The sequence below is a fragment of the Janthinobacterium sp. GW822-FHT07H10 genome (assembly GCF_058798675.1).
In genome coordinates this window covers 1-90,368 of record NZ_JBXAKS010000017.1, presented here as the reverse complement: position 1 = coordinate 90,368, position 90,368 = coordinate 1, and the positions used below count along the sequence as shown (strand labels likewise).

General features: G+C 64.0%; 77 protein-coding genes and 2 tRNA genes. 54 read left to right on the top strand and 25 right to left on the bottom strand.

Annotated features, from left to right (window positions below; genetic code table 11):
- From AC1RDJ_RS25990 to AC1RDJ_RS25940, 11 genes are all read left to right on the top strand, one after another.
- Positions 1-294: thiamine pyrophosphate-dependent enzyme (locus tag AC1RDJ_RS25990; RefSeq protein ID WP_493029163.1), on the top strand; the 294-nt coding region annotated here is incomplete at its 5' end.
- Between the two features lie 286 nt (positions 295-580).
- Complete coding sequence (locus AC1RDJ_RS25985) at positions 581-997, top strand: nuclear transport factor 2 family protein (RefSeq protein ID WP_232250933.1); 417 nt, start codon at positions 581-583, stop codon at positions 995-997.
- Between the two features lie 25 nt (positions 998-1,022).
- Positions 1,023-2,462, top strand: coding sequence for an NAD(P)/FAD-dependent oxidoreductase (locus tag AC1RDJ_RS25980; RefSeq protein ID WP_071324511.1), 1,440 nt, complete (start codon positions 1,023-1,025; stop codon positions 2,460-2,462).
- A 115-nt stretch (positions 2,463-2,577) separates the two neighbouring features.
- On the top strand, positions 2,578-3,627 hold the full coding sequence (gene tauA, locus AC1RDJ_RS25975) for a taurine ABC transporter substrate-binding protein (RefSeq protein ID WP_493029162.1): 1,050 nt from the start codon (positions 2,578-2,580) through the stop codon (positions 3,625-3,627).
- Between the two features lie 83 nt (positions 3,628-3,710).
- On the top strand, positions 3,711-4,526 hold the full coding sequence (locus AC1RDJ_RS25970; RefSeq protein ID WP_071324509.1) for a taurine ABC transporter ATP-binding protein: 816 nt from the start codon (positions 3,711-3,713) through the stop codon (positions 4,524-4,526).
- 79 nt (positions 4,527-4,605) lie between these two features.
- Positions 4,606-5,400: an ABC transporter permease subunit gene (locus tag AC1RDJ_RS25965; RefSeq protein ID WP_051959683.1), complete on the top strand. Its 795-nt coding sequence runs from the start codon at positions 4,606-4,608 to the stop codon at positions 5,398-5,400.
- 324 nt (positions 5,401-5,724) lie between these two features.
- Positions 5,725-7,158, top strand: coding sequence for an amino acid permease (locus tag AC1RDJ_RS25960; protein WP_289889144.1), 1,434 nt, complete (start codon positions 5,725-5,727; stop codon positions 7,156-7,158).
- Positions 7,151-8,371: a SorA family sulfite dehydrogenase catalytic subunit gene (gene sorA / locus AC1RDJ_RS25955; protein ID WP_493029160.1), complete on the top strand. Its 1,221-nt coding sequence runs from the start codon at positions 7,151-7,153 to the stop codon at positions 8,369-8,371. The genes AC1RDJ_RS25960 and sorA overlap by 8 nt, the downstream gene beginning before the upstream one ends.
- A 10-nt stretch (positions 8,372-8,381) precedes the next feature.
- Positions 8,382-9,005, top strand: a complete 624-nt coding sequence (gene sorB, locus AC1RDJ_RS25950; protein ID WP_493029159.1) for a SorB family sulfite dehydrogenase c-type cytochrome subunit — start codon at positions 8,382-8,384, stop codon at positions 9,003-9,005.
- A gap of 346 nt (positions 9,006-9,351) precedes the next feature.
- Entirely contained in the window at positions 9,352-10,815 is a 1,464-nt protein-coding gene (locus tag AC1RDJ_RS25945; RefSeq protein WP_493029157.1) for a glycoside hydrolase family 19 protein, read from the top strand.
- 103 nt (positions 10,816-10,918) lie between these two features.
- Positions 10,919-13,315: a chitinase C-terminal domain-containing protein gene (locus AC1RDJ_RS25940; protein ID WP_493029155.1), complete on the top strand. Its 2,397-nt coding sequence runs from the start codon at positions 10,919-10,921 to the stop codon at positions 13,313-13,315.
- 80 nt (positions 13,316-13,395) lie between these two features.
- Here AC1RDJ_RS25940 and AC1RDJ_RS25935 read toward each other — a convergent pair whose 3' ends face one another.
- Complete coding sequence (locus tag AC1RDJ_RS25935; protein ID WP_071324503.1) at positions 13,396-14,676, bottom strand: maltoporin; 1,281 nt, start codon at positions 14,674-14,676, stop codon at positions 13,396-13,398.
- 308 nt (positions 14,677-14,984) lie between these two features.
- On the opposite strand from AC1RDJ_RS25935, the gene AC1RDJ_RS25930 reads away from it, so the two are divergent.
- The 8 genes from AC1RDJ_RS25930 to AC1RDJ_RS25895 all read left to right on the top strand — a co-directional run bounded on the left by AC1RDJ_RS25930 (position 14,985) and on the right by AC1RDJ_RS25895 (position 24,814).
- Positions 14,985-16,295 carry an ABC transporter substrate-binding protein gene (locus tag AC1RDJ_RS25930; protein WP_289889129.1) on the top strand — a complete coding sequence of 437 codons (1,311 nt, stop codon included), beginning with the start codon at positions 14,985-14,987 and terminating at the stop codon, positions 16,293-16,295.
- A 115-nt stretch (positions 16,296-16,410) separates the two neighbouring features.
- Positions 16,411-17,271, top strand: coding sequence for a carbohydrate ABC transporter permease (locus AC1RDJ_RS25925; RefSeq protein WP_071324501.1), 861 nt, complete (start codon positions 16,411-16,413; stop codon positions 17,269-17,271).
- 10 nt (positions 17,272-17,281) lie between these two features.
- Positions 17,282-18,100, top strand: coding sequence for a carbohydrate ABC transporter permease (locus AC1RDJ_RS25920; RefSeq protein ID WP_071324500.1), 819 nt, complete (start codon positions 17,282-17,284; stop codon positions 18,098-18,100).
- 148 nt (positions 18,101-18,248) lie between these two features.
- Positions 18,249-19,298: an ABC transporter ATP-binding protein gene (locus AC1RDJ_RS25915; RefSeq protein ID WP_493029153.1), complete on the top strand. Its 1,050-nt coding sequence runs from the start codon at positions 18,249-18,251 to the stop codon at positions 19,296-19,298.
- Positions 19,298-20,773 carry a mannitol dehydrogenase family protein gene (locus AC1RDJ_RS25910; RefSeq protein WP_493029152.1) on the top strand — a complete coding sequence of 492 codons (1,476 nt, stop codon included), beginning with the start codon at positions 19,298-19,300 and terminating at the stop codon, positions 20,771-20,773. Before AC1RDJ_RS25915 ends, AC1RDJ_RS25910 begins: the two co-directional genes overlap by 1 nt.
- 14 nt (positions 20,774-20,787) lie before the next feature.
- The gene (locus tag AC1RDJ_RS25905; protein ID WP_289889124.1) at positions 20,788-21,705 is read left to right on the top strand and encodes a helix-turn-helix domain-containing protein; all 918 of its coding nucleotides are present in this window, start codon (positions 20,788-20,790) and stop codon (positions 21,703-21,705) included.
- Between the two features lie 55 nt (positions 21,706-21,760).
- Positions 21,761-22,690: a helix-turn-helix domain-containing protein gene (locus AC1RDJ_RS25900; RefSeq protein WP_493029150.1), complete on the top strand. Its 930-nt coding sequence runs from the start codon at positions 21,761-21,763 to the stop codon at positions 22,688-22,690.
- Positions 22,691-22,762: 72 nt separating this feature from the next.
- Positions 22,763-24,814, top strand: coding sequence for an esterase-like activity of phytase family protein (locus AC1RDJ_RS25895; RefSeq protein ID WP_493029149.1), 2,052 nt, complete (start codon positions 22,763-22,765; stop codon positions 24,812-24,814).
- A 174-nt stretch (positions 24,815-24,988) separates the two neighbouring features.
- Here the strand turns inward: AC1RDJ_RS25895 and AC1RDJ_RS25890 are convergent, their stop codons facing one another.
- Complete coding sequence (locus tag AC1RDJ_RS25890) at positions 24,989-27,079, bottom strand: S9 family peptidase (RefSeq protein WP_493029148.1); 2,091 nt, start codon at positions 27,077-27,079, stop codon at positions 24,989-24,991.
- 119 nt (positions 27,080-27,198) lie between these two features.
- The gene (locus AC1RDJ_RS25885) at positions 27,199-27,906 is read right to left on the bottom strand and encodes a glutathione S-transferase family protein (RefSeq protein WP_493029147.1); all 708 of its coding nucleotides are present in this window, start codon (positions 27,904-27,906) and stop codon (positions 27,199-27,201) included.
- Positions 27,907-28,018: 112 nt separating this feature from the next.
- On the opposite strand from AC1RDJ_RS25885, the gene AC1RDJ_RS25880 reads away from it, so the two are divergent.
- The 3 genes from AC1RDJ_RS25880 (at position 28,019) to AC1RDJ_RS25870 (ending at position 30,947) form a co-directional block, all read left to right on the top strand.
- Entirely contained in the window at positions 28,019-28,375 is a 357-nt protein-coding gene (locus AC1RDJ_RS25880) for a winged helix-turn-helix transcriptional regulator (protein WP_493029145.1), read from the top strand.
- A 74-nt stretch (positions 28,376-28,449) separates the two neighbouring features.
- Positions 28,450-29,046: a hypothetical protein gene (locus AC1RDJ_RS25875; RefSeq protein ID WP_493029144.1), complete on the top strand. Its 597-nt coding sequence runs from the start codon at positions 28,450-28,452 to the stop codon at positions 29,044-29,046.
- 248 nt (positions 29,047-29,294) lie between these two features.
- On the top strand, positions 29,295-30,947 hold the full coding sequence (locus tag AC1RDJ_RS25870; protein ID WP_493029143.1) for a methyl-accepting chemotaxis protein: 1,653 nt from the start codon (positions 29,295-29,297) through the stop codon (positions 30,945-30,947).
- Here the strand turns inward: AC1RDJ_RS25870 and AC1RDJ_RS25865 are convergent.
- The 3 genes from AC1RDJ_RS25865 to AC1RDJ_RS25855 all read right to left on the bottom strand — a co-directional run bounded on the left by AC1RDJ_RS25865 (position 30,919) and on the right by AC1RDJ_RS25855 (position 33,885).
- A complete protein-coding gene (locus AC1RDJ_RS25865; protein ID WP_493029142.1) occupies positions 30,919-31,767 on the bottom strand; it encodes a DUF2071 domain-containing protein in 849 nt (282 codons plus the stop codon). The genes AC1RDJ_RS25870 and AC1RDJ_RS25865 overlap by 29 nt on opposite strands.
- Positions 31,768-31,939: 172 nt before the next feature.
- Entirely contained in the window at positions 31,940-32,722 is a 783-nt protein-coding gene (locus AC1RDJ_RS25860; RefSeq protein WP_071324488.1) for a 3-hydroxybutyrate dehydrogenase, read from the bottom strand.
- Between the two features lie 92 nt (positions 32,723-32,814).
- On the bottom strand, positions 32,815-33,885 hold the full coding sequence (locus AC1RDJ_RS25855) for an AraC family transcriptional regulator (protein ID WP_493029140.1): 1,071 nt from the start codon (positions 33,883-33,885) through the stop codon (positions 32,815-32,817).
- 126 nt (positions 33,886-34,011) lie between these two features.
- On the opposite strand from AC1RDJ_RS25855, the gene AC1RDJ_RS25850 reads away from it, so the two are divergent.
- From AC1RDJ_RS25850 to AC1RDJ_RS25830, 5 genes are all read left to right on the top strand, one after another.
- Positions 34,012-35,622: an FAD-binding oxidoreductase gene (locus AC1RDJ_RS25850; RefSeq protein ID WP_493029139.1), complete on the top strand. Its 1,611-nt coding sequence runs from the start codon at positions 34,012-34,014 to the stop codon at positions 35,620-35,622.
- Positions 35,619-37,199 carry a glycerol-3-phosphate dehydrogenase/oxidase gene (locus AC1RDJ_RS25845; RefSeq protein WP_493029138.1) on the top strand — a complete coding sequence of 527 codons (1,581 nt, stop codon included), beginning with the start codon at positions 35,619-35,621 and terminating at the stop codon, positions 37,197-37,199. Before AC1RDJ_RS25850 ends, AC1RDJ_RS25845 begins: the two co-directional genes overlap by 4 nt.
- A complete protein-coding gene (locus tag AC1RDJ_RS25840; RefSeq protein ID WP_493029137.1) occupies positions 37,196-37,594 on the top strand; it encodes a hypothetical protein in 399 nt (132 codons plus the stop codon). The genes AC1RDJ_RS25845 and AC1RDJ_RS25840 overlap by 4 nt, the downstream gene beginning before the upstream one ends.
- A 3-nt stretch (positions 37,595-37,597) precedes the next feature.
- The gene (locus AC1RDJ_RS25835; RefSeq protein WP_493029135.1) at positions 37,598-39,175 is read left to right on the top strand and encodes an FGGY-family carbohydrate kinase; all 1,578 of its coding nucleotides are present in this window, start codon (positions 37,598-37,600) and stop codon (positions 39,173-39,175) included.
- A gap of 242 nt (positions 39,176-39,417) precedes the next feature.
- Positions 39,418-41,721, top strand: a complete 2,304-nt coding sequence (locus tag AC1RDJ_RS25830) for a TonB-dependent hemoglobin/transferrin/lactoferrin family receptor (RefSeq protein WP_493029134.1) — start codon at positions 39,418-39,420, stop codon at positions 41,719-41,721.
- On the opposite strand, the gene AC1RDJ_RS25825 is transcribed toward AC1RDJ_RS25830, so the two are convergent.
- From AC1RDJ_RS25825 to AC1RDJ_RS25815, 3 genes are all read right to left on the bottom strand, one after another.
- A complete protein-coding gene (locus AC1RDJ_RS25825) occupies positions 41,718-43,076 on the bottom strand; it encodes a diguanylate cyclase (RefSeq protein WP_071324483.1) in 1,359 nt (452 codons plus the stop codon). The genes AC1RDJ_RS25830 and AC1RDJ_RS25825 overlap by 4 nt on opposite strands.
- Positions 43,077-43,481: 405 nt before the next feature.
- Positions 43,482-44,675: an aminotransferase-like domain-containing protein gene (locus AC1RDJ_RS25820; protein WP_071324482.1), complete on the bottom strand. Its 1,194-nt coding sequence runs from the start codon at positions 44,673-44,675 to the stop codon at positions 43,482-43,484.
- Positions 44,676-44,904: 229 nt separating this feature from the next.
- Positions 44,905-45,816, bottom strand: a complete 912-nt coding sequence (locus tag AC1RDJ_RS25815; RefSeq protein WP_071324481.1) for a DMT family transporter — start codon at positions 45,814-45,816, stop codon at positions 44,905-44,907.
- A gap of 126 nt (positions 45,817-45,942) precedes the next feature.
- On the opposite strand from AC1RDJ_RS25815, the gene AC1RDJ_RS25810 reads away from it, so the two are divergent.
- From AC1RDJ_RS25810 to AC1RDJ_RS25800, 3 genes are all read left to right on the top strand, one after another.
- Complete coding sequence (locus AC1RDJ_RS25810; RefSeq protein ID WP_071324480.1) at positions 45,943-47,385, top strand: aminotransferase-like domain-containing protein; 1,443 nt, start codon at positions 45,943-45,945, stop codon at positions 47,383-47,385.
- A gap of 98 nt (positions 47,386-47,483) precedes the next feature.
- Positions 47,484-49,403 (top strand): molecular chaperone HtpG, encoded by a 1,920-nt coding sequence (gene htpG, locus AC1RDJ_RS25805; protein ID WP_493029132.1) that lies wholly within the window; start codon positions 47,484-47,486, stop codon positions 49,401-49,403.
- Positions 49,404-49,471: 68 nt separating this feature from the next.
- A complete protein-coding gene (locus tag AC1RDJ_RS25800; RefSeq protein ID WP_493029131.1) occupies positions 49,472-49,837 on the top strand; it encodes a hypothetical protein in 366 nt (121 codons plus the stop codon).
- On the opposite strand, the gene AC1RDJ_RS25795 is transcribed toward AC1RDJ_RS25800, so the two are convergent.
- Positions 49,814-50,545, bottom strand: coding sequence for an alpha/beta fold hydrolase (locus AC1RDJ_RS25795; RefSeq protein WP_493029129.1), 732 nt, complete (start codon positions 50,543-50,545; stop codon positions 49,814-49,816). The genes AC1RDJ_RS25800 and AC1RDJ_RS25795 overlap by 24 nt on opposite strands.
- Positions 50,546-50,679: 134 nt before the next feature.
- Here AC1RDJ_RS25795 and AC1RDJ_RS25790 point away from each other — a divergent pair, with 134 nt between their 5' ends.
- Positions 50,680-51,717: a hypothetical protein gene (locus AC1RDJ_RS25790; protein WP_493029128.1), complete on the top strand. Its 1,038-nt coding sequence runs from the start codon at positions 50,680-50,682 to the stop codon at positions 51,715-51,717.
- 28 nt (positions 51,718-51,745) lie between these two features.
- Here AC1RDJ_RS25790 and AC1RDJ_RS25785 read toward each other — a convergent pair whose 3' ends face one another.
- The 6 genes from AC1RDJ_RS25785 to kynU form a co-directional block, all read right to left on the bottom strand.
- The gene (locus AC1RDJ_RS25785) at positions 51,746-52,771 is read right to left on the bottom strand and encodes a hypothetical protein (protein ID WP_493029127.1); all 1,026 of its coding nucleotides are present in this window, start codon (positions 52,769-52,771) and stop codon (positions 51,746-51,748) included.
- A gap of 31 nt (positions 52,772-52,802) precedes the next feature.
- A complete protein-coding gene (locus tag AC1RDJ_RS25780; protein ID WP_493029126.1) occupies positions 52,803-53,822 on the bottom strand; it encodes a leucine-rich repeat domain-containing protein in 1,020 nt (339 codons plus the stop codon).
- 2 nt (positions 53,823-53,824) lie between these two features.
- On the bottom strand, positions 53,825-55,879 hold the full coding sequence (locus AC1RDJ_RS25775; protein WP_493029125.1) for a hypothetical protein: 2,055 nt from the start codon (positions 55,877-55,879) through the stop codon (positions 53,825-53,827).
- A gap of 107 nt (positions 55,880-55,986) precedes the next feature.
- Positions 55,987-56,532: an RBBP9/YdeN family alpha/beta hydrolase gene (locus AC1RDJ_RS25770; protein WP_071326584.1), complete on the bottom strand. Its 546-nt coding sequence runs from the start codon at positions 56,530-56,532 to the stop codon at positions 55,987-55,989.
- A 136-nt stretch (positions 56,533-56,668) separates the two neighbouring features.
- Positions 56,669-57,556: a tryptophan 2,3-dioxygenase gene (gene kynA, locus AC1RDJ_RS25765; protein WP_071324474.1), complete on the bottom strand. Its 888-nt coding sequence runs from the start codon at positions 57,554-57,556 to the stop codon at positions 56,669-56,671.
- A gap of 8 nt (positions 57,557-57,564) precedes the next feature.
- On the bottom strand, positions 57,565-58,815 hold the full coding sequence (gene kynU, locus AC1RDJ_RS25760; protein WP_493029124.1) for a kynureninase: 1,251 nt from the start codon (positions 58,813-58,815) through the stop codon (positions 57,565-57,567).
- 606 nt (positions 58,816-59,421) lie between these two features.
- Here kynU and flhD point away from each other — a divergent pair.
- From flhD to cheY, 14 genes are all read left to right on the top strand, one after another.
- Positions 59,422-59,739, top strand: a complete 318-nt coding sequence (gene flhD, locus AC1RDJ_RS25755) for a flagellar transcriptional regulator FlhD (RefSeq protein WP_034758381.1) — start codon at positions 59,422-59,424, stop codon at positions 59,737-59,739.
- Between the two features lie 135 nt (positions 59,740-59,874).
- Entirely contained in the window at positions 59,875-60,438 is a 564-nt protein-coding gene (gene flhC, locus AC1RDJ_RS25750) for a flagellar transcriptional regulator FlhC (protein ID WP_071324473.1), read from the top strand.
- Positions 60,439-60,554: 116 nt separating this feature from the next.
- Positions 60,555-61,316, top strand: coding sequence for a class I SAM-dependent methyltransferase (locus AC1RDJ_RS25745; RefSeq protein WP_493029122.1), 762 nt, complete (start codon positions 60,555-60,557; stop codon positions 61,314-61,316).
- A gap of 220 nt (positions 61,317-61,536) precedes the next feature.
- Positions 61,537-62,397, top strand: a complete 861-nt coding sequence (motA, locus tag AC1RDJ_RS25740) for a flagellar motor stator protein MotA (RefSeq protein WP_071324472.1) — start codon at positions 61,537-61,539, stop codon at positions 62,395-62,397.
- Positions 62,398-62,455: 58 nt separating this feature from the next.
- Positions 62,456-63,433, top strand: coding sequence for a flagellar motor protein MotB (gene motB, locus AC1RDJ_RS25735; protein WP_071324471.1), 978 nt, complete (start codon positions 62,456-62,458; stop codon positions 63,431-63,433).
- A 46-nt stretch (positions 63,434-63,479) separates the two neighbouring features.
- Complete coding sequence (locus tag AC1RDJ_RS25730) at positions 63,480-64,028, top strand: chemotaxis protein (RefSeq protein ID WP_071324470.1); 549 nt, start codon at positions 63,480-63,482, stop codon at positions 64,026-64,028.
- An 83-nt stretch (positions 64,029-64,111) separates the two neighbouring features.
- Positions 64,112-64,477, top strand: a complete 366-nt coding sequence (locus AC1RDJ_RS25725; RefSeq protein ID WP_034758362.1) for a response regulator — start codon at positions 64,112-64,114, stop codon at positions 64,475-64,477.
- 43 nt (positions 64,478-64,520) lie between these two features.
- Positions 64,521-66,731 carry a chemotaxis protein CheA gene (cheA, locus tag AC1RDJ_RS25720; RefSeq protein ID WP_071324469.1) on the top strand — a complete coding sequence of 737 codons (2,211 nt, stop codon included), beginning with the start codon at positions 64,521-64,523 and terminating at the stop codon, positions 66,729-66,731.
- A gap of 29 nt (positions 66,732-66,760) precedes the next feature.
- Entirely contained in the window at positions 66,761-67,267 is a 507-nt protein-coding gene (locus tag AC1RDJ_RS25715; protein ID WP_071324468.1) for a chemotaxis protein CheW, read from the top strand.
- 343 nt (positions 67,268-67,610) lie between these two features.
- On the top strand, positions 67,611-69,338 hold the full coding sequence (locus AC1RDJ_RS25710) for a methyl-accepting chemotaxis protein (protein WP_493029120.1): 1,728 nt from the start codon (positions 67,611-67,613) through the stop codon (positions 69,336-69,338).
- 70 nt (positions 69,339-69,408) lie between these two features.
- Positions 69,409-70,281 (top strand): CheR family methyltransferase, encoded by an 873-nt coding sequence (locus AC1RDJ_RS25705; protein WP_071324466.1) that lies wholly within the window; start codon positions 69,409-69,411, stop codon positions 70,279-70,281.
- A gap of 9 nt (positions 70,282-70,290) precedes the next feature.
- Positions 70,291-70,899: a chemoreceptor glutamine deamidase CheD gene (cheD, locus tag AC1RDJ_RS25700; protein WP_071324465.1), complete on the top strand. Its 609-nt coding sequence runs from the start codon at positions 70,291-70,293 to the stop codon at positions 70,897-70,899.
- Between the two features lie 163 nt (positions 70,900-71,062).
- Positions 71,063-72,133, top strand: a complete 1,071-nt coding sequence (locus AC1RDJ_RS25695; RefSeq protein ID WP_071324464.1) for a protein-glutamate methylesterase/protein-glutamine glutaminase — start codon at positions 71,063-71,065, stop codon at positions 72,131-72,133.
- Between the two features lie 147 nt (positions 72,134-72,280).
- Entirely contained in the window at positions 72,281-72,679 is a 399-nt protein-coding gene (gene cheY / locus AC1RDJ_RS25690) for a chemotaxis response regulator CheY (protein ID WP_010396677.1), read from the top strand.
- A gap of 111 nt (positions 72,680-72,790) precedes the next feature.
- On the opposite strand, the gene AC1RDJ_RS25685 is transcribed toward cheY, so the two are convergent.
- Both AC1RDJ_RS25685 and AC1RDJ_RS25680 read right to left on the bottom strand, forming a co-directional pair.
- Positions 72,791-73,681: an SDR family NAD(P)-dependent oxidoreductase gene (locus AC1RDJ_RS25685; protein WP_493029119.1), complete on the bottom strand. Its 891-nt coding sequence runs from the start codon at positions 73,679-73,681 to the stop codon at positions 72,791-72,793.
- A 165-nt stretch (positions 73,682-73,846) separates the two neighbouring features.
- Positions 73,847-74,599, bottom strand: coding sequence for an SDR family oxidoreductase (locus AC1RDJ_RS25680; RefSeq protein ID WP_493029118.1), 753 nt, complete (start codon positions 74,597-74,599; stop codon positions 73,847-73,849).
- 217 nt (positions 74,600-74,816) lie between these two features.
- Here AC1RDJ_RS25680 and AC1RDJ_RS25675 point away from each other — a divergent pair, with 217 nt between their 5' ends.
- Both AC1RDJ_RS25675 and AC1RDJ_RS25670 read left to right on the top strand, forming a co-directional pair.
- Positions 74,817-75,356, top strand: a complete 540-nt coding sequence (locus AC1RDJ_RS25675) for a hypothetical protein (RefSeq protein WP_493029117.1) — start codon at positions 74,817-74,819, stop codon at positions 75,354-75,356.
- Positions 75,357-75,480: 124 nt separating this feature from the next.
- Entirely contained in the window at positions 75,481-75,951 is a 471-nt protein-coding gene (locus tag AC1RDJ_RS25670; protein WP_493029115.1) for a hypothetical protein, read from the top strand.
- Positions 75,952-76,013: 62 nt separating this feature from the next.
- On the opposite strand, the gene panC is transcribed toward AC1RDJ_RS25670, so the two are convergent.
- From panC to metG, 5 genes are all read right to left on the bottom strand, one after another.
- Complete coding sequence (gene panC / locus AC1RDJ_RS25665) at positions 76,014-76,853, bottom strand: pantoate--beta-alanine ligase (RefSeq protein WP_071324461.1); 840 nt, start codon at positions 76,851-76,853, stop codon at positions 76,014-76,016.
- A gap of 56 nt (positions 76,854-76,909) precedes the next feature.
- Positions 76,910-77,836, bottom strand: coding sequence for a segregation and condensation protein A (locus tag AC1RDJ_RS25660; RefSeq protein ID WP_071324460.1), 927 nt, complete (start codon positions 77,834-77,836; stop codon positions 76,910-76,912).
- A 17-nt stretch (positions 77,837-77,853) separates the two neighbouring features.
- Positions 77,854-78,063 carry a DUF3460 family protein gene (locus AC1RDJ_RS25655; RefSeq protein WP_071324459.1) on the bottom strand — a complete coding sequence of 70 codons (210 nt, stop codon included), beginning with the start codon at positions 78,061-78,063 and terminating at the stop codon, positions 77,854-77,856.
- A gap of 106 nt (positions 78,064-78,169) precedes the next feature.
- Complete coding sequence (locus AC1RDJ_RS25650) at positions 78,170-78,649, bottom strand: GNAT family N-acetyltransferase (RefSeq protein WP_071324458.1); 480 nt, start codon at positions 78,647-78,649, stop codon at positions 78,170-78,172.
- Between the two features lie 16 nt (positions 78,650-78,665).
- Entirely contained in the window at positions 78,666-80,819 is a 2,154-nt protein-coding gene (gene metG / locus AC1RDJ_RS25645; protein WP_493029114.1) for a methionine--tRNA ligase, read from the bottom strand.
- 147 nt (positions 80,820-80,966) lie between these two features.
- Between metG and apbC the strand changes: the two genes are divergently transcribed.
- The 3 genes from apbC (at position 80,967) to AC1RDJ_RS25630 (ending at position 84,532) form a co-directional block, all read left to right on the top strand.
- Positions 80,967-82,055, top strand: coding sequence for an iron-sulfur cluster carrier protein ApbC (gene apbC / locus AC1RDJ_RS25640; protein WP_493029113.1), 1,089 nt, complete (start codon positions 80,967-80,969; stop codon positions 82,053-82,055).
- Positions 82,056-82,274: 219 nt separating this feature from the next.
- The gene (locus AC1RDJ_RS25635) at positions 82,275-82,682 is read left to right on the top strand and encodes a DUF4399 domain-containing protein (protein ID WP_071324455.1); all 408 of its coding nucleotides are present in this window, start codon (positions 82,275-82,277) and stop codon (positions 82,680-82,682) included.
- Between the two features lie 164 nt (positions 82,683-82,846).
- Positions 82,847-84,532, top strand: coding sequence for an alkaline phosphatase family protein (locus tag AC1RDJ_RS25630; protein ID WP_289889081.1), 1,686 nt, complete (start codon positions 82,847-82,849; stop codon positions 84,530-84,532).
- 129 nt (positions 84,533-84,661) lie between these two features.
- Here AC1RDJ_RS25630 and AC1RDJ_RS25625 read toward each other — a convergent pair whose 3' ends face one another.
- On the bottom strand, positions 84,662-86,227 hold the full coding sequence (locus AC1RDJ_RS25625) for a phospholipase D family protein (RefSeq protein WP_493029112.1): 1,566 nt from the start codon (positions 86,225-86,227) through the stop codon (positions 84,662-84,664).
- A 62-nt stretch (positions 86,228-86,289) separates the two neighbouring features.
- A complete protein-coding gene (gene lysA, locus AC1RDJ_RS25620; protein ID WP_493029111.1) occupies positions 86,290-87,534 on the bottom strand; it encodes a diaminopimelate decarboxylase in 1,245 nt (414 codons plus the stop codon).
- A gap of 102 nt (positions 87,535-87,636) precedes the next feature.
- On the opposite strand from lysA, the gene AC1RDJ_RS25615 reads away from it, so the two are divergent.
- From AC1RDJ_RS25615 to AC1RDJ_RS25600, 4 genes are all read left to right on the top strand, one after another.
- Positions 87,637-88,548, top strand: a complete 912-nt coding sequence (locus AC1RDJ_RS25615; RefSeq protein WP_493029110.1) for a LysR family transcriptional regulator — start codon at positions 87,637-87,639, stop codon at positions 88,546-88,548.
- Between the two features lie 70 nt (positions 88,549-88,618).
- On the top strand, positions 88,619-90,025 hold the full coding sequence (gltX, locus tag AC1RDJ_RS25610; RefSeq protein WP_493029109.1) for a glutamate--tRNA ligase: 1,407 nt from the start codon (positions 88,619-88,621) through the stop codon (positions 90,023-90,025).
- A gap of 124 nt (positions 90,026-90,149) precedes the next feature.
- Positions 90,150-90,225: transfer RNA gene (locus tag AC1RDJ_RS25605), tRNA-Ala, on the top strand.
- Positions 90,226-90,292: 67 nt separating this feature from the next.
- A tRNA-Glu gene (locus AC1RDJ_RS25600) sits at positions 90,293-90,368 on the top strand.

Below are 90,368 nucleotides of genomic sequence, written 5' to 3'. Positions count from 1 at the left end.
TGGGGCGCGGAAAAGAAAAACCAGGTGGATTTCTACAACCGCCGCTTCGTCGCCGGCGAGCTCGACAACCAGAGCTTCGCGGAAATCGCGCGCGCCATGGGCGCCGAAGGCATCACGGTCGACAAGCTGGAAGACGTGGGTCCGGCGCTGAAGAAGGCGATCGACATGCAGATGAATGAAGGCAAGACGACCATCATCGAAATCATGTGCACGCGCGAGCTGGGCGACCCGTTCCGCCGCGATGCGCTGAGCAAGCCTATCCGTCACCTGGACAAGTACAAAGATTACGTCTGATGCGCCCGGGTTGTCGGATGACGCCCTCTGGGCTGATCCGACCTGCGTATCCGCGTATGGCGCGGGCGTAGGTCGGAGTAGCCGGGCGTATGCCCGGCGTAATCCGACGCAGCGTTGTGACGAAATTCTCACACATTGTCACTTCAGCATCGTAATTTCAATAAAGAATACAAAGCGTCCCGGTATTTGGATTATTTGATTTGACAAGCACTCGCATTCAGCTTAAATTCAATAAAATACTAAAAAACGGAACGAAAAGTACCAAATTCGACTCACGGAGACAAAAATGAACACACGCGTAATGACCGATGCCGTCACCACCGACTTCCTGCAAGCGTTCGGCGATGCCTGGAACCGCCACGATATCGAGGCCCTGATGGCCGCCATGGCCGACGACTGCGAATTCCACGCCGTGGCCGGTCCCGACTTGCTGGGCAAGAGCTTCATCGGCCGCGATGCCGTGCGCGCCGGCTTCGAACTGGCCTGGCAAACCTTCCCCGACGCGGCCTGGCTCAATCCCGTGCATTTCGTCAGCGGCGAGCGCGGCGTGACGGAATCGACCTTTGCCGGCACCAAGGCCGACGGCACGCGCATCGAGGCGCGCATGGTCGATATCTTCACTTTCCGCGATGGCAAGATCGCCGTGAAGAACGCTTTCCGCAAGGACCGTCCACCGGTCGTCAGCGCCACCACCCAAGCCTGAGCCAGCACGTTCACCAGGAATGACCATGAACAAACCTGTCGATACTCCACCTGGCGTACTGGGTAGCAGCACCGCGGCCCGCACGCCTTACGATCCAGGCTACGATCCGCTGGTGGCGCAGCGCCCCGGCCACGGCAATGCCTACGCGCCCACCTACTGGATCGGCACGGCGGGCGAGCCGCCGGCCGACGATGGCCCCATCACGCATGACATCGATGTCGACGTGGCCATCATCGGTTCCGGTTTCACGGGCCTGACCTGCGCCATCTTCCTGGCCCAGGAACACGGCATCAAGGCCACCGTGCTGGAAGCGAACCGCGTCAGCTGGGGCTGCAGCACGCGCAACGGCGGCCAGGCGCAATGCACGACGGGCCGCCTGAAGCGCTCGCAGTGGATAGACCGCTACGGCATGGACACGGCCCTGAAATTGCACACGGAAGTGTGCGACGCGATGGCAACGTTCAAGAAGATCACGGCCGACATCGATTGCGACCCGCAGCCGGGCGGCCACCTGTACATCGCCCACAAGGCGAAGGCCATGCCGGCGCTGGAAAAAGAAGCCAAGGTGATGCGCGAGATCTTCAAGTACGACGCGCGCATCCTCGACGCCGACACCGTCAAGCGCGAGTACGTGGATGACAAGGAAGCGGCCGGCGCGCTGCACGAGCCGGAAGGCATCGGCATCCACGCCGGCAAGCTGGCCTTCGGCTACCTGCGCAAGGCGCGCGCGCTGGGCGCCAAGGTGCACCCGGCGAGTCCCGTGATGGGCTGGGAAACGCGCAACGGCGTGCATTACCTGCAAACGCCGGGCGGCGTGGTGCGCGCCCGCGCCGTGGCCGTGGCCACGGGCGGCTACACCTCGCCCCATCTGCATCCGCAAGTGAAGAACCGCTTGCTGCCTATCCTGTCGAATTCCATCGTCACGCGGCCGTTGACCAATTCGGAAATCGAGGCGTGCAACTTCCGTACCCATCAGGTGATCACGGATACGCGCATCCTGCGTCATTACTACCGTTTGATGCCGGACAACCGCGTGCAGATCGGCAGCCGCAGCGCCATCACGGGCGCCGATGCACCGGACGGCAAGTACGAGCAGTTCCTGGTCAACGATCTGCACCGCAAGTTCCCCGCGCTGGCCGGCATCGGCATCGACTATTCATGGTGGGGCTGGGTCGACGTCAGCCACGACATGATGCCGCGCATCGTGCAGCCCGATCCGAAGCAGTCGATCTTTTACTCGCTCGGCTACGGCGGCAACGGCGTCATGTATTCGGCGCAGGCAGGGCGGCGCATGGCCGAGCGCATCGCCGGCAAGGCCAGCGACACAGGCTTGCCCATCTTCAACTCGAAATTGCCGTATCCCAACATGATGGAACTGGTCGAGTCGCAGGCATTCGCCCCGTTCCGCCGCCTGGGCCAGCGCTTCCTGTACCGCTGGTATCACTTGAAGGATGAAGTTTTCTAACAGCAGCACTGTAGTTCAAGCCGCCGCATGCGTTGACAAAGATCAGCCAGCGGCGCCTCCCGCAAGGGATGAGATTGCCCGCAGCGTTCACATAACAATAAACTTGGAGTGAGACATGAACACGAATACGAGCAAAACAGGTTTTTCATCGATGCGCCGCGCCGTCCTCGGCACCGTGGTGCTGGGCGTGGCGCTCGCGTCCAGCGGCGCTGTCTTCGCGCAAGGCAAGGAAGTGACGATTGCCTACCAGGAAATCAACGGTCCCTTCCTGGTGGCGATTGCCAGCGGCGAAGTGGAAAAAACCACGGGCTATAAAATCAACTGGCGCAAGTTCGATTCCGGCGCCAAGGTGGCGACCGGCATGGCGTCGGGCGACGTGCAGATCGGCGTCATCGGGTCGAGCCCCCTGACGGCCGCCGTCAGCCGCGGCGTCGACTTGCAGCTGTTCTGGATCATCGACGACATCAATGAAGCCGAAGCGATGGTGGCCCGCAACGGCGCCGGCATCACCAAGCCCGCCGACTTGCGCGGCAAGAAGATCGCCGTGCCGTTCGTGTCCACCACGCACTTCCACACCATGTTCGCGCTGGAAACGTGGGGCATCAAGCCGACGGAAGTGAAACTGCTGAACATGCAGCCGAACCAGATCGCCGCCGCCTGGGAACGGGGCGACATCGACGCCGCCTTCGTGTGGGACCCGGCCTTGAGCAAACTCAAGCAAAACGGCAAGGTGCTGGTGACCTCCGGCGAACTGAGCAAGAAGGGCAAGGCCACGTTTGACGGCATGGCCGTCGAACGCGCCTGGGGCGAGGCGAATGCCGACTTCATGGCCAAGTTCGTCAAGGTGATGGCGGCCGCCGACGCCGACTACCGCGCCAATCCGAAAGCCTGGACCGTCGATTCGCCGCAGGTGAAGGCCAACGTCAAGCACTCGGGCGCGGCCGCCAAGGACGTGGCCGCTTCCGTGGCCCTGTACGCCTACCCATCGCTGCAGGAACAGGCGTCGCCCGCCTGGCTCGGTGGCGGCGCGAAGGGCGGCGTGGCGCAAGCCTTGCTGGCCACGGCGCAATTCCTGAAGGGCGAAGGCAAGATCGACACCCTGGCTCCTGACTACGCCAAATATGTGACACCCAGGTATGCACAGGCCGCTGGCCTGCTGAAGTAAACGTTGTGCGATGGCGCGCCTGCGGGCGCGCTGACTGAACAGAATGCGTTGAACTGAAGTGACTACACCTATGCGGGGACACGATGGAAAATCTGTACGTCAAGGATGTCAGCGTGATTTATCCGGGCAAGACGGCCGGTGAACGCGTGCATGCCTTAAATAATATCAACCTGACCATCAATAGCGGCGACTTCGTCGTCGCCCTGGGCGCATCGGGCTGCGGCAAGACCACCTTGCTGAGCCTGATGGCGGGCTTTATCGCCCCGTCCAAGGGTGAAATCATGTTGGGTAGCAACAAGGTGGAAGGGCCGGGCGCCGACCGTGGCGTCGTGTTCCAGAAACATGCCTTGCTGCCGTGGCTGAACGTGATGGAAAACGTGGAATTCGGCTTGAAACTGCAAGGCGTGCCGAAAGCCGTGCGGCGCGAACAGGCGGCCAAGAACCTGGCGCTGGTGGGCTTGAAGGACTTTCACGACAATATGATCTATCAGTTGTCGGGCGGCATGCAGCAAAGGGTCGGCATTGCCCGCGCCCTGACCAGCAATCCGGCCATGCTGCTGATGGATGAACCGATGGCGGCGCTCGACGCGCTGACGCGCGAAACCATCCAGGAATTGCTGCTCGATATCTGGGCCAAGTCCAGCACCATGTTCTTCTTCATTACCCACAGCGTCGACGAGGCGCTGTTCCTGGCGAACCGCCTGATCGTCATGTCGCCCCGTCCGGGCCGCATCACGCATACGTATGAACTCGATTTCAACAAGCGCTTCCTTGAATGCCGCGATGCGCGCGCCGTGAAATCGAGCCCGGACTTCATCAAGATGCGCGAAACGGTGCTCAACATCATTTATGGCGACGAGCGCGCCGTCAATAAAGAGCTGGAGGTGTCCCATGCATAGCCCATCCGTCGTGGGATTTCCTCCCACCACCGCCAAGCGCGCCGGCTTTTTCTCGCGCCTGTTCGCTCCCCGCTGCGCCATGCCCGGCGAAGCGTTCGGCGCGCCGGGGCAGGGCAATTCCAGCCGCATCGCCACCGTCACCGTCATCGCCGTGCTGCTGCTGTGGTTTGGCGTGACGGCCAGCGGCATGGTCAAACCGCTGTTCCTGCCGTCGCCGCAAGCCGTGTACGAGAAATTCATCATGGCGGCCACCACGGGCTTCGGCGGCGCCACCCTGTGGGAACACACGGTGGCCAGCCTGGTGCGCGTGTTTGGCGCATTCGGCCTCGCGTGCCTGTTCGCCATTCCCATCGGCGTGATGATGGGCGTCAATCGCGTGGCGCGCGGCATCTTCGATCCCTTGATCGAGTTCTACCGTCCGCTGCCGCCGCTCGCATACTTGCCACTGGTCATCATCTGGTTCGGCATCGGTGAGTTTTCGAAGGTCTACCTGATCTTCCTGGCCATCTTTGCGCCGATGGCGATCGCGGCCCGCGCCGGCGTCAGCTCCGTGTCGCTGGAGCAAATTCACGCGGCCTACTCGATGGGCGCCACGCGCTTCCAGGTGATCGTGCACGTGATCCTGCGCGCCGCGATACCGGAAATCCTTACCGGCATGCGCATCGGCATCGGTGTGGGCTGGACCACCCTGGTGGCTGGCGAGATGGTGGCGGCCACGCGCGGCCTCGGCTACATGGTGCTCAGCGCGTCCGAGTTCCTGGCCAGCGATGTGGTGATCATGGGCATCATCGTGATCGGCTTCTTCGCTTTCCTGTTTGATTTGATGATGCGTTACCTCGAACGTACCCTCGTGCCATGGAAGGGCAAGGTGTAAGACGTTCACGGGGAGTGGCGCGCACGCCACAAGTGTTGCGCGCCGCTCCCTATCTTTTTAACCTTTGCCGTGCCGATGTCGAGGCCGGCTCAACGTAACGCCCGGCAACGCCCCTTACTTTTCTCCCAACGTGTTTCGCCCTCAGGCGACCGCGCCGGGCCGCTGCATTTCCAGATTGACTTATGGCATGCAGCCAACCAGACTGATTTGATGATGTATCGATGCTGCTTGACAGTGTTGCCCATAAAAAATAAAGCCGCGCGGCAGGAATCGGCCGCAGCAGGCGAGGGCGCACTGAGCTTCAGATATTACTAGGAGACACACATGATTAGCGACAACCATAACAACACGGGCTTGCAGCACTCGCTGAAGCAACGCCACATGAGCATGATCGCCATTGGCGGCGTGATCGGCGCCGGCCTCTTTGTCGGCAGCGGCGTCATCGCCAAGGCCGCCGGCCCGGCCGCCATCCTTTCCTTCTTGCTCACGGGCGGCCTGGTCGTCCTGATCATGCGCATGCTGGGCGAGCTGGCCTCGTCCCTGCCCGTGGTCGGCTCCTTTTACGAATATGCGCGCCTAGCCTTCGACGACAAGCCGAAAGTGTCGAAATTCCTCGGTTTCATGAGCGGCTGGATGTACTGGTACTTCTGGGTCGTTGTCGTGGCGCTGGAAGCCATCGCCGGCGCCAAGCTCGTCAACTTCTGGCTGCCCGACGTGCCCTCGTGGTCGATCAGCCTGGTGCTGCTCGTTTCCATGACCGTGCTCAATCTGTTCTCGGTGAAAGCGTTCGGCGAATTCGAGTTCTGGTTCGCCTCGATCAAGGTGGTCGCCATCATCGTCTTCCTGTTTGTCGGCGCCCTGTTCATCACGGGCAGCTTGCCCAACAGTATCCCGACCCTGGGTTTCTTGACCAGCAACGGCGGCTTCATGCCGCACGGCTGGGGCCCGGTCCTGAGCGGGGCCGTCGCCGCCACGGCCTTCTATTCGGGCGCCGAGATCGTCACCATCGCCGCCGCCGAGACGTCGGACCCGGCCAAGGCCATCGCCCGCGCCACCAATTCCGTCATCACGCGCGTGCTGATGTTCTATGTCGGTTCCATGTTCGTCGTCGTCTGCATCGTGCCCTGGGATTCGCCAGCCATCGCCACGCCCTTCGTCAGCGCCTTGAAGGTGATGAACATTCCGTACGCGGCCCACATCATGAACGCCATCATCCTGACGGCCGTCTTGTCGGCCCTCAATTCCAGCCTGTACGCGTCGTCGCGCATGATCTTCGCGCTGACCCGCCGCGGCGATGCGCCGACGGGCCTGGTGAAACTGAGCAAGAACGGCGTGCCCATTCGCGCCATCCTGTTCAGCACCTTGTTTGCCTACTTCGCCATTGCCGTCTCGTATGTGTCGGCCGACCTCGTGTTCCCGTTCATCGTCAATTCCTACGGCATTCTGATCCTGTTCGTCTACCTGCTGATTGCGATATCTCAATTGCGCCTGCGCCGCCGCCTCGAACGCGAATGCCCGGAACGCATCAAGGTGCGCATGTGGCTGTTCCCCTACCTGACGTATTTCACCATCATCGCCATGCTGGTGATCCTCGGCGCCATGAGCGTGTCGTCCGATACGGAGCAGCGCGTGTCGTTCTGGTTCGGCCTGTTGAGCGTGGTCATCATGAGCGTCATGTACTACATCAAGAAACTCGTCAACGACGACCGCGCGGGCGGCGATGCCGCCGATGCCAAAGTGGAGCTCAAACATGTCTGACGCCACCTTGCTGCCCGCTGGCCGGCGCCGCTTCCTGCGCACCACGGCCGCCCTGGGCGCGGCCGCCGTGGCGGGGCCGGCCCTGGCCGCTTCCGTCACCCTGCCGTTTGAAAACGGCGAGCGCGAACTCGTGGCCTTCCCACAAAAGCGCCCGCTGATCCTGCTGACCAGCCGCCCGCCGCAGCTGGAAACGCCGTTCAGCGTCTTCAATGAAGGGGCGATCACGCCCAACGACGCGTTCTTCGTGCGCTACCACTGGAGCGGCTTGCCCAGCAGCATAGATGGCGGCAGCTACCGGCTGCGCATAGGCGGCCTGGTGACGACGCCCCTGGAATTGTCGCTGGCGGACCTGAAGCAGCTGGCCGAACCCGTCGACGTGGTGGCCGTGACCCAATGTTCGGGCAATAGCCGCGGCTTCTTCGCCCCGCGCGCGAATGGCGGGCAGCTGGGCAATGGCGCCATGGGCAATGCCCGCTGGACAGGCATCCCCCTCAAAACCGTGCTGGAAAAGGCGGGCATCGCGGCCAGTGCCGTGCAGGTGGCCTTCAACGGCCTGGAAACGCCGCCCGTGGGCGACGGCCCCGACTTTCAAAAGGCGCTGTCCGTCGAGCACATCATGGCTGGCGACGTCATGCTGGCCTGGGCCATGAATGGCGAGGACATCCCCTTCCTCAACGGCTATCCGCTGCGCCTGATCGTGCCAGGGTTCTACGGCACCTACTGGGTCAAGCACCTGAGCGACATCACCGTGCTCGACAAGCCGTTCGACGGCTTCTGGATGAGCACCGGCTACCGCATTCCCGACAATGGATCCGGCTTCATCGAGCCGGGCGCGCCCGTGGGCAAGACGACGCCGATCAGCCGCCTCAACGTGCGCTCCTTCATCACCAGCGTGCAGGACGGCGCGCAAGTGAAAGCGGGGCGCGACCTGGCCTTGCGCGGCATCGCCTTCGACAGCGGCCACGGCATCAGCGAGGTGACCGTGTCGTCCGACGGCGGCCAGACCTGGCAGGAAGCGAAGCTGGGCAAGGACCTGGGGCGCTTCTCGTTTCGCGAGTGGACGATGCTCGTGAAGGCGCCGCGCAAGGGCAGGCACGTGCTGATGGTGCGCGCCGTCAACCGCATCGGCCAGAGCCAGCCGATGAAAGCCCTGTGGAATCCCATGGGTTATATGCGCAACGTGGTGGAAACCACGCGCATCCAGGCAGTCTGAGGAGATTCACATGCGAATGAACATATTGATTGCCGCGCTGGCACTGGCGGCGGCGGGCAGCGCGTGCGCGCTGGACATCCAGCTGCCGCCGGAAACGGCCACGTATAAACCCAGCGAATTGCCCGGCTACCAGCTGGTGCAGCGCAACTGCATGACCTGCCACGCGGCCCAGTATGCGTCGAGCCAGCCGCCCGCCTCGCCGCGCGCCTACTGGGAAGCGACCGTCAAGAAGATGAAAAAGCCGTTCGGCGCGCAGTTTGCCGACGCGGACGTGCCGGCCATGGTCGATTACCTGGTGAAAACCTATGGCGCGGAGCGGGGCGCCGCCGCCACGGTCGCGGCTGCGGTCAAGCCTGCCGCCGCCGTCGCCGCGCCGTCCACGGGCGGCAAGGATGCGAAGACCTTGCTGGCGGAGAATGGCTGCATGGCTTGCCACGCCCTTGCCCAGCGTGTGATCGGTCCCGGTTTTGCCGAGGTGGCGGCCAGGTACAAGGGCAAGGATGGCAGCGCTGCCGTGGCGGCGCATATCCGCCAGGGCGGTTCCGGCAAATGGGGCGCCGTGCCCATGCCGCCGTTCAGCCAGCTCAGCGAAGCGGACGCGGCCGTGCTGGCCAAATACGTGCTGTCCAGGTAAGTCCAGCCGAGGCCAGGCGGCGCTCGTCGGCCAGGCTTGCCGCGCCAACCCTGGCCGTTGGCGCGGCAAGCCCGTAATACCACTTGCGCCGGCGCTGCCTGGCGGTATTGCTTTCCATCACCTTGCGCAAGCCTCTTTTTCACATCTTCCATTCGCCGCCGCAGCGCGCACCGGCGCCGTGCTCAATACCACTGGTATTGTAAAAAACACCGTTGTACAAAACCACTTGACTACCAATTTCGGGCGTCGCATTCTCTGTGCAGAAAGCCGACGCTTCGCTGTGCTTTCTTTACGTACAACATAAAAAGCTACTTCGATAGTTTTCGTATAACGTTCAGGAGACATTGTGAAGACACGGCAAATAAGCCGGCTGGCCTCGCCTTTGATGGCTGGCCTGCTGGGCAGCGCGCTGCTCGCATGCGGCGGCAATTCCACCACCGAACCCCCATCGACCCTGCTGGCCGCCACGGCCGCCAGCGATAATTGCACGGCCTGGAGCGCCGCTGCCGTCTACACGGCGGGCCAGTGCGCCGTCTACGACGGCAAGGTCTACCGCGCCAAGTGGTGGGTGCAGGGCACGGCGCCGAATAACGACCAGTGGGGACCATGGAGCCTCGACACCGCCACGCCAACCCCGACACCGACACCGACACCGACGCCCACGCCCACGCCAACGCCAACGCCAACGCCAACGCCAACCCCGACGCCCACGCCCGGCATCCCCACCAAGGCCCAGGCCGAGGCCAACGAGGCGGCGCTGACGAACAACGATTTCTTCCGCAAGGTCAAGGCGTCGATCCGCACCCTGGGCAATACGGCCGTCGAAGCCGTGCAGCCCGGCCTGGCCAGCAATCCGCTCAACGTCAAGCGCGTCGAACGCCTGCTGCCGGCAGCGAAGTGGGATTACTATTTTGCCGCGCGCGACGTCAGCTACACCTACCAGCGTTTCCTGCAAGCCGTGGCCAAGTTCCCCGCCGTGTGCGATGACTACAGCGACGGGCGCAATGCGGATGCCATCTGCCGTCACAGCCTGGCCACCATGTTCGCGCATTTCGTGCAGGAAACAGGCGACCATAACGCCAGCAGTCCGCTGCCGCAATGGCGCCAGGGCTTGAAGTATTTGCGCGAACTGGGCTGCGACGAGACGGGCGCCGGCTGCGGCTACAACGTCGAGTGCGCCGACCCCGTCTTCAACAAGGTCTGGACATGCGGCAAGAATGCCGACGGCAGCTTCAAGAAGTATTTCGGCCGCGGCGCCAAGCAGCTGTCGTACAACTACAACTATGGGCCGTTTTCGCAAGCGATGCATGACGGCGATCAATCCGTCCTGCTGAAAAACCCGGATCTCGTCGCCTCGACCTGGCTGAACCTGGCGTCGGCCACGTTCTTCTTTGTCTATCCGCAACCGCCGAAACCGTCGATGCTGCATGTGCTCGACGGCACGTGGGTGCCGAACGCGGCCGATACGACGGCCGGCGCGGGCAACAATTTTGCCACTACCATCATGATCATCAACGCCGAATGCGGGCAGGGCACGGAAAAGCAGGCCGCGCAAAACCGCATCGATTACTACAAGCAGTTTGCCGCCGACATGGGTTGGGATTATTCCGGCGAGCAGCTGTCGTGCGCCAACATGCAACGCTTCACTCCGGCCAGTTCCGCTTCCTACAACATCTATTGGGAAAAGAACTGGAGCGCCGGTGGCGACAACCAATGCCAGCTGGTCAGCTATCAAACCCCGTACAGCGCCTTGCTGGCCGGGAACTACGTGAAATGCGTGGAAGCCAACTGGAATGTGAAGTTGCAGTAACAGCAAGTGCAGCACAAGCCGGCCAGGGATAACAGTTGACAAGAGCCCCTCAAGGGGCCTGCAACAGCTCTCGATGTACAACCATAACGGAGACCGATACCACATGAAATCGAATGCATTATTGATGGCCTTGCTCAGCGGCGTGCTCGTCGCTTGCGGCGGCGGCCAGGAAGGCACGACTGCCACGCCGAACACCCTGCTGGCCGCCGTCGAGGCGTGCGCCGTCTGGGATGCCGCCACCGTCTACACGGGCGGCCAGTGCGTGGTGTACCAGGGTGTCAACTACAAGGCCAAGTGGTGGACGCAGGGTAATGTCCCCAGCGCCGCCGACCAGTGGGGCCCGTGGGCAGTGATCGATACGCCAACGCCGACACCAACCCCGACGCCGACGCCAACGCCGACCCCGACCCCGACCCCGACACCAACGCCGACACCGACACCGACACCGACACCGACACCGACACCGACACCAACACCGACACCAACGCCAACGCCAACGCCAACGCCAACGCCAACGCCAACCCCCACGGCTTGCCGTCCGGACGGCCTGATCTCGCCCGTGCCGAATGTGCCGTATTGCAAGGTGTACGACGCGAATGGCCGCGAAGTACTGAGCAATGGCTTGAACCGGCGCATCGTCGGCTATTTCGCCAGCTGGCGCACGGGCGTCGATGGCAGCCCCACGTACCTGGTGAATAACCTGCCGTGGGACAAGATCACCCACTTGAACTATGCGTTTGCCACCGTCGATCCGGCCACGTCGAAGATCGCCATCGGCAGCGGCGCGGCCAACCCGGATACGGGCCTGTCCTGGCCGAACGTGCCGGCGGCGGCCATGGACCCCTCGCTGCCGTACAAGGGCCACTTCAACTTGCTGTCGCAATACAAGAAGAAGTATCCGGGCGTGAAATTGATGATTTCCGTGGGCGGCTGGGCCGGCAGCGGCGGCTTCTACACGGCGACGACGAATGCGGACGGCAGCGTGAACACGGCCGGCATCAACACCCTGGCCGATTCCATGGTGGCGTTCGTGCGCCAGTACAACTTCTTCGATGGCGTCGATGTCGATTACGAACATCCGACTACCAACAATGAAGCGGGCAATCCGAACGACTTTGCCGTCTCGAAGCCGCGCCTGGCCGGCCTGATGACGAGCTACAACGTGCTGTTGAAAGTGCTGCGCCAGAAGCTCGATGAAGCGGCCGTGCAGGACAACAAGTATTACCTGCTCACCATCGCCGGTTCCGCCTCGGGCTGGGTCTTGCGCGGCGAGGAAAACATGTCGGGGTTGAAATACCTTGATTACGCGAGCCTGATGTCGTATGACTTGCACGGCGCGTGGAACCAGTACGTGGGGCCGAACGCGGCGCTGTTTGACGACGGCAACGATGGCGAATTGCGTGCCGGTAACGCCTACCAGTTCCAGAACATCGGCTACCTGAACACGGACTGGGCCTACCGCTACTACCGGGGCGCCATGCAGGCAGGACGCATCAATATCGGCGTGCCGTTCTACACGCGGGGCTGGAAGGATGTCACGGGCGGCACCAACGGCCTGTGGGGCACGACGCCGCTGATCAGTTCCACCGTCACCTGCGCCGGCACCAAGACGTGCGGCACGGGCGCCACCGGCATCGACAACGTCTGGTTCGACCTCGACTCGCAGGGCAAGCCAACGCCCGGCGGCGGCAACCCCATCTGGCACGCGCTGAACTTGCAGAACGGCATAGTCCCGAGCTACCTCGATGCCTATAAGGTCACCGACAAGGCACTGGTGGGCAGCTATGTGCCGTACTACAGCAGCACCATGGTGGCGCCGTGGCTGTGGAATGCGACCAAGAAAGTGTTCATTTCCACGGAAACCACGCAGTCGATCGCGGCCAAGGCCCAGTACATCGTCAACAACAATATCGGCGGCGTGATGATCTGGGAAATGGCGGGCGACTATGCCTGGGATGCCACGCGCAACGGCGGCAAGGGCGAGTACTTCATGGGCACCACCCTGACGGACGTGCTGTACCAGGCCTTCCGCACGGCTGGCGTGTATGGCAACAAGCGCGCCGAGATCGCCATGCCGGGCACGGCCGCCAACGTCAGCATCACCCTGGGCAGCTGGAAGCTGGGCGACAGCAACTTCCCCATCAATCCGGTAATGACGGTGAAGAACAATACGGCCACGACCCTGCCGGGCGGCACCGTGGTGGAGTTCGACTATCCCGTGTCGGCGCCGTCGGACATGAGCGACCAGTCCGGCTTCGGCTTGACGGTGATCAATGCCGGCTACACGGGGCCGAACAATATCGGCGGCTTCACGAAGAACTACAACCGGGCCCGCTTCGCGATTCCCGCCTGGCAATCGCTGGCGCCGGGCGGCTCCGTGGCGCTGACCCTGAACTACCGGTTGCCGATCTCGGGACCGGCCAATTACACGGTCACCGTGGGCGGCACCAAGTATGCGCTGACGCAGGAGTATCCGGAACTGCCGGTGGCGCTGCCGTAAGGGGCGATACGGTAGTGTAAACAGACAAGGGCGGAACCGCGGTTCCGCCCTTTTTAGTTTCTGGCGTTAGCTAAGCTGGCTTAAAACCACGTCTCGACCTGGAAGCCGTACGAGGTGCCGCTGGTATTGTTGTTGTAGATCGGGCCGCCGTTGTTCGACGCGTTGACCGAAGCGGTGGCCGCATCGTTCCATTTGCCGTAGGTCACGAAGGCGCGCAGCTCGGGACGCGACCACAGGCCAGGGCCGGCCGAGATCGTCGGCGCGATGGTCAGCTTGGTCAGGCGCTTGGCCGGCAGGCCGCCCGCTTGCGTCACGCGGTCCGTGCCCAGTTCCGTCACCAGCTTGAAGTTGTTGGTGAAGGCGTACACGGGGCGCACGCCGATCGAGGTCCAGGTCGAGGAACCGGTGACGTTCGACTCGTCTTTTTGCCACAGGGCGACGAATTCCATGCCGAAGTTTTCCATCGGCTGGATCGCCATGTCATTGAAGATGCGCGTGCGCTTGCGGTCCGAACCGTAGGAAGTGCTGCCCGAGGCGCCCATCTGGCCGTTGCCGTCGCCGCCGATGCCGGGGCCGACGCCATATTGCACGCCGAAGGTGTTGCCGCCGCCGAAGACTTTGCCTTGACGGTGGAATGCCGACAGTTGCCAGCCGTTATGTTTCGGGCCGTAGATGTCGTTGTCCTTGCCTTCGGCCGTGATGATGGTGGCCGCCAGGTCCAGCGTGCCGTTGACGTTGACGGGAATGTCGCCGTAGATGAAGTTCTGGCGCACGGCCGAACGGGTGCCGAGGATGGCGCCCGTGTTCTTGTCGCGGGCGTTGACGTCGTTGTCCTTGAAGAAGGCGTACGAGAATTTGCCGGGACCCACTGGAATGCGGTCGAGGCCGGCGCCCGTGCCGTTCATATTGATGTACTGCAAGTCCAGCATGTGGATGTCAGGACGGTAGTAGAAACGCTTGCCGACCCAGGCCGTGCCGCCGTTGAGGAAGTCGAGTCCCTGCGCTTCCACGTAGGCCTTGACGATGCCCAGCTTGTTGTCGCCGAAGTCCGAGTTCGGCGCATACGCGTTGACCCAGATGGTGGCCAGGTAGTTCACGCCGCCGGACTTGGCGACGGACTTGGTGTAGCCGAATTCCGTGTAGGCGTCGCACTCATTGCCCAGACGATATTTCATGGTATTGCCGCCCAGGCCGAAGCAACCTTGCGAACCGCCGTCGCCGGAGGTATTGCTGCCGGCGCCGGCGCGCAGGTAGCCGTGGAAGCCTTCGGCGTCGGATGGGTACATGGGGTCGGCCATGGCGGCGGCGCCGGCGAGGGCCAGGAGCAGGGCGGGCAGGGTTTTCAATGCGGTGCGGTTCATGCGGTCTCCAGAAAGATGTAGGTGGTAGCGGTGCGCCTGAAAAGGCGGCCACCGCGCACGGTCTAATGCCGAAAACCAAGTCTAGCAGCGCATTTTTAACCACCCTGATACAAAACGAACAAGTCGCGATACTTTCTTTCAAAGTGTTGTTTTTACTCAATGTCGATACTCTCGCGCATAGCGGCGCTGCAAAAGAGTATTGAATTGCGGTTTTGGAGTATCAGAAAGTATCAAGTTCCGGTGCTACATTGTGGTCGTGGTGCTAAGTATTCACGCATTGCCAACGACAAAAACACTGGAGACACACAATGAAACGTACCGCCATTGCCGCGCTGTGCGCCGGCGCCTTTTGCCTCAGCGCATCCGCTCTTGCCGCAACCGACCTCGTCATCGCCACCGTCAACAACGGCCACATGATCGAGATGCAAAAGCTCAGCAAGTTCTTCGAGCAAGCCAATCCCGACATCAAGCTCAAGTGGGTGACCCTGGAAGAAGGCGTCTTGCGCCAGCGCATGACCACCGACATCGCCACCAAGGGCGGCCAGTTCGACGTGATGACCATCGGCCTGTATGAAACCCCCATCTGGGGCAAGAAAAACTGGCTGATCCCCATCAAGCCGGATGCCAAGTACGATATCGACGACTTGCTGCCCGCCATCCGCGAGGGACTCTCCGGCGACGGCAAGCTGTACGCGTCGCCGTTCTATGGCGAAAGCTCGATGATCATGTACCGCAGCGACCTGGTCAAAAAGGCGGGCGTGACCATCGAGGACCGCCCGACGTGGAACCAGTTGCGCGACGTGGCGGCCAAGCTGCACGATCCGGCCAACGGCGTGTACGGCATCTGCCTGCGCGGCAAGCCGGGCTGGGGCGACAACATGGCCCTGATCACCACCATGGCCAATTCCTACGGCGGCCAGCTGTTCGACATGCAGTGGAAACCGCAATTCACCAGCAAGCCGTGGAAGGACGCGGTCAACATGTACGTCGACCTGATGAAGAAGTACGGTCCGCCGGGCGCGGCCGCCAACAGCTTCAATGAAAACCTCGCGCTGTTCAACCAGGGCAAGTGCGGCATCTGGATCGACGCGACGATTGCCGCTTCCTTCATCACGGATCCGAAGCAAAGCAAGGTGGCCGACAAGGTCGCGTTTGCCCAGTCGCCCGTGGGCGTGACGGAGCGGGGCGCCAACTGGCTGTGGATCTGGTCGCTGGCCATTCCGTCGAGCTCGAAGCACCCGAATGAAGCGCAGCGCTTCATCAACTGGGCCACGTCGCCCGATTACGTGAAACTGGTTGCCAAGGAAACCAGCTGGGCCAACGTGCCGACGGGCACGCGCAAGTCCACCTACGCCAGCCCCGAGTTCCAGAAGGTGGCGAAATTCGCGGCCGCCGAAGGCAAGGCCCTGGCCACCACGCGCGCCGTGCAAAGCACCTTGCCGCCGTCGCCATACGTGGGCGTGCAATTCGCATCGATCCCCGAATTCCAGGTGATCGGCGTGGCGGCCGGCCAGCAGATGGCGGCCGCACTGCTGGGCAAGATCAGCGTCGAGAAGGCGCTGGAACTGTCGCAGCAGACGGCCGAGCGAGAGATGCGCAAGGGTGGGTACTACAAGTAAGCCTGCTGCATAGTTTGCGTACCCCAACGGCATAAATCTGGGATCGGACCCTGAGGGTCCGACCCCGGTACTTTAGCTTTGCGGGTGATCGGTTCACCTGTCCCAAGAGAACATTATGAAACGCATTATCCCCCGGACTTTGCTGACGCCGGCCGTGGCCGCCGTCTCCGTCATTTCCGTGATCCCGCTGCTGATCACGCTGTATTACGCGTTCGTGCGCTATTCCATGCTCGATCCGAGCGGCCATCCCTTCCATGGCCTGGCCAACTTCCATTTTTTCTTTACCGATGCCTCTTTCCTGCCGGCGTTGCAGAATACTTTCACCCTGCTGTTTTCCGTCATGCTGATCACGGTGGTGCTCGGTGCCGCGCTGGGTTTGCTGATCAACGAAGCGTTTCCCGGGCGCGCCATCGTGCGCGTGCTCTTGATTTCTCCCTTCCTCGTCATGCCGGCCGTGAATGCCCTGATGTGGAAGAACATGCTGCTCAACCCGATTTACGGCCTGTTCGCGCAGATCAGCATCTTTTTTGGCCTGACGCCCGTCGACTGGCTGTCGTCCCACCCCTTGTTCTCGATCATCATGATGGTCTCGTGGCAATGGCTGCCGTTTGCCTGCCTGATCTTCATGACGGCCCTGCAGTCGATGGACCGCGAACAGCTGGAAGCGGCGCGCATGGATGGCGCCACCTATCTGCAGCAGTTGCGCTACCTCTATATTCCCCACCTGGGCCGCGCCGTCTCGGTGGTGCTGATGATCGAGATGATTTTCCTGCTGTCGATCTTTGCGGAAATCTTTACCACCACGGGCGGCGGTCCCGGCTTCGACACGACCACCATCACCTTCATGATTTACCAGCAGGCACTGCTGTCCTATGACGTCGGAGCGGCTTCGGCCGGTGCGCTGTTCGCCGTGCTCATCGCCAACATCGCCGCCTTCTTCCTGATGCGCGTCATCGGCAAGAACCTGTCGAAATAAGGAGACCTTGATGCATAGCAAACTCAATCTGTATGGCCGCACGGCCGCCGCCTGGCTGTTCGCGCTGCTGCTGTTCTTCCCCATCTTCTGGCTGGGCCTGATGGCCTTCAAGACGGAAGGGCAGGCCATTTCCACGCCGCCGCTGCTGTTCTTCACGCCCACGCTCGACAGCTTCCGCGAAGTGCTGGCGCGCGACAATTACTTCGGCTACGCATGGAACTCGCTGTTTACCAGCGTGGTGTCGACGGCCATCGGCTTGCTGATCGCCATTCCGGCCGCGTATTCGATGGCCTTCTTCCCCACGGGCGGCACCATCGGCTTGCTGAAATTCATGCTCAGCTCGCGCTACATGCCCGGCGTGGGCGCCCTGATGCCCATCTATATCTGCTACCAGTACTTCGGCCTGCTCGACACGCGCATCGGCCTGACCATCATGTTCATGCTGATGAACCTGCCCATCATGATCTGGCTGCTGTACACGAGCATGAAGGAGCTGCCGCGCGAAATTCTGGAGGCGTCGCGCATGGATGGCGCCACCGTCTGGGACGAATTCCGCCACGTCGTGCTGCCCCTGTCCGTGGGCGGCATCGCCTCCACGGCCCTCGTCTGCATGGTGTGGTCGTGGAATGAATCGTTCTGGTCGCTGAACCTGGGCGCTTCCAACGCGGGCACGCTGGCCTGGCTCATCGCTTCCTACTCCAGTCCGGAAGGCTTGTTCTGGGCCAAATTGTCGGCCGCCTCGCTGATGGCCATCGCCCCGATCATGGCGCTGGGCTGGTTTTGCCAGAAACAACTGGTGCAGGGGATGACCTTCGGCGCCGTCAAATAAATGATGCCTCCATAAACCTGCTGCGCGGCCCGAGTTCGGCTCTCCGTTGCTCACTGTGCATCCGCACGGCTCGGCGACTCACACCGAACGTGAACCGCTCGCCACGGTTTCTGAAAGCATCGAAAACAAATCAGAATTGAGACAAATCATGGCTTACCTTCAACTGAGCAATATCGAAAAATTCTTTGGCGAACACCGCGCCATCAAGGGCATCGACCTGGAAATCCAGCAGGGCGAGTTCGTCGTCTTCGTGGGACCGTCCGGTTGCGGAAAATCAACATTGCTGCGCCTGATCGCGGGCCTGGAACCGATCGACGGCGGCAAGCTGGCGCTCGACGGGCGCGACATCACGGCCCTGCCGTCGTCCAAGCGCGACCTGGCGATGGTGTTCCAGTCGTATGCGCTGTACCCGCACATGACGGTGTTCCAGAACATGTCGTTCGCCTTGAAGCTGGCCGGCGTCGATGCGGCCATCATCCGCGAGAAAGTCGACAAGGCGGCCGCCATCCTCGACCTGGGGCGCTACCTGGAGCGCACGCCGAAGGAGCTGTCGGGCGGCCAGCGCCAGAGGGTGGCCATCGGCCGCGCCATCGTGCGTGACCCGAAAGTGTTCCTGTTCGACGAGCCGCTGTCGAACCTGGACGCTGCCCTGCGCGTGCAGACGCGCATCGAGATCGCCAAGCTGCACCGCGAACTGGGCGCCACCACCATCTACGTCACGCACGACCAGGTCGAGGCCATGACCCTGGCCGACAGGGTGGTGGTGCTGCGCGACGGCCAGATCGAGCAGCATGGCTCGCCGCTGGAACTGTACGACCGTCCCGCCAACCGCTTCGTCGCGCAATTCATCGGCACGCCCAGCATGAACGTGGTGCCGGCCGACGCCGCGCCGCAGCTGCTGGCGCAGGCGGGCAGCGCGGCGCAGGCCGACGGCTTTGTCGGCATCCGCCCCGAGCACGTGCACCTGGGCGCGGCGCAGCCGGGCAGCGTGCCCGTCATCGTCGACCTGGTCGAATCGCTGGGCGTGGAAACGCTGACCTATGTGCGCCTGCCGAACAATGTGCAGCTGGTGTCGCGCGGCGCCGAGCGCAGCAGCCTGCAGCCGGGCCAGCAGACGCACCTGACGTTCGAGCCGGGCTACGTCCATTATTTCGACCGCGCCGGCAAGACCTATGCGGCGGCGAAAGGAGCGCTGTAATGGCTGCCATCGCATTGAAACAGGCGCACCTGGCGCGGCTGCCGGCCGGCGTCGCCGTGCCCGCGTATGCGCGCGAGACGCTCGTGCCCAGCATCGTGCATATCGGCGTGGGCGGCTTTTACCGCGCCCACCAGGCCGTCTACCTCGATGACTTGCTGGCCTTGCCGGGCCAGGCGCAGTGGGGCTATTGCGGTGTGGGCCTGCTGGCGGGCGATGCGGCCATGCGCGATGCCATGCAGTCGCAGGACGGCTTGTATACAGTGGTCGAGCGCAGCGCGGCCGGCGATACGGCGCGGGTCATCGGCTGCGTGGGCGAGTACCTGTATGCGCCGGACGACCCGCAGGCCGTGCTGGAAAAGCTGGCCGATGCGGGCACGCGCATCGTCTCGCTGACCATCACTGAAGGCGGCTACTACGTCAACCAGGGCACGGGCGAGTTTGACGCGGCGCATGCCGACATCGTCTACGAGCTGGCGCACCCGCAGGCGCCGCGCTGCTCGTTCGGCTACCTGGCCGCCGCCCTGGCCCTGCGCCATGCGCGCGGCTTGCCGCCGTTTACCATCATGTCCTGCGATAACCTGCAAAACAATGGCGACGTGACGCGCAAGATGCTGCTGGCCTTTGTCGCCCTGCGCGACCTGGAGCTGGCGCGCTGGCTGGCCACGCATTGCAGCTTCCCCAACAGCATGGTCGACCGCATCACGCCGGCCACCACGGATGAACACCGGGCGCTCGTGCGCGACACGTTTGGCATCGTCGATGCCTGGCCCGTCGTGTGCGAGCCGTTCCGCCAGTGGGTCATCGAGGATGACTTCCCGCACGGCCGTCCGGCCTGGGAACGGGTGGGCGCGCAGATGACGCACGATGTGCTGCCGTATGAAAAGATGAAGCTGCGCCTGCTCAATGCCAGCCACCAGGCCCTGTGCTACATTGGTATGCAGCTGGGCCACACGTATGCGCATGAAGCGATGGCCGACCCTGGCATCCGCGCGCTCGTGCGGCGCATGATGGACGAGGAAGTCACGCCCCTGCTCGACGCGGTGGAGGGCGTCGACCTGGCGCAGTACAAAAATACGCTGGTCGAGCGCTTCTCGAATCCGGCCGTGCGCGACCAGCTGGCGCGCATCGGCACGGAAGGCTCGGCGCGCATCCCGAAATTCGTGCTGCCCTCCGTGCGCGAGGCGCTGGCCAAGGGCGGCGCCATCAAGCTGCTGGCCTTCACGGTGGCATGCTGGTTCCGCTACCTGGAAGGCCACGACGAGCAGGGGCGCGACATGCCCCTGAACGATCCGTATGCGGCGCGCCTGCGCGCGCTGGCGCTGCAGGGCGGGGCGGATGCCGCAGCGCTGCTGTCGCTGCGCGAGCTGTTCGGCGACTTGAGCGACACGCCCGCGTTCACGCAGGCGGTGGGGCAGTCGCTGGCCAGCCTGTACGGGCTGGGCGCGCGCGCCGCGCTGGAACAGGCCGTCAACTGAGGGGAGGGCGCGCCATGGCACGCAAGGCCGAGTATCCGCAGCCGCAGATGGAGCTGGAACAGCAGCGCGACGCCACGCCCGGCTTCGAGCCGAAAGGCAGTTTCGGCTTCATCCGCTACCTCGAGCACGGCTTTCCGAATTCGCTGGTGCGCTGGCATTACCATGACGAGTACGAGCTGCATCTGATCGTCGAATCGAGCGGCAAGGTCTTCGTCGGCGACTACATCGGCCAGTTCACGCCCGGCCACCTGGTGCTGACGGGGCCGCGCGTGCCGCACAACTGGGTCTCGCTCGACACGCCGCCCGAGGGCGTGGCCCTGCGCGACATGGTGATCCAGTTCGGCCATCCGCCGCTGGCCTCGATGGCGGCCGCCATCCCCGAACTGAAGGGTATCTTTCCGCTGCTGCAGCGCGCCCTGCACGGCGTGGAGTTCTTCGGCGCCAGCGAGCAGTCGCTGCGGCGCTTCCAGCGCATCCGCGACACGAGCGGCCTGCCGCGCTTCATCGAATTCCTGACCCTGCTGGGCGAGCTGGCGCAGACCAGCGACTACCAGCTGCTGTCGACGGTGCCGATGCAGTCGAGCGACGACGACGTGGCCCTGGCGCGCATCAGTTCCGCCATCAACTACATCGTGCACAATTACAGCAGCCAGTTCTCGCTGAAACAGCTGGCCGAGCAGGTGGACATGCCCGAGCGGACGTTTTCGCGCTTCTTTCGCAGCGCCACCGGTAACAGCTTCACGGACTTCGTCAACCGCCTGCGCATCAACAAGGCGTGCCAGCTGCTGATGGAGACGGAGCGCTACGTCAGCAACATCTGCTACGAGGCGGGCTTCAACAATGTGGCCAACTTCAACCGGCGCTTCCTGGAGTTGAAGGGCATGACGCCGAAGGAATTCCGCCAGCAGGCGCTGGGCCGTTTTGGCGAGTGAGGCTTTTTGAGGTACATTGGATGGCACGGGCGGGGACAGCCCGAGAGAGACGAGCATGGAACACCAATGGCAGAAGGACGGCGAGCGCAAGGCGCCCGAGCTGGAGCGCGAAAGCTACGACGGCATCATCAACTACCTGGAACACGGCTATCCCAGTTCGCGCGTGCGCTGGCACTGCCACGAGGAGTACGAGCTGCACCTGATCGTCGCCACCAGCGGACGCCTGTTCGTGGGCGACTATATCGGCGAATTCTCGCCCGGCCACCTGGTGCTGACGGGCCCCCGCTTGCCGCATAACTGGATCTCGAACGTCGTGCCGGAAGGCGGCGTGGCCCTGCGCGACATGATCGTGCAGTTCGCCCACGCGCCGCTGGCCGGCGCCGCGCGCGTCATCCCCGAACTGCGCGAGCTGCTGCCGCTGCTCGAGCGTTCCAGCTATGGCGTGGAGTTTTTCGGCATGGGCCAGGAGGCGCAGCGCCATCTGGCGCGCATCCGCGCCACGCACGGCGCCGAGCGCTTCGCGGAATTCGTGCAATTGATGAGCACACTGGCGCGCACGGCCAACTACCGGCTGCTGTCGAGCGCTTCCCTGCGCTCGTACGATGACGACGCCACCCTGGCCAAGGTCAATTCGGTGCTCAACTACATCACGGACAACTACCGCGAACCGATTTCGGCGGAAATGCTCGCCGAGCAGGTGGGCATGTCGCTGAGTAAATTCTCGCGCTTCTTCCGCAAGGCGACGGGCAACAGCTTCACGGATTTCGTCAGCCGTTTGCGCATCAACAAGGCGTGCCAGCTGCTGATGGATACCGACCAGTACGTGTCGAACGTCTGCTACGACGTGGGCTTCCAGAACGTGGCCAATTTCAACCGCCGCTTCCTGCAGGTGAAGGGCGTCACGCCCAAGCAATTCCGGCGCCAGGCCGATGGCCGCTTCGGCGGCATCGGCGGACCCGTGGCGGATGCGCCACAGACCTCCTGAAGGCTGTCATCGGCTTGTCATTTTGCCCAGTTACTCTCCACGGCTTGAATCCCCACCCTAGCCGAGGAATGCATGAACACTGCTGTAACGTCGACCCCGAAACTGACCCTGCTGGCCTTGGCCGCCAGCCTGACCCTGGCCGCCTGCGGCGGCAGCGACAGCCACAATGAACCGGCCAAGCCGGTGGCGCAGACGGGCGTGTTCCTCGACGGCGCGGTGGAAGGCCTCGATTACGTGGCGGGCAGCGCGGCCAAGGCCAGCACCAACGCCAAGGGCGAATTCACCTGCAATCCTGGCGACACGGTGGCGTTCAGCGTGGGCGGCCTGGCCCTCGGCTCGGCGCCGTGCGGCGCCGTCGTCACGCCGCTGGCGCTGGCCGCCAGCACGAATGTGGCGGACGACAAGGTCGTCAACCGCCTGATGGCGCTGCAATTGCTCGACGAGGACAGCGATCCGTCGAACGGCATCAAGCTCACGGCCGAAGTGAAGGCGGCGCTGGCCGGCAAGACGCTGGACTTTGCCGCCGCGCCGGCCGTCTTCAACACGGCGCTGGCCGGGCACCTGGCCGGCCTGGGCGCGAAATTCGCCGCCCGCGGCGTCGATGCGGAACGCCGCGCCCTCGTGCGCGAGCATTTCGAAGACACGCTGGCCTCGAAGGTGGGCGCTCCCGTCAACGAAGCGCTGACGCAGGCCAATCCCGTCGGCGAAGTGAAAGTGACGGTGACGCGCTACCAGATCCAGGCGGCCGACAAATTCTACGTGCCGTACGAAGGCGCGAACGCGAAGATCAAGGGCGAATTCCCGAACGGTTTCCTGCCATCGTATGGCTCGGGCCTGGCCTACAAGGGCAAGAATGCAAACGGCGACCTGGAATTCTATGGCTTGACGGACCGCGGCCCGAACGGCGATGGCCCGCTGGTGCCCGATCCATCGGGCAAGGGCACCATCGGCAGCAAGATCTTCCCCTCGCCCAGCTTCACGCCATCGTTTGGCGTGATCACGGTAGGCAAGAACGGCGCCGTCCTGGCCTCGTCAACGCCGATCAAGGTATCGGCCAGCGTCAACAGCTCGGGCTTGCCCGTGCCCGTGGGCGCGGTCGGCAATTCGGCCGAGATTCCCGTCATGGATGCGATGAAGTTCGATACGAGCGGCAAGGCTGTCTTCAATGCGGGCGGCCTCGATTCGGAGTCCATCGTCGTCGACGCCAAGCGTAACGCGCTGTGGGTGTCCGACGAATACGGCCCCTTCATCATCAAGATCGACGCGGCCACGGGCGTGATCCAGGCCAAGTATGAACCGGGCAAGGGCTTGCCGGCGCTGTTCGCCAAGCGCCGCGCCAACCGCGGCATGGAAGGCATGACGCTCGACGCGAGCAACGACAAGCTGTACGCCTTCCTGCAAAGCCCCCTGACGGACGGCACGGCCATGTACTCGGTGACGAAAAAGGCCGAGCAGGTCGAGCGCTTCGCCCGCTTCACGCGCTGGATCGAGTTCGACCCGGTGGCGGGCACCAGCGGCAAGATGTTCGCCTATCCGCTTAACGCGGCCGACTACCAGGATGGCCGCACGGGCAACGCCAAGCTGGGCGACATGGTGGCGCTGGGCGGCGGCAAGTTCCTCGTCATCGAGCAGGGCGCCGCGCCGTCGGGCAAGGTATTCAACAAGCTGATGCTGGTCGAATTGAAGGGCGCCACCGATATCTCGGCCGCCGCCTACAATGCCGCCAGCTCGGACCTCGAGAAGAGCAGCATGGGCGGCGTGGCCGTCAATGGCGCCGACTGGGCGGCCGTCACGCCGCTGAAGAAAACCCTGTTGCTGGACTTGAACGCCATCGGCTGGGCGGCGGAAAAGGCCGAAGGCCTGACCCTGGTCGACGACTCCACCATCGCGCTGGCCAACGACAACGACTTCGGCCTGAAAACCAAGGTGTATGACGCCAACGGCGTGGAAGTGGCGGATGCGGACGTGACCAAGTGCACGGTCGATGCCAACGGCACCATCGTCACCAGCAGCGCGGCCGGCTGCAATGCGGCCAACACCATCCGCGTGGCGCGCGGCGACGACCGCGAACGCCCAAGCCGGCTGTGGATCGTGAAGTTCGCCAAGGCGCTCACTGCGTATTGAACGATGGTGGATGTGTCGGATTACGCGGCGCGCGCGCCGCTAATCCGACCTACGCATGAAAAAAGCCGCGCGGTGCTGGGATGCACCGTGCGGCTTTTTTGTTATGAAGAGCGAACGTAGGTCGGATTAGGCGGGGCCGCCGAGGCCAAAGGCCGTAATCCGACATTCACCTGCTCATTTCTTTGTGTACGTATTCAACCAATCGAGCACCGTGTGATGCCACAGCAGGGAATTGGCCGGTTTCAGCACCCAGTGGTTTTCATCGGGGAAGACCAGCAGCTTGCTCGGGATGCCCTGGCGCTGCAGCGCCGTGAAGGTGCCCAGGCCTTGCGCGGTAGGGATGCGGAAGTCGAGGTCGCCCTGTACCACCAGCATCGGCGTCTTCCAGTTCTTCACGAAGTTGACGGGATTGAACTGCTCGTGCTTGGCCGGCGCGTCGTAGTACGGACCGCCGTTTTCCCACTCGGTGAACCACAGTTCTTCCGTCGCGTAAGCCATGCCGCGGTTGTCGAACACGCCATCGTGGTTGACCAGGCACTTGAAGCCGTCCGGCCAGTTGCCGGCGATCCAGTTCATCATGTAGCCGCCATACGAGGCACCCAGCGCGCAGCTGCGTTCGCGGTCCAGCCATGGGAACTTCTTGGTCGCCGCTTCCAGGCCTTTCTGCAGGTCGACCAGCGGCTTGCCGCCCCAGTCGCCGCTGATGGAGTCCGTGAACTTCTGGCCGTAGCCGGTCGAACCGTGGAAGTCGATGAAGACGGTGGCGTAGCCGGCGCCCGCATACACCTGCGGGTTCCAGCGGTAGCTCCAGCTATTGCCAAAGCTGCCTTGCGGGCCGCCATGGACGAGGAAGGCGATCGGGTACTTTTCACCGGCCTTGGCGTTCCACGGCTTCATGACGTGGCCGTAGACGGTTTCGCCATTCGCGCCGGCGAACGAGAACTGCTCATATTCGCCGAAGCGCACGTTGGCCAGCGCTTGCGCATTCTGCTTCGTCAGCTGGACCATCGGCGCCGTTTCCGACTTGGCGTCGAGCTTGCGCGTGTACAGCTGCGCGCCCGAGGCCAGGTTCGCCTGCGCCAGCACGATGGTATTGCCGCGCACGTCGAAGTCGCCGACGGCGCCCTTGCCCGTCAGGGCGCTGACCTTGCCGCTGGCCGCGTCGATATGGAACAAGCGGTGCTGGCCCACGTCGTCGGCGGCGACGAGGAAGGCCTTGCCGTCCGGCGTCCAGCGGAAGTCGGCCACGGAGCGGTCCCAGTCATCGGCCACGGTGCGTTTCTTGCCCGTGGCGACATCCATCAAGACCAGGTGGAAGCGGTCGGCCTCGAAGCCCGGCTTGGTCATGGCGACATACGCGAGCGTGCGGCCATCGGGCGAGTACGTGGCTTTCGCATCCCAGGCCGGATTGTCGGCCGTGAGATTGCGCGGCGCCTGGCCGCCGGCGGCCGGGATCGTGTAGACGTCGAAGTTGGTCGACCACGATTCCGTGCGGCCGGCCACGCGCACCGAGAAGGCGACCGTCTTGCCGTCCGGGCTGAAGTGGTATTCGCCGTTGTCGCCGAATGGTTTCGATGGCGCGTCGCCATCCAGGGTGCCGCTCAGGCTGACAGGCGCGGCGCTGACCTTGCCGGTGGCGTCGATGGGCGCCGAGTACAGCGCGTTGCGGCGGCCGTCGGCCCAGGTATCCCAGTGGCGCACGAACATCTGGTCGTAGACCATGCCGCTGGCCTTGTTTTTCGCTTTGTCATCGAGGCGCTTCTTCGTGCAGGCGAGGTCCGCGCAATCGAGGTAGACGCCCATGCTGAAGGCCAGGCGGTCGCCCTGCGGCGACAGGCGGTAGGTGTCGACGTCCAGCGGCAGGTCGGTGACCTTGGCCGCTTCGCCGCCGTTCAGGGGCAGCTGCCATACTTGCGAGGAGCCGGAGCGGCCGGACAGGAAGTAGATGGCGTCGCCGTTCGGCGACCATTGCGGATCGCTGGCGCTCGCTTCACTGCGCGTGAGCTGGCGCGGCGCGGCGTTGGGCGCGCGCAGGTCGATCAGCCACAGCTGCGTATTGCCGCGATTCTTGTCCAGGTTGGTGCTGCGCACCGTGTAGACGACGCGCGTGGCGTCCGGCGACAGCACGGGGCTGCCGACACGCTCCATGGCGACCATGTCTTCGACGGTGAAACCGCGCGGCGCGGCCGGCGCAGGTTCCGCAGCGGCGGCGGTGGTGGCCATGGCGGCACTGAATGCTCCCAAGAGCAGCAGACGTAAACTCATTCAAACTCCCGTTTTTATAATGCGACGTTATCGATATGGTATTGACGAGGCCGGCAGTACCGCCGGCAGCCCGACATCATAGCAATAAAGAGGCGGCTCCTGCGGGAGTTGACCGCCGGTTAGCTGGCCGGCGCTGCCAGTTGGTCAAGCGCCACGTGGCCGCGGAAACCGCCCCGGCTTGTCGCCGGCAAGCCGTCTTCGATGGCGTGGGCAAAGCGCACGCCGGGGTCGTCTTCGAGTGCCGCCAGCACGCGCGCCACGTGCGGATAGTCGGCCAGGCGCGCCAGCCGCAGCGGTTCAGCCCAGCGCGCCGTGGCGGCAAGGTAGGCGTCGGCGATGGTCGGTGCCGTGTCCGAGGCTAGCCAGGCGCGGCCGGCGAGCAGGCGCTCCAGGTGGGCCAGGCCCTGGTTCACCTTCTCGACGGCCATCTCGCGCCAGACGGCCGCGCGCGCATCGCCGTCTGCCGCGCGCGCGGCCTGGAAGGCGGGCATGAAGGCGGCGTGAAAGCTCGCGTGCAGAAATGACAGCACGCTGTTCAGGCGGTCGCAGGCGGGCGTGCCTTGGGCAAAGCCCAGGCCGCTGTGCGGCGCGCGGGCGGCGATATGCAGCAAAATCGCCATGCTTTCCAGCAGCGGCGCGCCCGTGTGCGTGAGCAGGGCCGGCGTCTGGCTCAATGGATTGATGGCGAGGAAGGCGGGATGCTGCTTGCTGGCCGGGTCGCGCGCTTCCACGCGGGCCAGTCGATAGGGCAGGCCGCTCCACTCGAGGGCGACGATGGCGGCAAACGAGCAGCCGAAAGGGACACTGTAGATCAGGGTGCTTACCATGGCGTGATTCCGTGCAAACGAGGGAAGGGCAGTCTAATCGACATGGTTACTATTTGGAAGAAGGCAGAATAATGTGGTATAGGTACATTTTTTATACCAATAGGGCATCCACATGAAAGACAATGTTTCCGGCTGCGCCGTGGAAGAAGCCATGCGATTGCTGGGCGGCCGCTGGCGGATCGTGCTGCTCAGCTATCTGATGGCGGGGCCGAAGCGCTTCAGCGAAATTCGCCGCGCCGTGCCGAATATCTCGCAGCGCATGCTGACCCTGGACTTGCGCGCGCTGGAAGAGGCCGGCTTGCTGACGCGCACGATTTACGCGGAAGTGCCCGTCAAGGTGGAATACCGGCTGACGGACGAGGGCCTGCGCCTGAAGGAACTGGTCGAGATGCTGCGCGCCATCGGCTTGCGCCTGCGCGGACAGGCGGACGCAGGCGGCGCCTTTCTCGCGCCGGCTGCCGAGGGATAATTCCCTACAGAAACAGCTGCTTTTATGGAAAGTGCTAGACTGCCGGCCTCCTGACACTGACTTTTTACTTTTCCATGCGCCTGACTTCCCTCGCCCTGACCGCCGCCGCCCTGTTCGCCACCCTGCCAGCCCAGGCGGCAAGCACGCCGACGCTCGAACAAATCCACGCCGCCGTGCAGGCGGGCGTGGCCAAGACCCAAGCCAAGATGCAATCGGCCATGCCGATACCGATCGCCGTCAAGGTTACCAGCCTGCAGGGCTGCCAGGCGTCGCAGGAAGTGCAAGGCGAAGTGGTGTGCCTGGTCGCCATGAGCGCCGGCATGCGCGATGGCTTTATGGTGCTGCCGCTGCGTAACGAGAACGGTACCTGGGTCGGCGTCGAGCGCAAGAATGCCAAGTTCGCGGGACCGTCGCCGGCCGAGGCGCAAGCGATGATACGCGCCTGGGCCAAGGAAGAAGTGGCGCGCGATCCGGAAGCGGCCAAGGATGTGCAGATGCAGGAAGCGCAGACGACCATGCAGGTCAAGGCCATCAACGAGTGCGAAGTCAAGCGCAAGACGGGTTACCTGGTGTGCGATACGGCGCTGAGCGTGCCGAGCCGCCCCGAAGACATCAAGACGGAACTGACGTTCATGCTGGAGAGCACGGGCTGGCGCTACGTGCCCCGTTAAGCGCATCGCTGTTTGCCGCCGGGACAGTCACGCTGTTCCGGCATCGCTTTCTCCATCCCCCCAGCGGCCGCGCCGCCACCTGCAATCTTTGCAGATTCGCAAGGCAATTCAGCAAGTAAAAATTGCCCATTTAAATTAATAATTAAATATTAAAATTAATGTATCGGTGCAGACTGCCGCCGGCTTTCTGCCGTCCCGCATCTGCCCTTTCCCCCGTGCCTGCACGGGCTACAGCCAAGGATCCGACCATGCGACTCAATCTTCCCGTCAGCGATACCGAGATCAATCTGAGCGATACCGAGACCATCGTCTCGACTACCGACTTGCAAGGCAATATCACGTATGCAAACCCGTATTTCATCGCCGTCAGCGGCTACAGCGCCGAGGAATTGATCGGCGCGCCGCAAAACATCCTGCGCCATCCGGACATGCCGGTGGAAGCGTTTGCCGATTTCTGGTCCACCATCCGCTCCGGGCGCTCGTGGAGCGGCATGGTGAAGAACCGCTGCAAGAATGGCGATTACTACTGGGTGCTGGCGAATGTCACGCCGGTGGTCGAGGATGGCGTGGCCGTCGGCTACATGTCCGTGCGCACCAAGCCCACGCGCCAGCAGGTGGCGCAGGCGGCCGCCCTGTACGCGCGCATCAAGGCGGGGCAGGCCGGCGGCACCGTCATCCGCCAGGGCACGGCCGTGCGCACGGGATGGCTGGCGCGGCTGGCGACCTTGCGCGACCTGGCGCTGGGCAAGCGCATCGGCTGGAACCTGGGCTTGCTGACGGCGGTCCTGCTGCTGCAACTGGCCGGCAATGCGGGCTGGCTGCCCGCGCGCGCCGCTGGCTGGCTGACGGGCCTGTCCATGGTGGCCGTATGCACGACCCTGTATTTCTGGTTCAGCCTGCACCGCGCCGTGCTGCAGCCGCTGCGGCAGGCGCGCCAGGCGTGCGACGTGATGGCGGGCGGCGACCTGACGGGCGAGCTCGACACCACGCGGCGCGACGAGATGGGGCAGTTGCTGCGCTCGCTGCGCCAGCTGCGCGTCAACCTGCATTCCATCGTCGGCGATGTGCGCGGCAATTTCCTGCGCATCAGCACGGCCAGCCAGGAAATCGCCGCCGGCAATCTGGACTTGTCGGGGCGCACGGAAGCGCAGGCGTCGGCCCTGCAGCAGACGGCGTCGAGCATGGAACAGCTGGCCGCCACGGTGCAGCAAAACAGCGGCAATGCCGTGCAGGCCAGCGACATGGCGGGCAAGGTGCACGGCCTGGCCGGGCGCGGCGGCGAGATCGTCGGCCAGGTGGTCACCATGATGGAGCAAATCGACGCTTCGTCGAAGAAGATCGGCGATATCACGGGCATCATCGAAGGCATCGCCTTCCAGACGAATATCCTCGCCTTGAATGCGGCCGTGGAAGCGGCGCGCGCGGGCGATGAGGGGCGCGGATTCGCCGTCGTGGCGGGCGAGGTGCGCAGCCTGGCGCAGCGCAGCGCGGCGGCCGCGACGGAAATCAAGCAGCTGATCACGGCGTCGCTCGAACAGGTGCAGGCGGGCGCGAAGCTGGCGCAGCAGGCAGGCGCCAGCAGTGCCGAAATGCTGGGCGCCGTGCAGGGCGTGCACGGCATCATGGCGGAAATCGCCTCGGCCTCGCGCGAGCAAAGCCACGGCATCGGTCAAGTGAATATGGCCGTCACGCAGATGGATGAAGTGACGCAGCAGAACGCGGCGCTGGTGGAAGAATCGGCGGCCGCTTCAGCCTCGCTGCAAGACCAGACCCTGCAGCTCGAGCAAGCGATGGCCCTGTTCAAGCTGGAACGGCGGCGCGGCGGCCAGGCGAGTCCGGTCACGCCCCTGCGCCCGCCCGAGCGCCGCCGGGCTACAGCAGGCGCTCTGACAATGCCTTGAAGGAAACGTTGGGCACGAGAAAGGCCAGCGGCGTTGACACCGGCGGCAGCTGCGCCAGCAAGCCGCAGTCGGCGCGCGAGGCCGTCAGCGCTTGCACTTGATCCAGATCAACGGGAAGGTCGATTTCGCCGAAGGCCAGCCTGCCGTTGCGCGGCACTGCAGCGATGGCCGCATCCTGGCAGGCGAGGAAGGCGACGGCGTCGCGCCAGTTGCCGAACAGGTGCTGCCAGTCGGCATCGAGGGTCTTGTCTTCAACAATATGTGCCTGGATGTCGAGCATGGGCGCGCTGCCGGCGCCGGGCGCGATCGTGCAGCGCGCCTGCGTGGCCGTCACTGCATGCGTCATGTTGGCGGCCAGGTGCGTGGGCAGGATGTCGCTGAACAGCCGCGTGCCCAGCGCATGCGGCAGACTGTCCATGATATTTTTCAGGAAATATACGCAGGGCATGGCGGGCGCGCCCGGCGGCGTGTGCTCCAGGTACAAACGCCAGTTGCTTTGCAGCGGAGATGGCAGCAGCCGGCGCAACGGTCCCAGCAGGGCCGGGCCGAAATGCCCGTGGCGGTAGGTCAGCACCGTGAACGGGGTCTTGCCGTCGCGCTGCCACAGGGTCACGCCGGCAGGCATCAGTTGCTGCGCTGCATGGGCATCGACCAGCCAGTTCACGTACACGACATCGCGCACGTCGCTGTGCAGGGTCAGGAAAGGCAGGCGCGCCATGACGGCCTGGCGCATGTGGGCAAAACGCGTGCTGTTGGCGAGCGCCGCAAGCAGCCGGCCACAACGGCCCGCGCGCGGGTGGCGGTAAGTATTGTCGTGCAATGGAGAGACTTTCGGGCAGGTGCAGGAAGATTGATATGCTCACGCTAAAGCGCCCGCCCACATCATCGCGAGCGGCGGCGAGGTGTGGCCGAGACGCGCCGCCGTACCAGGGTACGGCGAGCATCGCCGGCCGCACAGGGCGCCGCGCAGCCGATGCGGGCGGGTGCCACCATTACTGCATGTGCCAGCCGTGGCTGACGACGATCGACTGGCCGCTCAGCGCCGTCGACGGGAAGGCCGCCAGGAAGACGGCCGTTTGCGCGACGTCCTGCGTGGTGGTGAATTCGCCGTCGATGGTTTCTTTCAGCATCACGTTCTTGATCACTTCCTCTTCCGTGATCTTCAGCTGGGCCGCCTGCTCCGGGATTTGCTTGTCGACCAGCGGCGTGCGCACGAAGCCGGGGCAGATGACGTTGGCGCGGATATGGTCCTTCGCGCCTTCCTTGGCCACCACCTTGGCCAGCCCCAGCAGGCCGTGCTTGGCGGCAACGTAAGCGCTCTTGAAGGGCGAGCCTTCATGCGAGTGCACGGAACCCATGTAGATGATGGCGCCGCCGCGGCCCGCCTTGATCATTTCGCGCATGCAGGCGCGCGTGGTGAGGAAGGCGCCGTCCATGTGAATGGCCAGCATCTTTTTCCATTGATCGAACGGGTAGTCGACGACGGGGCTGATGATCTGGATGCCCGCGTTGCTGATCAGGATATCGATGCCGCCGAAGTGGGCCGCCGCGTCCGCCACGCCCTGGTCGACCTGTGCTTCGCTGGAGACGTCCATGGCGACGGCAAACGCCTGGCCGCCCGCCTGCTTGATTTCTTCGGCCGTCTTGCTGGCCGCGTCCAGGGCCAGGTCGGCGATCACGACTTTCGCGCCTTGTTTCGCGTATTCAATAGCCATTTCCTTGCCGATACCACTGGCGGCGCCGGTAATCAGTGCGACTTTGTCTTTGAGTTGCATATTAATCCTTTGCATTGCGGGTTGGAGTGATCGTGGGAAGCTTGACTACGCCAGTATAGCGAGAAAACGCTTCAGGCATGGCCCGCGCACGGCTACAAATCCGCTTGCCTGGCCTGCAATTGCTGCAACCGCCAGGCGCCGGGATTGGTGCCGGCCCAGGTGCGAAACGCATGGTTGAACGCGCTTTGCTCCTGGTAGCCGAGCAAAAAGGCGATGTCGACCAGCGACAGGCCCGGCTGGCGCAGGTAATCGCGCGCCAGGCCGTAGCGGGCCTGGTCGAGCAAGGCCTGGAAGCTGGTGTCCGCGTCGGCCAGCTTGCGCTGCAAGGTGCGCGGCGTGACGGCCAGCGCGGCGGCCACGCCGGCCAGCCTGGCCGAACCGTGGCGCAAGCCGGCCACGATGGCGGCGTGCACCTGCGCTTCGATGCCGGCGCCATCCTCGCCTTGGCGCTGCGCCAGCAATTGTTCCGCATGCTGGCACAGCACGGGATACAGGCTGACGTCCGCATTCGGCACGGGCCAGTCCAGCAATTGCGCGTCGAAGGTGGCCGTGTTGGCCGCGGCGCCGAAGGCGGGCAGGCTGCCCAGCACGCGCACGTATTCGTCGCGGTGGGCCGCGTGGCGCAGCAGTTCGCCGCCGCCATCATGGGTGAACGCCAGCCGGGCGGGCGGCAGCGCCACGCCGGCCAGCCAGTCGCCGCAGACGCGGATGCCGGCAAAGACGCTGTCGACCAGGTGCCGGCTGGCGGCCGGATAGTGGCTGGTCCAGCGGTAGTGCGCAACGGCGCTGTCGCGCTGCACGCTGGAGCGGCCCAGGTCGTGCGCCAGCCGTTCATAGCGGGCCGTCTGCTCCAGCGCCTGGCCCACGTTCTTGCAGCTGAGCAGTATCAAGCCATATGCGCTGTACGTGCCCATGCGCACGCGCTGGCCCACGTGCAGGCCGAAATGCGCGTCGCCCGCCAGCGCGGCGCCGGCGTCGAGCAGGCGCACATAGTCGCGCGCGGGCAGGTTGGCCAGCGAGGCATCGAGGCCGTGCGGCGCCACGCCGGCCGCCCGCGCCAGGGCGGCAGCTGAGATGCCGTGCGCGCCGGCCGCTTCCAGCAGCGGCTGCAGGTAGGCGCCGGCGACCCGGCCTTCGGCGGGATGGCTGTCAGTGCCTGTCATGATGGAACAATGCGATTGTCATGAAAAACCAATACCCTTGGCCTGCGGCGGCATATGCTGTTGATCAGGCAAGAACAGTATAGCAAGCCGCCGTGGCGCGCAACTGGCCCAACACAGGGGATGTCGATGCAACGCTGGAATGGCTGGGGGGACGAAAGCATCGTGTATGCGCTGAGTGGCGAGGCGCTGGCATTCCTGGGCGAGCGGCTGGGGCCGGGCACCCCCATTCTGGACGCCACGTTTGACGACGCCTGCGCGCAGGTGCCCGCCTCGCGCCTGGCGCCGCATCCGCTGATCGACACGAAGCCGGCCACGCGCGTGCGCCATGCGCTGGGCCAGAGCCTGCCCGACTGGTTCAAGCTGCGCCACGGCCGCATCGGCGCCGTGCCCGATGGCGTGGCCTTTCCCGACAGCGCGCTGCAGGTGCGCCAGCTGCTCGCGTATGCGCGCCAGGCGTGCGTGGCCGTCATCCCGCATGGCGGCGGCACCAGCGTGGCCGGGCACCTGACGGTGGCGGCCGGGCCGCGCCCCGTGCTGTCGATCAGCCTCGTGCGTCTGTGCGCGCTGGGCCACCTGGACCGCGAGGCGCGCCTGGCCACGTTCGGCGCGGGCGTGTATGGCCCCGACCTGGAAGCGCAGCTGCGCGCGCATGGCTACACGCTGGGCCACTATCCGCAGTCGTTCGAATATTCGACCCTGGGCGGCTGGATCGCCACGCGCTCGTCGGGCCAGCAATCGCTGCGCTACGGCCGCATCGAGCAGCTGTTCGCGGGCGGTGAAGTGGAGACGCCGGCCGGTACCCTGACGATCCCCACCTTTCCCGCTTCGGCGGCCGGCATCGACCTGCGCGAAATGGTGCTGGGATCGGAAGGCCGGATGGGCATCGTGACGCAGGCCACCGTGCGCATCGCGCCGCTGCCGCCGTATGAAGCGTTCCACGCCGTGTTCTTTGCCGACTGGGCCCAGGCGCAGGCGGCCGTGCGGGCGCTGGCGCAGGCCGATATGCCGCTGTCGTTGCTGCGCCTGTCGAACGCGCTGGAGACGCAAACCATGCTGACCCTGGCCGGACATAAAAAACTGGTGGGGCTGCTGGAGCGCTACCTGTCGCTGCGCGGCTGCGGCGACGGCAAATGCATGCTGATGGTGGGCGCCAGCGGCGAGGCCGGGCCGGCGCGCGCGGCCCTGCGCGGCGCGCTGGCGCTGGCGCGGCGGCACAAGGGCGTGCACGTGGGGCGGCACATGGGCGACAAGTGGAAGCAGGGGCGCTTTCGCAACGTCTACCTGCGCAACGGCGCCTGGGAACACGGCTATGTGATCGACACGGTGGAAACGGCCGTCGACTGGCCCCGCGTGACGCCGATGATGGCGGCGCTCGAGCAGGCGGGCCGCAGCGCGCTGGCCACGCATGGCGAGCAGGTGCACGCCTACACGCATTTGTCGCACCTGTACCCGCAGGGCGCCAGCGTCTACACCACGTATGTGTACCGGCTGGCGCCCACGTTCGAGGAAAACATGGCGCGCTGGCGCAGCCTGAAGGACGCGGCCAGCACCGCCATCGTGGCCAACGGCGGCACCATCAGCCACCAGCATGGCGTCGGCACCGACCATGCGCCGTGGCTGGCGGCCGAGAAGGGGGAGCTGGGCATGGCCGCCATGCGCGCGCTGTTCCGCCAGGTCGACCCGCAGGGCATGATGAATCCCGGCAAACTGCTGCCCGAGGCGGGAGGCGCATTGTGAGCGCCGCGCCGCGCCGGGACGACTTGCCCGAACTGCTGGCGCGCGAGTGGGATGTCCTGATCGTCGGCGGCGGCATCACGGGCGCCGGCATCCTGCTGGAAGCAGCGCGGCGCGGCTTGAAGGCGCTGCTGGTGGAGCAGCGCGATTTCGCCTGGGGCACGTCGAGCCGTTCGTCGAAGCTGGTGCACGGCGGCTTGCGCTACCTCAAGCAGGGCCAGTTCGCCATGACGCGCGAATCGGTGCACGAGCGGGTCGCCTTGCTGACGGATGCGGCGGGGCTGGTCGAGACGCAGGGCTTTGCCTTCGGCGACTATATCGGCCGGAAACCGGGCCGGCGCCAGTTCATGCTGGGGCTGGCCATCTACGACATGATGGCGGGCCGCCGCGCGCGCCGCTATGTCGACGCGGCGGACTTCGCCATGCTGGCGCCGCACATCAACCGCGACGGCCTGCGCGGCGGCATGCTGTACCAGGACGCCAAGACGGACGATGCGCGCCTGGTGCTGCGTGTGCTGCAGGAAGCCCGGCGCCATGGCGGCGCGGCCGTCAATTACCTGGGCGTGGAGTCCTTGCTGCGCGAGGGGGGGCAGGTGCTGGGCGCCACCTTGAACGATGGCGTCGGCGGCGCCCGGCTGGCCGTGCGCGCGCGCCTGGTGATCAGCGCCACGGGCGCCTGGGCCGACGGCCTGCGTGGCCAGGTCGGCGCGCCGCCGAAGCTGCGGCCCCTGCGCGGCAGTCATCTGCTGCTGCCGGCCTGGCGCCTGCCGCTGGCGCAAGCCGTCAGCCTGATGCACCCGCGGGATGGCCGTCCCGTCTTCGCCTATCCGTGGGAGGGCGTGACCCTGGTCGGCACCACCGACGTCGACCACGGCGGCCAGCTGGACAACGAGGCGGCCATCACGCGCGGCGAGCTCGATTACCTGCTGGCCGCGCTGCGCTGGCAGTTTCCGCAGCTGGCGCTGGGCGAGGCCGACGTGCTGGCGACGTTCGCCGGGGTGCGGCCCGTGATCGACAGCGGCCGGCTTGACCCGTCGAAGGAAGCGCGCGAACATGCGCTATGGCTGGAAAACGGCTTGCTGACGGTGGCCGGCGGCAAGCTGACGACCTTCCGCGTGATCGCCCTCGACGCGCTGCGCCAGGCCGCGCCGCTGCTGCCCGGCTGGCAGGCGGATGTACGCCCGCGGCCCATCTTCGCGCCGGTGCCGCCCCTGACAGGCAAGGCCTTGCTGCTCGATGGCGAACAGCGCGTGCGCCTGCAGGGCCGCTATGGCGCGGCCGCGCAGGCGCTGTGCGATGCGGCGCGCGATGGCGAACTGGCGCAAATTCCCGGCACGCAGACCCTGTGGGCGCAGCTGCGCTGGGGCGCGCGCATGGAGGACGTGCAGCGCCTGGAAGACCTGCTGCTGCGGCGCACGCGCCTCGGTTTGCAGCTGGCCGGCGGCGCGCTTGCTATCATGCCGCGCCTGCGCGCCATGTGCCAGGGGGAGCTGGGCTGGAGCGATGCGCGCTGGGACGAGGAGCAGCAACGCTACCTGGCCCTGTGGCGCAGCCATTACAGCGTGCCGCAGGGCGCATGAGGCAACGAAAAAGCAACGAAAAAGCAGCGAAAAAGCAACGAAAAAGCACCGATAAAAATATAAAAGAGGAGAACATCATCGAAACCACCCTGTTTGGCGAGGCCCTGGAACTGGGCGCCGCGCGCATCACCTATGACAGCCTGTCGCAGCTGGACCTGGCCCAGCCCGTGGCCGCCCTGGCCGACGACCTGGGCGAAGACCTGCTGCAAATCACGTGCGCGAATGGCGATATCGTCGACGTGGGCTGGTATCCGGCATGGAACGAGCAGGGACGCCTGCGCGTGGTGGCCGTGCGCGGCCAGGACTGGGAGGCGCCCGTATTCAGCGCGCAGCCGGACAAAGATCCGCAGTCGCTGCTGCGGGCGCTGCGCGCCGCGCTGGCCAGCGTGGCCTGAGCCGTGGCTGCCGCCGCGGGCGATGGCCCGTATATCCTCTCCATCGACAATGGCACGCAAAGCGTGCGCGCGCTGCTGTTCGACCGCGATGGCCGGCTGGCGGCGAAGGCGCAAGTCTTCCTCGAGCCGTATTTCTCCGAGCATCCCGGCTGGGCCGAGCATGACGCCGACGGCTACTGGCAAGCCGTGTGCGAAGCGTGCCAGCAGCTGTGGCGCGGCACGGCCATCGACAAATCGCAGGTGAAGGGCGTTGCCGTGACCACGCAGCGCGGCACGGTCGTCAATGTGGGCGAGCATGGCGCGCCGCTGCGACCCGCCATCACCTGGCTGGACCAGCGCAGCACGCGCGACATTCCGCAACTGGCGCCGTGGTGGCGCGCCGCCTTCCGCGCCACGCGCCTCGATGGCACGATCGCGTATTTTCGCCGCGAGGCCGAGATCAACTGGATTAGCGCGCACCAGCCCGACATCTGGCGCCGCACGCACAAATTCCTGCTGCTGTCGGGCTTCCTGAATTACCGCCTCTGCGGGCGCTATGTCGATTCGACCGGTTCGCAGGTGGCGTATATCCCGTTCGACTACAAGCGCCACGCCTGGGCCGGGCGCTTCGACTGGAAGTGGCAGGCGCTGGCGATCAAGCCGTCCATGCTGCCCGACCTGCTGGCGCCGGGCACCCTGATGGGGGCCATCACGCAGGCGGCCGCCGCGGCGACCGGGATTCCTGAAGGGACGCCCCTGCTGGCGGCGGCCGCCGACAAGGCGTGCGAGGTGCTGGGCGCCGGCTGCGTCGAGCCGCACGTGGCCTGCCTGAGCTACGGCACCACGGCCACCATCAACACGACGAACCGGAAATACGTGGAAGTGACGCGCTTCATCCCGCCGTATCCTGCCGCCATGCCGGGCGCCTACAGCACGGAAGTGCAGATCTTTCGCGGCTACTGGATGGTCAACTGGTTCAAGGAGCAGTTTGGCGACCGCGAACGGGCGGCGGCGGCCGAGGATGGCACGGGCATGTCGGCCGAAGCGCTGTTCGACCGCCTGGTCGATGCCGTGCCGCCCGGCTCCATGGGACTGATGCTGCAGCCGTACTGGAGTCCCGGCATCAAGGTGCCGGGGCCGGAAGCGAAGGGCGCCATGATCGGTTTCGGCGACGTGCACACGCGCGCGCACATCTACCGCGCCATCCTGGAAGGACTCGCGTATGCGCTGCGCGAAGGCAAGGAGCGCATCGAACAGCGCAGCGGGATTGCGATTACGGAGCTGCGCATCGCCGGCGGCGGCTCGCAAAGCGACGCCGCCATGCAGCTGACGGCCGACATCTTCGGCTTGCCTGCCGCGCGCGCCCACGTGTATGAAAGCTCGGGCCTGGGCGCGGCGATCGCCGCCGCCGTGGGCCTGGGCTGGCATGCGGATTTCCCCGGCGCCGTGCAAGCCATGACGCGCAAGGGCAGGGTATTCCTGCCGCATCCCGAACACGGGAAAATCTACGAGCAGCTGTACCGGCGCGTGTACCGGAAAATGTATGCGCGGCTGCAGCCCTTGTACCGCGAGATCGCCGACATCACCGGCTATCCGGAGTGAGGCATTTCTTTAATCGTATTGCGAATCATTCGCATTTGATATATGATGTGTCCCGCATTTCACTAAGGCAACTTATCCCCGGTGACTGCATTGCGCCGCCGGCCATGTGCCGGCGCGTGTCCGCGCGGGCAGAATGCCGCCGCAACGCTTCCTTCAACGCCGCCGCTTGATCGTGCACCGCCTGTTCCCTCTGCCCCAGCGTTTTTTCATTCCAGAAGCATGAAAACCAGGCAAGGATAGCAATGAAAATCAGCAGCAAGCAAACGATGTGCGGCAGCGCGCGCGCAGGTGGATTGACCCCGATGGCCGCCGCGCTGGCGCTCATATTGGGCGGCATGGGCGCCGGCGCCTGGGCGGCCGACAAGGCCGGGAAGGACAATCCGGCGCAGAACGAGACGCAGATGCCGGCCATCAGCGTGTTTGGCGACGCCATCAGCGCCGGCACGGCCGGCCGCTCGTACATCAACAGCGCCGACATCGAACGCCAGCAGGCCGACAACGTCGCCTCGCTGCTCGACACCCTGCCCGGCGTGGACCTGGCCGGCACGGCCCGTCCCAGTGGCCAGAGCCTGAATATCTGGGGCTTCAACAAGGTGCAGGACGTGAAGGTCATCCTCGACGGCGTGCCCAAGGGCTTCGAGAAATACCGCCAGGGCTCCATCTTCATCGAACCGGAACTGATCAAGCAGATCGAGGTGAACAAGGGCGCGCATACCAGCCTGTATGGCAATGGCGGTTTCGGCGGCGTCATCACGGTCGACACCAAGGATGCGCAGGACTTGCTGGAAGGCGGCGAGAAAGTGGGCGCCATGCTCAAGTACTCGCGTCATTCGAACAACGGGGAAAACGACGCCACCGTGGCCGTTTACGGGCGCACGGAAGACGGCCGCTTCGACGCGATGGCCTTCACCACGCAGCGCAAGTCGGACGACCTGCGCAAACCCGATGGCAAGCCATTCCGCTTTTCCGCCATTGACGCGCCATCGAGCCTGGCGAAATTGAACATCCGCCTGACGCCGGAGCAGCTCTTGACCCTGACCGCCATGAAGAGCGGCAGCACGGGCTGGGGACCGTTCGCCGCCATGGGCGAGGACGTGCCCACGCCGACCGAGGCGGAAATCAAAAAATACGGGCTGGAAGAGGCGTGGCAGCGCAAGGCCGTCTACCGCGACCAGAACGACGATACGTATTCCGTGAAATGGCAGTATGCGCCGCAGAACAACCCGTGGATCAAGCTGACCGCCAGCGCCGGCTATTCGCACACAGACCAGCATGACAAGCGCTTGCCGTCCGCTTCGCTGGGTTCCTACCTCGGTTCGCTGGGCAACGAGAGCTGGGCTTCGTACGTGGACCGCATCTTTGATCTGCGCAACGAGAGCGTGTTCAGCACCGGCGCCGTGTCGCACGTGCTGCAAGCGGGCCTGCAATGGCACAAGAATGTGCGCGACACCCTGATGTACTACCCGTCGTCGACGGCGCTGAAGGACCCGAGCTACAACTATGGCTATTTCCAGCCCTATTACATGCCGGCCGGCCGCCAGGAAACCACGGGCCTGTACCTGCAGGATGCGATGACCTACGGCAGCCTGACCCTGACGGCGGCGCTGCGCCACGACCGCGTCGTCTCCGAAGGCGTGCCGAACAAGGCCTCGCGCTACAACAGCCCGCTGGCCGCCGCCGGCCACGACTTCAGCGAAAAGGTGCACGAAGACTGGTCGCCGCGCCTGGGACTGTTCTGGAAGGCGTCCAGCGCGGTGGCGCTGTTCGGCGACTTGAGCCGCACCTGGCGCGCGCCCACCATCGACGAGATGTATTCGAATGAATACTATGTGTCGTCCAGGCTCGGTTCATCGACGCCGGGCACCAGCCGCAACCTCGCCGTCGAGCGCGTGACGGCCGTGCGCGCGGGCGCGATGCTGCACCGGCGCAGCCTGTGGACGGAAAACGATGACGCGCAGCTGCGCCTGACGCTCTACCAGAACCGCGTCAGCGACAATATCGGCCCGCGCCTGGGCATCCTCGTCGAAGGCTACGTGCCGGGATCGGGCAAGGTGCCGCCCGCGCTGTCGTCGTACCGCAACCTGGCCGGCTTCCGCACGCAGGGCGTGGAGCTCGAGTCCTACTACAACACGCCGCGCCTGTTTGCCAGCGCTTCGCTGTCGAAGCAGCGCGGCACCCGCACGGGAACGCAGCGCGACCCGTGGGGCCAGGACGAACCCGTGTCGACCATCGCGCCGGACAAGCTGATGGCGGGCCTGGGCTGGCGCTTCCCGGAACAGGGCGCCAGCATCGGCTGGCAGGGCCGTTTCGTGGCCAGGCAGGACCGCGTCCTGCCGATAGGGAGCGTGTACCGCTTGCCGCCGTCGAAGGGCTATGCGCTGCACACCTTGTTCGCGTCGTGGAATGGCAGGCAGGGCGCGTGGCGCGGTACGGAAGTGCGGCTGACGGTCGACAATGTCTTCAACCGCAACTACATGCCGTACCTGAGCGAGGCCGTGACCGGCGTGGGACGCAACGCGAAGCTGAGCGTGTCGAGAAAGTTCTAACGCAGGACGATCGCCTTGACGGTTTCCCAGGCCGTGCTGCCCGAATGCGTGGCGCGGACCTGGTTGCGGCCCCCTTCCTTGGCCACGTACAGGGCGCGGTCGGCGGCGACGAACAGCGCTTCGCGGTCGTCCAGCTGGTGCGGGTGGATGGTCGCCACGCCGATGCTGACGGTGATCCAGGGTGAGGTGCTTGAGCGCGGATGCGGCAGCTGCAGTTCCTCGATGTGGGCGCGGATGGCTTCGGCCAGGGACAGGGCGCTGTCGGCGTCCGTGTCGGCGAACAGCATGACGAATTCCTCGCCGCCGTAGCGGGCCGCCAGGTCGCCCGAGCGGCAGGCATGCGCGTCGATGGCTTGCGCCACCTGCTGCAGGCAGCTGTCGCCGGCCGGGTGGCCCAGGCTGTCGTTATACAGCTTGAAGTGGTCGACATCGAGCACCACCAGCGACAGGGCGCTGCCGCCGCGCACGGCGCGCTGCCACTCTTTTTCCAGGAAGCTGTCGAAATGCCGGCGGTTGGCGATCTTCGTCAGCGGGTCGAGGTAGGCGGCGCGCTGCAGCGCGTCTTCCGACTGCTTGTGGTGCGTGATGTCGTGCAGCAGGCCGATGTACAGGGGCTGGCGCAGATACATGGGCGTCAGGGTCAGGTCCATGCTCAGCGCCTCGCCATTGCGGTGGCGGATCGCCACTTCGCGCGTGCCGTGGTTGTGCGCCGTCTCCGGATTGGCCGCGTACATGGCGAAGTAATCGAGGTATTCCTGCGTCACCAGGGGGCTGAGCAGCTCGCCGATCGAGCGCCCGGCCAGCTCGTTTTCGCGGTAGCCCAGGTACTGGTCGCAGGCCGGATTGGTGTACTGGATGCGGCCGTCGGCCTCGATGATCAGCAAGCCTTCGGCCATGTTGTTGACGATGGTGCGCAGGCGTTCGGCCTGCTCCTGCTGGGTTTCATTGTTGCTGCGGATTTGCAGCTGGGCGCGCACGCGCGCGCACACTTCGGCCATGCGCAGCGGCTTGCTGATGTAATCGACGGCGCCGCAGTCGAAGCCGGCCACCACGTCTTCCGTTTCCGTCTTGGCGCTCATGAAGATGACCGGTATGCGCTGCGTCAGCGGGTGCTGCTTGAGGCGGCGGCAGGTTTCGATGCCATCCATGTCCGGCATCAGCACGTCGAGCAGGATCAGGTCCGGATGGGCGCGCTGGGCGATCGCCAGCGCCCGCTCGCCGGACGTGGCGACATAGGTCTGATACCCCTGTTCGCTCATGAGCTTGCGCAGCAGCTCAAGGTTGGCCGGCGCATCATCGACAATCAAAATGGCGGCTTCGCGCCGCTGGGGATACCCCACACTGCCTGGACTCATTGCTACCGGCCTTTTTCGGATGTGCTGCGCTGGGCCAGCGTTTGCTGCACTTTCGGTGATGCCGAAGCCCGGGAAGCCGTGGCCGCCGCGGATGGCGGTCGGGCAGGGGCGTGCCGGGAGTGTTGCCCTGGCCGCAAACTGCGGAACAGCGGCGCTGTACACGTGAAGTCAAAGGCTGACCGGATTCAAAACTGACGCTTTGGGCGAATCATACCGCTTTGTCAATTTATTGGGTGAAAAATTGATGCTCCACGACGGCGTAAAACATTATATTTATGATATTTTTAAAAATAAATACACGAAGTTGTTGCCGGGAAGACTGTTTTTAGAAGGAAAAGACGCGTGCCGGGTGGCAGCAAGGGCAGAGGCAAACGCCCCGCGACAGGCGGGGCGTGATGAACGGTTTTACACTTTGGCGGCGATCAGCTTGCCCAGGATGGCGATGCCTTCGCGGATGCGTTCCGGCGGCACCGTCACGAACGACAGGCGCAGCGTGTGCGTGTCCGGCGTGTTCGCATAGAACGGCGCGCCCGGCACGAAGGCCACCTTGTTGGCGATGGCTTCATCGAGCAGTTTCATGGCGTCGATGTGCTTCGGCAGCGTGACCCAGATGAACATGCCGCCTTCCGGTTTTGTCCAGGTGACGCCGGCCGGGAAATGCTCTTCCAGGGCCGACAGCATGGCCTGGCACTGGTTGCCGTACAGGCTGCGGATGCTGGGGATATGGCGGTCCAGGAAGCCGTCCTTGATCACTTCATGCACGACCATCTGCGTCAGCTGCGAGGTGTGCAGGTCGGCCGCCTGCTTGGCCAGCTCGAGGCGGCGCACCAGCGGCATCGGCGCCACCACGTAGCCGAGGCGGATGCCGGGCGTGAGCACTTTCGAGAACGAGCCCATGTAAATCACGCCATCGGGATTCATGTTGATCATTTTCGGGTACGGCTCGCCGCTGTAGCTGAGGGCGCCGTAGGGATCGTCCTCGATCAGCGGCAGGCCGTGGCGGGCGCAGGTTTCCACCAGCTCGACGCGGCGCGCCACGGACAGGCTGCGACCAGTCGGGTTCTGGAAGTTCGGCAGCGCGTACAGCAGGCGCGCGCCGTCGGCCAGCGGGTCGACGGACGACGGCACCAGGCCTTCGTCATCGGTATCGACGGAAACGAATTCGGGACGGTAGACGGAGAACGCCTGCAGCGCGCCCAGGTAGCTGGGGGTTTCCACCAGGACCTTGCTGCCTTCGTCGATGAGTACCTTGCCCAGCAAGTCCAGCGCCTGCTGCGAGCCGGATGTCATCAGCACTTGTTCCGGCATGATGGTGCTGCCCTGGCTCGAGAGGGAGTCGGCGATCCACTGGCGCAGCGGCAGGTAGCCGTCCGTGGGGCCGTATTGCAGGGCTACCTTGCCATTGTTCGACAGCACCTTGTCGAAGGCCGTCTTCATTTCCTCGACGGGGAAGGTGGCGGGCGACGGCAGGCCGCCGGCGAAGGAAATGATTTCAGGGCGCTGCGTGATCTTCAGGATTTCGCGGATGAACGAGCTTTGCAGCTGGTCCGCGCGTTCGGCAAAGCGCCATTGGATCGGATTCGGATTTTCAATTTTCATACGAGTCTCACAGAAGATGCCGAGCTGCGCCGGCTGGTTTTTATGGTCCGCTTGTGGCGGTTCCTGAAAAAGCGGCGCCGGGTAGGCGCCGCCCGAACTTGGTTAAGGGAACTTGCTTGTATGTACTTTGTATGGCAATGCGACGGTGCCTGTCAAAGTGCTGCGGTATTGTAGTACGACTTACCAGCGGCTGTGCCCACTTCGCGCGCGCAGCCGTTGCAAACGGACATCACTTGAGCTTGCGGCCGGCCGCCACCACGGCGATCACGGCGCCGGCAAACAGCAGGCTGGCGCCCGTCAATGGCTCGCCCAGCAGCACGGCGGCGCCCAGCAAGGTCAGGAAAGGCTGCAGCAACTGCGTCTGTCCGACGCGGGCCACGCCGCCCAATGCCATGCCGCGGTACCAGAAAAAGAAGCCGATAAACATGGAAAACACGGAGATATACGCAAAACTCAGCCAGGCGGCCGTGCTGGCCTGCGCCATGAGCGCGCGCTGCGGCCAGGCATTCCACAGCACCACGGGCAGCACGAACGGCACGGCCAGCAGCAGCGCCCAGGAAATGACGTGCTGGCCCGGCATGCTTTGCGCCAGGCGCCCGCCTTCCGCGTAGCCGAGCGCGCCCAGCACCACGGCGGCGAACATCAGCACGTCGGCCAGGTGAAAGCTGCCGCCGCCCTGGCGCAGCGCGAACGCCACCACCAGCGCCGTGCCGGCCACGGCCATCAGCCAGAAACCGGGGGAAGGGCGCTCCTTGCCGCGCAAGACGGCAAAGACGGCCGTTGCCAGCGGCAGGATGCCGACCAGGACGGCGCCGTGCGAGGCGGGCAGGCTGCGCATGGCAATCGAGGTCAGCCAGGGGAAGCCCAGCACGCAGCCCAGCGATACCAGCGCCAGCGGCAGCCATTGTTCGCGCCGCGGCAGGGGCGCGCGCTGGTGCCACAGCCACAGGCCGGCCAGGCAGGCCGCCACCAGGGCGCGGCCGAGGGCGACAAACGTGGGGTCGAGTTCGGCCACGGCCATGCGCGTAAACGGCAGGGTCAGGCTGAAGAGGGCGACGGCGATCAGGCCCAGCAGCAGGCCCTTGTGGTCGGCGCTGAGGCGGGTTGGGGGGCTGGCGGCGGCGGTGCTATTCGATGGCATGGGTGTCCTGGTGCGGGTGAGGTGGGCAGGCGTGGATTAATCCACCCTGTAGTGCTATCCTAGAACCGAATAGCAGTACAGTACAAATACACTTTCCAGCATAATTCCACATACTGTAATGGTCATATGAGCAATACACCCGCATCGCCATCGCTGCCCTTGCTGTCGCGCGCCTCGGGCGAAACCCTGATCGACCAGATCGTGCGCTCGCTGGCGGCGCGCATCGATGACAAGCTGCTGCGCGGCGGCGCGCGCATGCCATCGATCCGCCAGTGCGCGGCCAGCCTGAACGTATCGTGCGCCACGGTGGTGGCCAGTTACGACAAGCTGGTGGCGCGCGATTATCTGGAATCGCGGCGCGGCGCCGGTTTCTTCGTGCGCGAGCGCTCGCCGCTGAACACGGCCGTGCCGCAGCCGCGCGGCGCGGAGGACGCGGCGGCGCAGAAGTTCGACGTGGTGTGGTTGATCCGCAATATGTTCCGCCAGGCGCCCGCGCTGCCCGCGCCCGGTTCCGGCATGTTGCCGCCCGAATGGCTCGATGGCGACCTGGTGGCGCGCGCCTTGCGCGATGTCAGCCGCCAGCCCGGCGCGCATTTGCTCAGCTACGGCACGCCGCAGGGCTTTTTGCCGCTGCGCCAGCAGTTGCAGCTGAAACTGGCGAGCCTGGAAATCGCCTGCCCGCCCGAGCAGATCGTCACCACGGTGGGCGTGATGCAGGCGCTGGACCTGGTGGCGCGCGAATTCACGCGTCCGGGCGACACCATCCTCGTGGACGATCCCGCCTACTGGCTGATGTTTGGCGCCTTTGCCGCCATGGGCATGAAGGTGGTGGGCATCCCGCGCCTGGGCGACGGCCCCGATATCGGCGTGCTGGCCGAAATGGCGGCGCTGCACCGGCCCAAGCTGTACGTGATCAACTCGGTGCTGCACAACCCCGGTTCCGGCTCGCTGTCGGCGGCCAAGGCCTTTCAGGTGCTGCGCCTGGCCGAGCAGCACGATTTCCTCATCGTCGAAGACGATATCTATTGCGACATGCATCCGGGCGCCGCCGGCCTGGTGCAGGCGGCCACGCGCCTGGCCGCGCTGGACCAGCTGCGCCGCGTGATCTACCTGGGCGGCTTTTCCAAGAGCCTGTCGGCCAATTTGCGCGTCGGCTTCATCGCCACCTCGCCCGAATGGGCGCAGCGCCTGGCCGACCGCAAGATGCTGGCCACGCTCACCACCAGCGATATCGGCGAGCGCGTGGTGTACAAGATCCTGTCGCAGGGCCTGTACCGCAAGCATGCCGAACGCCTGCGCGCGCGGCTCGACAAGGTGCGCGAGGGGACGTACCGCCGCATCGAGCGGGCCGGCCTGCGTTTCGAGCCGGCGCCGGCCGGCATGTTCGTCTGGGCCGATGCGGGCCGCGACACCAATATGCTGGCCGAGAAGGCGCTGGCCGAAGGCCTGGTGCTGGGGCCGGGCAGCCTGTTTTCGCCGCGCCAGCTGCCGTCGACCTTCATGCGCCTGAACCTGGCCACCGTGCAGGACGAGCGCGTCTGGGCGTTTTTCGACCGCGAACTCGGGTAAACAGCACATTTCAGGACATTCGGCGGGGGCTCTTGAAATCGCTTGTACAATCCCCAACTCCGTAGAATCCGTCCCATCCACAAGACTATGAGGTAAAAATGGCTGTCTCCGAAAAGCAAACCCTGGGTTTTCAGACCGAAGTGAAGCAAATGCTGCACCTGATGATCCATTCCCTGTACTCGAACAAGGAAATCTTCCTGCGCGAACTGATCTCGAACGCGTCCGACGCGGCCGACAAACTGCGCTTCGAAGCGATCGATAACGACTCCCTGTACGGCAACGATCACGAATTGAAGATCAAGGTCAGCTTCGACAAGGATGCGCGCACCATCACCATTTCCGACAACGGCATCGGCATGACCCGTGACGAGGCGATCTCGCACCTGGGCACGATCGCCAAGTCGGGCACCAAGGAATTCTTCGGCAAGCTGTCGGGCGACCAGCAGCAGGACGCGGCTCTGATCGGCCAGTTCGGCGTGGGCTTCTATTCCGGCTTCATCGTCGCCGACAAGATCACCGTGGAAACGCGCCGCGCCGGCGTGGACGCCTCCGAAGGCGTGCGCTGGGAATCGGCCGGCGAAGGCGATTACAGCATCGAATCGATCGACAAGCCGTCGCGCGGCACGGACATCATCCTGCACCTGCGTGAAGGCGAGGACGAGCTGCTGTCGAGCTGGAAGATCAAATCCATCATCCGCAAGTACTCGGACCATATCTCGCTGCCTATCGTGATGCAGAAGGAAGAGTGGGACGAAGAGAAAAAAGAAACCGTCCTGAAAGACGAATTCGAGACCGTCAACCAGGCCAGCGCCCTGTGGGCCCGCAACAAGGCCGACATCACGCCGGAACAGTACGACGAATTCTACAAGCACGTCTCGCACGACTTCCAGGCACCGCTGACGCATACGCACAACCGCGTCGAAGGCCGCAGCGAATACACGCAGCTGCTGTACATTCCGGCCAAGGCGCCGTTCGACATGTGGGACCGCAACAAGCGCGGCGGCATCAAGCTGTACGTCAAGCGCGTCTTCATCATGGACGATGCCGAACAGCTGATGCCGACCTACCTGCGCTTCGTGCGCGGGGTGATCGACTCGGCCGACCTGCCGCTGAACGTGTCGCGTGAAATCCTGCAGGAATCGCGCGACGTGAAAGTCATCCGCGAAGGCTCGACCAAGCGCGTGCTGGGCATGCTGGAGGAACTGGCGAATGCGGACGAGCAGGACAAGAAGGACAAGTACGCCGTCTTCTGGAAGGAATTCGGCCAGGTGCTGAAGGAAGGCATCGGCGAGGACGCGGCCAACAAGGAGCGCCTGGCCAAGCTGCTGCGCTTTGCCTCGACGGCCAACGACAGCGACGAACAAATCACCTCGTTCGCCGACTACGTGGCGCGCATGAAGGAAGGCCAGGACAAGATTTACTACGTCACGGCCGACAATTACGCCGCCGCCAAGAACAGCCCGCACCTGGAAATCTTCCGCAAGAAGGGCGTCGAAGTGCTGCTGCTGACGGACCGCGTCGATGAATGGATGCTGTCCTTCCTGCAGGATTTCGAAGGCAAGGAACTGGTGTCCGTGGCGAAGGGCGGCCTGGACCTGGGCGCGCTGGAAGACGAGGCGGAAAAGAAAGAGCACGAAGAAACGGAATCCTCGTACGCCGACCTGGTGGGCAAGATGAAGACCGCGCTGGCCGACAAGGCCAAGGACGTGCGCGTGACGTTCCGCCTGACCGATTCGCCAGCCTGCCTGGTGGCCGATGAAAACGAATTGTCGGGCAACCTGCTGCGCATGCTGAAGGCGGCGGGCCAGAGCGCGCCGGAATCGAAGCCGATTCTGGAGATCAACCCGAACCACCCGCTGGTGACGCGCCTGAAATACGAGGATGCGGAAGGCGGCAAGTTCGGCGACTGGGCCAACATCCTGTTCGACCAGGCCATGCTGGCCGAAGGCGGCTCGCTGGCCGACCCGGCCAGTTTCGTCAAGCGCCTGAACGAGTTGCTGCTTAACTCGGCGAAGTAATTGTTGTAGACGCAAGCGAGCCGGTCCTTTCCAGGTGAAAGGGCCGGCTTTTTCTTTTTGGGGACAGGATGATGCATCGTTTGATGGCCGGCCTGGGCGCGCATGCGCTGGGCTGCGTGCTGTTTGTCTTTCTGAGCTGGCTGGGTTTTTACCTGTACACGCAGCTGTTTGGCGCCCTCGGTTCGCGCGGCGTGGCTGGCGGGCTGGCGCTGCTGCTGGTGTTCTACGTGTATGTGGGCACGAATTTGCTGCTGGCGCTGCTGCCGCCCGGCCGCTGGAAGCCAGTGCTGTGCGGCTTGCTGGGCGCGGCGGTGCTCGCGTATCTGCTGCCGCAGCATCCGCTGCGCGCCATCTACTTCAGCGTGCTCTCGGGCGGCTTGAGCTGGCTGGCCGTGCGGGCCAGCGCGCGCTTACATCGTTTCTTGCGCGGCTGACAGGCTGGCGCAAAATGCGGTGACCGCATCGGCGGCCGCCTGTGGCGCCGCCTGCAGCAGCATGTGCGGCGCGGCGATGTCCAGCAGCTGCGCGCCGGGCACCAGGCGCAGGATCTGCAGGGCGTTTGCCGGCGGCACCAGGCGATCATGGCGCGCGCGCAGATACAGCACCGGCAAGCCGCCGCGCGCGAAGCTGCGCGAGGCGTCCGTTTCCAGCACGGCGCGCAGGCGCTGGCGCAGCACGGCGGGCGGCACCTGTGCCAGGGCGTCCGCCAGTTCCGCCTGCAGGGCCGGCGTGGCGTAGGGCGCCAGCAGCGCCTGGCGCAGCGCGATGCCGGGCAGGGCGCCGAAGGGTACAAGGCCCAGCAGGTGGCGCAGCGGCGCCAGCAGGGGGCGCGGATTGCGCACGAACGAGCAGCACAGGATCAGGGCGCGCATGCCGGGCGGCGGATCGGCGCGCAGGGCGGCGCCCAGCGGCCCGGAAAACGATTCGGCCAGCACGACGAAGGGACGATCCCGCGGCAGCCGTTCGCGCACGAACGCTTCCAGCGCCGCATAGTCGAGCGGTGCGGCAGGGTAGGCGATGGAGAGGCGGTCCATGGCCGTTTGCGCGTGCAGGGCCGCATCAAAACGCCGGAACAGCTGGCCCGTGCCATCCATGCCGGGCAGCAGGACCAGAAGGGGGGAGGCGTGTGCAAGTGTCGTCATCGCGGCCATCATAGCAGCCGGCGGCGCCCTTGCGCCGCGCGCCAGTCGCACGGCATGGGCGCTGGCGCCATGCTAGAATCCCCGACAGGCCACGCGTGGCCGGAATAACGGGTAGATCCCGGGCAGACAGAAACATGCATATCACTTTATCGAACTATCGCTCCATGGGCGGCGCCTTGCTGGTGGCCGCCAGCCTCCTTTCCCCAGCCGCGCATGCCACGGCGGCACCGTCGGCGCCAGCGGGAAAAACCCTGTCTACGCTGCTGGCGCGCGGCCCTTTGCCGCGCCTGAGCGAGGATGCGCAGGTACGCGCCGCGCTGTTCGATTTTTTCGGCTATGCGCGCGGCAGCTACACGGAAGATGATGAGCTGCTGCTGGAGCAGGCGCTCGAAGCGATCAGCGAAAAGCGCGACGCCACGCGCACCGTGCTGCCCGATGGCCGGCAGTTGCTGGCGTCGATGAATGACCGCAACCAGGGGCGTGAACGGGGCGCCATGCTGCTCGACAAGCGCGGCGCCCTGATCGCCTTCGGCCTCGTCAACGGCCATTGCCGCCTCGAAGGGCGGCCGCTGGCCAAGACCTGCAATCCCGATCCGAACGCCGTGCTGACCGTGTTTCACCGCAAGGGCATGCTGGTCGACGAAGCGGCGCCGCTGCTGGCGTGGGCCAGGCAGCTGCCGCCGATGCTGGCGCTGATCGCTGCCGACAAGGAAGCGGGCGCCGACGGGCAAAAGATCGCCAGTGTCGAATACGTGCTGGCGCGCCCGGCCCTGCCAGGCTGGAACCGCGCGCAGTTGCCGCCCGCGTTTCCGCCGGCGCTGCTGCCGCTGCTGCTCGATAAATCCACGGTGCTGACGTCGGCCGGCGCCGGCGTGTTTGCCTATCCGCTCACCCTCAAGGGCAAGAAGCAGAACAATGTGCTGGACCAGGCCGAAGGCCGCCCGCCACGCGACCTGGAAGTGGCGCTGCGCAGCTATGCCAGTTTCGACACCGTGGTGGAACGCTACCGGCAGATGGCCAAGGGCGCCAGGGTGCAGCGCAACGAGCGTACCGCCTACCTCGATGGCGACATGGGGCAGGGCAGCTACCGCGTCTACATCCGCAATACGGGCACGGACGGCGTGATGATCGACGTCGCGCTATGGCAGCGCAAGCTGGCTGCCAGCCGCTGATGTCAACGCCGTTTTCAACACGCTGTTTTCAATAGTAGGGCGCCTTGGCGTAACCGAGCTGCGTCAATTGCGCGTCAATTTCCTTATCGCGCTGTCTTTTCCCCGTCCCAAAGCTGAACTGCCGCAGTGCGCGCGGCAAGCCCTCGGCCACCAGCATGTCGAAATCGAGCTGCGTCTGGCTCACCGCCAGGGCGCGTAGCGCAGGCAGCGCCGCGACGCCGCGCAAGCGCAGCAGCGTCTTGCAGTTGCGCAGAACCAGCCATTCGAGCATCGGATTGGCGCCCAGGCTGATTTCCGTCAATTTGATCTGCTCTTCCACCGAAAGCCGCGCCAGCAGTGGAAAGCGGCCAATATCGCCCAGGTTTTCCATTCCGCGCACGCGCACCACTTCCAGCTCTTCCAGCCGCGGCGCCGTGACGTGGGCGATCGATGCGCGTCCACCAAGGATGAAGCGCAGCCGCGTCAGCGCCGGCATGGCGCTGACGAAGTCCACCTCATCCCTGCTCTTGACCTGCGACAGCGACAGTTGCGTCAGCGCGGGCAGGGCCGTGATGGCGTCGATGTTTTTCACGTGGCCCGTCGTGTGCAGCTGCGCCAGCTGCGGCCAGTGCCGCAGCGGCGCCAGGTCGATCTGGCCCTTGCCCGTTTCGCCCAGGCTCAGTGCTTCCAGGCCGCGCAGGGTGTCCAGCGCCAGGATATCGAGTTCGGCCAGGTGATGCACGCCCAGGTGCAGGCGCTTCAAGCGGCCCAGCTCGCCCAGCCGCTCGAGGTGAATGGCGCGCATGTGGCAGTCGAGCGACAGGTTGACGGCATGCGGCAGCGCGCGCAGCACGTCGGCGTCGAACGGTTCGGCACTGGCGCCGAAAAAGCGGATTTCCAGCGCCGGCCCGCAGGTGGCGGCCAGGGCGTCGAGGTCGGCCAGCAGCGGCGCCGGCAAGCGGTCCTGCGTAAACTGGACGGTGACCTGCTCGTCGTTGCCGATGAGCGAGCGGATGGCCGCCGCGTCGATGCGCGCGGGCTGGTGGATGCGGTGTTGGGTGGGAGGCTGGTACATGGGGTGATTCCTGTGCGAGAAGAGCGCTGCCTTACAGGCGCGCGTTGCTGTAGCCGCGCTCCGCCAGCTGCGCCGCGATGGCGTCGTCGCGTGTTTTTTTGCCCGTGCGCAGGCGCACGTGCGTCAGCGACGCGGGCAGATCCTGCAGCAGCGCGTCCACGTCGAGCAGGGTTTCCGATGCCGACAGCTGGCGCAGGGCAGGCAGGGCGGCAAGGCCGGGCAGGCTGTCGAGCGTTTTGCAGGTGTGCAGGTTCAGGCGTTCGAGAGCGGTGTTCTGGCCCAGCACGACCTGGCGCAGCTTGATCTGGTCTTCCACCCACAGCGCCTGCAGCAGCGGGAAGCGGCCGATATCGCCCAGCTGCTGCAGTCCTCGCACGCGTATCACTTCCAGCTGTTCCAGCAATGGCGCTTCGATGTCCGCCAGCGATTCGCGGCCGCCCAGCTGCAGTTTCAGCTGCCGCAGGCGCTCCATACCAGACACAAAATCCAGCGCCACCTTGTTCTTGATGCGGTACAGCGACAGGTCACGCAGCGCCGGCAGGCCGGCCAGGGTGTCGATGTGCTGGTGGTGGCCTTCGATGGTCAGGCTGGACAGGTGCGCATAGTGGCGCAGGGGCGCCAGGTCGATATTGTCCTTGGCCGATTCGCCCAGATGCAGGTGCTCTAGTCCGCGCAAATTCTCCAGCTGCAGGATGTCGGCTTGCGCCAGCTCGTACACGCCCAGGCTCAGGCGCTTCAGGTGGCGCAGCTCGCCCAGGGTTTCAAGATACAGGGCGTTGCGGTGGCAGTCGATGGACAGGCTGGCCACATGCGGCAACGCGCGCAGGATGCGGGTATCGAACACCCGCGGGTCGTAACCGTAGATACGGATGGTCAGCGCCGTGCCGCAGGTGGCGGCCAGGGCGTCGAGGTCGGCCAGCAGCGGCTCCGGCTCGCCCAGGGTATTGAACTGCACCAGCACCTGCTTGCCATCGGCGATGGCGGCGCGGATCGCCGTGGCGTCGATGTGCTCGGGGTTCTGGATGCACTGCGGTCGTGTTGCTTGCGTCATCGTCACAGTCCTATGGGGTAGCTTACCTGCCTGGGGGGCGGACAGCCTTCCGGCCCCGGGAAGGTCTGCTTGCCCGTGTCGTCGTAGCGCTTGCCGCACGCGACGAGCACGCGCTGGCGGAAGGTATAGATGCTGGCCACCTTGCCGTTCGGGTGGTAGCAGATATTGTCGCCATCGCGGTCGGCTGAAGCGTAGCTGATCATCGACTCGCCATTCACCGTGCGCGTGCTGTGGCCGCGGCGCGGTTCCGTGCATTTGAGCTGGCCGCTTTCGTAATATGCGTTGACGACGGAGGTATCGGCCGCGCGGTCAACCAGCAGTTCGTCCTTGCGCTTGCCGTTCGGGTAGTTCGAATAGCCTTCCTGGCGCTGGCCGTACTGGAAGGCGTAGTAATACTGCGGCTTGCCGTCCGGGTAGTACATGTGATGGTATTCGCACACGTCGTCGCGCGTGCTGCCGTACTCTTTGAACGTGCAGCGGTGGATGTCGTTGAGCAGCTGGCCGTCTTCGTAATATTCGCGCAGGTGCGTGAGCAGGCGGCCCTGGTCGATGACGGCCAGGCGCTCCGGCTTGCCGTTCGGGTAGTAGCGCGCGTCCAGGCCCTGTTTCTTGCCGTTGTCCCACAGCGTATCGAGGCGCAGGATCTTGCCGCTGTCGTCGAACGCCTGCTCGCGTCCGTCGAGCTGGCCGTTGCGGAACGTGGCCGTGTAGACGACGTACTCCTTGCCGGCCGGGCCAAGGTAGCGCGTGCGCGCGCCATCGAGCACGCCGGCCTGGTAATGGTCGCGCAGACGCAGCGCGCCGCCGGCGTCCGTGTCCAGCGCCTCGCCCTGTTTCTTGCCTTTCACAAAAGTGACGCTTTGCGTGGCCTTGTCCTTGAGCTTGAGTTTCCATGGCCCGTCGCGCAAGCCGTCGATGAAGCTGCCGTCGCCGTCTTCCGTGATCCACGGCCCGTGGCGCGCGCCGTTGACGTAGTTGCCATGCGTTTGCAGCTTGCCGGCCATGCGGCGTTCGTGCGGGCCATTCAGCTGGCCGCCCGCGTAGGTATCGAAACCCGTCACTTCGTCTTCGTCGGCATAGTTGACGACTGTCCAGCGGCCTTCGCGCTTGCCGGCCCGGTACATGCCGCTCTCGCTTTGCTTGGGGTAGTCGAAGTGCCACAGGCCTTCTCGCAGGCCGTTGACGAAATGGCCTTTCTCGCTGCCTTCGTGCATGCCTTCACGCACCCACAGGCCCTGGCGCTTGCCTTTCACGTACTGGCCGCGCTCGACGACCGTGCCGTCGTCCCAGGCCAGGCTGTAGATGACGGACGGGCCGTCCTCGCTGCCCGTGAATTGCCGCGGCGCCGTTTCCCACGTCACTTGCCACAGGCGGTAGTTGGGCAGGATGCCGGCGCCCGCGTCGCTGTACAGCGTGTAGCTGGCCGTCAGGAAGCGCTCGCCCTTTTTCTCGAAGGTTTTCTTGTAGGTGATGGCGTCCTTGGCGCCTGCCGCCACGGGCGTGCCGTCGTCGCTGTAATAGCCGACCACCGTGCCTTGCGTATGGTCGATGGCGTCGAAGTCCGCATTGCCGCTCTTGCCCCGGGCGACGCTGTAGTCCATCGGCGCCAGCCTGGCCAGCGCCGCCTTGACCTGGCCCGCGTTGGGACTGGTGCCTTGCGCCACGATGCGGTTCAGCGCCGGCTGCAAGCCGTCCAGGCGCCGGTACTTGCCGGAACTGCGGTCGTAGCGGTAGGCGCGCAAGCCGTTCTTGCCGTCCTGGCGGAACAGCACCAGCATGGTTTGCACGCTGCTGTCCGATTCCTTGTCCAGCGAGGCGTAGAAGACGGAGCGGATGGCGGCGTTGCCGAACCGGTCGAGCGGCAGGGTTTTCGCGCTGGCGCCCGTGCATTCGCAATAATAGCCGTTGACGCCATCCTTTTCCTTGAGGAAGGCGATGTCCAGGCCGCTATCCTGCGAGGCGGCAATGGCGGGATGGGCGAGGGTCTTGCCTTCGTAAAAAGGCGCGCCGTGGGCCAGCGCAGAACAGAGGAGCAAAGGCAGAAGCAGACGTTTCATCGTGAGGCTGGCGCCGGGGCGCCGCAATGGAAAGGCCACGATTCTGCCTGCGTTCTTCCTTGTGGGCAAATGCGCGCGCGTATCGTGTGCGCTGCGCGCCCTGGCCGTCAGTGCTGGTGCGCGGCGCAGAACTCCAGCAGCATCCGCTCGCCTTGCGGCCAGGGGCCGTAGCCGGCGTCGCCGTTGATATGGCCGGCGTCGCCGATCAGGGTGAAATCGCTGCCCCAGGCGCTGGCAAAGGCTTGCGCGCGCGCGACGCTGACATAAGGATCGTCGCCGCTGGCGAGCACCAGGCTGGGAAACGGCAAGGCTTGCAGCGGCATGGGGGCGAAGCCCGTCGTGCCTTGCGGGTAAGAGGGCGCTTCCACGTCGCTGGGCGCGACCAGAAAGGCGCCGGCAATCCGGTGCGGCGAGCCGCTGGCAGCCCAGTGGGCGACCAGCGCGCAGGCCAGGCTGTGCGCCGCCAGCACGGGCGGGCGGGGACAGGCAGCGATGGCGCGATCGAGCTCCGTCACCCATTCGTCCCTGTCCGGCGCCTGCCATTCGCGGTGCGGCGCGCGCGACCAGTCCGGGTGGCGCGCCTCCCAGTGGGTTTGCCAGTGCTGCGGCCCGGAATTCCACAGGCCGGCCAGGGTCAGGACGAGAGGCGACATCATTTCTCCTATTAGCATGCCTGACAAAATCGTAGCGAGCGGCAGTGCGTTGTAGCCGGGATGCGCAGCGGTGCGCATGCACAGCGAGCATTGCCGGCCGCAAGGCGCGCCGCGCGGCAGATTTGGTCTGGCAGTTTTATAACTCAGTGCGAAGGGCGAACAGTTCCGGGAACAATACCACGTCGAGCATCTTGCGCAGGTAGCTGACGCCGGCCGTGCCGCCCGTGCCCGTCTTGAAGCCGATGATGCGCTCGACCGTCGTCACGTGGCGGAAGCGCCAGAAGCGGAAGGCCGTCTCCAGGTCGACCAGCTTTTCGGCCAGTTCGTACAGCGCCCAGTGTTTCGACGGGTCGCGGTAGACTTCCAGCCACGCCGCCTTCACGGACGCGTCGGCGCTGGTCGGCAGGGTCCAGTCGGCATCCAGGCGTTCGGGGGCGATATGCAGGCCGCTGCGCGCCAGCAGCTTGATCGATTCATCGTAGACGGATGGCGTGCGCAGGGCAGAGTCGAGCACTTTGTAGGTGTCGGGCGCCGTCGTGTGCACGTTCAGCAGGGCCGCGTTCTTGTTCCCCAAAATGAATTCGATTTCGCGGTACTGGTAGGACTGGAAACCGGACGAGGCGCCCAGGTAGGGGCGGATGGCCGTGTACTCGGGCGGCGTCATGGTCGCCAGCACGTCCCACGCGTGCACCAGCTGGTCCATGATGCGCGCCACGCGGGCCAGCATCTTGAAGGCGGGCGCCAGCTCGCCGTTTTGCAGGTTGGCGCGCACGGCGTGCATCTCGTGCAGCATCAGCTTCATCCACAATTCGCTGGTCTGGTGCTGCACGATGAACAGCATCTCGTTGTGGTTGGGCGACAGCGGATGCTGGGCCGTCAGGATGCGGTCCAGCGCCAGGTAGTTGCCGTAGCTCATGGACTCGCTGAAATCCATCTGTGCGCCATGCCACTGCGCGTCCTGGCCGCCGGCATGCATGGGGCAGCCGCTGGTATTGTCCTTGTTCATATTCTTCTCGTCGCTCATGGGATGGTTCAGGTGACCGCGTCGCGCTTGGCGGCGATGTCGTACGCTTGCGTGTCGAGGATGTCGCGCAGGATCTCGACGGCATCCCAGACGTCGGCAAAGCTCGTGTACAGGGGGGTGAAGCCGAAGCGCATGATGGCCGGCTCGCGGTAGTCGCCAATGACGCCGCGCGCGATCAGCGCCTGCATCACGGCGTAGCCGTGCGGATGCGTGAAGCTGACCTGGCTGCCGCGCCGCGCATGTTCGCGCGGCGTGACGAGCCCCAGCGGGTGGCTGGCGCAGCGCTGTTCCACGAGGGCGATGAACAGGTCCGTCAGGGCCAGCGACTTGCGGCGGACGGCCTCCATGCTGGTTTGCGCGAAGATCTCCAGGCCGCATTCGACGAGGGCCAGCGAAACGATGGGCTGCGTGCCGCACAGGGCGCGTTTGATGCCGTCGGCCGGCGCGAAGGAAGGATCCATGGCGAACGGCGTGGCGTGGCCCCACCAGCCGGACAGGGGCTGGCGGAAGCGGGCCTGGTGCTTTTCCGGCACCCAGATGAAGGCGGGCGAGCCGGGGCCGCCGTTCAGGTATTTATAGGTGCAGCCGACCGCCAGGTCGGCGCCGGCGCCATTCAGGTCCAGCGGCACGGCGCCGGCCGAGTGGGCCAGGTCCCACAGCGCCAGCGCGCCTTGCGCGTGGCAATGGCTGCTGACAAGGGCCATGTCGTGCTGGTAGCCGGTGCGGTAATTGACGTGCGTGAGCATGGCGACGGCGCACTCGGCATCGATGGCCTGCGCCAGTTCCTCGGGGCTGTCGACGAGGCGCAGCTGGTAGCCGCGGTCCAGCCAGGCGGCCAGGCCTTGCGCCATGTACAGGTCGGTAGGGAAGTTGCTGCGTTCGCTGACGATGACGCGCCGCGCCGCGCGCGCCGGATCGGATGCCTGCATCTGCAGGGCGGCGGCCAGGGCCTTGAACAGGTTGACGGAAGTGGTGTCGGTGATGACCACTTCGCCCGTTTGCGCGCCGAGCAGCGGGGCCAGGCGGTCGCCGAGGCGCTTGGGCAAGTCGAACCAGCCGGCCGTATTCCAGCTGCGGATCAGGTCCGTGCCCCACTCGGCCGTGATGACTTGCTGGGCGCGGGCCAGGGCCGCCTTCGGCCGCGCGCCGAGCGAGTTGCCGTCGAGATAAATCACGCCGGCGGGCAGGTCGAACTGCAGGCGCAGGGGCGCCAGAGGGTCATCGAGGTCGCGCGCAGTGCAGTCTTGTCGAGAAGTCATGGTGGCTTTCATATTGATACTTATCTGGATGGCATGATATTGCTTGAGGCTTAAAGTATCACGCGAGAGCAGCAGTGTAGCAAATCCCGGCAGGAAAGCGCGATTGCCGGCGGTGGCGGGCCACGGAAAAATGCGGGCTTGCGGGGCGTCAACGAAAAAAATCACGCTTTTTAAAAATATTTTCAAAAAACCCTAAAGTTCCTCCAGACGCCGCCGTCAATGAATACATGACACGCGGAAATCCGTCGAACAAGAACCGCAGGTTTTTTAAATATTTTTTAAAAAAGGCCTAAAGTTCCCGTCGGAGCTGCCGTTACATAGGTAGATGGGCTTGATTCAGGTCAAGCTGTTGTAAAAAAGTGATATTTATTGCAGGTCAAAAGTCAGCTGATTCTGACCCCTTGCATACTTCCGGAATCCGCGCCGTTGCTGGCGTGCGAACCCCATTGAGCGGTGTTTGTCAGACAAACACCTACGCTCCTGCCCGCCATTCCCCGACCAAAAATACAGCGCTACGCCTCTGTTGCGTTTGATGTTGCTCCTGCAGAATGTATCTCACTGGCAACAAACAACGCCAGCTGAATTCAACGGATTGAGGAGATGGAAATGACTGCTAACGATATGATGGCTGAGATTCGCGACGCTAACCTGAGCTACCTGATGCTGGCTCAGCAAATGATTCGTGCGGACAAGGTAACGGCCATCTTCCGTCTCGGCATTGCCGCTGAAATCGCCGAATTGATCGAAGGCATGAGCAATGCGCAAATCCTGAAGCTGGCTGGCGGCAACATGATGCTGGCCCGTTTTCGCTTCGACGACAGCGCCATCCTTGGCATGTTGACGAACTACAATAAAGACCGCTCGCTGGCCCAGTCGCACGCTGCCATCCTGATGGCAGGCCAGGGCGTCGAAGAAATCGCATAAGGTTCCCGGCAAAGCGCCCATGGCGGCGTTGCCTTGCCTCGCAGTACATTCTTACCGTTTTCGGCAACGCGGCTTGCCCTGAATATTTTTGCCGGCAACCTTCAGTCAGCATCAGTCACATCCGGAGTAGTCAGCATGGCCAAGAAAAGTGTCGTATCGGAAGCGCAGGAAATCCAGCTGGCCATCGAATTGATACAGCTTGGCGCCCGTTTGCAATTGCTGGAGACCGAAGTCTCGCTGTCGCGCGAACGCCTGTTGAACCTGTACAAGGAATTGAAGGGCGTCTCGCCGCCGAAGGGCATGCTGCCGTTTTCCACCGACTGGTTCATTACCTGGCAACCGAATATCCATTCCTCGCTGTTCATCAATATCCACAAATTCCTCGTCGACCACGCCGGCGCCACCGGCATCGAGGCGGTGATGAAGGCCTACAAGCTGTATCTGGAGCAGATGCCGCCCGAAGCGGGCGAAGAGCCGCTGCTGTCGCTGACCCGCGCCTGGACCCTGGTGCGCTTTTTCAGCAGCAAGATGCTGGACATGGCGCCTTGCGGCAAGTGCGGCGGCAAGTTTGTCGTCAATTGCCTCGACCTGAACGCCGATTATGTCTGCGGCCTGTGCCACATGCCTTCGCGTGCCGGCAAGACCAAGAAGGCGCGCGACGAGGCGGCCGCGGCAGCGCCGTCCGGCCTGGCTGCCTGATACCATCCTCCCCAATATATATACAGTGAATGCCGGAGCCGGTCGCCAGACCGGACTCCGGCTTTTTCATGGCGCTTTCGCCGTACACTGGCGCTTTCCCTTTCGAGCTTGCCCACATGCTGCAACAAATCCTGCGCGCGCCCGCGCTCAAGGCCATCCTGATCCAGGTACTGGCCTTTCCCCTGATGCTGTTGCTGGTGTATGCCCTGGCGCGCCTCGGTGTCGCCATGTCGCTGCTGGCCGTGGCCGGCGTGCAGGGCATGCTGGCGGCGATCATCACCTGGCGCGCGGGCCTGGCGCGCTGGTGGTGCGCCATCGGCCTGCTGTTCGCGCCGGCCCTGCTGGGCGCCAGCCTGCTGGACTTGCCGCCTGCCGTCTTCCTGGTCGCCTTTGTTTTCCTGTTGAGCCTGTATTGGTCCACGTTTCGCACGCAAGTGCCGTTCTATCCGTCGGGGCCGAAAGTATGGCAAGCCGTGGCGCAGCTGATCGCCGAACGGCCCGGCGTGCGCCTGGTCGACATCGGCAGCGGACTCGGCGGCCTGGTGCTGGACCTGGCGCGGCGCCGTCCCGACGGGCATTTTGCCGGCATCGAACTGGCACCGCTGCCGTGGCTGGTGAGCCGGCTGCGCGCGCGCGCCGGCGGCAGCCGCGCGCGCTTCCTGCGCGGCGATTACGCGGCGCTCGATTTCAGTGCCTACGACGTGGTGTTTGCCTACCTGTCGCCGGCCGTCATGTCGGCCCTGTGGCTCAAGGCTGAAAAAGAAATGTTGCCCGGAAGCATGCTTCTTAGTTACGAATTCAAGATTGCGGCACGTGAACCCGATAAGACCATTGCCGCCACAGAGAGTGGCCCCTTGCTCTACATATGGTGCTTTTAAGCAATTGTCTGCGTTATTTGCTTGCCCGGAGGACAATCTCACGTTATTGTAGTTCCACACGGCATTTTGTTGGATTTGGGTTGAAAAGCGGGGCATTTCAATCTACCTTTGGTTACATTTTTTGCCGCTGTTCCCCGCCCGTGGCACAGCCTCCGGCTGCAGGGAACTGGTTTGAGCATGCCGGGCGCGTCAGCCCGGCCCTATTTGGGAGTCAGGGCACTTGTTAGTCATAATCGGATACATCGTCGTCTGCGCCTCGGTTTTTGGCGGTTTCGCGCTGGCGGGCGGCCATCTGGCGGCGTTGTTCCAGCCGGTGGAGCTGCTGATGATCGGCGGCGCCGCCCTGGGCGCCTTCCTTGTTGGTAACAATAACAAGGCCATCAAGGCCACCCTGGCGGCCTTGCCGACCCTGTTCAAGGGGTCGCGCTATACCAAAGAGCTGTACATGGAGCTGATGTCGCTGCTGTTCGAAGTGCTCAGCAAGGTGCGCAAGGAAGGCTTGATGTCGATCGAAGGCGATATCGACAGCCCGCAGGAAAGCCCGCTGTTTTCCAAGTATCCGGCCGTGCTGGCCGACCACCATATCGTCGAGTTCATGACCGATTACCTGCGCCTGATGGTATCTGGCAACATGGACGCGTTCCAGATCGAAAACCTGATGGATAACGAGATCGAGACGCACCATCACGAAGGCGCGGTGCCGGCCCACGTGATCGCCAAGGTGGGCGACGGCTTGCCCGCTTTCGGTATCGTCGCCGCCGTCATGGGCGTGGTGCACACGATGGAATCGGTGGGCATCCCGCCGGCCGAGCTGGGCATGCTGATCGCGCACGCGCTGGTCGGCACCTTCCTCGGCATCTTGCTGGCCTACGGCTTCGTCGGTCCGCTGGCCAGCCTGCTCGAGCAGAAGCTGGAAGAGTCGAGCAAGATGTTCCAGTGCGTGAAAGTGACCCTGCTGGCCAGCCTGAACGGCTATGCGCCGGCGCTGGCCGTGGAATTCGGCCGCAAGGTGCTGTTCTCGACCGAGCGTCCGACGTTCAACGAGCTGGAAGAGCACATCAAGAAATCGAAAACGAAGTAAGCAGTGAAGACACGCACAGATACCATGAGTCAATTGCAGTGCAGGGAAGGGGAACGCCATGGCCGATGAAGGCATGCGCCCGATTATCGTCAAGCGCATCAAGAAGACGGCTGGCGGACACCATGGCGGGGCGTGGAAAATCGCCTACGCCGACTTCGTCACGGCCATGATGGCCTTCTTCTTGCTGATGTGGCTGCTTGGCTCGACGTCGAAGGGCGACTTGAACGGCATCTCCGAATTCTTCAAGACGCCGCTGAAGGTGGCGATGGCGGGCGGTTCCGGCAGCGGCGAGAGCAACTCCGTGATCCAGGGCGGCGGGCAGGACCTGTCGCGCCAGGATGGCCAGGTGCGCAAGGCGCAGGAAGAGCAGCAGCGCAAGTCGTTCGACCTCAATTCGGCCAAGGCCGCGCTCGAACGCGAGGAGGGCCGGCGCCTGCAGGCGCTGAAGGCGCGCATCGAAGCGACCATCGACGCCAATCCCCTGCTGAAAAAATACAAGAATCAGTTGCTGCTCGATATCACGAGCGAAGGCTTGCGCATCCAGATCGTCGACGAGCAGAATCGTCCGATGTTCGCCCTGGCCAATGCCAACTTGCAACCGTACACCAAGGAAATCCTGCATGCGATCGGCTTCGTGCTCAATGAAGTGCCGAACCGCATCGGCCTGTCCGGCCATACGGATTCGACGCCCTACATGAGCGATGCCGGCTACAGCAACTGGGAACTGTCGGCCGACCGCGCGAATGCGTCGCGGCGCGAACTGGTGATCGGCGGCATGAATGAAGACAAGGTCCTGCGCGTCGTGGGACTCGGTTCGGCTGCCCACCTGGACAAGCTCGACCCGTTCAACCCGATCAACCGGCGCATCAGCATCATCGTCATGAACAAGCGCACGGAAGAGAACGTCCTGCGCGATGGCTCGGCGATGGAGTTGCCGGTGACCGATGCCGCCAGCGCCGCAGTCGCCTCGGGGCTGGTGGCCGGTTCGCCGCCCCCCGCGGCGCCCGTCCCCAGCCCGGCAGCGGCGAAAAAATAACACGCAAGGCCGTCAACGCGTGGTGTATTGAAACAATGAGACCTTTATGACAAGAAAGAAAATACTTGGCTCGCATGTAAAGCGCCTGCTGTCTGGCGTGTCGGACCATGGCCGCAAGCACTTGACGGAGGTGGAAACCGACCTGGTGCAGACCGGCATCTTGCTGGAAGAGGCGATCGAGAAGCTGTCCTTCAATTTCATGGCCATCCACGCGGCCGTCGCGGCGCAGCAGGACACCATCGCCATGCTGCTCGAAGGCGGCGTGCCGCCGGAGGAGCAGCGTACAAGGCTGCTGGCGCTGCAGGACGAGGTGGGCGGCTATGTCAACGCCGCCATCACCAGCCTGCAATTCCAGGACATGACCAGCCAGCTGATCGAGCGCACCCTGAAACGGGTGACGGGCTTGCGCGAGTTCCTCGGGACGTTGGGCTCGCATGGCGCCGAGATGTTGCCAGAGAGCGATAACGAAGAAATTGTCGCCCTGCTGGGGCGGGTCAGCATGGCGCTGGCGATTCAAAGCCTGGAGTTGCGCAGCGTGCTGCGCAAGGCTGTCAGTCAGCAGCATTTGGAAAGTGGCGACATCGAGCTGTTCTAGCATGCCAGTGCGGAACGCTTGCGGTTGCATGGATTGATTAATCAAATACTCGGGCAGGATGCCCGGAATAAGTGGGAGCAAAGATGGCCAAAACGATACTTGCAGTGGACGATTCCAGCTCATTGCGCCAGATGGTGGCGTTCAGCCTGAAAGCCGCCGGTTACCAAGTGGTGGAGGCCGTCGACGGCCAGGATGGACTGGAAAAAGCCAAGCTGCAAACCGTGGACCTGGTGCTGACGGACCAGAACATGCCGCGCATGGACGGCCTGGAGCTGATCAAGCTGCTGCGTGAACTGCCGACCTACCAGAAGGTACCCATCCTGATGCTGACGACGGAGTCGTCGGACGAAATGAAGTCGAAGGGACGTGCCGCCGGCGCCAATGGCTGGCTGGTCAAGCCGTTCGATCCGCAACGCCTGATCGAGGTGGTCAAGAAGGTGATCGGCTGATGCCAGCCGCGCAGCGCAACGATGCAATTGACGGAGTCACCATATGACCATCGATATTAGCCAGTTTTTCCAGGTCTTTTTCGATGAGGCCGAGGAACTGCTGGCTGAAAAGGAACGGCTGCTGCTGGCCGTCGATATTGCGGCGCCCGACGCCGAAGACCTGAATGCGATTTTCCGCACTGCCCATTCGATCAAGGGCGGCGCCTCGACGTTCGGCCTGAGCGACATGAGCGAGGTGACGCACATCCTCGAGTCGCTGCTCGACCGCATCCGCCAGGGCCAGATGGCCCTGACGGCGGAACACGTCGACGCCTTTTTGGCCGCCAAGGACATCCTCAAGATGCAGCTCGACGGCCATCGCCTGGGCAGCGCCGTCGACCAGGACGCCGTGGCCAATGTGCGCATGATGCTGCAGTCGTTCTCGCAGGACGTGCCGGTGGCCGCGCTCACACCCGTGGCGCCAGCCTTCCACACGGCGGAAAAGGAAGCCGTCAGCCATGCCGGCGGCCAGCGCATCCGCCTGGAACTGCCGGCCATGGAGCAGCGCGAAGTCGATGCGCTGGCGGCCGAACTGGGCTTGCTGGGCGACGTGGCGGTGTCGGCGCTGCCCGACGCGCGCAGCGTGCTGGAAGTGACGACGCATGAAAGCCTGGACGATATCCTGGCCATCTGCTCGTTCGTGCTCAATCCGGACGACATGGTGATCACGCAGGCGCCGCCGTTGGCGCCAGGCGAAGCCGATGCGGCCCGCGCGGCGCAGGAAAAGGCGCAGGGCTATGGCTTCTTCGACCCCTTGCCCGGCGTTCCCGCCGCGCAGGCGGCAGCAGATCCAGGCTACGGCTTCTTCCAACCGATCGAGGAAATCCGCGCCGCCGCGCAGGGCGAGTCCAGCGACGCCCAGCGCGGCTATGGCTTCTTCCAGCCGCTCGAACAGATCCGCGCCGATGCCGCCAAGGCCGGTGCCGCCACTGCCGGCGCGGCCATCGTGCAAGCCGTGGCCAGCCTCGTGGCCGAAGTGGAGCAGGACAAGAAGCCGTCGAAGAAAGAGGGCGACAAGGCGGGCGCCGAATCGTCGTCGATCCGCGTCTCGATTGAAAAGGTCGACCAGCTGATCAACCTGGTGGGCGAACTGGTGATCACGCAGGCGATGATCGAGCAGCGCGCCGGCGCGCTGGACCCGATGCTGCATGAAAAACTGCTCGACAGCGTCAGCCACCTGACGCGCAACACGCGCGACCTGCAGGAAGCGGTGATGTCGATCCGCATGATGCCGATGGATTTCGTCTTCTCGCGCTTCCCGCGCATGGTGCGCGACCTGGCGACGAAACTGGGCAAGAAGGTCGACTTCATCACGAATGGAGCGGCGACGGAACTGGACAAGGGCCTCATCGAGCGCATCGTCGATCCGCTCACGCACCTGGTGCGCAACAGCATCGACCATGGCGTGGAAATGCCGGCCGCCCGCGTGGCCGCCGGCAAGACCGAGGCGGGCCGCTTGTTCCTCTCGGCCAGCCACCAGGGCGGCAACATCATCATCGAAGTATCCGATGACGGCGCCGGCCTGAATCGCGAACGCATCCTGGCCAAGGCGCAGCAGCAGGGGCTGGACGTGTCCGAGAGCATGAGCGACGCCGAGGTGTGGCAGCTGATTTTCGCGCCCGGCTTTTCCACCGCCGAAGCGGTCACCGACGTGTCGGGCCGCGGCGTGGGCATGGACGTCGTCAAGCGCAATATCAGCGCCATGGGCGGCGTCGTCGACATCCGCTCGGCGAAGGGCTTCGGCACGACGATTTCCATCTCGCTGCCGCTGACCCTGGCCATCCTGGACGGCATGTCGATCCGCGTCGGCGACGAAGTGTATATTTTACCGCTGGGCTTTGTCATCGAATCGCTGCAGCCGGCCGTTGAAGACATCAAGGACATCGCTGGCCGCGGCCAGGTGGTGAAGGTGCGCGGCGAATACCTGCCACTGATCCCGCTGTACCAGATGTTCGACATCGCGCCGCGCTTCACCAGTCCATCGGAAGGCATCTGCGTGATCCTCGAGACGGAAGGGCGCAAGGCGGCGCTGTTTGTCGATGACCTGGTCGGACAGCAGCAGGTCGTGGTGAAGAACCTCGAATCGAATTACCGCAAGGTGGTGGGCATTTCCGGCGCCACCATCCTGGGCGATGGCGGCGTGTCGCTGATTCTCGACGTCGCCGCCCTGATCCGTTCCTCTCGTCAGCTGGCTGACGAGTCCATTTTTTCGTAACACCGATAGATAAAAGATAGGAAACCACCATGTCAGATACTCAACAAACATCCGGAAGCAAACCGGGCGACGGCAAGGACATCGCCGGCCGTGAATTCCTGGCCTTCACCCTGGGCTCCGAAGAGTACGGCATCGATATCCTGAAGGTCCAGGAGATCCGCGGCTACGAAGCGGTGACTCGCATCGCCAACGCGCCGGAGTTCATCAAGGGCGTGATCAACCTGCGCGGCATCATCATTCCCGTGGTGGACATGCGCATCAAGTTCAACCTGGGCACGCCCGTGTACGACCAGTTCACGGTGGTGATCATCCTGAACATCGGCGGCCGCATCGTCGGCATGGTGGTCGACAGCGTTTCCGACGTCACCACGCTGACGCCGGAGCAGGTGAAGCCGGCGCCGGAAATGGGCACGGCCTTCTCGACCGATTACATGATCGGCCTGGGCACCATCGACGAGCGCATGCTGATCCTGGTCGATATCGACAAGCTGATGTCGAGCAGCGAGATGGGCCTGATCGACAAGCTGGCGGCGTAAGCGGCAGCAAGGCGGCGCCCGGTGCGCCGCCGTTTGACCACGCAAAGAATCACTACAGATATGCATGTACCGGCGCGGGAAAGCAATCCTCGGGAAATTATTGTGAATTTATGACGAACAGAACCGGATGCCGTGCAAGGCGCCTGCAGCGACGCAGTGCGCGCACTGCTAGCTGCGGGCAACACCGCACGGCGCCGGTTACGGAAGTCAGAAGTCAGAATAATTTATTGGGGGGTGCTTACTTGAGGCGCGCCGGCAGGCTGCAAGGTCCGTCAGAGACCCGGCCATAACACGGTACCGCACGGTTGAGCGGGCGCCGTTCACATAAATATTGGAGACTGTAATGAGTTTGCGCGATTTTAAGATAGGTACGCGGCTGGGCATCGGTTTTGGCAGCATCCTCGCCATCCTCGTGGTGGTAGTGGTGGCCGCCAATGCCCTGAACTACCGCAACAAGGCCGAGCTGTTGTCCGGCCTGGCGCTGGCCGGCGAGAAAAATACACAGGCATCGCTGATGAAAAGCGCGATGCTGGAAACGGGTATTGCCATGCGCAATATCGGCTTGCAGGGCGATGTCGGCCTGATGCAGGCGGAAGAAGGCAAGGTGCGCGAGCACCGCAAGCTGTATGACGGCGCGCGCGACAAGCTGGCCAGCCTGGGACTGTCCGACAGCGAGAAGGCGCTGCTGGCCAATATCGCCAAGGCCGACGGCGAAGTCGATGCCGCCTTCAAGGAGGCGATGGGGCAAGTGCTGGCGTTTAACAGCGAGGGCGCGGCGAAGGTGATTGCCACGCGCATCGACCCGCTGAACAAGAAGACGCTGGCCGATATCAACAAGCTGCTCGACTTGCAGCATGTGGCGCAGCAAAGCTTCATGGATGGTTCGCTGGCGGCCGATGCGCGCCTGATGACGGTGCTGCTGATCCTCGGCGGCGCGGCCGTGGCGATCGGCGCCTGGTGCGCCGTGTTCATCACGCGTTCGATCACGGTGCCGCTGTCGGGCGCCCTGGCCGTGGCGCAGAAAGTGGCGGCGGGCGAGCTGACGTCGCACGTGGTGGTCGAGGGCAAGGATGAAACGAGCGCGCTGCAGCAGGCGCTGAAGGACATGAACGAGAGCCTGGTGAAGACCGTCAGCGACGTGCGCAACGGCACGGACACGATCACCGTGGCCTCGCGCGAAATCGCCAGCGGCAATGCCGACCTGTCGGCGCGCACGGAAACGCAGGCCAGCTCGCTGGAAGAGACGGCGTCGTCGATGGAAGAACTGACGTCGACCGTGAAGCAGAACGCGGACAATGCGCGCCAGGCCAACCAGTTGGCCGTGTCGGCATCGTCGGTGGCGGAGCAGGGCGGCAGCGTGGTGGCGCAGGTGGTCGACACCATGGGTTCGATCAAGGACAGTTCGCGCAAGATCGTCGACATCATCGGCGTCATCGACGGCATCGCGTTCCAGACGAACATCCTGGCGTTGAATGCCGCGGTGGAGGCGGCGCGCGCGGGCGAGCAGGGCCGCGGCTTTGCGGTGGTGGCGTCCGAAGTGCGTAATCTGGCCCAACGATCCGCCGGCGCAGCGAAAGAGATCAAGGGCCTGATCGGCGACTCGGTCGACAAGGTCGATGCGGGCAGCCGCCTGGTGGACGAGGCGGGGCAGACCATGGGCCTGATCGTCACGTCGATCCGGCAGGTGGCCGACATCATGGGCGAAATCACGGCGGCGACGCAGGAACAGAGCCATGGCATCGAAGAAGTCAACCAGGCCATCGCGCAGATGGACCAGATGACGCAGCAAAATGCGGCGCTGGTCGAGGAAGCGGCGGCGGCGGCCGAAAGCATGCAGGATCAGGCGCAGAAACTGGCCGACGCCGTCAGCATCTTCAAGCTCGATGGCGACGGCATGGCGCCACAGGCACCGCTTGCGGCGCCTGCATCCGTCAAGGCGGCCGTGGCGCGCCCGGCCCTGAAGGTGGCGGCGACGAGTACACGGCGGTTGGCAAAGGCGGCGCAAGCCGTTGCGCCGGCGCCGGCGAAAAAGCTGGCGGCAGCCGGCGGCGATGACTGGGAAGAGTTCTGACGCCAACCCGGTCCCGCTAGGTAGCATTGCAAAGGCATTGTTCAGAGTAGTCATAGAGAGGTAAAAACAAATGCCGCAAACTAAAACGGATTCGGTCAAGGAGTTTGACTTCACCGGCAAGGACTTCGAGCGGGTTCGGGCCATGATTTACAAGCGGGCCGGCATCGCGCTGGCCGACAGCAAGCAGGAAATGGTCTACAGCCGCCTGGCGCGGCGCCTGCGCGCGACCGGCATTTCCTCGTTCGTCCGCTACCTGGATGACCTGGAAGCGGGCCGCATGGGCGACGAGTGGGAAGCGTTCACGAATGCGCTGACGACGAACCTGACGTCATTCTTCCGCGAGGCGCATCACTTCCCGCTGCTGGCCGAGCATGTGAAGAAACTGAGCGGGCCGATCACCATCTGGTGTTCGGCCAGTTCCACCGGCGAGGAGCCGTATTCGATCGCCATGACGGTGTGCGAGGCCTTCAATACGCTCACGCCGCCGGTCACCATCATCGCCACCGATATCGATACGAATGTGCTGGCCACGGCCGCCAACGGCGTCTACAACCTGGACCGGCTCGACAAGATGCCGGCCGACCGCGCGCGGCGCTTCTTCTTGCGCGGCAAGGGCGATCGCGAGGGGCAGGTCAGGGTGCGCCCGGAGTTGCGCCAGATGATCACGTTCAAGCCGCTCAACCTGCTGGCTGACAGCTGGCCCCTGACGGGACAGTTCGACGTCATCTTCTGCCGTAATGTGATGATTTATTTTGACAAGGCGACGCAGCGCAAGATCCTGACGCGCTTTGTGCCGTTGATGAAGCCAGATGCCCTGCTGTTTGCCGGCCATTCGGAGAATTTTCTGTACGTGTCGGATTCATTGAAGCTGCGCGGTAAAACAGTTTATGAGCTCGACCAGCCACGGGGCAGCGTCCCCAAGGCATCGTTGCATCGTACATGAGAGTGAGATATGAGCCTGGAACCCAAAGAGCAATTTGCCACTAACGTCTATTACGACAGGACGTTCAATTGTGACGCCGCCAAGATCCTGCCTGGGGAGTATTATTTCACCAACAAGGACATGCTGATCGTCACCGTGCTCGGCTCCTGCGTCTCTGCCTGCATCCGCGACCGGGTCACGGGGCTGGGCGGCATGAACCATTTCATGCTGCCCGACGGCGGCAGCGATACCAACAGCCCGATCTCGGCCTCCATGCGGTATGGCACCTACGCCATGGAGATCCTGATCAATGACTTGCTGAAGGCGGGAGCACGGCGCGAGAACATGGAAGCGAAGGTGTTTGGCGGCGGCGCCGTGCTGCGCGGCTTCACGGCGATCAACGTCGGCGAGCGCAATGCGGCTTTCGTCATCAATTACCTGAAGGCGGAGAAGATGCGCGTGGTGGCGGAAGACCTCAACGACATCCACCCGCGCAAGGTGTACTTCTTCCCGCGCAGCGGCAAGGTGCTGGTGAAAAAGCTGATGCAGACGCATAACGACACACTGGTGCGCCGCGAGCTCGATTACGCCAGCCGCCTCAAGGTGGCGCCGGTCGGCGGCGAGATCGAACTGTTCTAAACGCCGGACCAAACCTGCTGCGCGTCGCGCTTTGCGGCTTGCGATGCGCACCGTGCCCCGGCACGGTTGCGCTTCTCGGCCACAGTTCGCAGCCGCTCGCGGCGGTTTTGTCAGGCGTTCTTACCGATTAAGAATAAGGGCCGCAAGGCCTGGAAGGATAACTATGAAGATCAAAGTTTTGATCGTGGATGATTCGGCGCTGATCCGCAGCGTGATGACGGAAATCGTCAACAGCCAGCCCGACATGGAAGTGGTGGGCGCGGCGCCCGATCCGCTGGTGGCGCGCGAGATGATCAAGCAGACCAATCCCGACGTGCTGACGCTGGATGTCGAGATGCCGAAGATGGATGGCCTGGACTTCCTGGAAAAGCTGATGCGCCTGCGTCCGATGCCGGTGTTGATGGTGTCGTCGCTGACCGAGCGCGGTTCGGAAATCACCATGCGCGCGCTGGAACTGGGCGCCGTCGATTTCGTCACCAAGCCGAAGATCTCGATCCAGAGCGGCATGCGTGAATACACGGACATGATCGCCGACAAGATCCGCGCGGCTTCCAAGGCGCGCATCCGCGCACGCACCTTGCCGTCGGCCAGCGACAAGACGGCGGCGCCGCTGCCAGCCTTGCGCAGCCCTTTGACGTCGAGCGAAAAGCTGATCATCGTGGGCGCCTCCACGGGCGGCACGGAAGCGATCCGCGAATTCCTCATGCAGATGCCGTCCGATTGCCCCGGCATCCTGATCACGCAGCACATGCCGGAAGGGTTTACGCGCTCGTTCGCGCGCCGCCTCGATTCGCTGTGCAAGATCTCGGTGCAGGAAGCTGCTGGCGGCGAGCGTATCCTGCCTGGCCACGCGTATATCGCGCCTGGCCATTCGCACCTGACCCTGACGCGCAGCGGCGCCAACTACATGACCAAGATCGACCAGGGCGAGCCGGTCAACCGCCATCGCCCGTCCGTCGACGTGCTGTTCCGTTCGGCCGCGCAATCGGCTGGCAAGAATGCCGTCGGCGTGATCCTCACCGGCATGGGCAAGGATGGCGCGCAGGGTATGCTGGAGATGAAGACGGCGGGAGCGTATAATTTTGCCCAGGATGAAGCCAGTTGCGTCGTCTTCGGCATGCCGCGCGAGGCGATCGCCATCGGCGCCACGCATGAGGTTGGCGCTTTGACGGCGCTGCCTGGCATGGTGCTGGGACATCTGGCTGCGCATGGCATGCGCGCTTTGCGCGTGTAAGCCACGTTTTATATGATCTGCGGCAAGTTTGTTCGCCTAAAAGCAACGAAAATGCTATCCTATAACTTGCTGCCGTAGTGTCGACCATAATGTCGGCATTCATGTCGATATTATTAACAAACCGCTACAGAAACAACGGAGTTATTCATGGCTGATCCAAAGATGAAATTTTTAGTCGTTGACGATTTTTCGACGATGCGCCGCATTGTCCGGAATCTGTTGAAGGAACTGGGTTATGCCAACGTCGACGAGGCGGAAGACGGCGTGATGGGCCTGGCCAAGCTGCGCGCGGAATCCTACGATTTCGTCGTCTCGGACTGGAACATGCCCAACATGGACGGCCTGACGATGCTGCAGCATATCCGCGCCGATCCGGCACTGGCCAAACTGCCCGTGCTGATGGTCACCGCCGAAGCGAAAAAGGAAAACATCATCGCCGCCGCCCAGGCTGGCGCCAGCGGTTATGTCGTCAAGCCGTTCACGGCCGCGACCCTCGATGAAAAGCTGAACAAGATTTTCGAGAAACTGGAAAAGGCTGGCGCTTAAGCACGCCAGCAGGCCTGGCCGGCAGCCTCGTCTTGCGAGGGCGCGCGGCCATGTGAAAAAACGCTGTCAGGTTGCCCTGGCAGCGTTTTTTTTCATCCCCGCTTTTGCGCCTCAGGCGGCGGGGATGGACAGCAGGTCGTCGATGCCGATGCGGCGGGCAAAGCTGATGCGCACCTGTTCGGCCACTGCCGATACTTCCTGCGCGCCGTCGCCGATAAAGTCGATCACCGTGCGGAACGGCCGCTGGCCGGCGGGCAGGCCCACGACGCGCACGATTTCCTCGGCCACGGCCAGCGGGTCGGCATCGTCCGGCGTCAGGGCCGACAGGCGCGCACCCACCTCGTCCATCAAGCCGTCATAGCGCGCGTACGCGGCGCTGGTTGCCTGGTCGGCCGGCTTGCCCGCATTCGGGAAGTGCGCCGTGCCGCGCGTAAAGGCGCCCGGCGTGACGATGGATGTCTCGATGCCAAAGCGCGTCAATTCATACGACATGGTGACGGCGATGGAATCCATGGCCGCCTTGGCGGCCGCATACGGACCCATGAACGGCGGAAAGCCGCCGCGCGTGGTGGTGCTGCTGATCCACAGCAGCAAGCCGCTGCCTTGCGCCCGCATGGCGGGCAGGGCGGCCTTGTTGACGCGCTGGGCGCCGATCACGTTGGTGTCGAAGACGTGCTGGATCTCTGCCGGCGCAAACGCTTCCATGGGGCCGGTGACGAGGCCGCCCGCATTGTGGACGACGACGTCCAGCCGGCCCTGTTCGGCCAGGATGGCGGCGATGGCGGCATCTGCCGACGCTTGCGACAGCACGTCCAGTTCCAGCGCGCGCAGGTCGGCGCCACGGGCCGTGGCGTAGTCGCGCAATTCCTGCACGCGCGGCCCATTGCGTCCCAGCGTGTCGCGCATGCTGGCATAGACCGTGTGGCCGGCGGCGGCCAGCGCGCGGGCGGAGAGGGCGCCGATGCCGGTCGAGGCGCCCGTAATCAGAATGACTTGTTGCATGATGGATTCCTTTGATTGATCGATTGAGCGATTGATTGAGTCTTCACGGCGCCTGGCAAGACCGTGGCGAGCGTCAGGGATTTGTGGCCGGGAAGCGCAACCGCAGCAAAGTACGGCGAGCATCGCAGGCCGCAAGGCGCGACGCGCAGCCGGTTTTGGCTGGCGCTATACGAGGCCGCCGTTGGCGCGCAGGGTCTGGCCATTGACCCAGCGGCCATCCGCTCCGGCCAGGAAGGCGACGGCGGCGGCGATGTCGTCCGGCGTGCCCAGGCGCTCGAGCGGGGCCATCTTGCTCATGCGCTCTATCGTTTCCTCCGTCTTGCCGTTCAAGAACAGGCCCGTGGCCGTGGGGCCGGGGGCGACGGCGTTGACGGTGATGTCCTTGCCGCGCAATTCCTTGGCGAAGATATTCGTCATCGTCTCGATGGCCGCCTTGCTGGCGGCATAGACGGAGTAGCCGGGCAGGGCCAGGCCGATCACGCTGGTGGAGAAATTGACGACGCTGCCGCCATGGCGCAAGCGGCTGGCCGCCTGGCGCATGGTGTTGAAGCTGCCCTTGACGTTGATGGCGAACAGGCTGTCGAAGGTGGCGTCGTCCGTGTCGGCCAGGGTGGGCAGCACGGGCGGCATGATGCCGGCGTTATTCACCAGCACGTCGACGCCGCCGAAGGCCGCTTCCGCCGCATCGAACAGCGCTTGCACCTCGCCCGCATCGGCCACGTTGGCCTTGACGGCGATGGCCGCGCCGCCGTCGGCCACGATGGTCGCCACCAGCTTGTCTGCTTCGACATTGCCGCTGGCGTAATTGACGACGACTTGCATGCCGTCGCGGGCCAGGCGGCGGGCGATGGCGGCGCCGATGCCGCGCGAGGCGCCGGTGACGATGGCGACCCTGGCTGGGGTGGATGCTGTATTCATGGTGGTTCTCCTGTCGTGGTGGAAAGGCCCGAAAGAGCGAGCCAGTGCAGCCATTGTGAGCTTTATTTATATGTGGATAAAGATGGTGAAAATGCTTTCAGTGTGCAATTCAGATTAATAATGATTGTTGAGCCATTTGGCATGATGCAGGCAGGAATACCCCCTTTATCCGCCTGGCGGGCCTGCCTATAGTGAGGCTTTTCCCATGGAGCCCAGCATGTCCCGACGCATGACCGTTGCACGATTCTCCCTTGTTGTCCTTGCCGCCGGCGCGCTGTTCCTGCCGCTGGCCCGCTACGCCTGGTCCGTCAATGCCGCCCAGGTGCCCCCCGCCATGCAAGCTTCCGTCACCTATCCGCACCTGTTGCGCAAGACGCCATTCTTCACGCAGTTGACCGCGGCGCAGCTGCGCACCGTCATTGCGCAGTCGCACGAGTGGGAAGTCCGGGCCGGCACCGTCATCGCCAGCAGCGGCGACGCCGATGGCGCCATCTGGATATTGCTCGACGGTGGCTGGCAGGTGGAGGCGGGCGGGAAAATCCATCCGGCGCTGCACGACGGGGCAGGCAAATGGTATGGCGGCGACGCCGTGAGAGGGACCGCCTTGGCGTCGCGGCTGGTGGCGAACCGGCACAGTTATGTGCTGTGCATCGCGGCGGCGGATTTTGCCCGCATGCGCGAGCAAGGCTACGATTTCGACGCGCATGTGCGCCAGGGCGAGCAGTATTACGGGCAGCTGTTGCGGCAGATCGACTAATGGTGATTAATTTCCAAAATGAATGAAATATTTCCAAAAGTTAACTTTACACGTCAAATAATTTGGCCCATGATCGCTGCAGTATTTCCCCTTTGTCCCCGACCCCGACAAGAAGGAGCGCAGCATGCGCCGAGCACCCGTATTATTTTTTGCCTTGAGCACGACCCTCTTGGCCGCCTGCGGCGTGAGCATTGAGCAAGCCGCCGTGGCGCCTGTCGCGCCAGTTGTTGCCGAGCTGCCATCCGATGCCCAGGAAGCGACCGTGCAGCCGGCTGCCGAGGGCGACGGCAGGCATGCCTACCTGCACCGCGTGGGTGGCCACGACTATGTCAGCCTGAATCAGAGTGGCCCGCAGGGCGGTTTGCCCATCCTGACGGGGGTGCGGCGCCATGTGCGCGCCATCCGCCTGCTGGCTGCCGATCCGGCGCAGGCGCGGGCCATGCTGCGCAGCCTGAAGCTGCCCGCGCATCAGCGCAAGCTATGGGGAGGGCAGGAAATCGTGCTCGATGCGGCCAGCTACGACATGCTGCAGGCGGCACGCGGCAGAGGCAAGTCGCTGTATGCCGAGTTGAGACTGGTGGGGCTGGAGAAGTAGGAAAGATTTGCAAACGGGGCCGATTGGCCCCGTTGTCGTGACAGTGGCGTTGAGGCAGCCGGTTAAATTTCCAGGTTGTCGATCAATCGCGTCTGCCCCAGCTTGGCGGCGGCCAGCACCACCAGCGGTTCGCCTGCGGCCAGTTCGGCGGCGTTTGGCGCCTGCAGGTTGGCGCGCTTGCGCACGGCGATGTAATCGGATTTCCAGCCGCGGCCATTCAACAGCTGCATGGCGGCCTGTTCCAGTTCACCCACGGCCAGATTACCCTTGCGCACTTCCTCGGCGACGAAGTTGAGCCCCTTGTACAGTTCCGGCGCCTCGGCGCGTTCGCTTTCCGACAGGTACATATTGCGCGAGGACAAAGCCAGCCCATCGTCGGCCCGATACGTTTCGGCGGCGATGATTTCCGTCGGCAGCGCGAACTGGCGCGCCATGTTGCGGATGATCATCAGTTGCTGGTAATCCTTCTTGCCGAACACGGCCACTCGCGGGCCCACGCACGAGAACAGCTTGGTGACGACCGTGCACACGCCTTCGAAGAAGCCGGGGCGGAATTCGCCTTCCAGGGTGTTGCCCAGGTCATCGGGCGGGCGCACGCGGTATTCCTGCGGTTCCGGATACAGTTCCTTTTCCGTCGGCGCGAACAGCACGTACACGCCTTCCTTTTCCAGCTTGGCGATGTCGGCTTCCATGGTGCGCGGATATTTCTCGAAATCCTCGTTCGGGCCGAACTGCAGGCGGTTGACGAAAATCGAGGCGACGACGGGGTCGCCATGCTTGCGCGCCAGGCGCATCAGTGACAGATGGCCTTCATGCAGGTTGCCCATGGTGGGAACGAACGCCGTGCGCAGCTGTCCGCTGAGCTGGTCGCGCAATTCTTCGATGTCGGAAATAATTTTCATTGATTGCTTTCGCTAAAACCCCGTTGTACGGTGGTCAGTGACAAAGGGAGAGGGTATCAGGCGGGCGAATAAGCCAGCCGGACGTAGATGGGGGCAAACGGTTCGGCTTGCGTGATTTCGATCAGGGTTTCCTTGGCCAGTTCCAGCAGGGCCACGAAGTTGACCACCACCACGGGCACGCCGCCGGCAATGTCGAACAGCTCGCTGAATTCGACGAAGCGCGACGATTGCAAATGGCGCAGGATGCTCGACATATGCTCGCGCACGGACAGTTCCTGGCGGCTGATGCGGTGATGCTGGGTCAGCTTGGCGCGTTTCAGCACGTCGAGCCACGCCTGCTGCAAGTCCACCGGCTCGACGTCGGGCCAGGTGGGTGTCAGGCTTTGTTCGATGAAGATCTGCGTGCGCACGAAATCGCGTTCGAACTGGGGAATGGCATTCAGGTCGTAGGCGGCCAGCTTGATCTGTTCGTATTCGAGCAGGCGGCGCACCAGTTCGGCACGGGGATCGCCGCCATCTTCCTCGACGTCGCTTTTGCGCGAGGGCAAAAGCATGCGCGACTTGATCTCGATCAACATGGCAGCCATCAACAGATACTCGGCGGCCAGTTCCAGGTTGCGCACGCGGATCTGGTCGACGTACTTCAGGTATTGCAGGGTCACCTGCGCCATCGGAATGTCGAGAATGTTGAAGTTTTGCTTGCGGATCAGGTAGAGCAGCAAGTCGAGCGGGCCTTCGAAGGCTTCGAGGAAGATTTCCAGCGCATCCGGCGGAATGTACAGGTCCGTGGGCATGCGCAGCATGGGCTCGCCATACAGGCGGGCGATGCCCAGTGGATCGGCGGCGGGCGCCGCGTCCGTTGTTGCAGATGTTGCAGGGTCGCCGCCGCCGTCGCCGCTAGCGACGGGTTCGGGCGACTCGATGACTGCGCTCGCGTCCGGTGCATCCAGCCCGGGCGTGCTCGCCGACTCTTCAGGCAACATCGTGCCGGTTCCGGCTCTTAGTTCTTGTTCTGGTAAACGTAAGCCTGTTGCTTGATGGCCGACGCCATCTGGCGTTCCTGCTCATCGAGGCTGACGGATGGCTTGTCCCACAGCAAGGCGCGGCCCGCTTGCTGGCCCGCTTCCATGCCAGGGTTCTTGGCCTTCAGTTCGGCGATGAACAGGGTGTGGTCGGAAACATAGTTGTTGTGTTTTGCAGGCAGTTTCATATTCTCTTCTGAGTGTCTGGTAAGTAAGGTCAGCCGGCCGTATTTTACCGTGCCGCGTGCGGCGGCGGGTTGTCTTATCGGCAAGCCGGGGCGAAAATGCTAAAAATCAATAACGCAGCAAGCGCCGCATCACCATCGGCGCCGGTTCGGCGGGGTTGGCGTGCGAATATTCCAGTTCCTCGGCCAGGTCGAATTCGAAGGCCGCATAAAAATCGATCAGCTTGCGCTGGTCGCGGCGCACGGCCAGACGCAATTCCTCGGCCTGGCACGACAGTCCGTGATGAATGATGGCTTCGAGCAAGTGCTGCGAGACGTGGCTGCCCCGGTAGGCGGGCAGCACGCCCATGCGCGAAATTTTCCAGATGGCGGGATCGCTGTCGAGCGGCATCCAGCGCAGCGAACCGGCCGGGACGTCGTCGATCAGCAACAGGAAGCCGCCGCCGTGGCGCAGCTGCTCTTCCACCTGCTGCGCCGTCTCGTGGTGCCCGCTGGAAGAAGCGGCCACCTTGCCGGCCCACGCAGCGCGGGTCAGCTCGGCGATCAGTTGTGCATCGGCATTTGTTGCTTCGCGCACCACGATATTCATCATCGTTCCTTGGGGCTTAGCGGATGCGCATGCCAGGTTCGGCGCCTGGCCACGGGTTCAGGATGTAGATGCCCGGATTCGCCTTCTCGTCGGCGGCGGAGGCCGCCATGACCATGCCTTCGGATATGCCGAACTTCATCTTGCGCGGCGCCAGGTTGGCCACCAGCACCGTCAGCTTGCCGACCAGCTCTTCCGGCTGGTAGGCCGAGCGGATGCCCGAGAACACATTGCGCAGGCGGCCTTCGCCCGCGTCCAGGGTCAGGCGCAGCAGCTTGTCCGAGCCATCGACCAGTTCGCAGTTGACGATCTTCGCGATGCGCAGGTCGACCTTGAGGAAGTCGTCGATCTTGATTTCCGGCGCCAGTTCCTCGATCGCCGTGGCAGGAGCGGCTGCGGCGGCATCGCCTGCTGCTTCGATGGCGGGCGCGGCGGCTGCCGCTTGCGGCGCGTCAAACAGCGCTTCGATCATCTTTGCATCCATGCGCGTCATCAGGTGGTTATAGGTGCCGATGGTGCGGCCCAGCATGCTGGTCGAGACGGCGTCGACTTGCGTGTCGGCCCAGGTGAATTGCTCGTCGTTGAGGAAGCCGGCCACGTTCTTTGCCACGCCCGGCAGCACCGGCGACAGCAGGATCGTCAGCTGGCGGAACAGGATCAGGGCCGTGGTGCACACTTCGTGCAGCTCGGCCGTCTTCTCCACATCCTTGGCCAGGATCCACGGCTTGTTTTCATCGACATACTGGTTGGTGATGTCGGCGATTTCCATGATTTCGCGCAAGGCCTTGCCGAATTCGCGGTTTTCAAAGTGCTGGGCGATGCTGGCCTGGCGTTCCTTGTTCAGCACTTCGTCGCCGGACTGCACCTTGTACGTGAGCGCGCGCCAGATGTAGCCCTGGGCCGTCGGCGACAGGGTGGTGGCCAGCTTGCCGTCGAACTTCTTGGCGATGAAGCCGGCGCAGCGGCTGGCGATGTTCACGTACTTGCCGATCAGGTCGCTGTTCACGCGGGCCACGAAGTCGTCGCCGTTGAAGTCCAGGTCTTCCACTTTCGAGTTCAGCTTGAAGGCGATGTAGTAGCGCAGCCATTCCGGGTTCATGCCCAGGTCCAGGTAGCGCAGCGGCGAGATGCCGGTGCCGCGCGACTTCGACATTTTTTCGTTATTGACCGTCAGGAAGCCATGGACATTGACTTTCAGTTTGTCGATCACCGGGTGGCCGGCGAATTTCAGCATGGCGGGCCAGAACAGCAGGTGGAAGGAAACGATGTCCTTGCCGATGAAGTGGATCTGTTCCGTGGCCGGATCGTTCAGCAAGGCGTCGAAATCGAGGCCTTTCTTGTCGCAATAGTTTTTCAGGCTGGCCAGGTAGCCGACCGGCGCGTCCATCCACACATAGAAGAACTTGCCCGGCGCATCGGGAATCGGGATGCCGAAGTAGGGCGCATCGCGCGAGATATCCCAGTCGGCCAGCTTTTCGCCCGCCTCGCCCAGCCACTCGCTGACCTTGTTGACCATTTCAGGCTGCAAGCGGCCTGGCGTGTTGAGCCAATTCTTGAGGAATTCGAAGCAGCGCGGATCGGACAGCTTGAAGAAGTACTGTTCCGACGGCTTCATCACGGGCGTCGCATTGGTAAACACGGAGAACGGATTGACCAGGTCGGTCGGCTGGTAGGCCGCGCCGCACACTTCGCAATTGTCGCCGTACTGGTTCTTGGCGCCGCATTTCGGGCATTCGCCCTTGATGTTGCGGTCGGCCAGGAACATGCCTTTGACCGGATCGAAGAAGCGGTCGACGGTTTTCGTGACGATCAGGCCCGTATCGCGCAGCTTGCGGTAGATCGATTGCGACAGGTCGACGTTTTCCGGCGAGTCGGTCGAATACCAGTTATCGAAGGCGATATGGAAGCCGTCCAGGTACTGGGCGCGGCCGGCGGCGATGTTGGCGACGAATTGCTGCGGCGTGATGCCTTCCTTTTCGGCGGCGATCATGATGGGCGTGCCATGCGTATCGTCGGCGCCCACAAAGTGCACTTCACGGCCGGCCGCGCCATCGCGTTGCATTCGCTGGAACCGGACCCAGATATCAGCCTGGATGTATTCCATGATATGGCCAATGTGAAAAGCGGCGTTTGCGTAAGGCAGGGCAGTGGTGACGAACAGCTTGCGAGTCATGATTGATGCACTTTTGGGATGGATAATAGGGCATTTTAACAGCGGAAACGTAATATGAGCAGATGCAGCGCCGGCAAGTAGTGCTTTTGTCTCCATCGCGCCATGCAATTTTGCGCTAGACTGCGCGTATTGCATACGGAGATAGTCATGAGCATCACAGTAGAAGACGTTAAAGCCGCATTGGCGCAGGTTATTGATCCAAATACAAATAAAGACTTCGTTTCCAGTAAAACAGTCAAGAGTCTGAAGGTCGATGGCAGCGATATCTCGCTCGACATCGAACTCGGCTATCCGGCGAAAAGCCAGATCGACCTGATCCGCAAGTCCGTGCTGGCCGCCCTGCGCGTGCTGCCGGGCGTGGGCAATGTCAGCGTGGGCGTGTCGTCGAAAATCATTTCGCACACGGTGCAGCGCGGCTTGAAGCCGATGAGCAACGTGAAAAACATCATCGCCGTCGCTTCCGGCAAGGGCGGCGTGGGCAAATCGACGACGGCCGTCAACCTGGCCCTGGCCCTGGCCGCCGAAGGCGCGACCGTCGGCATGCTGGACGCCGATATCTATGGCCCGTCGCAGCCGATGATGCTGGGCATCAGCGGCCAGCCGAAGACCCTGGACGGCAAGAGCATGGAGCCGATGGAAAACCACGGCCTGCAAGTGTCGTCGATCGGCTTCATGATCGATCCGGACGAGCCGATGGTGTGGCGCGGCCCCATGGTCACGCAGGCGCTGCAGCAGCTGCTGGACCAGACCAACTGGCGCGACCTCGACTACCTGATCGTCGACATGCCGCCAGGCACGGGCGATATCCAGCTGACCCTGTCGCAGAAAGTGCCCGTCACGGGTGCCGTCATCGTCACGACGCCGCAGGACATCGCGCTGCTGGACGCGCGCAAGGGTTTGAAAATGTTCGAGAAAGTCGGCATTCCCATCCTCGGCGTGGTGGAAAACATGAGCACGCACATCTGCTCGAACTGCGGCCATGCGGAAGAAATCTTCGGTGCCGGCGGCGGCGCGAAGATGTGCGCGGACTTCGGCGTGGAATTCCTCGGCGCCTTGCCGCTGACCATGGCCATCCGCCAGCAGACCGATTCCGGCACGCCGACCGTGGTGGCCGAGCCGGAAGGCCCCGTCGCCGTGATCTACAAGCAGATCGCCCGCACCATCGCCATCAAGGTGGCGGAAAAGGCGAAGGACATGACCAGCAAGTTCCCTAGCATCGTCATCAAGAACGACTAGCGGCTGGGTGGTCTTGCAAACCTACCGCGCAGCTCACTTTCGGGGCGGCGTTACTCACCGTACTAAAGTACGGTTGCGTTACTCAACCCGATATTGAGCTTGCTCGCTACGGTTTTCAAGACCACCGTGGCACCATTGGATACACTCTTCCCCGGCGCCACGACCGGCAGGAATATGGTTTCATGCAGTCCGTGTTGTTACTAAACAAGAGGAGACATCATGCATTTGAACACGACATTCCTGCGCCAAGCTGCAGCCGTAATTGCTGGCAGCCTGCTGGCCGCCAGCGCCTTTGCACAATCCGTCTCGTTCGTCGAGCCCGCGGATGGCGCGACGGTGAGCAGCCCGTTCAAGGTCAAGTTTGCCGTCAGCGGCATGGCCGTCAAGCCGGCCGGCGACATGACGGCCAAGACGGGCCACCATCATCTGCTGATCAATATGGGGGCGATGAAGGCGGGCGAGATGATTCCCATGGACGACAAGCACTTGCATTTCGGCAAAGGACAGACGGAAACGGATGTCACCCTGCCGCCAGGCCAGTACACCCTCACCATGCAGTTCGCCAACGGCGCGCACCAGTCCTACGGCCCCGAGCTGAGCAAAAGCATCCAGGTGACGGTCAAGTAGTCGCCAAGCCATTCCACGCAAGACCTCGACAGGCCGGACTCCCGCAGGAATCCGGCCTTTTTCATAGTATTGCTTATTGTCATCATTGCGTCATATAGTCTGCGTATGCTGCCCGGTGGCCAGCGTATGGCATCCCTATAATGTGTTTTGATAAACGAGCGGATATGACGAAACATTTTTCCCTTTCCCGGCAACTGGCGCATGCGCTGCTGCTGATGTCGAGCGTGGCGGCGTGCCAGGCGCATGCGGCCAAGGCCGCTCCTGCCGCTTCCGCCGCCGTGGCGCAGCCGAAGCTGGTGGTGGTGCTGGTGGTCGATGGCTTGCCGCAAGAGCAGGTGACGCGCTACCGCGACCAGTTTGGCCAGGGCGGTTTCCGCCGCCTGCTGGAGCAGGGCGCCTGGTTCAGCGATGCGCACCAGGCGCACGGCATCACGGTGACGGCCATCGGCCACTCGGCCGTGCTGTCGGGCGCCTATCCTTACCAGCATGGCGTGATCGGCAATAACTGGATCGATCCCGTCACGAAAAAATCCGTGTACTGCACCGAGGACGGCAATTTCCACTACATCGGCGAAGAAACGCAGCCCGACGACGGCACGGCGCCGACCAGGCTGCGCGTGAGCACCCTGGGCGACGAACTGCGCTATTCCACGGGCGACCAGGCCAAGGTCGTCACCGTATCCGGCAAGGACCGCGGCGCCATCCTGCTGGCCGGGAAAACGGGCACGGCCTATATGTACATGGAAAAGACGGGCAACTTCGCCAGCAGCACCTACTATATGCAGCAGCATCCGCAATGGGTGCAGCGCTACCAGGCCGCCAGGCCGCAGGACCGCTATTACGGCAAGAGCTGGACGCCGCTGCTGGCCGATTCGGCCTATGCGCGGGACGCCCGTGATGATCTTGTGCCGGCCAAGCCGGGCACGCGCAACACCTTCCCGTTTGCCTACTACAGCGACAGCGGCAAGCTCGACGGCGAATACTACAGCCGCTTGAAGTCCGGCCCCTTCCTCGACGAGCTGACCCTGGAATTCGCCCGCGCCGCCATCGATGGCGAGAACCTGGGCCGCAATCCGGCCGGCGTGCCCGATATCCTCGGTGTGAGCCTGTCTGCGCACGATTACGTGAACCATGCCTACGGGCCGGAAAGCAAGATGTCGCACGACCACCTGCAGCGCCTCGACCGCATGCTGGCCGGCTTCTTTGCCGACCTGGATAAAAAAGTCGGCATGGATAACGTGCTGGTGGTGCTGACGGCCGACCATGGCTTTGCCAACGTGCCGGAATTTGCCGAAACGCGCGGCTTCTCGGCCAGGCGCATCGATGGCGCCAAACTGGTCGATGCGCTGAACCAGCACCTGGCCGCGACCCTGGGCGTGGACAAGCTGGTCACCGTGTCGTCGCTGCCGAATATCTACCTCGATTACGCGCTGGCGGAAAAGAGCGGCATCCAGCGCGCCGCGCTGGAAGACGCGGCGGCCCGTTTCCTGCTGCAGCAGGATGGCCTGGCGCAAGTCTATACGCGCACGCAGATGGAAACGGGCGCCGTCGCCACGCGCATGGATACCCTGATGCGCCGCGCCTGGAACCGCCAGTTGTCGGGCGACCTGATGCTGGTGACGAAGCCGGCCTGGTACTTCGGCAAGGGCGTTGGCGGTACTTCGCACGGCACGCCGTACACGTATGACACCAACGTACCGCTGATGGTGTACGGCCCGCGCTGGATCAAGCCGGGCGCCTATGGCCAGTATGCGGAAGTGGTCGACATCGCCCCGACCCTGGCCCATCTGCTGCGCGTGCGCCAGCCGTCGGCGTCGGAAGGGCGGATTTTGACGGAAGCGGTGCGATAAAAGGAGGTCTGCGCGCCTGTCGGCTTACGCGCTTTGCGCTAACCCGACCTACGATGATCTTGCGAAGAACGTAGGTCGGATCAGCGGGGCACAGCCACGCGTAATCCGACACATTGTTGACCCAGCTACTTACAGCAGCCAGTCTATCGGCAGCACCGACAGAATCGCCACGCCCATGCGCTTCCAGACGCTGGTGCCGGGTTCCGTGTCGTGGCGCGTGGTGGTGCCGTTGGCGTTGCGGGCGACCCAGTACAGCGCGCCGTCGGCGCCAAGCATGACCTGATAGGCGCGCTGCGGTATCGTAGTGCGCATGGCCTGGCCCAGCTGGCGGGCCAGCGCGGGGCTGTCGATGACGAGGCCCATTTCCGTGTTCAATTCGATGGAGCGCGGGTCGAAGTTGAAGGAGCCGACGAAGATGCGCCGGTCGTCGACGGCAAACGTCTTCGCGTGCAGGCTGGAGGCGGAACTGCCGAAGCGCCCGGGCTGTTCGCGCGCGTCGCCTGCTTCCCACGAGCGGCGCGACTCATACAGCAGCACGCCCGCCTCCAGTAGCGGCTTTCTCCACTTCGCATAACCGGCATGCACGGCCGCCACGTCGGTCGCTTCCAGCGCATTCGTCAGGATGCGCACGCCCACGCCTTTTTTCGCCAGGTCGGCAAAGGCCTGGGTGCCGGACTTGCCGGGCACGAAATACGGTGAAATCAGGTCCACCTCCTTTTCCGGCACGCCGAGCAGGTTTTGCAGGTTTTCCGCCACGCCGGTGCCTGGCCTGGCCTTGTCCAGCACCTTGGCCGGGTCGTCGCTGACCATGCGCGTCTGCGCCCATTCGAATGGCAGGGTGCGTTCCATCATCTGCCGGACAAAGGGCGAAGTGCGCAGCGCCTGCACGTATTCCTCGGCGGCCTGGGTATCGTCGATGCGGTCCGCTTCGGCCGCGATGGTGGCCGCGTCACCCTCGACAGGCCTGGTCAGCAGCAGTTGCGCAGGATAGGCCGAGGCGCTGTTCCAGTAGCGGTCGAATTCCCGCGAGACGTCGTCGACGACGGGGCCGACGGCCAGCACGTCGAGGTCGGCGAACAGCACGTCGCCGGCCGCGCCGAAGTATTCGTCGCCCACATTGCGCCCGCCGACGATGGTGGCCTGGTTATCGGCCGTGAACGATTTGTTGTGCATGCGCCGGTTGACGCGGGAAAAATCGGTGACAAAGGCCAGCGCGCGCGGCGAACGGGGCACGAAGGGATTGAACAGGCGGATTTCGATATTCTGCTGCTTGCCCAGCATCGTCAGGGTCTGGTCCAGCCCCGCAGTGTTGTTATCGTCGAGCAGCAGGCGCACGCGCACGCCCCGTTCGGCCGCCTGGCGCAGGGCGTCGAACAGCAGCGTGCCGGTGATGTCCTTGTGCCAGATGTAGTACTGCACGTCCAGGCTGCGCTGGGCCGCGGCGGCCAGCAGGGCGCGCGCGGCAAACGCATCGCGTCCGTCGGCCAGCGGGTAGATGCCCGATACGCCAGGGTGCTGCGCCGCCAGCGGCGCGATGGCCGTGCCCAGCCGGGTGTGTTGCGTATCCGTGATGACAGTGGAGGCGATGCGGCCGTCCAGCGAAGGCAGCGACGCGCAGCCGGCGAGGAGGGCGGACAGCAGCAGGGGCAGCAGCGCCATGGCGGCGCGGCGGCGGAAGAGGGTGGTGGCGGGCATGGCGGGCTTTCATCGAGTTGCCCCGATGTTAGCAGATGCGCATGCCCGCACGGGGCGGGGTTTTACAACTGTTCCAGCGCGATCAGCTCGGCCACTGTCTGGCGGCGGCGGATCAGGCGCGATTGCTCGCCGTCGACCAGGTATTCCGCCGCGTGCGGGCGGCTGTTGTAGTTCGACGACATCGACGCGCCATACGCGCCCGCGCCTTCGAAGACGACATAGTCGCCCACCTGCGCTGCCGGCAGCAAACGGGTTTCCACCACGCCGCCGTCGCGCTGCGTAAACACGTCGCCCGATTCGCACAGGGGGCCGCCGACGACGGTGGCGCATGCCGGGCTGGCATCGAGCGCGCGGCCGTCATGCGCGATCAGCGACATTTCATGGTAGCTGCCGTACATGGCGGGACGCATCAGCTCATTGAAGCCCGTATCCAACAAGGTGAAATGGTTGCCGCCCATTTGCTTGGTGGTGCGCACCTCGGCCACCAGCAGGCCGCTGTCGGCCACGAGGAAGCGGCCTGGTTCGATTTCCAGGTGCACGGCGTGGCCCAGGTGCGCCTCGATCTGCTTGCGCGCCGCATCCCACAGCTGGAAGTAGTGGTCCGTGTCGACCGGCTGCTCGCCTTCGCGGTAGGGCACGGACAGGCCGCCGCCCGTGGAAATGGCTTCGATGTCGTGGCCCATGTTTTTCACCAGGTCGACCATGGTGCCGCAGACGGTTTCCAGGTGGCTGTAGTCGACGCCGGAGCCGATATGCATGTGCAGGCCCACCAGGTGCAGGCCATGGGCGCGGATGACGGCCAGCGCTTCCTGCAGTTCCTCGTGCCAGATGCCGTGCTTGCTGTTTTCGCCGCCCGTATTGGTCTTGTTGCTGTGGCCATGGCCATAGCCGGGATTGATGCGCAGCCAGACGCGGTGGCCGGGCGACACTGGGCCCAGCTGGCGCAGCATGTCGACGGAGCCGCAATTGACTTCGATCTTCGTCGCCGCCACGCGCGCCAGGGTGGCGCGGTCGAACAGGTCGCAGGTGAACACCAGGCCGGCGGCGCCGTTCGTTTGCGCCGGCGTAAAGCCCGCCTGCAGCGCGCGCTCGATCTCGCCCAGCGAGACGGCGTCCACGTGCACGCCCGCTTCGCGCATCAATGTCAGCAGGTGAATATTCGAATTGGCCTTTTGCGCGAAGCGCACCGTGTCGAACTGCGCCAGCTGGGCGATGCGCGCGCGGATGGTGGCCGCGTCGTAGACCCACAGGGGCGTGCCGTGTTCCTGGGCGAGTTGGGCGAGGGTCTGGTCGGGGACGGGCTTCATCGTGTGCTTTCGGGGGAATGAGGGAATGACTGCATGATGGCCGATTGTGCTTCGACTATAAAATATCTATTTGAGGCTACCTTATTCATTTATGATATGACCATGACTATCTCCTTGCGCCATATCGAAGTCTTCCGCGCCATCATGACGACGGGCAGCGTGACGGCCGCCGCCGCCATGCTGCACACTTCGCAACCCACCGTCAGCCGCGAGCTGGCGCGCCTCGAGCATTTGACGGGCCTGACCCTGTTCGAGCGCGAGCGGGGGCGGCTGCGCCCGACGGCCCAGGCGCTGCAGCTGTTCGAGGAGGTCCAGCGCGCGTATTTCGGCCTGGAGCGCATCGTCAGCACGGCGGCGGCCTTGCGCCAGTTCGACCAGGGGCAGCTGTCGATCGCCTGCCTGCCCGTGTTTTCGCAGTCCCTGCTGCCGCAGGCGTGCAAGCGCTTCGTGGCCGATTTTCCCAAGGTGAGCATCAGCATCACGCCGCAGGAGTCGCCGCTGCTGGAAGAGTGGCTGTCGGCGCAGCGCCACGATATCGGCCTGACGGAAGTGGGTAGCGCGCCGCCCGGCACCGTGTTCGACGTGCTGATGTCCGTCGATGAAGTATGCGTGCTGCCCGATGGCCATGTGCTCGCAGGCAAGGCCGTGCTGCAGCCGGCCGATTTTGCCGGCCAGCCTTTCATCAGCCTGGCCGCCGTCGACCCCTACCGCCAGCAGATCGACGCCATCTTCGCGCAGGCTGGCGTGGAGCGGCGCATGGCGCTCGACACGCACAGCGCCGCCTCCGTGTGCGCCATGGTGCGCGAAGGCGTGGGGCTGGCCATCGTCAATCCGCTGACGGCGCTTGACTATGCGGGGCAGGGGTTGCAGATCCGCCGCTTCAGCGTATCGCTGCCGTTCACTGTGAACATCGTCAAGCCCCTGCACCGGCCCCTGTCGCAGCTGGTCGCCCTGTTCGAGCAGGCGCTGCGTGCGCAGGCGGAGGAAGTCAAGCGGCGCTTGCAGCAGCTGTAAGCGCGCTTGTGGAGCGGCGGCGGTCAACAGAGTAAAATGGCGTTTTACTTATTCAAGCCTGATTACTTCGATGACCACAACCGCTACTCCCGTTCGTACCCGTTTCGCTCCCAGCCCGACCGGCTATCTGCACCTGGGCGGCGCCCGCACCGCCTTGTACAGCTGGGCCTTTGCCCGTCACTTCGGCGGCACCTTCGTGCTGCGCATCGAAGACACGGACGTGGAGCGTTCGACGCCGGAAGCCGTGCAAGCCATCATCGAAGGCATGCAGTGGCTGGGTCTGGACCACGACGAAGGCCCGTTCTACCAGATGCAGCGCATGGACCGCTACCGCGAAGTGGTGGCGCAGATGCTGGCCGAAGGCACGGCCTACCATTGCTACTCGTCGCCGGATGAAGTCGAAGCGATGCGCGAGCGCATGCGCGCCGCTGGCGAAAAGCCGCGCTACGACGGCACCTGGCGTCCGGAACCAGGCAAGACCCTGCCTGCCGTGCCGGCGGACCGCAAGCCCGTCGTGCGCTTCAAGAATCCGCTCGACGGCGACGTCAGCTGGGATGACGTGGTCAAGGGCACGATCACGATTTCGAACCGCGAGTTGGACGACCTGGTCATCGCGCGTCCGGACGGCACGCCAACGTATAACTTCTGCGTCGCCGTCGATGACTGGGACATGGGCATCACGCACGTTCTGCGCGGCGACGACCACGTCAATAACACGCCGCGCCAGATCAACATCCTGCGCGCCATCGGCGCACCGCTGCCGCTGTACGGCCACCTGCCGATGATTTTGGGTTCGGACGGCCAGAAGATGTCCAAGCGCCGCGACGCCGTCAGCGTGATGGATTACCCGGCGCAGGGCTTCCTGCCCGAGTCGATGCTGAACTACCTGGCGCGCCTGGGCTGGAGCCACGGCGACGATGAGGTGTTCTCGGTGGAGCAGTTCTGCGCATGGTTCAACCTCGATCACCTGACCAAGTCGGCCGCGCAGTTCGACCTGGAAAAGCTCAAGTGGCTCAATAACCACTATATCAAGCAAGCCGACAATGCGCGCCTGGCCGACCTGGCCCGCCCGCAGATGCTGGAAGCGGGCGCCGCCTTCGAAGGCGCGCCGGATCTGGCGCTGGTGCTGGGCATGATGAAGGAGCGCGCCAACACGGTCAACGAGCTGGCCGCCGCCTCGATGCTGTTCTTCCGCGAGCCGCAGCCCGATGCCGACCTGGTGGCGCAGCACATCACGGACGCCATCAAGCCCGTGCTGGCGCAATTTGCCGAGCGCATCGCCACGGTGGAGTGGAGCAAGGAAGCCGTGGCGGCCATGATCAAGGAAGTATTGGCGGCCAACACCATCAAGATGCCGCTGCTGGCCATGCCTTTGCGCCTGATCTTGACGGGGCAGCTGCAGACGCCGGCCATCGACCAGGTGGTGGTGGTATTTGGCCGCGACACCGTGCTGGCGCGCCTGGCAAAGTGGCTGTAATCGCCGCGCCGAATTGAACGTGTAAACGCAGCGCAGAAACCGCCCCTATGAAAAGTTGCTCATAGACGAAAAAGGGTATTTGCAGAGTGAAACTTCTTTGCTATACTCTTGTTTCTGCACCAACGGGGGTATAGCTCAGCTGGGAGAGCGCTTGCATGGCATGCAAGAGGTCAGCGGTTCGATCCCGCTTACCTCCACCAGCAGCAAAATCGCAGTCAGGTTTTGTTAGTCGTTGAAGTGGTGCAGATGTTGTTTGGAAGTTCCGCGGTCCCCATCGTCTAGAGGCCTAGGACATCACCCTTTCACGGTGAGTACAGGGGTTCGAATCCCCTTGGGGACGCCA

Bases quoted from the DNA above. Each gene is read 5' to 3' on its own strand.
- AC1RDJ_RS25810 (WP_071324480.1), top strand. From the start codon at position 45,943: ATGAGCAATACACCCGCATCGCCATCGCTGCCCTTGCTGTCGCGCGCC.
- AC1RDJ_RS25650 (WP_071324458.1), bottom strand. From the start codon at position 78,649: ATGAATATCGTGGTGCGCGAAGCAACAAATGCCGATGCACAACTGATC.
- AC1RDJ_RS25630 (WP_289889081.1), top strand. From the start codon at position 82,847: ATGACGAAACATTTTTCCCTTTCCCGGCAACTGGCGCATGCGCTGCTG.
- AC1RDJ_RS25875 (WP_493029144.1), top strand. From the start codon at position 28,450: ATGCGCCTGACTTCCCTCGCCCTGACCGCCGCCGCCCTGTTCGCCACC.
- AC1RDJ_RS25855 (WP_493029140.1), bottom strand. From the start codon at position 33,885: ATGACAGGCACTGACAGCCATCCCGCCGAAGGCCGGGTCGCCGGCGCC.
- AC1RDJ_RS25940 (WP_493029155.1), top strand. From the start codon at position 10,919: ATGAAATCGAATGCATTATTGATGGCCTTGCTCAGCGGCGTGCTCGTC.
- AC1RDJ_RS25870 (WP_493029143.1), top strand. From the start codon at position 29,295: ATGCGACTCAATCTTCCCGTCAGCGATACCGAGATCAATCTGAGCGAT.
- apbC (WP_493029113.1), top strand. From the start codon at position 80,967: ATGAGCATCACAGTAGAAGACGTTAAAGCCGCATTGGCGCAGGTTATT.
- AC1RDJ_RS25770 (WP_071326584.1), bottom strand. From the start codon at position 56,532: ATGTCGCCTCTCGTCCTGACCCTGGCCGGCCTGTGGAATTCCGGGCCG.
- AC1RDJ_RS25880 (WP_493029145.1), top strand. From the start codon at position 28,019: ATGAAAGACAATGTTTCCGGCTGCGCCGTGGAAGAAGCCATGCGATTG.
- AC1RDJ_RS25795 (WP_493029129.1), bottom strand. From the start codon at position 50,545: ATGACGACACTTGCACACGCCTCCCCCCTTCTGGTCCTGCTGCCCGGC.
- AC1RDJ_RS25730 (WP_071324470.1), top strand. From the start codon at position 63,480: ATGACAAGAAAGAAAATACTTGGCTCGCATGTAAAGCGCCTGCTGTCT.
- AC1RDJ_RS25830 (WP_493029134.1), top strand. From the start codon at position 39,418: ATGAAAATCAGCAGCAAGCAAACGATGTGCGGCAGCGCGCGCGCAGGT.
- AC1RDJ_RS25980 (WP_071324511.1), top strand. From the start codon at position 1,023: ATGAACAAACCTGTCGATACTCCACCTGGCGTACTGGGTAGCAGCACC.
- AC1RDJ_RS25905 (WP_289889124.1), top strand. From the start codon at position 20,788: ATGGCACGCAAGGCCGAGTATCCGCAGCCGCAGATGGAGCTGGAACAG.
- sorB (WP_493029159.1), top strand. From the start codon at position 8,382: ATGCGAATGAACATATTGATTGCCGCGCTGGCACTGGCGGCGGCGGGC.
- AC1RDJ_RS25895 (WP_493029149.1), top strand. From the start codon at position 22,763: ATGAACACTGCTGTAACGTCGACCCCGAAACTGACCCTGCTGGCCTTG.
- AC1RDJ_RS25710 (WP_493029120.1), top strand. From the start codon at position 67,611: ATGAGTTTGCGCGATTTTAAGATAGGTACGCGGCTGGGCATCGGTTTT.
- flhC (WP_071324473.1), top strand. From the start codon at position 59,875: ATGGCCAAGAAAAGTGTCGTATCGGAAGCGCAGGAAATCCAGCTGGCC.
- sorA (WP_493029160.1), top strand. From the start codon at position 7,151: ATGTCTGACGCCACCTTGCTGCCCGCTGGCCGGCGCCGCTTCCTGCGC.
- AC1RDJ_RS25705 (WP_071324466.1), top strand. From the start codon at position 69,409: ATGCCGCAAACTAAAACGGATTCGGTCAAGGAGTTTGACTTCACCGGC.
- AC1RDJ_RS25785 (WP_493029127.1), bottom strand. From the start codon at position 52,771: ATGTACCAGCCTCCCACCCAACACCGCATCCACCAGCCCGCGCGCATC.
- AC1RDJ_RS25820 (WP_071324482.1), bottom strand. From the start codon at position 44,675: ATGAAAATTGAAAATCCGAATCCGATCCAATGGCGCTTTGCCGAACGC.
- kynA (WP_071324474.1), bottom strand. From the start codon at position 57,556: ATGAGCGACGAGAAGAATATGAACAAGGACAATACCAGCGGCTGCCCC.
- AC1RDJ_RS25790 (WP_493029128.1), top strand. From the start codon at position 50,680: ATGCATATCACTTTATCGAACTATCGCTCCATGGGCGGCGCCTTGCTG.
- AC1RDJ_RS25725 (WP_034758362.1), top strand. From the start codon at position 64,112: ATGGCCAAAACGATACTTGCAGTGGACGATTCCAGCTCATTGCGCCAG.
- tauA (WP_493029162.1), top strand. From the start codon at position 2,578: ATGAACACGAATACGAGCAAAACAGGTTTTTCATCGATGCGCCGCGCC.
- motB (WP_071324471.1), top strand. From the start codon at position 62,456: ATGGCCGATGAAGGCATGCGCCCGATTATCGTCAAGCGCATCAAGAAG.
- gltX (WP_493029109.1), top strand. From the start codon at position 88,619: ATGACCACAACCGCTACTCCCGTTCGTACCCGTTTCGCTCCCAGCCCG.
- AC1RDJ_RS25815 (WP_071324481.1), bottom strand. From the start codon at position 45,816: ATGCCATCGAATAGCACCGCCGCCGCCAGCCCCCCAACCCGCCTCAGC.
- AC1RDJ_RS25625 (WP_493029112.1), bottom strand. From the start codon at position 86,227: ATGCCCGCCACCACCCTCTTCCGCCGCCGCGCCGCCATGGCGCTGCTG.
- htpG (WP_493029132.1), top strand. From the start codon at position 47,484: ATGGCTGTCTCCGAAAAGCAAACCCTGGGTTTTCAGACCGAAGTGAAG.
- AC1RDJ_RS25775 (WP_493029125.1), bottom strand. From the start codon at position 55,879: ATGAAACGTCTGCTTCTGCCTTTGCTCCTCTGTTCTGCGCTGGCCCAC.
- AC1RDJ_RS25985 (WP_232250933.1), top strand. From the start codon at position 581: ATGAACACACGCGTAATGACCGATGCCGTCACCACCGACTTCCTGCAA.
- AC1RDJ_RS25685 (WP_493029119.1), bottom strand. From the start codon at position 73,681: ATGCAACAAGTCATTCTGATTACGGGCGCCTCGACCGGCATCGGCGCC.
- panC (WP_071324461.1), bottom strand. From the start codon at position 76,853: ATGAAAATTATTTCCGACATCGAAGAATTGCGCGACCAGCTCAGCGGA.
- AC1RDJ_RS25960 (WP_289889144.1), top strand. From the start codon at position 5,725: ATGATTAGCGACAACCATAACAACACGGGCTTGCAGCACTCGCTGAAG.
- AC1RDJ_RS25935 (WP_071324503.1), bottom strand. From the start codon at position 14,676: ATGAACCGCACCGCATTGAAAACCCTGCCCGCCCTGCTCCTGGCCCTC.
- AC1RDJ_RS25925 (WP_071324501.1), top strand. From the start codon at position 16,411: ATGAAACGCATTATCCCCCGGACTTTGCTGACGCCGGCCGTGGCCGCC.
- cheY (WP_010396677.1), top strand. From the start codon at position 72,281: ATGGCTGATCCAAAGATGAAATTTTTAGTCGTTGACGATTTTTCGACG.
- AC1RDJ_RS25745 (WP_493029122.1), top strand. From the start codon at position 60,555: ATGCTGCAACAAATCCTGCGCGCGCCCGCGCTCAAGGCCATCCTGATC.
- AC1RDJ_RS25825 (WP_071324483.1), bottom strand. From the start codon at position 43,076: ATGAGTCCAGGCAGTGTGGGGTATCCCCAGCGGCGCGAAGCCGCCATT.
- cheD (WP_071324465.1), top strand. From the start codon at position 70,291: ATGAGCCTGGAACCCAAAGAGCAATTTGCCACTAACGTCTATTACGAC.
- AC1RDJ_RS25965 (WP_051959683.1), top strand. From the start codon at position 4,606: ATGCCCGGCGAAGCGTTCGGCGCGCCGGGGCAGGGCAATTCCAGCCGC.
- metG (WP_493029114.1), bottom strand. From the start codon at position 80,819: ATGACTCGCAAGCTGTTCGTCACCACTGCCCTGCCTTACGCAAACGCC.
- AC1RDJ_RS25695 (WP_071324464.1), top strand. From the start codon at position 71,063: ATGAAGATCAAAGTTTTGATCGTGGATGATTCGGCGCTGATCCGCAGC.
- AC1RDJ_RS25635 (WP_071324455.1), top strand. From the start codon at position 82,275: ATGCATTTGAACACGACATTCCTGCGCCAAGCTGCAGCCGTAATTGCT.
- AC1RDJ_RS25850 (WP_493029139.1), top strand. From the start codon at position 34,012: ATGCAACGCTGGAATGGCTGGGGGGACGAAAGCATCGTGTATGCGCTG.
- AC1RDJ_RS25885 (WP_493029147.1), bottom strand. From the start codon at position 27,906: ATGGTAAGCACCCTGATCTACAGTGTCCCTTTCGGCTGCTCGTTTGCC.
- kynU (WP_493029124.1), bottom strand. From the start codon at position 58,815: ATGACTTCTCGACAAGACTGCACTGCGCGCGACCTCGATGACCCTCTG.
- AC1RDJ_RS25660 (WP_071324460.1), bottom strand. From the start codon at position 77,836: ATGTTGCCTGAAGAGTCGGCGAGCACGCCCGGGCTGGATGCACCGGAC.
- AC1RDJ_RS25670 (WP_493029115.1), top strand. From the start codon at position 75,481: ATGCGCCGAGCACCCGTATTATTTTTTGCCTTGAGCACGACCCTCTTG.
- AC1RDJ_RS25780 (WP_493029126.1), bottom strand. From the start codon at position 53,822: ATGACGCAAGCAACACGACCGCAGTGCATCCAGAACCCCGAGCACATC.
- AC1RDJ_RS25900 (WP_493029150.1), top strand. From the start codon at position 21,761: ATGGAACACCAATGGCAGAAGGACGGCGAGCGCAAGGCGCCCGAGCTG.
- AC1RDJ_RS25920 (WP_071324500.1), top strand. From the start codon at position 17,282: ATGCATAGCAAACTCAATCTGTATGGCCGCACGGCCGCCGCCTGGCTG.
- AC1RDJ_RS25910 (WP_493029152.1), top strand. From the start codon at position 19,298: ATGGCTGCCATCGCATTGAAACAGGCGCACCTGGCGCGGCTGCCGGCC.
- cheA (WP_071324469.1), top strand. From the start codon at position 64,521: ATGACCATCGATATTAGCCAGTTTTTCCAGGTCTTTTTCGATGAGGCC.
- AC1RDJ_RS25860 (WP_071324488.1), bottom strand. From the start codon at position 32,722: ATGCAACTCAAAGACAAAGTCGCACTGATTACCGGCGCCGCCAGTGGT.
- AC1RDJ_RS25615 (WP_493029110.1), top strand. From the start codon at position 87,637: ATGACTATCTCCTTGCGCCATATCGAAGTCTTCCGCGCCATCATGACG.
- AC1RDJ_RS25890 (WP_493029148.1), bottom strand. From the start codon at position 27,079: ATGAGTTTACGTCTGCTGCTCTTGGGAGCATTCAGTGCCGCCATGGCC.
- AC1RDJ_RS25915 (WP_493029153.1), top strand. From the start codon at position 18,249: ATGGCTTACCTTCAACTGAGCAATATCGAAAAATTCTTTGGCGAACAC.
- lysA (WP_493029111.1), bottom strand. From the start codon at position 87,534: ATGAAGCCCGTCCCCGACCAGACCCTCGCCCAACTCGCCCAGGAACAC.
- AC1RDJ_RS25680 (WP_493029118.1), bottom strand. From the start codon at position 74,599: ATGAATACAGCATCCACCCCAGCCAGGGTCGCCATCGTCACCGGCGCC.
- AC1RDJ_RS25800 (WP_493029131.1), top strand. From the start codon at position 49,472: ATGATGCATCGTTTGATGGCCGGCCTGGGCGCGCATGCGCTGGGCTGC.
- AC1RDJ_RS25655 (WP_071324459.1), bottom strand. From the start codon at position 78,063: ATGAAACTGCCTGCAAAACACAACAACTATGTTTCCGACCACACCCTG.
- AC1RDJ_RS25840 (WP_493029137.1), top strand. From the start codon at position 37,196: ATGAGGCAACGAAAAAGCAACGAAAAAGCAGCGAAAAAGCAACGAAAA.
- AC1RDJ_RS25675 (WP_493029117.1), top strand. From the start codon at position 74,817: ATGTCCCGACGCATGACCGTTGCACGATTCTCCCTTGTTGTCCTTGCC.
- AC1RDJ_RS25930 (WP_289889129.1), top strand. From the start codon at position 14,985: ATGAAACGTACCGCCATTGCCGCGCTGTGCGCCGGCGCCTTTTGCCTC.
- flhD (WP_034758381.1), top strand. From the start codon at position 59,422: ATGACTGCTAACGATATGATGGCTGAGATTCGCGACGCTAACCTGAGC.
- AC1RDJ_RS25715 (WP_071324468.1), top strand. From the start codon at position 66,761: ATGTCAGATACTCAACAAACATCCGGAAGCAAACCGGGCGACGGCAAG.
- AC1RDJ_RS25970 (WP_071324509.1), top strand. From the start codon at position 3,711: ATGGAAAATCTGTACGTCAAGGATGTCAGCGTGATTTATCCGGGCAAG.